This is a genomic window from Chelatococcus daeguensis (assembly GCF_001887265.1).
Lineage (GTDB): Bacteria > Pseudomonadota > Alphaproteobacteria > Rhizobiales > Beijerinckiaceae > Chelatococcus_A > Chelatococcus_A sambhunathii.
The window spans coordinates 339,173-452,708 of the sequence record NZ_CP018096.1 but is presented as its reverse complement, the minus strand read 5'-3'; the positions used below and the strand labels follow the sequence as shown (position 1 = coordinate 452,708).

The 113,536-nt window shown below is 67.2% G+C and carries 105 protein-coding genes (1 of these 105 only partly in view); 22 read left to right on the top strand and 83 right to left on the bottom strand.

The features are described 5' to 3' along the window. Positions 1-7 precede the first annotated feature (7 nt). Both BOQ54_RS19010 and BOQ54_RS19005 read right to left on the bottom strand, forming a co-directional pair. Positions 8-397, bottom strand: coding sequence for a hypothetical protein (locus BOQ54_RS19010; RefSeq protein WP_063188666.1), 390 nt, complete (start codon positions 395-397; stop codon positions 8-10). A gap of 47 nt (positions 398-444) precedes the next feature. Beyond that, positions 445-885 carry an EF-hand domain-containing protein gene (locus BOQ54_RS19005; RefSeq protein ID WP_245316385.1) on the bottom strand — a complete coding sequence of 147 codons (441 nt, stop codon included), beginning with the start codon at positions 883-885 and terminating at the stop codon, positions 445-447. A 179-nt stretch (positions 886-1,064) separates the two neighbouring features. Between BOQ54_RS19005 and BOQ54_RS19000 the strand changes: the two genes are divergently transcribed. Then, entirely contained in the window at positions 1,065-1,487 is a 423-nt protein-coding gene (locus BOQ54_RS19000) for an EF-hand domain-containing protein (RefSeq protein ID WP_063188668.1), read from the top strand. A 40-nt stretch (positions 1,488-1,527) separates the two neighbouring features. Next, positions 1,528-1,953: a BA14K family protein gene (locus BOQ54_RS18995; protein WP_063188670.1), complete on the top strand. Its 426-nt coding sequence runs from the start codon at positions 1,528-1,530 to the stop codon at positions 1,951-1,953. Between the two features lie 55 nt (positions 1,954-2,008). On the opposite strand, the gene cydX is transcribed toward BOQ54_RS18995, so the two are convergent. The 14 genes from cydX to BOQ54_RS18925 form a co-directional block, all read right to left on the bottom strand. Then, the gene (gene cydX, locus BOQ54_RS18990; RefSeq protein ID WP_055458525.1) at positions 2,009-2,155 is read right to left on the bottom strand and encodes a cytochrome bd-I oxidase subunit CydX; all 147 of its coding nucleotides are present in this window, start codon (positions 2,153-2,155) and stop codon (positions 2,009-2,011) included. 12 nt (positions 2,156-2,167) lie between these two features. Continuing rightward, a complete protein-coding gene (cydB, locus tag BOQ54_RS18985) occupies positions 2,168-3,325 on the bottom strand; it encodes a cytochrome d ubiquinol oxidase subunit II (protein ID WP_063188672.1) in 1,158 nt (385 codons plus the stop codon). A 5-nt stretch (positions 3,326-3,330) separates the two neighbouring features. Then, entirely contained in the window at positions 3,331-4,908 is a 1,578-nt protein-coding gene (locus tag BOQ54_RS18980) for a cytochrome ubiquinol oxidase subunit I (protein ID WP_055458526.1), read from the bottom strand. An 81-nt stretch (positions 4,909-4,989) separates the two neighbouring features. Continuing rightward, entirely contained in the window at positions 4,990-6,681 is a 1,692-nt protein-coding gene (cydC, locus tag BOQ54_RS18975) for a thiol reductant ABC exporter subunit CydC (RefSeq protein ID WP_071924737.1), read from the bottom strand. Further along, positions 6,678-8,459, bottom strand: a complete 1,782-nt coding sequence (cydD, locus tag BOQ54_RS18970) for a thiol reductant ABC exporter subunit CydD (RefSeq protein WP_071924736.1) — start codon at positions 8,457-8,459, stop codon at positions 6,678-6,680. The genes cydC and cydD overlap by 4 nt, the downstream gene beginning before the upstream one ends. A gap of 2 nt (positions 8,460-8,461) precedes the next feature. Continuing rightward, positions 8,462-9,040: a GbsR/MarR family transcriptional regulator gene (locus tag BOQ54_RS18965; RefSeq protein WP_055458529.1), complete on the bottom strand. Its 579-nt coding sequence runs from the start codon at positions 9,038-9,040 to the stop codon at positions 8,462-8,464. A gap of 240 nt (positions 9,041-9,280) precedes the next feature. Then, positions 9,281-11,029 carry a SulP family inorganic anion transporter gene (locus BOQ54_RS18960; RefSeq protein ID WP_071924735.1) on the bottom strand — a complete coding sequence of 583 codons (1,749 nt, stop codon included), beginning with the start codon at positions 11,027-11,029 and terminating at the stop codon, positions 9,281-9,283. A gap of 22 nt (positions 11,030-11,051) precedes the next feature. Beyond that, positions 11,052-11,495 carry a DUF6691 family protein gene (locus BOQ54_RS18955; RefSeq protein WP_055458531.1) on the bottom strand — a complete coding sequence of 148 codons (444 nt, stop codon included), beginning with the start codon at positions 11,493-11,495 and terminating at the stop codon, positions 11,052-11,054. Beyond that, entirely contained in the window at positions 11,495-11,926 is a 432-nt protein-coding gene (locus BOQ54_RS18950) for a YeeE/YedE family protein (protein ID WP_055458532.1), read from the bottom strand. Before BOQ54_RS18950 ends, BOQ54_RS18955 begins: the two co-directional genes overlap by 1 nt. Next, complete coding sequence (locus BOQ54_RS18945; protein WP_186438088.1) at positions 11,923-12,249, bottom strand: ArsR/SmtB family transcription factor; 327 nt, start codon at positions 12,247-12,249, stop codon at positions 11,923-11,925. The genes BOQ54_RS18950 and BOQ54_RS18945 overlap by 4 nt, the downstream gene beginning before the upstream one ends. A gap of 38 nt (positions 12,250-12,287) precedes the next feature. Next, a complete protein-coding gene (gene blh / locus BOQ54_RS18940; RefSeq protein ID WP_055458534.1) occupies positions 12,288-13,637 on the bottom strand; it encodes a bifunctional sulfur transferase/dioxygenase Blh in 1,350 nt (449 codons plus the stop codon). Then, positions 13,634-13,840 carry a YgaP family membrane protein gene (locus tag BOQ54_RS18935; protein WP_055458944.1) on the bottom strand — a complete coding sequence of 69 codons (207 nt, stop codon included), beginning with the start codon at positions 13,838-13,840 and terminating at the stop codon, positions 13,634-13,636. The genes blh and BOQ54_RS18935 overlap by 4 nt, the downstream gene beginning before the upstream one ends. Positions 13,841-14,019: 179 nt before the next feature. Continuing rightward, on the bottom strand, positions 14,020-14,352 hold the full coding sequence (locus tag BOQ54_RS18930) for an ArsR/SmtB family transcription factor (protein ID WP_055458535.1): 333 nt from the start codon (positions 14,350-14,352) through the stop codon (positions 14,020-14,022). Positions 14,353-14,831: 479 nt separating this feature from the next. Further along, complete coding sequence (locus BOQ54_RS18925) at positions 14,832-15,791, bottom strand: hypothetical protein (protein WP_245282629.1); 960 nt, start codon at positions 15,789-15,791, stop codon at positions 14,832-14,834. 269 nt (positions 15,792-16,060) lie between these two features. Between BOQ54_RS18925 and BOQ54_RS18920 the strand changes: the two genes are divergently transcribed. After that, positions 16,061-16,777 (top strand): carbonic anhydrase, encoded by a 717-nt coding sequence (locus BOQ54_RS18920; protein WP_055458536.1) that lies wholly within the window; start codon positions 16,061-16,063, stop codon positions 16,775-16,777. Positions 16,778-16,896: 119 nt separating this feature from the next. Here BOQ54_RS18920 and BOQ54_RS18915 read toward each other — a convergent pair whose 3' ends face one another. The 14 genes from BOQ54_RS18915 to BOQ54_RS18860 all read right to left on the bottom strand — a co-directional run bounded on the left by BOQ54_RS18915 (position 16,897) and on the right by BOQ54_RS18860 (position 30,468). Continuing rightward, positions 16,897-17,802 carry a glycosyltransferase family 2 protein gene (locus BOQ54_RS18915; protein ID WP_186438073.1) on the bottom strand — a complete coding sequence of 302 codons (906 nt, stop codon included), beginning with the start codon at positions 17,800-17,802 and terminating at the stop codon, positions 16,897-16,899. Between the two features lie 16 nt (positions 17,803-17,818). Next, positions 17,819-18,703, bottom strand: coding sequence for a glycosyltransferase (locus BOQ54_RS18910; protein WP_071924733.1), 885 nt, complete (start codon positions 18,701-18,703; stop codon positions 17,819-17,821). Positions 18,704-18,724: 21 nt separating this feature from the next. After that, positions 18,725-20,122, bottom strand: a complete 1,398-nt coding sequence (locus BOQ54_RS18905) for a glycosyltransferase (RefSeq protein ID WP_245316413.1) — start codon at positions 20,120-20,122, stop codon at positions 18,725-18,727. Between the two features lie 14 nt (positions 20,123-20,136). Further along, positions 20,137-21,156, bottom strand: coding sequence for a glycosyltransferase family A protein (locus BOQ54_RS19910; RefSeq protein WP_145979839.1), 1,020 nt, complete (start codon positions 21,154-21,156; stop codon positions 20,137-20,139). A 1-nt stretch (position 21,157) separates the two neighbouring features. Next, entirely contained in the window at positions 21,158-21,730 is a 573-nt protein-coding gene (locus BOQ54_RS18900) for an FkbM family methyltransferase (RefSeq protein WP_186438072.1), read from the bottom strand. 158 nt (positions 21,731-21,888) lie between these two features. Continuing rightward, positions 21,889-22,542: a glycosyltransferase family 2 protein gene (locus BOQ54_RS19905; RefSeq protein ID WP_145979838.1), complete on the bottom strand. Its 654-nt coding sequence runs from the start codon at positions 22,540-22,542 to the stop codon at positions 21,889-21,891. After that, entirely contained in the window at positions 22,476-22,772 is a 297-nt protein-coding gene (locus tag BOQ54_RS20475) for a glycosyltransferase family 2 protein (protein WP_432431533.1), read from the bottom strand. The genes BOQ54_RS19905 and BOQ54_RS20475 overlap by 67 nt, the downstream gene beginning before the upstream one ends. 3 nt (positions 22,773-22,775) lie before the next feature. Further along, positions 22,776-24,059 carry an ABC transporter ATP-binding protein gene (locus BOQ54_RS20125; RefSeq protein WP_071924729.1) on the bottom strand — a complete coding sequence of 428 codons (1,284 nt, stop codon included), beginning with the start codon at positions 24,057-24,059 and terminating at the stop codon, positions 22,776-22,778. Positions 24,060-24,062: 3 nt separating this feature from the next. Further along, a complete protein-coding gene (locus BOQ54_RS18885; protein ID WP_071924728.1) occupies positions 24,063-24,929 on the bottom strand; it encodes an ABC transporter permease in 867 nt (288 codons plus the stop codon). 46 nt (positions 24,930-24,975) lie between these two features. Next, positions 24,976-25,944 carry a GDP-L-fucose synthase gene (gene fcl / locus BOQ54_RS18880; protein WP_071924727.1) on the bottom strand — a complete coding sequence of 323 codons (969 nt, stop codon included), beginning with the start codon at positions 25,942-25,944 and terminating at the stop codon, positions 24,976-24,978. Continuing rightward, positions 25,919-26,995, bottom strand: a complete 1,077-nt coding sequence (gmd, locus tag BOQ54_RS18875) for a GDP-mannose 4,6-dehydratase (RefSeq protein ID WP_063188697.1) — start codon at positions 26,993-26,995, stop codon at positions 25,919-25,921. Before gmd ends, fcl begins: the two co-directional genes overlap by 26 nt. Beyond that, positions 26,992-27,699, bottom strand: a complete 708-nt coding sequence (locus BOQ54_RS18870; protein WP_063188699.1) for a winged helix-turn-helix transcriptional regulator — start codon at positions 27,697-27,699, stop codon at positions 26,992-26,994. The genes gmd and BOQ54_RS18870 overlap by 4 nt, the downstream gene beginning before the upstream one ends. A gap of 98 nt (positions 27,700-27,797) precedes the next feature. Further along, positions 27,798-29,228: a mannose-1-phosphate guanylyltransferase/mannose-6-phosphate isomerase gene (locus BOQ54_RS18865; RefSeq protein WP_055458546.1), complete on the bottom strand. Its 1,431-nt coding sequence runs from the start codon at positions 29,226-29,228 to the stop codon at positions 27,798-27,800. A gap of 349 nt (positions 29,229-29,577) precedes the next feature. Further along, on the bottom strand, positions 29,578-30,468 hold the full coding sequence (locus BOQ54_RS18860) for a glycosyltransferase (protein WP_186438070.1): 891 nt from the start codon (positions 30,466-30,468) through the stop codon (positions 29,578-29,580). Positions 30,469-31,058: 590 nt separating this feature from the next. Here BOQ54_RS18860 and BOQ54_RS18855 point away from each other — a divergent pair. The 3 genes from BOQ54_RS18855 to BOQ54_RS18845 all read left to right on the top strand — a co-directional run bounded on the left by BOQ54_RS18855 (position 31,059) and on the right by BOQ54_RS18845 (position 38,030). Further along, positions 31,059-33,719, top strand: coding sequence for a glycosyltransferase (locus BOQ54_RS18855; protein ID WP_145979837.1), 2,661 nt, complete (start codon positions 31,059-31,061; stop codon positions 33,717-33,719). A 5-nt stretch (positions 33,720-33,724) separates the two neighbouring features. Further along, positions 33,725-36,238 carry a glycosyltransferase gene (locus tag BOQ54_RS20120; protein WP_071924724.1) on the top strand — a complete coding sequence of 838 codons (2,514 nt, stop codon included), beginning with the start codon at positions 33,725-33,727 and terminating at the stop codon, positions 36,236-36,238. A gap of 82 nt (positions 36,239-36,320) precedes the next feature. Beyond that, positions 36,321-38,030 carry an FkbM family methyltransferase gene (locus BOQ54_RS18845; RefSeq protein WP_063188705.1) on the top strand — a complete coding sequence of 570 codons (1,710 nt, stop codon included), beginning with the start codon at positions 36,321-36,323 and terminating at the stop codon, positions 38,028-38,030. Positions 38,031-38,062: 32 nt separating this feature from the next. Here the strand turns inward: BOQ54_RS18845 and BOQ54_RS18840 are convergent, their stop codons facing one another. After that, positions 38,063-39,505: a DUF2793 domain-containing protein gene (locus BOQ54_RS18840; RefSeq protein ID WP_071924723.1), complete on the bottom strand. Its 1,443-nt coding sequence runs from the start codon at positions 39,503-39,505 to the stop codon at positions 38,063-38,065. A 193-nt stretch (positions 39,506-39,698) separates the two neighbouring features. On the opposite strand from BOQ54_RS18840, the gene cysD reads away from it, so the two are divergent. The 4 genes from cysD (at position 39,699) to BOQ54_RS18820 (ending at position 44,572) form a co-directional block, all read left to right on the top strand. Continuing rightward, positions 39,699-40,652 carry a sulfate adenylyltransferase subunit CysD gene (gene cysD, locus BOQ54_RS18835; RefSeq protein WP_082831691.1) on the top strand — a complete coding sequence of 318 codons (954 nt, stop codon included), beginning with the start codon at positions 39,699-39,701 and terminating at the stop codon, positions 40,650-40,652. Next, entirely contained in the window at positions 40,653-42,524 is a 1,872-nt protein-coding gene (gene cysC / locus BOQ54_RS18830) for an adenylyl-sulfate kinase (protein WP_063188709.1), read from the top strand. 127 nt (positions 42,525-42,651) lie between these two features. Further along, positions 42,652-42,972 carry a phasin family protein gene (locus BOQ54_RS18825; protein ID WP_063188711.1) on the top strand — a complete coding sequence of 107 codons (321 nt, stop codon included), beginning with the start codon at positions 42,652-42,654 and terminating at the stop codon, positions 42,970-42,972. Between the two features lie 34 nt (positions 42,973-43,006). Further along, complete coding sequence (locus tag BOQ54_RS18820; protein ID WP_063188713.1) at positions 43,007-44,572, top strand: AAA family ATPase; 1,566 nt, start codon at positions 43,007-43,009, stop codon at positions 44,570-44,572. Positions 44,573-44,577: 5 nt separating this feature from the next. Here BOQ54_RS18820 and BOQ54_RS18815 read toward each other — a convergent pair whose 3' ends face one another. From BOQ54_RS18815 to BOQ54_RS18785, 8 genes are all read right to left on the bottom strand, one after another. After that, on the bottom strand, positions 44,578-45,252 hold the full coding sequence (locus BOQ54_RS18815) for a phosphoribosyltransferase (RefSeq protein WP_063188715.1): 675 nt from the start codon (positions 45,250-45,252) through the stop codon (positions 44,578-44,580). Positions 45,253-45,330: 78 nt separating this feature from the next. Then, positions 45,331-45,504 (bottom strand): hypothetical protein, encoded by a 174-nt coding sequence (locus tag BOQ54_RS19900; protein ID WP_186438068.1) that lies wholly within the window; start codon positions 45,502-45,504, stop codon positions 45,331-45,333. 130 nt (positions 45,505-45,634) lie between these two features. Beyond that, complete coding sequence (locus BOQ54_RS18810; RefSeq protein WP_063188716.1) at positions 45,635-46,399, bottom strand: SDR family NAD(P)-dependent oxidoreductase; 765 nt, start codon at positions 46,397-46,399, stop codon at positions 45,635-45,637. A 3-nt stretch (positions 46,400-46,402) separates the two neighbouring features. Continuing rightward, positions 46,403-46,738, bottom strand: a complete 336-nt coding sequence (locus tag BOQ54_RS18805; protein WP_063188718.1) for a hypothetical protein — start codon at positions 46,736-46,738, stop codon at positions 46,403-46,405. After that, complete coding sequence (locus BOQ54_RS18800) at positions 46,738-47,625, bottom strand: DUF6772 family protein (RefSeq protein WP_063188720.1); 888 nt, start codon at positions 47,623-47,625, stop codon at positions 46,738-46,740. Before BOQ54_RS18800 ends, BOQ54_RS18805 begins: the two co-directional genes overlap by 1 nt. Before the next feature lie 14 nt (positions 47,626-47,639). Further along, a complete protein-coding gene (locus BOQ54_RS18795) occupies positions 47,640-48,485 on the bottom strand; it encodes a carbohydrate ABC transporter permease (RefSeq protein ID WP_245282630.1) in 846 nt (281 codons plus the stop codon). Next, positions 48,475-49,368, bottom strand: a complete 894-nt coding sequence (locus BOQ54_RS18790) for a carbohydrate ABC transporter permease (protein ID WP_063188723.1) — start codon at positions 49,366-49,368, stop codon at positions 48,475-48,477. The genes BOQ54_RS18795 and BOQ54_RS18790 overlap by 11 nt, the downstream gene beginning before the upstream one ends. Positions 49,369-49,372: 4 nt before the next feature. Next, entirely contained in the window at positions 49,373-50,518 is a 1,146-nt protein-coding gene (locus tag BOQ54_RS18785) for a mandelate racemase/muconate lactonizing enzyme family protein (protein WP_063188725.1), read from the bottom strand. A gap of 89 nt (positions 50,519-50,607) precedes the next feature. On the opposite strand from BOQ54_RS18785, the gene BOQ54_RS18780 reads away from it, so the two are divergent. From BOQ54_RS18780 to BOQ54_RS18770, 3 genes are read left to right on the top strand one after another with little or no spacing between them, the layout of a single operon-like run. Beyond that, positions 50,608-51,399, top strand: coding sequence for a FadR/GntR family transcriptional regulator (locus BOQ54_RS18780; RefSeq protein WP_063188727.1), 792 nt, complete (start codon positions 50,608-50,610; stop codon positions 51,397-51,399). Positions 51,400-51,454: 55 nt separating this feature from the next. Continuing rightward, positions 51,455-52,741 carry an ABC transporter substrate-binding protein gene (locus BOQ54_RS18775; RefSeq protein WP_055458561.1) on the top strand — a complete coding sequence of 429 codons (1,287 nt, stop codon included), beginning with the start codon at positions 51,455-51,457 and terminating at the stop codon, positions 52,739-52,741. A 50-nt stretch (positions 52,742-52,791) separates the two neighbouring features. Beyond that, positions 52,792-54,108, top strand: a complete 1,317-nt coding sequence (locus BOQ54_RS18770) for an ABC transporter substrate-binding protein (RefSeq protein ID WP_063188729.1) — start codon at positions 52,792-52,794, stop codon at positions 54,106-54,108. A 72-nt stretch (positions 54,109-54,180) separates the two neighbouring features. Here the strand turns inward: BOQ54_RS18770 and BOQ54_RS18765 are convergent, their stop codons facing one another. After that, positions 54,181-55,317, bottom strand: a complete 1,137-nt coding sequence (locus BOQ54_RS18765; RefSeq protein ID WP_082831693.1) for a citrate synthase — start codon at positions 55,315-55,317, stop codon at positions 54,181-54,183. 108 nt (positions 55,318-55,425) lie between these two features. Between BOQ54_RS18765 and BOQ54_RS18760 the strand changes: the two genes are divergently transcribed. After that, positions 55,426-56,604, top strand: coding sequence for a citrate synthase family protein (locus BOQ54_RS18760; RefSeq protein WP_063189042.1), 1,179 nt, complete (start codon positions 55,426-55,428; stop codon positions 56,602-56,604). A gap of 22 nt (positions 56,605-56,626) precedes the next feature. On the opposite strand, the gene BOQ54_RS20115 is transcribed toward BOQ54_RS18760, so the two are convergent. The 3 genes from BOQ54_RS20115 to BOQ54_RS18750 are packed head-to-tail and all read right to left on the bottom strand — an operon-like array spanning position 56,627 to position 58,151. Then, positions 56,627-56,785: a hypothetical protein gene (locus tag BOQ54_RS20115; protein WP_019401734.1), complete on the bottom strand. Its 159-nt coding sequence runs from the start codon at positions 56,783-56,785 to the stop codon at positions 56,627-56,629. A gap of 20 nt (positions 56,786-56,805) precedes the next feature. Then, positions 56,806-57,771, bottom strand: coding sequence for an SDR family oxidoreductase (locus BOQ54_RS18755; RefSeq protein ID WP_055458949.1), 966 nt, complete (start codon positions 57,769-57,771; stop codon positions 56,806-56,808). Between the two features lie 47 nt (positions 57,772-57,818). Further along, positions 57,819-58,151: a four-helix bundle copper-binding protein gene (locus BOQ54_RS18750; RefSeq protein ID WP_055458564.1), complete on the bottom strand. Its 333-nt coding sequence runs from the start codon at positions 58,149-58,151 to the stop codon at positions 57,819-57,821. 138 nt (positions 58,152-58,289) lie between these two features. Here BOQ54_RS18750 and BOQ54_RS18745 point away from each other — a divergent pair, with 138 nt between their 5' ends. After that, positions 58,290-59,057 (top strand): Crp/Fnr family transcriptional regulator, encoded by a 768-nt coding sequence (locus tag BOQ54_RS18745; protein ID WP_055458565.1) that lies wholly within the window; start codon positions 58,290-58,292, stop codon positions 59,055-59,057. Positions 59,058-59,231: 174 nt separating this feature from the next. Here the strand turns inward: BOQ54_RS18745 and BOQ54_RS18740 are convergent, their stop codons facing one another. The 7 genes from BOQ54_RS18740 to BOQ54_RS18710 all read right to left on the bottom strand — a co-directional run bounded on the left by BOQ54_RS18740 (position 59,232) and on the right by BOQ54_RS18710 (position 66,804). Beyond that, positions 59,232-60,359, bottom strand: a complete 1,128-nt coding sequence (locus BOQ54_RS18740) for a GGDEF domain-containing protein (protein ID WP_245316384.1) — start codon at positions 60,357-60,359, stop codon at positions 59,232-59,234. Positions 60,360-60,477: 118 nt separating this feature from the next. After that, positions 60,478-61,632, bottom strand: a complete 1,155-nt coding sequence (locus tag BOQ54_RS18735; RefSeq protein WP_071924721.1) for an MFS transporter — start codon at positions 61,630-61,632, stop codon at positions 60,478-60,480. A 9-nt stretch (positions 61,633-61,641) separates the two neighbouring features. Next, entirely contained in the window at positions 61,642-62,970 is a 1,329-nt protein-coding gene (locus tag BOQ54_RS18730; protein ID WP_071924720.1) for an HdeD family acid-resistance protein, read from the bottom strand. Positions 62,971-63,043: 73 nt separating this feature from the next. Then, a complete protein-coding gene (locus BOQ54_RS18725; RefSeq protein ID WP_083586072.1) occupies positions 63,044-64,291 on the bottom strand; it encodes an NnrS family protein in 1,248 nt (415 codons plus the stop codon). Continuing rightward, positions 64,288-65,028 (bottom strand): ABC transporter ATP-binding protein, encoded by a 741-nt coding sequence (locus BOQ54_RS18720; protein ID WP_071924719.1) that lies wholly within the window; start codon positions 65,026-65,028, stop codon positions 64,288-64,290. Before BOQ54_RS18720 ends, BOQ54_RS18725 begins: the two co-directional genes overlap by 4 nt. Then, positions 65,025-65,855 carry an ABC transporter permease gene (locus BOQ54_RS18715; protein WP_055458570.1) on the bottom strand — a complete coding sequence of 277 codons (831 nt, stop codon included), beginning with the start codon at positions 65,853-65,855 and terminating at the stop codon, positions 65,025-65,027. The genes BOQ54_RS18720 and BOQ54_RS18715 overlap by 4 nt, the downstream gene beginning before the upstream one ends. Continuing rightward, on the bottom strand, positions 65,845-66,804 hold the full coding sequence (locus tag BOQ54_RS18710) for an ABC transporter substrate-binding protein (protein WP_055458571.1): 960 nt from the start codon (positions 66,802-66,804) through the stop codon (positions 65,845-65,847). Before BOQ54_RS18710 ends, BOQ54_RS18715 begins: the two co-directional genes overlap by 11 nt. A 224-nt stretch (positions 66,805-67,028) precedes the next feature. Here BOQ54_RS18710 and BOQ54_RS18705 point away from each other — a divergent pair, with 224 nt between their 5' ends. The 3 genes from BOQ54_RS18705 (at position 67,029) to BOQ54_RS18695 (ending at position 68,128) form a co-directional block, all read left to right on the top strand. Next, the gene (locus BOQ54_RS18705) at positions 67,029-67,499 is read left to right on the top strand and encodes an RrF2 family transcriptional regulator (protein ID WP_071924718.1); all 471 of its coding nucleotides are present in this window, start codon (positions 67,029-67,031) and stop codon (positions 67,497-67,499) included. Continuing rightward, the gene (locus BOQ54_RS18700) at positions 67,496-67,801 is read left to right on the top strand and encodes a DUF6522 family protein (RefSeq protein ID WP_071924717.1); all 306 of its coding nucleotides are present in this window, start codon (positions 67,496-67,498) and stop codon (positions 67,799-67,801) included. The genes BOQ54_RS18705 and BOQ54_RS18700 overlap by 4 nt, the downstream gene beginning before the upstream one ends. 81 nt (positions 67,802-67,882) lie before the next feature. Continuing rightward, a complete protein-coding gene (locus BOQ54_RS18695; protein WP_083586071.1) occupies positions 67,883-68,128 on the top strand; it encodes an HPP family protein in 246 nt (81 codons plus the stop codon). 147 nt (positions 68,129-68,275) lie between these two features. Here the strand turns inward: BOQ54_RS18695 and BOQ54_RS18690 are convergent, their stop codons facing one another. From BOQ54_RS18690 to BOQ54_RS18670, 5 genes are all read right to left on the bottom strand, one after another. Next, positions 68,276-68,560 carry a putative quinol monooxygenase gene (locus BOQ54_RS18690; RefSeq protein ID WP_055458575.1) on the bottom strand — a complete coding sequence of 95 codons (285 nt, stop codon included), beginning with the start codon at positions 68,558-68,560 and terminating at the stop codon, positions 68,276-68,278. Positions 68,561-68,632: 72 nt separating this feature from the next. After that, complete coding sequence (locus BOQ54_RS18685) at positions 68,633-70,003, bottom strand: NAD(P)H-dependent oxidoreductase (protein WP_071924715.1); 1,371 nt, start codon at positions 70,001-70,003, stop codon at positions 68,633-68,635. Between the two features lie 20 nt (positions 70,004-70,023). Further along, positions 70,024-71,286, bottom strand: coding sequence for a TRAP transporter large permease (locus BOQ54_RS18680; RefSeq protein WP_071924714.1), 1,263 nt, complete (start codon positions 71,284-71,286; stop codon positions 70,024-70,026). Then, complete coding sequence (locus BOQ54_RS18675; protein WP_083586070.1) at positions 71,283-71,864, bottom strand: TRAP transporter small permease; 582 nt, start codon at positions 71,862-71,864, stop codon at positions 71,283-71,285. The genes BOQ54_RS18680 and BOQ54_RS18675 overlap by 4 nt, the downstream gene beginning before the upstream one ends. Beyond that, entirely contained in the window at positions 71,861-72,844 is a 984-nt protein-coding gene (locus tag BOQ54_RS18670) for a TRAP transporter substrate-binding protein (protein WP_063188743.1), read from the bottom strand. Before BOQ54_RS18670 ends, BOQ54_RS18675 begins: the two co-directional genes overlap by 4 nt. 229 nt (positions 72,845-73,073) lie before the next feature. On the opposite strand from BOQ54_RS18670, the gene BOQ54_RS18665 reads away from it, so the two are divergent. Next, positions 73,074-73,973 carry a LysR substrate-binding domain-containing protein gene (locus BOQ54_RS18665; protein WP_055458580.1) on the top strand — a complete coding sequence of 300 codons (900 nt, stop codon included), beginning with the start codon at positions 73,074-73,076 and terminating at the stop codon, positions 73,971-73,973. A gap of 3 nt (positions 73,974-73,976) precedes the next feature. On the opposite strand, the gene BOQ54_RS18660 is transcribed toward BOQ54_RS18665, so the two are convergent. From BOQ54_RS18660 to BOQ54_RS18630, 7 genes are all read right to left on the bottom strand, one after another. Further along, the gene (locus tag BOQ54_RS18660) at positions 73,977-74,675 is read right to left on the bottom strand and encodes a class II aldolase/adducin family protein (protein ID WP_071924713.1); all 699 of its coding nucleotides are present in this window, start codon (positions 74,673-74,675) and stop codon (positions 73,977-73,979) included. A 14-nt stretch (positions 74,676-74,689) separates the two neighbouring features. Next, entirely contained in the window at positions 74,690-76,123 is a 1,434-nt protein-coding gene (locus BOQ54_RS18655; protein ID WP_071924712.1) for an FGGY family carbohydrate kinase, read from the bottom strand. Between the two features lie 12 nt (positions 76,124-76,135). Then, positions 76,136-76,984: a sugar phosphate isomerase/epimerase family protein gene (locus BOQ54_RS18650; protein WP_071924711.1), complete on the bottom strand. Its 849-nt coding sequence runs from the start codon at positions 76,982-76,984 to the stop codon at positions 76,136-76,138. Between the two features lie 2 nt (positions 76,985-76,986). Continuing rightward, the gene (locus BOQ54_RS18645) at positions 76,987-78,003 is read right to left on the bottom strand and encodes an ABC transporter permease (RefSeq protein WP_071924710.1); all 1,017 of its coding nucleotides are present in this window, start codon (positions 78,001-78,003) and stop codon (positions 76,987-76,989) included. Then, positions 78,000-79,001 (bottom strand): ABC transporter permease, encoded by a 1,002-nt coding sequence (locus BOQ54_RS18640; protein ID WP_071924709.1) that lies wholly within the window; start codon positions 78,999-79,001, stop codon positions 78,000-78,002. Before BOQ54_RS18640 ends, BOQ54_RS18645 begins: the two co-directional genes overlap by 4 nt. Next, positions 78,994-80,511, bottom strand: a complete 1,518-nt coding sequence (locus BOQ54_RS18635) for a sugar ABC transporter ATP-binding protein (RefSeq protein ID WP_055458586.1) — start codon at positions 80,509-80,511, stop codon at positions 78,994-78,996. The genes BOQ54_RS18640 and BOQ54_RS18635 overlap by 8 nt, the downstream gene beginning before the upstream one ends. Positions 80,512-80,594: 83 nt before the next feature. Beyond that, positions 80,595-81,578, bottom strand: a complete 984-nt coding sequence (locus tag BOQ54_RS18630) for an autoinducer 2 ABC transporter substrate-binding protein (RefSeq protein ID WP_055458951.1) — start codon at positions 81,576-81,578, stop codon at positions 80,595-80,597. 193 nt (positions 81,579-81,771) lie between these two features. Between BOQ54_RS18630 and BOQ54_RS18625 the strand changes: the two genes are divergently transcribed. Then, positions 81,772-82,875, top strand: coding sequence for a substrate-binding domain-containing protein (locus BOQ54_RS18625; protein ID WP_071924708.1), 1,104 nt, complete (start codon positions 81,772-81,774; stop codon positions 82,873-82,875). Positions 82,876-82,893: 18 nt separating this feature from the next. On the opposite strand, the gene BOQ54_RS18620 is transcribed toward BOQ54_RS18625, so the two are convergent. The 20 genes from BOQ54_RS18620 to BOQ54_RS18525 all read right to left on the bottom strand — a co-directional run bounded on the left by BOQ54_RS18620 (position 82,894) and on the right by BOQ54_RS18525 (position 110,799). Beyond that, positions 82,894-83,733 (bottom strand): PCC domain-containing protein, encoded by an 840-nt coding sequence (locus tag BOQ54_RS18620; RefSeq protein ID WP_055458588.1) that lies wholly within the window; start codon positions 83,731-83,733, stop codon positions 82,894-82,896. Positions 83,734-83,743: 10 nt separating this feature from the next. Continuing rightward, the gene (locus tag BOQ54_RS18615) at positions 83,744-84,499 is read right to left on the bottom strand and encodes an SDR family NAD(P)-dependent oxidoreductase (RefSeq protein WP_071924706.1); all 756 of its coding nucleotides are present in this window, start codon (positions 84,497-84,499) and stop codon (positions 83,744-83,746) included. A 10-nt stretch (positions 84,500-84,509) separates the two neighbouring features. Then, positions 84,510-86,129: an acyl-CoA synthetase gene (locus tag BOQ54_RS18610; RefSeq protein WP_071924705.1), complete on the bottom strand. Its 1,620-nt coding sequence runs from the start codon at positions 86,127-86,129 to the stop codon at positions 84,510-84,512. Beyond that, positions 86,126-86,983, bottom strand: a complete 858-nt coding sequence (locus BOQ54_RS18605; protein ID WP_055458591.1) for an IclR family transcriptional regulator — start codon at positions 86,981-86,983, stop codon at positions 86,126-86,128. The genes BOQ54_RS18610 and BOQ54_RS18605 overlap by 4 nt, the downstream gene beginning before the upstream one ends. A gap of 3 nt (positions 86,984-86,986) precedes the next feature. After that, positions 86,987-87,790 carry an SDR family NAD(P)-dependent oxidoreductase gene (locus BOQ54_RS18600; RefSeq protein WP_055458592.1) on the bottom strand — a complete coding sequence of 268 codons (804 nt, stop codon included), beginning with the start codon at positions 87,788-87,790 and terminating at the stop codon, positions 86,987-86,989. 169 nt (positions 87,791-87,959) lie between these two features. Continuing rightward, positions 87,960-88,967 (bottom strand): TRAP transporter substrate-binding protein, encoded by a 1,008-nt coding sequence (locus BOQ54_RS18595; RefSeq protein ID WP_071924704.1) that lies wholly within the window; start codon positions 88,965-88,967, stop codon positions 87,960-87,962. Between the two features lie 38 nt (positions 88,968-89,005). Beyond that, positions 89,006-90,874, bottom strand: a complete 1,869-nt coding sequence (locus BOQ54_RS18590) for a TRAP transporter large permease subunit (protein ID WP_071924703.1) — start codon at positions 90,872-90,874, stop codon at positions 89,006-89,008. A 234-nt stretch (positions 90,875-91,108) separates the two neighbouring features. After that, complete coding sequence (locus BOQ54_RS18585) at positions 91,109-94,036, bottom strand: PAS domain-containing protein (protein WP_083586069.1); 2,928 nt, start codon at positions 94,034-94,036, stop codon at positions 91,109-91,111. A gap of 189 nt (positions 94,037-94,225) precedes the next feature. Beyond that, positions 94,226-95,221: a UDP-glucose 4-epimerase GalE gene (gene galE, locus BOQ54_RS18580; RefSeq protein ID WP_071924701.1), complete on the bottom strand. Its 996-nt coding sequence runs from the start codon at positions 95,219-95,221 to the stop codon at positions 94,226-94,228. A 50-nt stretch (positions 95,222-95,271) separates the two neighbouring features. Further along, on the bottom strand, positions 95,272-96,486 hold the full coding sequence (locus BOQ54_RS18575; protein WP_063188769.1) for a hypothetical protein: 1,215 nt from the start codon (positions 96,484-96,486) through the stop codon (positions 95,272-95,274). Then, a complete protein-coding gene (locus BOQ54_RS18570) occupies positions 96,486-97,673 on the bottom strand; it encodes a polysaccharide pyruvyl transferase family protein (protein WP_055458598.1) in 1,188 nt (395 codons plus the stop codon). The genes BOQ54_RS18575 and BOQ54_RS18570 overlap by 1 nt, the downstream gene beginning before the upstream one ends. Before the next feature lie 40 nt (positions 97,674-97,713). After that, a complete protein-coding gene (locus tag BOQ54_RS18565; RefSeq protein WP_055458599.1) occupies positions 97,714-99,075 on the bottom strand; it encodes a glycosyltransferase family 4 protein in 1,362 nt (453 codons plus the stop codon). A 2-nt stretch (positions 99,076-99,077) separates the two neighbouring features. Further along, the gene (locus BOQ54_RS18560; protein ID WP_055458600.1) at positions 99,078-101,255 is read right to left on the bottom strand and encodes a glycosyltransferase family 2 protein; all 2,178 of its coding nucleotides are present in this window, start codon (positions 101,253-101,255) and stop codon (positions 99,078-99,080) included. A 37-nt stretch (positions 101,256-101,292) separates the two neighbouring features. Then, positions 101,293-102,090: a hypothetical protein gene (locus BOQ54_RS18555; RefSeq protein ID WP_063188773.1), complete on the bottom strand. Its 798-nt coding sequence runs from the start codon at positions 102,088-102,090 to the stop codon at positions 101,293-101,295. A gap of 16 nt (positions 102,091-102,106) precedes the next feature. Further along, positions 102,107-103,357: a glycosyltransferase family 4 protein gene (locus BOQ54_RS18550; RefSeq protein WP_071924700.1), complete on the bottom strand. Its 1,251-nt coding sequence runs from the start codon at positions 103,355-103,357 to the stop codon at positions 102,107-102,109. Further along, positions 103,354-104,193 carry a class I SAM-dependent methyltransferase gene (locus BOQ54_RS18545; protein ID WP_055458603.1) on the bottom strand — a complete coding sequence of 280 codons (840 nt, stop codon included), beginning with the start codon at positions 104,191-104,193 and terminating at the stop codon, positions 103,354-103,356. The genes BOQ54_RS18550 and BOQ54_RS18545 overlap by 4 nt, the downstream gene beginning before the upstream one ends. Then, positions 104,190-106,436, bottom strand: coding sequence for a glycosyltransferase (locus BOQ54_RS18540; RefSeq protein WP_071924699.1), 2,247 nt, complete (start codon positions 106,434-106,436; stop codon positions 104,190-104,192). The genes BOQ54_RS18545 and BOQ54_RS18540 overlap by 4 nt, the downstream gene beginning before the upstream one ends. 60 nt (positions 106,437-106,496) lie before the next feature. Next, positions 106,497-107,237: a calcium-binding protein gene (locus tag BOQ54_RS18535; RefSeq protein ID WP_071924698.1), complete on the bottom strand. Its 741-nt coding sequence runs from the start codon at positions 107,235-107,237 to the stop codon at positions 106,497-106,499. Between the two features lie 392 nt (positions 107,238-107,629). Beyond that, positions 107,630-109,039 (bottom strand): HlyD family type I secretion periplasmic adaptor subunit, encoded by a 1,410-nt coding sequence (locus tag BOQ54_RS18530; protein ID WP_071924697.1) that lies wholly within the window; start codon positions 109,037-109,039, stop codon positions 107,630-107,632. Continuing rightward, a complete protein-coding gene (locus tag BOQ54_RS18525) occupies positions 109,036-110,799 on the bottom strand; it encodes a type I secretion system permease/ATPase (RefSeq protein ID WP_055458607.1) in 1,764 nt (587 codons plus the stop codon). Before BOQ54_RS18525 ends, BOQ54_RS18530 begins: the two co-directional genes overlap by 4 nt. Before the next feature lie 332 nt (positions 110,800-111,131). Between BOQ54_RS18525 and BOQ54_RS18520 the strand changes: the two genes are divergently transcribed. Both BOQ54_RS18520 and BOQ54_RS18515 read left to right on the top strand, forming a co-directional pair. Further along, entirely contained in the window at positions 111,132-111,623 is a 492-nt protein-coding gene (locus tag BOQ54_RS18520) for a MarR family transcriptional regulator (protein ID WP_055458952.1), read from the top strand. A gap of 7 nt (positions 111,624-111,630) precedes the next feature. Further along, on the top strand, positions 111,631-112,893 hold the full coding sequence (locus tag BOQ54_RS18515; RefSeq protein WP_071924696.1) for a glycosyltransferase family 4 protein: 1,263 nt from the start codon (positions 111,631-111,633) through the stop codon (positions 112,891-112,893). On the opposite strand, the gene BOQ54_RS18510 is transcribed toward BOQ54_RS18515, so the two are convergent. Continuing rightward, positions 112,878-113,536 carry the 3' portion of a LacI family DNA-binding transcriptional regulator gene (locus tag BOQ54_RS18510; RefSeq protein WP_245316383.1) on the bottom strand. Its footprint extends 589 nt past the window's final position, so 659 of the gene's 1,248 nt are visible here — the last part of the coding sequence; its start codon lies beyond the right edge, outside the window; it ends in the stop codon at positions 112,878-112,880. The genes BOQ54_RS18515 and BOQ54_RS18510 overlap by 16 nt on opposite strands.

Below are 113,536 nucleotides of genomic sequence, written 5' to 3'. Positions count from 1 at the left end.
CCCCACCTCACCTCCAACGGCGGTGGCCGCCGACGGCAACGCCGCCGTCGGGACCCGTGATGCGGCCGACCGAGCGCACCCGGAACGGCCCACGCGCGCTCGCCCGCTCGCCGGAATAGGTCCGGCCGGCCGGCCCGATCGCGGTGTAGCTCCGGCGGCAGCGGTCGACGACGCCGTTGAGGCACGTCGCGCTCGAGGTATAGGTACCGCCGTTCGGGCCGACGCGTGTCGTCTGGCCGCTGTAGACGAGGCCGTCGCCGGTGACATGGCGGCTAAGCTGACCCCCGTGGACGGTGCCGCGCGTCCATTCCGCTGCGGGCGCGACCCCGGCCGTCGCGACGAGGCCGAGAACGGCAAGACAGAGCCGGACCGGGACAGTCGTGGCTGAGAAACGCATGGAGGCTCTCCCTGAACGTGACAGTGGCCGTCGGAAAAGGTCCGTCGTCAACCGCGACGGCCGAGGATGAGGTCGCGCATGAAGGCGATTTCGGCGGACGACAGCCGGCCGTCGCCGTCGCGGTCGGCAACATCGAACAGGATCGTCCGGGCGCGGAATTCCTCTGCCGAGACCCGGCCGTCGCCGTTCGTATCCATCCGCCGCCACGCGCGGCCGAGACGCGCCTGCAGGGCGACCGCGCGATCCATGACGGCGTCGCGCAGGGCTTCGATCTCCCTGTCATCGATCGCACCGTCGCCGTCGCGGTCGAAGCGCGCGAAGAGACGCTGCCGCGCCGTGGCGACCTCGTTCCGCGACAGGACGCCATCGCCATCGGCGTCGAGACGTTCGATGAACCGCATATCCGCCGGGCGGGTCTGTGATACCGCGAGGGTTGTCGTGCCCAGGGTTGCGAGGGCCATAAGGACCATCTTCATCAGCGTGTTCATGGCGAGGTTCCTTCCGTTCCTGCCGCGCATCCGCAACTGCGCCAGCCTCGACCAATACGGCCCGCGACGTCTCGTCCTACGCGCCCAAGCGAAACCATGCGCGCCGCGTAGGAGCGCCCGCCAGCCTGCGTAGAACCGTCGTCGGAGCGCTGCAGCGCTCCTCACGAACGGAGATCGGCATGAAGTGGAAAGCTCTCGCAGCGGCGATGCTGGTGCTCTTTCCGGGCAGCGCCTGCGCCTTCGATAGCCCCGGACCCCGTCAGATGTTCAGGCAGATGGACCGCAACGGCGACAGGGCACTGCAATTCTCGGAGATCGCGGAAGCGCGCGCACGGTTCTTCGACAGCATGGACCGCAACGGCAACGGCTTCCTCGACCCAGAGGAAAAGAAGGCGGCAGCCGCGCGCCTGAAGGATGCCGGCAGGTTCCAGGCGGCATCGCTGGAAGGGCTCGAGGCAAGGGCAGAGCGCATGGACGCGAACGGCGACGGCCGCATCTCGCGGGAGGAGTTCGCCCGCTTCGTTCCCGATCGCCTGCGGGGTGCCGACGCGGATGGCGACCGCGCGCTGTCGCTTTCCGAACTGCGGGCGCTCAGGCGTTAGCCCAGTCCCTGCCTCACAAGCCACAGCACCGAGAGATCCAATGAGACACAGGCTGCTCACAGCCGTCCGCGCCGCCGCGCTCGCGCTCGTTTCGGCGGTGACGCCGGCCGCCGCCACGCCGTCCGCGTTCGCCGCCGGCGCATCCACGCTCGTTTCGGTCGCGGAGCCCGATCTCGTCGAGAGGATCGTGCATCGCCGCGGCTTCTACGCCGTCGGCGGCATCTATTACTATAACGGCTACCGCGGCTTCGTGGTGGCCCGCCCCGGCTACCGGTACCACAACGGCTACTGGTTCCCGTCGGCCGCCTTCGCCGCAGGGGTTGCGGCCGGCCGGGCGCTCACGCCGCCCCTGCCGGCGGCGCACATCCGCTGGTGCTACGCCCACTATCGGTCCTACCGCGCGTACGACAACAGCTACCAGCCACATGACGGCCCGCGCCAGCCGTGCTGGTCGCCCTATAGCTGAGCTTCGGCCGGCCACCAACGGCAAGACGCCGCCCGAGGGCGGCGTCTCCTCGCGTTCAGCGGGACGGTCGCTCGCCGTCCGTGGCGCGGATGGGCTCCATCCGCGCCTTCGCCGCATCGTCCATGAGCTCGTACCACATGGCATTGAGCACGGCGAAGGCAGCTGCGAGCGGCAGGCCAAGAAGCCAGGCGAAGTACCACATTGCACTCTCCATTCAATAGGCGTGGCCGCTGCCGTCGCTGATCGCCTTGGCGTCCACCTTGCCCCAGAGGATGCGGTAGACCCACGTCGTATAGGCGACGACGAGCGGCACGAAGATCGCGGTGACCACGAGCATAATGAAGAGCGTCAGATGGCTCGAGGAGGCATCCCACACCGTCAGGCTCGACCGCGGATCGATCGACGAGGGCAGGATGAACGGAAACATCGACAGCCCGACCGTCGAAATGATGCCGAGGATCGCCACCGACGAGGCCAGCAGCGCCGAAACCTCGCGCCGCGCCTTGAAGAAGGCGAGGCTGCCGAGCGCGCCGGCGAAGCCGAGGACCGGCGCGAGCATCATCCAGGAATGGCGGCCGTAGTTCTCGAACCAGACACCGGGAGCCTGCTCGACGGTCTTGGCGAGCGGGTTCGAGGCACCGGTCGTGGCGATCTCGCTGGTGATCCGGTAGCCGTCAACGCCGAGCCACAGCCACAGTCCGCCGAGCGCGAAGAGGACGATCGTGACGAAGGCAGCGATGCTGCCACAGATGCGCGAGCGTTCGGCGACCGGACCCTCGCTTTTCAGCACGAGCCAAGCGCCGCCGTGCATGACGAGCATGGCGACAGAGAGGAGCCCGCACAGGAGGCCGAAGGGGTTGAGCAACTCGAAGAGCGTCGTTCCTTCGTAGAAGATGCGCAGGTCCGGATCGAACCGGAAGGGCACGCCCAGAAGGACGTTGCCGACAGCGACCCCCATGACGAGCGCGGGCACGAAGCCGCCGACGAAGAGGGCCCAGTCCCATCCGGCCCGCCAGACCGCGCTGTCGCGCTTCGAGCGGTACTTGAAGCCCACCGGGCGCAGAATGAGCGCGAAGAGGATCGCAAACATCGCGAGGTAGAAGCCCGAGAAAGACACGGCATAGAGCGGCGGCCAGGCAGCGAAGATGGCGCCGCCGCCGAGGATCAGCCAGACCTGGTTGCCTTCCCAGACGGGACCGACGGCATTGATGACGACGCGCCGCTCCACGTCCGTCTTCGCGACGAAGGGCAGCAGCGTGGCCGTGCCGAGGTCGAAGCCGTCCATCACGGCAAAGCCGATCAGCAAAACGCCGAGCAGCAGCCACCAGACGACACGCAGGGTTTCGTAGTCGATGAGTTGATGCAGAATCATGGCGCTCACTCTGCAGCGACGAGAGACTGGGGAACGAGTTCGGCCTCCGGTTCGTCGTCTGCCTCCGGGCCCTTGCGGATCGCGCGGACCATCAGGGCCATCTCGATGACGATGAGGACCGTGTAGATCAGAGCGAAGCCGATGATCGTCATCAGCACCGTCGAGGCGCCGAGGCTCGAGACAGCAGCGGCTGTCGGCAGCACACCCTCGATGATCCACGGCTGCCGGCCGAACTCCGCCACGATCCAGCCGAGCTCGGCCGCGATCCACGGCAGCGGTATGGCGAAGACCGCAAGGCGCAGCAGCCCGGGATAGCGGTCCAGCCGGCGCCGCGCCGACAGGTAGAAGAAAAGCGCCGTCAGGCCGATGAAGAAGAAGCCGAGCCCGACCATGATGCGGAAGGACCAGAACAGCGTCGGCACGTGCGGAACCATGTCCCAGGCCGCCTGCCTGATGTCGGCCTCGCTCGCCTCGCGCGGATCGTCGACATGGCGCTTGAGGAGCAGCGCATAGCCCAGGTCATGGCCGTTGTTCTCGAAGGCCTGACGGACCTCCGACGTGACCTTGTCCGCCCCGCCGGCGGCGCGGATCTGCTGCAGGGCGTCGAAGGCCGCGATGCCTTGCCGGATACGCGCCTCGGCCCGCGTGACGAGTTCGTCGATGCCCGGGATCTCCTGCGTGAGCGAGCGGGTGCCGATGAGCCCCATCACCCACGGGATCTTGATCGCATAATGGGTCTCGCGCGCCTTCTGGTCGGGAAAGCCGACGAGGGTGAAGGCAGCGGGCGCCGGCTCCGTCTCCCACATGCCCTCGATGGCGGCGAGCTTCATCTTCTGGTGCTCGGTGGAGAGATAGCCGCTCTCGTCCCCCAGCACGACGACCGACAGCGAGGCGGCGAGGCCGAAGGACGCGGCCACGGTCATCGAACGCTTGGCGAGCTCCGCATGCCGGCCCTTGAGGAGATACCAGGCCGAAACGCCGAGCACGAAGATGGCGGCGGTGACGTAGCCGGCCGAAACCGTATGCACGAACTTGGCCTGCGCGACGGGGTTGAACAGCACCGCGAAGAAGTCGGTCACTTCCATGCGCATCGTCTCGGGATTGAAGGCCGACCCGACCGGGTTCTGCATCCAGCCGTTGGCGATCAGGATCCACAGCGCCGAGAAGTTGGAGCCGAGCGCCACGGCCCAGGTCGTCATCAGGTGCCCGACCTTCGACAGCTTGTCCCAGCCGAAGAAGAACAGCCCGACGAAGGTCGCCTCGAGGAAGAAGGCCATCAGGCCCTCGATGGCGAGCGGCGCGCCGAAGATGTCACCGACGTAGTGGCTGTAATAGCTCCAGTTCATGCCGAACTGGAATTCCATGACGATGCCGGTGGCGACGCCGAGCACGAAGTTGATGCCGAACAGCGTGCCCCAGAATTTCGTCATCTGGCGCCAGATCGGGCGGCCGGTCATGACATAGACCGTTTCCATGATGGCGAGCAGCACGGAAAGGCCGAGCGTCAAGGGCACGAAGAGGAAGTGGTAGAGCGCGGTCATCGCGAACTGCAGCCGCGATAGGGCGACGATGTCGAGTTCCATTTGACGTCAAGTCCGGCTTGCCCGGGCCCCCTGTGCTTGCGGCGTCACCGGCGGGCGGCGCCTTGCTGCGGTCGAATACCGTCAGTCGGGTCGCAGCGTGGCGAGCGCGGCCTGAAAGCCGGGCTCGCCACGGGCGATGATGGCGGCGATGGTCCCCCGATCCATGATGACGAGGCGCTCCGCAGCCTCCGCCTCGCGCCTGATATGCGTCGCGACGACGATCGTCCGGTCTCCGGCGCTTCCGCCAAGACGGGCGAGAACGTCGCGTGCCGTCATCCCGTCGAGCCCTTCGGTCGGCTCGTCGAGGAGCCAGAGCGGCGTCGGGCGCAACAGCAGCCGCGCGAAGGCGAGCCGCCGCGCCTGACCGCCCGACAGGCCGTGGCCGCCCTCGCCGAGACGGGTGTCAAGCCCGTTCGGCAGTGCCTCGGTGTCGTCCCGGAGGCCGGCGGCGTCGAGCGCCTCGATCAGGCGGGCATCGTCCGCCCGCGGGTCGGCGAGGCGCAAGTTGTCGCGCAATGTGTCCTGGAACAGCTCGGTGCGCTGGGTGAGCAGCGTCGCCGCGCGGCGCGCGACCTGGCCGGCCTGCGGAGCGACCTCGCCGGCCAGCAGGCCGAGCAAGGTCGACTTGCCGGCACCGCTCGCACCGATGAGCGCGATGCGCTCGCCCTCGCCGATGGTGAGCGTGATGGCGTCGAGAGCCGGCCTCGCGGCACCCGGATACCGCACCGTGACGTCCTCGAGGCGGGCGGCGACGCCGGCGGGCGGCGCGACGGGGCCTGCTGCTTCCAAGGGCGAAGCGAGCCGCGGCGCGATCCGTCCGGCCGCGATGAGCGTGCGGCCGAGTTCGACCGCGCCCCGCCGCAGCGCTGCGAAGGGCTCCATCGCCGCAAGAGTCACCAGGAGGCCGAGCGCCGCGACCGGCGCGCCGATGGTGCCGCTTTCGGCCAGCAGCGCGACCGCGACGAGGGTGCCGGCCAGAAGCAACGCCCCCGCGACGGCGAAACCGGCGCCGGTGCGCACCTCGATGCGGTTCAGCGCATCGTCGCTCTCGGACAGGTAGCGGTCGGCGGCGGCAAGGCCATCCTGCCGCGCGGCGAGCCGCCCGGCCATGATCCATTCGGTCTGACCGCTCACGAGGTCGATGGCGCGCGAGCGCAGCACCTCGAGCCCATGGGCGCGGCGCCGCGCGGGCCGCCGCGCCGCCACGGCCGCGGCGGCCGGCAGGCCGGCGCCGGCAAGGATGAGGAAGCCGGCGGCAGACAAGCCGGGGAGCGGCTGCATCAGCCCGAGCACGACGCCCGCCGCAAGGGCGACGGCACAAGCGCCGATGATGGGCACGATGACACGCAGATAGAGCGAATCGAGCGCGTCGATGTCGAGCGTCAGGCGGAACAGGAGGCGCGCCGGCCGCTTGACGAGGTCCCGCGCGGCACCGGGCTGCGCCCAGCCGCGGAACAGGCGCTCACGCAGCGCGGCGAGCACGGCGAGCGTAGCGTCATGTGTCGTCAGCCGCTCGCCGTAGCGGGACGCGGTCCGCGCGAGCGCAAGGAAGCGGATGCCGGCGGACGGTACGAAGACGTCGAAGGCGAGCGCCGTGGCGGCCGAGAGGCCCGCGATCCCGGTCGCGGTGATGAACCAGCCGGAGAGGCCGAGAAGCGCGATGCCGCAGAGGGCCGTGGCGACCGACAGCAAGACGCCTGCGATCAGCATGGCACGGCTGCCGGAGAGGAAGAGCCCGGCGACGGGACGGAGCTGGCGCACAAGCCCGGTCATGCGGCGTCCTCCAGGCGTGTCGCGGAGAGATGGACGACCCTATCCATGCGGGCGGCGAGCACCGGATCGTGCGTCGCCACGATCAGCGTCCGTCCCGCGGAGAGCCGGATCAGCGCCTCGGTGATGCTCGCGGCAGTCACGCTGTCGAGATGGGCGGTCGGCTCGTCGGCAAGGATGAGGCCGGCCTCCGGCGTCACCGCGACGCGCGCGAGGGCAAGGCGTGAAGCCTCCCCGCCCGACAGGCCGACGCCGTTCTCGCCGACCGGCGCCGCGCCCCGCCGCTTCGCCACCTCGGCGAGGCCGGCGAGAGCAAGCGCGTCCTCGACCGCATCCCGGCCGATCCCGTCCCGGCCGAGCGTGACATTGGCGGCGAGCGATCCCGCGAAGACATGCGGGCGCTGGCCGATCCAGGCCATGCGGCGGCGCAGGCGCCCGGCACTCCGGGCCGTGAGGGCCTCGCCGGCAATGAGGATGCGGCCGCTCTCGGGCGCCACGAGCCCGGCCAGAAGGGCGATGAGCGTCGACTTGCCGCCGCCGCTCGGCGCCAGCAGAGCAACGCGCTCGCCCGGCGCCACCACGAGGTTGAAATCGTCGAAGACCGGCTCGCCGCGCCCGGTATGGCCGAAGCGCAGCTTCTCGATGCGGACCGATGGCGCAGCGCCGGCCTCCGGCCGAGAGGACAGGTGCACATGTTCGGCGTCGGGCAGGTCGCAGCCCTTCTGCGACAGGCGCGCAAGCGCATCGAGCGCCGCCTCGCCCGCGGCCCGGTCGTGCCAGACGGCGGACAGGTCGCGCAGCGGCTCGAAGAAGGCGGGCGCGAGCAGGAGGATGAAGAGCCCCTCCCCGAGCGTGAGCCGATCGCCCCAGGTGCCGAACGGCAACTGGCCGAGGAGGTGGAAGCCGACATAGACGGCGACCATGGCGACGCCGAGGGCGGCGAAAAGCTCGAGCACCGCGGAGGACAGGAAGGCGATACGCAGCACGGCCATGGTCCTGATGCGCAGGCTCTCGGCATCCGCCCTGAGCCGCTGCGCCGTGGCATCCACGGCATCGAGCGAGCGTATGGTGGCAAGACCACGCAGCCGGTCGAGCAGGAAGGCGTTCATGCCGCCGAGCTCGACGAGCTGCGCCTCGCTCGCGGCTTTCGCACGCCAGCCGACGAGCGCCATGAAGACGGGGATCAGCGGCGCGGCGACGAGGAGCACGAGCGCCGCGGCCCAGGACCAGGCAAGCACGACGAGAAGGATGGCGACCGTCACGATGCTCGCCCGCAGCCGCGCCGGCTGGAAGCGCGAAAGATAGGGCACGATGGCCTCGGCCTGTTCGGCAAGCGTGCTCGCGGCGAGGCCAGCCGCCGGGCGGCCGATATCGACCGGGGAGCGTGCAGCGAGCGCGGCCACGGCCTCGCGGCGCCGCTCCGCGAGCACGGCCCGCGCCTGGCGAAAGGCCATGCGGCCGCCGAGCGCATCGAGGAGCGCACGCAGGATGCCGATGAGCAGCACGCCGGCCGCATTGACGAGAATGGCGTCGACACCGCTGCCGCCGGCGATGTCCGCGACCGACCAAGCGAGCAACCCGGCCTGCGGGATCCACAGGAGAGAGGCCGCCGCCTGGAACATCGCGCCCGTGCGCGTCGCAGCACGTCGCTGCGCGCGACTGGCGGCATGGCTTGCACCGGCACCCGCCCCCTGCACGACGGCACGGTCGTCGCCCACCGGAAGAATGGCGCTGCGCCGGGCGGTCGCCGGAGCGGTGCTGATCGTGCCGGCCCGTGTCATCTCTATTCCCTGCGTTCGCGGGCCGCCGGTTTCCGGCGGGCGATGGACACGATCCTGTCCTTGGCTTCGAGGAACTTGGTCACACGGGAGCCGAGGCCGAGCAGCATGGCGAGCCGGTCGGTGTCGAGCTGCTTGACGTCGTCGTACCAGGTCGTCAGGCGCTCGATCAGCCCGTGCATCTCGGCCATGCGTTCCTGGGCGAAGCGCTCGTCGTCATTGCCCGGCTTCTGCATCAGGATCTCGCGCAAGACCGACAGGGTGGGGTCGATCTCGCGCTTCTTGCGCTCCTCGGCGAGCGTCCGCAGGATCTGCCAGACATCGTCCGGCGTCGTGAAGAAGTCGCGCCTGTCGTCAGGCCGGTGCTTGAGCAGGACGAGATTCCACGCCTGCAATTCGCGCAGGCTCATGGAGACGTTGGAGCGAGAGATGCCGAGCGCCTCGACGATCTGGTCGGCGCAGAGCGGCTGAGGCGAAACATAGAGCAGCGCATAGATCTGCCCGACCGTGCGATTGATGCCCCAGCGGCTGCCCATCTCGCCGAAATGCAGCACGAAGGACTGGACGAGGGGAGGAAGGTTCATGACCGTGCATCCAAGCATCAATTTCAGAAATTTCTGAAAATTCTATACGCAACTCGTCGTATATGCGCAAGTGCGAATGCTCTTTGGAACCCGCCTGCGCGGCGGCAACGTCAGCCGGAGCATGCATGATCCCCACCCCGTCGCCCGTGAACAGGCTGATGCTGCGCCGGGGCACGCCCTGCGGCATTGACGGCGATCAAAGGCTCCCTGCCGTCAACGACGGGATCGGAAGCCGCCGACCTAGACCACCGCGAGCGGCCGGTGCTCCGCGCCGCGCAAAGACCTGACGGCTGCGAACTGGCTGAGGAACACCTCCCCGGTCAGTTGGTCGAGGAAATCGGAGCGCCGCAGGCGGTCCATGACCGGGCCTTTCACCTCGCTCAGATGAAAGGCGATGCCGGCATCGGCGAGGCGGCGGTTGATCGCCTCGAGACTGGCGAGCGCGCTGGCGTCGATCTCGTTGACCGCCGGGCACATGAGCACAACGTGCCGGACCTGCGGCCGTTCCGCCACCAGCTGCGCGATCCGGTCCTCCAGATAACGGCTGTTGGCGAAATAGAGGCTCTCGTCGACACGGATCGAGAGGATGTGCGGCTCCGTCAGCACCGCATGGCGCGCGACATTGCGGAAATGCTCCGTGCCCGGAACCTGGCCGACAATGGCCATGTGGGGCCTGCTCGAGCGGTAGAGAAACAGGAAGAGGGACAGACCGACACCCGCCACGATGCCGGGCTCCACGCCCAAGGACAATGTGACCACGATGGTTGCCGCCATGGCAGCAAAATCGGCTCGTGAATAGGCGAACACATGGCGAATGGCCCGCAGGTCCACAAGCGAAAGCACGGCGACGATGATGGTCGCGGCAAGCGTGGCCTGCGGAAGAGCCGCGAGGAAAGGCGTCAGAAAGAGGGTCGCAACGGCGATGCCAGCCGCCGTGAACACGCCCGCAGCCGGCGTCTCCGCCCCAGCGTCGAAACTGACGACCGAGCGGGCGAAGCCCCCCGTCACGGGATAGCCTGCCGACAGGCCGGCCGCGATATTGGCGGCTCCGAGCCCGATCAGTTCCTGGTCAGGCTCGATGCGCTGGCGCCGCTTGGCGGCGAGAGTCTGCGCGACGGAGACGGATTCGACGAAGCCGATGATGCCGATCAGGAAGGCCGGCCCGGCGAGTTGCCCCAGAAGATGGGGCGAGATGTCCGGGACGGCGAACGCCGGCAGCCCCGGCGGGATGGCGCCCACCAGCGCAACACCGTGCGCGGCAAGGTCGAAGCCCTTCGCCAGGAGAATCGTCACGGCGACAGCGAGGATCGGCGCGGCCTTGGTGAGAAGATCGGCTGCGCGCCGCCCGAGGCCGAGCCCTATGAGAAGCGGCTTCAACCGCGTGCGGGCGAACAGGAGGAAGGACAGGACGCCGAGCCCGATGGCGGCGGTGTGGGGATTGACGCCGGAGGCGGCGCCCGCGAGCGTCGCGACGATCGCCGGCAGCGTGTCGCCGCCGCCCGCGATGCCGAGGATGTGCTTGATCTGGCTCGCCGCGATCAGGATGCCGGATGCGGTGATGAAACCGGAGATCACAGGATGGCTCAGGAAATTGGCAAGGAAACCGAGCCGCAGGAGGCCCATCAGCATCAGCATCGCGCCGGAGAGCAGTGCCAGCGCGGCGGCGGCCGCCAGATAGCCGGCGGTCCCCTGCGCCACGATCTCCCCGACCACTGCGGCGGTCATGAGCGAGACGACAGCCACGGGCCCGACGGCAAGCGTGCGGCTGGTGCCGAACAGCGCATAGGCGACGAGTGGCAGGATCGACGCATAGAGGCCGACTTCCGGCGGCAGGCCGGCGAGCATCGCATAGGCCAGCGACTGCGGGATGAGCATGATCGTGACGATCAGCGCCGCCACGAGGTCGCTCACGAGGCTTGCGCGGTCATAGGCCCTGCCCCACGTCAAGATCGGCAGGTAGCGTTCAAGCCGAGCTACAGCGCTGCGCATGGTAGCCTCGCTCCACCAGTCGTCAGGCAGTGCGCGACCGGGCCCGCCCGGCCAGGCCACCGCGGAGGAAGCGCGCCAGCGCGATACCGGCCAGCATCGAAGTGACGAAGATGAGCGCGCGCGGCTGTCCGAGCCCGAGCGCCGGCACGGCACCGCCCGGACAGAAGCCGGTGATACCCCAACCTATGCCGAACACGGCCGCGCCCGAAACGAGCGGCAAGTCGATCCGCCGTGCCGTCGGCAGATGGAAGGTCTCGTCGAGGAGGGGTTTTGGGCGCTGCAGCACGACGCGATAGCCGATCGCGGTGACGATGAGGGCGCCGCCCATCACGAAGGCGAGCGACGGATCCCACGATCCGGCAAGATCGAAGAAATTGAGCACCTTGGCCGGGTTGATCATGCCGGACACGGCGATGCCGGCGCCGAAGACGAGACCGGCGAGAAGGGCAAGGGCGATACGCGCCATCACAGGCCTCCCAGAACGTGGCGGACGAAGAAGACCGTGGCGGCGGTCGCGGCCATGAAGGTCACCGTCGCCGCCATCGATCGCGGCGAAAGCCGGGCAAGCCCGCAGACGCCGTGGCCGGAGGTGCAGCCCGAGGCAAAATGGACCCCGAAGCCCACGAGGAGCCCACCCGCGACGAGCCAGAGAGCGGGCATGCTGCTCTCGAAAGCGATGGCGGACCGGCCTGCCAGAGCGACGATCAGAGCCGGGGCGCCGATCGCTCCGACGATGAAGGCCGCGCGCCAGGCCCAGTCGGCCGCGAGCGGCGGCAGGAGGCCGGTGAGGATGCCCGTCATGCCCGCAATGCGGCCATGGACGGCCATGAGGAGAACGGCCGCAAGGCCGATCATCGTGCCCCCGAGGAAGGAGGCGACGGGTGTGAACTCTGTCATGGGTCGATCTCGTATGAGGCCGGCAAACGCCGGTGGGGCGCACCGGTCTCGCAGAACAGCCGGTGCATGGTCTCGATGAAGGCCTGGATGCGTGGATCCGCGAGCCGGTAGAAGACGTGCTTGCCCTCCTTGCGGCCGGCGATGAGGCCGGCCTCGCGCAGTTCCGCGATCTGCTGCGACAGACCCGGCTGGCGGATGCCGAGCGTCTCTTCGAGCTCGCGCACGGAGCGCTCGCCCTCGACGAGCGCGCAGCAGACCAGCAGGCGGTCCGGGTTCGACATCTTCTTCAGGAAGGCGGACGCATCGCCCACCTTCTCCTTCATGCCGGACAACTCGCCGAAGGACCTTTCCGTCACGGATGTCACTCCCATGCCGCGCCCTCAAGGAGGTCGAGCGGGATCTTGAGATAGCGCCGCCCGTTGCCTTCCGGCTCCGGCAGGCGCCCGCCATTGGTGTTGATCTGCAGCGACTGCAGGATCAGCTTGGGCATGGGCAGGGTCCTGTCGCGCGCTTCACGGGCGGCGACGAAGGCCTCCTCGGTCCTGAACTCCGAGATATGGATGTTCTTCGCCTTCTGCTCGGCGACGGTCGATTCCCAGCGCGGCTCGCGGCCACCCGGCTGGTAGTCGTGGCCGGTAAAGATGCGGGTCTCGTCCGGCAGCGCCAGGATGTCCTGGATCGAGCGCCACAGCACCCTGGCGCTGCCGCCGGGAAAATCCGCGCGCGCGGTTCCGCTGTCCGGCATGAACAGCGTGTCGTGCACGAAGGCCGCATCGCCGATGACATAGGTGACCGAGGCGAGCGTATGGCCGGGCGAGAACATCACCCGCGCGTCGATGTTGCCCACCTTGAAGGTGTCGCCGTCGGCGAAGAGCCGGTCCCACTGCGAGCCGTCGGCCGGAAAATCCGGCCAGTTGTAGAAGCCCTTCCAGAGCTTCTGGACCTCCGTGACCTTCTCGCCAATGGCTGTCGGGGCGCCCGTCTTCTCCTTCAGATAGGCCGCCGCCGAGAAATGGTCGGCATGGGGGTGTGTATCGAGAATCCACTCGACCTCGTAGCCCTTCGCCCTGATGAAGGCGAGGATGCGATCGGCGTTCTTCGAGGCCGTCTGCCCCGACTTCTCGTCAAAATCGAAGACGGGATCGACGATCGCGCATTTCCTCGTCTGCGGGTCGGCAACGACATACTGGACCGACCAGGTGCGAGGGTCGAAGAAGCCGGTCACTTCGGGTTTCTGCACCATGGCTGTTCCTTTCCTGATAAGCGTCTGAGGGCCGGTGTCCGGTGCGCCCCTTGTCGTCAGCCAAGCGACTGCGGCTGAGAGATCGAACCCATGCTCGGCCCCGAACGAGACAAGATCGCCCTTCGCCATCCGGCCATCGAGTACTTCGCCGATGGCCCATAGCGTGAGGGAGCGCGTCCCCGACCGGCAGAAGGCGAGGACAGGGCCCGGGCTGGCGGCCAAGGCCCGCTGAAAGGCCCTCACCGTTTCCTCGCCGATATTCATGCCGGCAACCGGTAGGTGAATGCTGGCGAGCCCGGCCTGCCGCGCCGCCGTCGCGATCGCTTCGGCCTCCGGCTGGCCGGGAGTCTCGCCGTCCGGTCTGTTGTTGACAATGGCCGCGAAACCGGCCGCGGCGAGCGTTTCGACGTCTCCGGGCCGGAGTTGCTCGCCGACGGCAAGGGCATCGGTGATCCAGACGAGCTTCACCTGCGTTCTCCCCTGATGGGACACGTGTTGACGCCAAGGAGCGTGTAGAGCGGACAGAGCGAGAAGAGACCCGTCAGTAGCGGCACAAGGCCGAGAAGCCCCCACCAGCGCGCATCGCCGTCGACGAAGGCGACGAGCGACAGAAGTGCGAGGCCGACGATGATCCGGACCGCCCGGTCAATGCCTCCGATATTCCTCGTCATGGTCATGCCCTTTCCCGAGAAGGCCATCGCCTTCAGTTGATACTTACATGATAACGATTGCAAATTTTTGCAACTATTTGGTTACAAGAATCTGCAAACACGCGACGGGGTACGGGCTTGGGTTCCCTCGCGACGCTCTGGGCTGAACCCGCCGCGGTCCGTGTCACCCTCCCTTCCGGTCAGGCTTCGGCGCCTACGGCCTCCGGCAAGGCAGGCGTGCAGAAGGACTGGTAGAGAGCGACCAGGATCGCCCGTGCCGGTTCGCTCTCGATCCGATACCAGATCGTCTGCCCCTCCCGCCGGCCAGCGATCAGCCGATCACGGCGCAGGAGCGCCAGATGCTGCGACACGGTGGAGTCCCGGATGCCCAGGAACTCCGCGAGCTGCCCGACCGACTTCTCCCCGTCGACGAGCTGGCACAGGATCAACAGGCGATGACGGTTGGCCAGGGCCTTGAGAAGCTCGCTGGCCTCGTCCGCAGCCCGTTGCATGGTTTGGCTGTCGATATTCATTTGTGCGAACCTACGATAATTCGAAGATACATGTCAAGACGGCATTTGCATCCTTCCCGGCCATGCAGAGGGTAGCATCAGGCCGGATAGGCCGAACGTTGTCCGCCCTCAACGTTCAGCCGCTTTCCTCCCGATGGTTCCGCGAAGGCCGCGCGCGCCGTCGCTCGTCGCCCGGGCCGCCGATCGTCCGCACCAAGAAACGGCAATGGCCGCGTTTGGTGCGGACATTGAAGCGCCCGGCGGAAGGAGCGCTCAGCATGCACTGACTGATCGAACAGTTAAGATGCCGAATGAGCGAGACACTCCGCCTGCGGCTTCGCCGGGGTCTTGATCGGTGATGAAATTGAATATTCACCCGATGGGCAGAAGCGACCGGCCGCCAACCGCTGCCGGGGGTGCCACGGAGCCGGTTCGGATCAGCTTGAAGCCCGGTCGGGGAATCCGACCGAACCATCGAGAAGGGGCCCGGCGGCCTTCCGCTAGCCGGCGTCGGCAGGAACGCCCGGCCCTCCCGCCTCAACTAGCGCCGAACCGGTCGCGGCGAGCGCCGCCTCGATGAGACCGGTGCAATGGACCATTTGCCATGAGGCCCATTGCGCGAACTCCTCGACGAAATCGGGCGCGACACCGGCAAGCCGCCCGCGCCCGTCGGTGTGGAACCAGCCTTCGCGCTGGGCCTCGTTCATCAGGCTGCCGATGTGGGCGGCCGAGACCTGGAAGCGCCGCGCGAGTTGCCGGTAGCTCAGCGAGCCCGCCGCGGGGGACGAGGCAAGGCCATCGAAACGGGCCGCGAACACTGCCGTCAGCAACAGATAGCCGCTGTCGCGCTCTGCGAAATGCAGCACGCGCGGGAAGGGATGGATGAGGGTACCGTGCGCCAGCACATAGGCGGCCGACCGGCGGATCACATCCCCGAGAAGATCGTGATTGTCCGCAAGCAGCGCAGCGCGCGCCCCGCCCCGGCCCGCAAGGGCGTCCGACGCAGCGATGAACAGCCGCGCCGAGCGGCCGATTTCCGCGATCATCGGCGGTGCTGGCCGCAGGTGCTTCACGCGGCGATCGTTCGGCGATGGCTCGGTGAGGATGAGGCGGCCGGACTTGAGGGCGGCCACGAACCCGGCCGTCTGTCGCTCACTGACGCCCGAAACCTTTTGCAGGGCCGTGAGTGTCGGCGCGGGCCCCGTGCCCCGGACCCATGCGTAGTAGTTGTGGATCAGCATGTAGCAGACCAGATAGCGGCCGATCTGGTCGAAGAGCTTGTAGACCGGCCAGTCGATCCGCGCCGGACTGCTCATCCCCCGGCAGTAGGCGGCGAGCGCCGCGCGAAAGCCAGGATGCCGGCGCAGGTGCGCCGCAGCGTCCTCCAGCGCCGCAAGCTCTGCAGCATTGGCGAGCGCCTCCCCCGATCCCCGTTCGTCCTGCAATGCAGCACTCGCCACCAACACGCACCCCCGCCACCTACGGCAGCTATGCTTAAAGTTTCTTGAAATATTTCATAAATATATCAACGATGAACCTAATATTAGTTGCGATCCTGCCACTACATGCAAAGTTTGGGCATTTCAAGCCCGCGCTCAATGTATAACAATCCGGCCATTGCCGGGTGCGATGCAGCGTCGATGCGGAGCCATGCGTGAGCGGGCCCGCAGGGCGGCGTGTCATGGCGGTCGCCCGGTACAGGATCTCGGATGAGAAAGGGGGGCAGAACATGTGCAATGATCCACGATGCGGGCACCGCTCGCACCTGTCGCGGCGGGGGCTTTTGGCCGCCGGCACCGCGGCCTGGCTTGGCATGCAACTCGGCCCGGCCGTGGCCCAGACGGGCGCGCCGCCCAATGCCATCGGGCCGGACGAGGCGCTGAAGCGGCTCGTCGATGGCAATGCCCGCTATGCGGCGAACACCGCCGCGAACAAGGACTTCTCCGCCGGCCGGGCGGCGCGCGCCGAGAGCCAGCACCCCTTCGCCGCCGTCGTGAGCTGCGCCGATTCCCGTGTCGCGCCCGAGCTTGCCTTCGACCAGGGACCGGGCGAGCTCTTCGTCGTCCGCGTCGCCGGCAATTTCGTCAACACCGACGGGCTCGCCAGCCTGGAATACGGGGTCAAGTTCCTCGGCATTCCGCTCATCATGGTTCTCGGCCACACCAATTGCGGCGCCGTCGACGCCACCATCAAGGTACTGAAGGACAATGCCGAGCTACCCGGCCACCTGCCGGAGCTCGTCAACTCCATCAAGCCGGCGGTGGAGGCGGCCAAGAAGGCAGGCTCCGACGACCTGCTGGACCGCGCCATCATCGAGAACGTGCGCCACAACGTGGCCGAGTTGACGAAGGCCGGGCCGATCGTGTCGCGCTTCGTCAGCGAGGGCAAGGCCAAGGTCGTCGGTGGCGTCTACAATCTGGCGACCGGCAAAGTCACGCTCGTCTGAGCCGTCCGCCTGCGGAGCCCGCAGGAACAACCGTGGCGTTCGGCTCACCCGGGGTCGGCACCCGGCTGATCCATCCCCTCATGGTGGCGCCGGTATGCCGGCGCCGTCCGCACATCCCCTCAGCGCAGCATCGTGCCGAGGCATTTGCGCTTGAGGAACGGCCACAGGATGATGCGGAAAGCCTCGTTGCGCACGGGCGCAAGCGCGAAGCTCTCGACAAGATGCCAGACTGCCGGGAGGTAGCGGCCGCGCGAGGTCTCGTTCGACGAGCGCGCGAAGGCGATGGCTGCTCGAAACGACCGGCCGAGAGCACCCGGCCGCTGCGAAAGACGCTCGAGGTGGTCGTCCACCATCAGGTCGAGGCCCTTGTCGACGAGGGCGGCATTGGCCGCGGAGTCACGCCAGACATCGGCCAGATGGTCGTTGAGGAAGCCGAGCACGACGTCCGGATGATCGGCAAGGCGCAGGAACAGGTCCCAATCCTCGTAGCGCGGATAGCGCAGGTCATAGCCGCCGACGGCGCCGATGAGATCCCGCCGCGCGATCAGCGTCGAGCCCGGGCAGGTGAAGCATCCCCAGACGTAGTGGCCGATCTCCATGCGTGGCGGATAGGGCCGGTAGGCGGGCTCCACCTGCCCGTCGGGCCAGATGAGATCGCAGTTCGTGCAGCAGACGTTGACGCCGTGGGCGTCCATGAACGCGAGCTGGCGCGCGAGCTTGTCCGGCCGCCACGCGTCGTCGCTGTCGAGAAACGCCACCCACGTGCCTTGCGCCGCGGCGATCCCCGTGTTGCGCGCCGCGGAGGCCCCGGCGTTCGTCTCGTGCCGGATGACGCGGATCCGCCCGGCATAGGGCGCAAGCACCGCCGCCGTGTCGTCGCGCGAGGCATCGTCCACCACGATGATCTCCCCGGGCGCGAGCGACTGCGCAAAGACGCTCTCGAGCGCCCGCATGATGCAATGCGCCCGGTTGTAGGTGGGGATGACGACGCTGATCTCGGAGGGATGCACGATCAGTGGGACCAACAAAAGTTATATACGGTCAGTATGGGGCACCACGCCGCTCGCTACGCGAGCTTATGTGCAAAAATATCTGCTTCATCAAGGGGGCGAGCGTTTCTTTATTTTTCCTGACGAATGACCAGAAGTCCACAAAATATGCCCACCGCCTAAATCGCACCATTCGATAAAAACGCAGCCACCCTCCCCAGCGCCTGTAGAACGCTCTATTCTCTTTAACAATACCCCCGTCGTCCGCGATAGAGATCAACTCATTCAAATGATCTATACTGATAATACTCCCACCGAGAGTTAGCGAACCCTCGTGGCACTGATAACGATATATCGGATCCCCCCCAGAAGCCGATGAAACGCCCCCCACAAGACAGCGCGCAAGAAAATCTACGTCTGCAGCAACTTTATACTCATTATTAAATATCCCAATTTTATTGAATACGCCTCGTCTAAAGAAACGACCATTGATTCGAAAAATTCCAGAGAAAAATAACTCCGAGGTCAGCTCCTCAAATCGAGGGACCGGAAGCCGGACAATCGGCGTGGAACCATCCACGGAGCCCATCTCCACGGGCGCACAATAGCTGTCAACATGGGGCAAGCGCGACATCGCAACTGCCGCACACTCAAGCGCACCATCAAGCAAAAGATCATCACTATTTAATAATACGATCACATCGCCTACAGATCGACTAATTCCCTTATTAATCGCATCGTACAGACCATCGTCCTTCTCTCGAATCCAAACAATATCGCTCCTACTCCCCAGGATATCGGCAGTCTCATCGGTCGACATCGCGTCGATAATTATATGTTCATAATTCCGGTATCCCTGCCGCGAAACACTGTCCAATGCTCCGCGCAGGAATTCCCCTCGATTGTAAGTTGGGGTTATAATGGAGAATTTTAGCATCGAACCAATTCGCCGATCACTTCAAGAGTCTTGCAACTGGCTGAATCGCTCTCGTATTTCGCAGTACCAATCCACCGTCTCTGCGATCTGGCGCGTTAGCGAAAAGCGATGAATCGCGTCTCTTGCCGCATTTGCGGCGAGCCTTTCCCGCAACGTTTCATCACTCAAGATGGCGGCGGAAGCGACCGCCATCCCCTCGTCACTGGCCATCGGCACCAGGGCGCCGGTCGCTTCAGTTACGGCATATGTCGTGACACTCGGCAACCGGCCAGGCATGCTTTCAAGAGTCTTCACCTGCTCCGGTATGCCCCCGGTCGCAGTCGCGACGACCGGCAGGCCACACGCCAGAGCTTCCAGGATCGTAGTCGGAAAGGTATCTGCTTTCGCCGCGTGGAGATACAGATCAGCTGCTTGATAGTACGATGCAACAACAAGCGGATCACTTTGATAAGGAATAAACCGCATCTCGGCGGCACCAAATCGCTCTGGAGCCCCTCGATCGCCGATAGCCAAAAGCAGCAACGGCTTATTATAATATCTCTCCGCCAGAAGGCGAAATGCGGATGAAACGGTTTTGTAATCCTTAAATATGTTATTCCGGGCCCCATTCGCAGCGAATATTATAATACGACAATCGCCCGGCAATCCCAATCTGGAACGCGCCTCCGCTTGCGATATATTCGCATTGTATACACCTAGATCCACCCCATTATTAATGACCTGGCTAGTGATAATTCCATTGGAAAGAACAGAATTAATTGCCCTGTCCAATAGCCATCGAGAGGGAGCGCTTACGAATAGATGACTATTAGAATATATTTCCCGCTTCCTATTCAAATTAAAAGCCGTCGCGTCACGCATAATGCTCGGATATATTGATAAATCCGGGCAACTCCCGCAGCCGAAACGCCAGCGTTCGCAACCCAATGTATAAGCACAATGCCCTGTAAAACTCCATTCATCATGAAGCGTCATTGCAACCGGGATATGTCTGCTTATGATAGACAACTGCCCGATATCAAAATATCCGCCGTGAAAATTATGACAATGAAGAATATCCAATTTCTCGCCAGAGAAGGACAGGATGTCTCTCGTTCCAGGAAAATTAAAATATTCCCTGCCAGCATACCAATCTTCTAATTGCCCTGGGCGCTCAAGCAGGCGCAACAATTTCTCCAACCGCCACGCACCACGCAAACGTCCCACATACGGCGTGACAGACTGACGAAGGGCGCCGACCGTCCGCGATCGCCACGTATCTCCCACTGGATCCGGGATTTGATATACCCCGGGCTCATCCGTGCCCCCGCGCCCCACGAAAAGAAAGGACCGGTGCCCGGCCGCGGCCAGCCCCCGATAGAGCGTATACGCAATCCGCTCGGCACCGCCACCCTGGGGAGCCCCACTAACTTGCGCCACCGACAAAGGCGCTATCAATGCTTCAGCCAAGACCTAACCCTACGGACAACCCGACGCCCGAAAGCGTCAAAGGGATCAAGCGCGCGGATGATCCGCTTGCCAACGTTATACCACGCCCTGGACAACAGATGCTCCACATCGGTGCAATCTCGCAGCAGGCCCGGATTCGACACTCGAAGGTCATCCATCATCCGAAGGACAATCGGAGGATGCGGCCCCACATAGCGATCAAGCCAGCTTGGCAGATCATACACGTTATGCACCCGAAATGGCTCATTAAGAGCCAAATAGGCATTCTCGGCCCAATGCCGCGCCCGGGCACGCTTCGCCCAAGGAGCAGATTCATAATAATCGCATTTCTCCTTCACCTGTTTCGGGAATAGCAGAGAATAATGATATAGAAATATACCATCCCTCTCGAGCTCCTCCGACCGGAGCCATGCGATCTCTCGCAAATCTACCCCCCGCTCATCGTGAACGGTAGGCGGACGATGCGTCACATAGCTATACCCGGGGCCCCACTTGAATAAGCGGTGATATCTTGATGCCCCACGCCGAAGATACCAGCCATCGACAGCGTATCCAGTGCTCCCCCAAAAGGTGATTTGCTTAAATGTAACAGTAGAAATATTCTTATCTGATTTAAGCTTATGGCAGATATATTTCATATCATCCGGACGGTAAAATTCGTCTATATCGATCTGCCAGAGATATTCCCCAGTTGCCCGCTTTGCATATGCCCGGCTCTGCTCATCCTTCTCCCCGGGCCAAAAACCGTCGGGGTACCCCTCATCCTCCGCTGTAACGATCGTGATCTTATTGTCGGCATCGTGTCGCGCCTTGAACTCACGCAGCACCTCAAGAGTGCCGTCCCGCGAATGCCCATCAGACCGCGCGATCCCCCTTGCAGCATAGGCCGCCCCCTCAACGACAATGATTTCGTGCGCGAATGGATACAACGCCTCCAACGTATATCGCGTGAACGGCTCACCATTCAATACGATTATACCGAAGGTTATCCGCGGATCTGTCACTTTATCTCGCCCCTTCGGAAGGAAAGGCTGAACGTTTCACGAAAGAGAAATTCCACCCATCCACGAAAACAAGCCTATATCCAGACGCGATCATTCTATATAATGTATTTACCATCCTAATCACGGTTACCGGCCTATCAACTTCGAACAAAATAACCTTCGGGTGTATTCCTTTTGAAAAAAGATCTTTTAGCACCAAATGTTCCGCGCCCTCTATATCCAACTTCAGCAAATCGATATCTCTATGATCAAGCTCCCGCATTAATGAGTCGACACTGCGGCATTCAGCGTCAAAATAGTCACTTGAACCCTGCAGGTTTAAAGCTGAAAAAGATACATGCTCTGGATTCCGGGGAGCAAAGAATCGAACAACAGTATCATGAGACCACAACCCGAACGGCCTGAACCAAAACTGGGAAACCCCCGCCGCTGCTTCACGGACATGCGCAATCGCCCGCGGCGTCGGGTCAAACGCATACACAAGACAGCCCAACTGCCGAGCAAGAGCGACCTCAAAGGAAATATCCTCGCCCGCGCCGCCACAATAACAAGTCCAGCCCTTCTTGATTAACACGGTCGGAGTAACCCACCCCCCGTACTCAGTCCCAAATTTATCCAGGCCAAGGATATCTACGTATCCTGATCCCGGGTCAATAATATCCTTTAGCTTCCGGCATAGAATGGTATTTATCCGGGATCGAGAGAACCAACGCGATACGCCATGCAACATATCTACCCCCTGCGCATGTTTGCAAAGATAGTGTAAACACTACGAGCAAGCTGCAGCACAAGCAGCTTACACGCCGTCATTCGCGTAGGGGCATGTCGCCATATGAAGCGCGAGTGATCAAAAAAATTCTCTTGTGACTTTCGAGCCACGGCGAGAAACATGGCTTCTTTCCTCGTTAGACGCCGCCCCTTGGAACTGAAGCCGGTTTTCCCAAGGTCCGCCCCGATCCAGGTTTCCCCAGTGATCCCGATACGAAATCCAGCCTTGCGGGCCCGTAAGGAAAAATCATAATCGCACAGATAGTGTGGAAGTATATCTGAATCAAGATTCCCAATTGTTTCAAATACTTCTTTTGGAAAGAACGTTGCCCTGCCCGGTAATACGTCAACTTCGTCGCGGAAAGAACTGTCAGCAGGCCAGTCCTTGCGGCCATGGAAGCGATACCTCGACCAGTCGATTGTCACCCCCGCATCAACAACCCGGGTTATATCGCTTGAATCGACGACAACTGGCGCTACAATGCTTCTTTCCTGCGCACAGACGCTCCGCATTTTTTCAACAAAATCTGAAGGCATTATACAGTCGTCATTTATAAATAATGCAATATAATTCCCATTATTTCGCTCCCGACGCAAATAATCAATGGCAAACGCCATTGCCTCCCCCAGAATGCCACTGAGGGAGTCTCCAGCACGGTAACTGGCGCAGCAGCAAATCTGGCTCGAATTTCCGCTGGAGTACCGTCACTCGAGCCGCCATCACATACGATAATATGCGCCGGTGGCAGCGATTGAGCGAGCAGTTGCTCAATACAAGAGATTGTCGTCTCCCGCCTGTTGTAGACGGGAATGATTGCATACACGGGCGCGGTGGACAGCTTATCCATCATCTATACCGCCCATCGATTGTTCGTCCACTGCAGAACGGGAGCAACAACGCCGGGACGAGCGCTATACCAGAATGGAGAATCGCTTAGACCTCCAGATACACTAAATTGGACAACACATTTAGATTGTCCCGGGGGCCACAGCCACCGAACTCTCTGAAGCGACGCGAGAAGCTCCACAACATATTCTCCTTCATTGAGAAATCGCCGCGGAATATTACACCTTAGAACGTTAATCCCAGACGTAAGAACCGGCCACTGCTCCTGAGCGCTGTCATTCGTAAATGTCCAAAAACACACCTGACCATCAGCATTAGCAATGCTAACACCGAACGATAACGGATCGCTTGGCCGTTTTATATCGACCTTTATTTCAATCGTAATCGATTGGTCATTTTGTGTTGGGCCCTCAATCGTGCTCCCTTCCGGGTCGCATACTCTAAAAGATTGCAGGCTGAAATATTCATTCTCCAGCGCTCCATCCTCAGCCGCTATGTACGCCCCCTTCAAACCGCCGCTACCACCGAGCAGATAGCGCCCGCACACGTCATGCACCTCGCGGCTGTCTTCCCGCACCTGGCCGCGCTCCAGCCAGATGACGCGTGAGCACAACTGCATCACCGCATTGAGGTTGTGCGAGACGAACAGCACCGTGCGGCCAGAATTGGCCACGTCCTTCATCTTGCCGAGGCACTTCTTCTGGAACTCGGCGTCTCCGACCGCCAGCACCTCGTCGACGATCATGATCTCGGGCTCGAGATGCGCCGCCACCGAAAAGGCAAGGCGCATCTTCATGCCGCTCGAATAGCGCTTGATGGGGATGTCCAGAAATTCTGCGACGCCGGCGAATTCGACGATCTCGTCGAAGCGCGCCCGGATCTCGTGCTTGCGCAAGCCGAGAATGGCGCCATTGAAGAAGATGTTCTCGCGCCCCGACAGTTCCGGGTGGAACCCGGTGCCGACCTCGAGCAGCGAGCCCACGCGCCCGCGGATGCGTGCCAGGCCCTCGGTTGGAGCCGTGATACGCGACAGCACCTTGAGCAAGGTACTCTTGCCCGCGCCGTTGCGTCCGACGACGCCGACAACATCGCCCTCGTTGACGTCGAAGCTGACGTTTCGCAGCGCCCAAAAGGCTTCGGCTGCCTTTATCTGGTTCGTCTGGTCTCGGTCGACCAGACGCCGCGCCGCCTCCGCCATCGTGTCGCGCAGAGTGCGATAGGCCGGCGCCGCCGTGCCGCTCAGGAAATAGCGCTTGCCGAGATTCTCGACAGTGATGACACTCGACATTGCTCAGATCCTGTCGACGATGGCCGGCTCGAGCTTGCGGAAGACACGCAGGCCGAGCGCCATGAAGCCGACTGTCCATAAGACAAGGACGGCGTAGTTGAGGAGCCCAGGCCAGGCTGCCGAAACAACGATGGCACGCATCGTGTCGATCAGCGTCGCCGCCGGGTTCAGGGCGTAGAGCCATTGGTACTGGGCAGGCACAAAGGTAACAGGATAGATCACCGGCGTCAGATACATGGCGATCTGTATGAAAAATGGCAGGGCGATTCCGATGTCGCGATAGATTGCATTGAGCGGCGAAAGGACGAGGCCGATGCCGTAGCCGAGCAGGCCGGCCGCGACGACGACGAGCGGCACCAGCACGATCAGCGGCGAAGGCACCATGCCGTAGAACAGCATCACGGCGACGAGCACGACGAGCGCGATGAAGAACTCGACTGCAGCTGCGATCGTCGGCACCAGTGGCAGGATGAGACGCGGGAAGAAGACCTTGGTGATGATGGCTTCGTTCTTCACCAGCGAGCCTGCCGCATCTGCGACCACACGGCTGAAGTACTGCCACATCAGCAGGCCGGAAAAGACGAAAACGGGATAGGGGATGCTATCCGTCGGGATGCGGGCCAGATAGCTGAAGACGAAGGTGAAGATCGCCGTCGTCAGGACGGGCTGCAGCAGGGCCCAGGCGATGCCGATGAAGGACTGCTTGTAGCGGACCTGGATCTCGCGCAGCGCGAGCGTCCAAGCGATGTCGCGATTAGCCCAGAGGTCCGCGATGTCATGCAGGAAAGTATGATCGGCGCGGGCGCGGATCACCACTTCGGCGGGCTCGTGGACAGGCGGGCGAGGTGGATTCACGGCTGCTATGGACATGTGTGGCACGTACGGTTGCGTTGTGGAGGACGGCCTGGGTTCGGCTTCACCCCAGGCTTTCTCTGAATGCCTGATAGGTCTTCTCGACACCTGCCGGCAGGCTCGTCTGCGCACGCCACCCCATCGCAGTGAGCTTTCCGATATCCATGAGCTTGCGGGGCGTCCCGTCGGGCTTGGAGCTGTCGAACACGAGCTCGCCTTCAAATCCGACGCTACGGCAGATCAGTTCGGCGAGCTCGCGAATGGTCACGTCTTCGCCCGTGCCCACATTGATGTGACCCGGCTGGGAATAATGCTTGAGCAGGAAGACGAGGGCGTCCGCGAGATCGTCCACATAGAGGAACTCGCGGCGCGGCGTGCCGGTGCCCCACACTTCGAGTGCCCGCGATCCGGCCAGTTTCGCCTCATGCGCCTTTCGCATCAGCGCCGGAAGCACATGGCTGGTGCGCAGGTCGAAGTTGTCACCGGGGCCGTAGAGGTTGGACGGCATGGCTGAAATGAAGTCGGCTCCATGCTGCTTGCGATAGGCATCGCAGAGCTTGATGCCGGCGATCTTCGCCAGTGCATACCATTCGTTCGTTGGCTCGAGCGCACCGGTCAGGAGGGCTTCTTCCGCGATCGGTTGCGGTGCGAATTTCGGATAGATGCAGGACGAGCCCAGGAACAGCAGCTTTCGGACACCCGCCCGGAACGCAGCACCGATGACATTCGTCTCGATGACCAGATTGTCGAAGAGGAAATCCGCCGGGAAGGTGTCATTGGCCAGGATGCCGCCGACCTTGGCCGCCGCGAGAACCACGACGTCAGGCCGCTGCCTGTCGAAGAAGGCGTTCGTCGCCGCCTGATCGCGCAGGTCGAGCACATCGCGACCTGCGGTCAGAACCTCGCAGTCCTCCACCTGCAGCCGCCTGACGACGGCAGAGCCGACCATGCCGCGATGACCGGCCACGAAAATGCGCTGGCCGGTGAGATCGAAGGGCGTGTTACGCTCAGTCATGGCGGTTCCGCCGCTCATCTTCGTTCCGCACCGACTTCAGATCGCTCTCCACCATCTCCTTCACGAGCTCCCGGAAGCTGATGCGGTGCTGCCAGCCGAGCTTTTCGCGGGCCTTGGAGGGGTCACCGAGGAGGAGGTCGACTTCGGTGGGGCGGAAATAGCGCGGGTCGATGCGCACGAGGGTCTTGCCGCTCGCCTCGTCGATGCCGACCTCGTCGACGCCCTCGCCGCGCCAGGCGATGGTGCGGCCCACCTCGGCGAAGGCAAGTTCCACGAATTCACGCACCGAGTGGGTCTCGCCGGTGGCAAGCACATAATCGTCGGGCGTGTCCTGCTGCACGATGCGCCACATCCCCTCCACATAGTCGCGGGCATGGCCCCAATCGCGCTTGGCGTCGAGATTGCCGAGGTAGAGCGCTTCCTGCAGGCCGCATTCGATGGCCGCGACGGCGCGGGTGATCTTGCGGGTGACGAAGGTCTCGCCGCGGATCGGGCTCTCGTGGTTGAAGAGAATGCCGTTCGAGGCGTGCATGCCGTAGGCCTCGCGGTAGTTCACCGTGATCCAGTAGGCATAGAGCTTGGCCGCGGCATAGGGGCTGCGCGGGTAGAAGGGCGTCGTCTCGCGCTGCGGCGTCTCCTGCACCTTGCCGTAGAGCTCGGAGGTGGAGGCCTGATAGAAGCGCGTCTTGCCCTCGAGCTTCAGCAGGCGGATCGCCTCGAGCAGGCGCAAGGTGCCGATGGCGTCGGCATTGGCCGTGTATTCCGGCGTCTCGAAGCTCACCTGGACGTGGCTCTGGGCGGCGAGGTTGTAGATCTCGTCCGGCTGGATCTCCTGCACGATGCGAATGAGATTGGTCGCATCCGTCATGTCACCGTAGATCATGCGGAAGCGGGGGTCACCCTCGTGCACGTCCTGATAGAGATGGTCGACGCGCGCCGTGTTGAAGGACGAGGAACGGCGCTTCACGCCCCAGACGCGGTAGCCCTTGGCGAGGAGCAGCTCCGCCAGATAGGCGCCGTCCTGGCCGGTCACGCCGGTGATGAGTGCACGTTTAGACAAGTTGCTCATCCTTCCATTGCTGGCGCGCGCTGCGCGCCGGTATCCGGTCGATCCTCGCCGCGGGCAAAGGTCTCGTCAGCCGGCGCCTCAGTGCCGGCTCCGGCGGAGGCGGCGGTCACGGAGACATGCAGCAGCGGCGGGGTCACGATGCGGTTGCTGTCGACCTGCCCGCCGAGACGATCATAGGTCGCCTGCGGCGTGCGCGCGTCCGTCACCACCACGGTGTCGAAGGCGGGCGCCTCTTTCAGCGCGCGCACCACCGGCACGCCCGCGACGCGGCTGCGGTTGGTCTCGGCATCGAGCACTGCGACGACCTCGATCGCGTTGTCGCGGGCGGCGAGAATGGCGATCTCGGCAAGCTCGCCGGCCCCCGCAAGAACGACGCGGCGCAGGCCGACGACATCGAGGCGGCGGAAGCCATCCGCATATTGCTCGCGCGCATCGCGGAAAAAGCGCAGGGAAATGTCGAGATAATCCGCTACGAGCCGGCTCTTCTCGGAAAAGCCGCTCGGGGTCAGGTAATATGCATAGCGCTTGTAGGGAGCGGCCCTCGCCTTCACATAGCCCTTGCGGATGGCGCGCTTGAGGAGTGCATTGACGAGGCCGATGGAGACGCCGATGCGCTGCGACAGCGACATCTGCGTCACCACTTCCCCGCTTTCCAGCGAGGCGAGCAACTCGAGGTCGACCTCGGTCGGGAGCTTCTCTGCCATCGGCCCTGCGTCTCGCGCGTTCCGGCGGCACGAATAGTCATTCACGGCGTGAACGTCAAGGCGTGACGTTCACGCCGTGAACGAAGCGCGCACCCCTGTCAGACCCGCTTGTAGATGTCCTCGATGCGGACGATGTCGTCCTCGCCGAGATAGGGGCCGGATTGCACCTCGATGAGGTTGAGCGGCAGCTTGCCGGGGTTCTCGAGCCGATGCACGCAGCCGAGCGGCAGGAAGATCGATTCGTTCTCGCGCAGGAGGATCTGCTCCTCATCGCGGGTGACAAGGGCCGTGCCGTTGACGACGACCCAGTGCTCGGCGCGGTGGAAATGTTTCTGCAGCGACAGCTTGGCGCCGGGATTGACGGTGATGCGCTTGACCTGAAAGCGCTCGCCGTCGTGCACGGACTGGTAGAAACCCCATGGACGATAGACGCGCTGCGTCTGCGTGGCTGCGGCGTGGCCGTCCTTCTTCAGCGCCGCGACGAGTTGCGAAACCTTCTGGTCGCTGTCGCGCCGCGTCACGAGCACGACGTCGGGGGTCGCCACGACGACGAGATCCTCGATCCCGAGAGCCGCGACGAGTCGACCTTCGCCGCGCAGGTAGGAGCCGCGCGTCTCGAGCGCCACCACCTCGCCGACGCAGAGATTGTCGTCCGCATCCCGCGCGCCGATCTCCCACAGGGCCGACCAGCTACCAATATCGCTCCAGCCGAATTCGGACGGCACCACGGCGGCTTTGTCGGTCTTCTCCATCACGGCATAGTCGATGGAGATCGACGGTCCGGCGGCGAAGGGAGCTTCGGCGAGGCGCAGGAAGTCGAGGTCGCGCACGGCGCCCTTCAGTGCCTCCCGCGCCGCGGCGAGCACGGCGGGCGAATGGCGCTCGAGCTCGGCGACGAAGATGGCGGCGGGCAGGAGGAAGATGCCGCTGTTCCAGAAATAGTCGCCCGCGGCGACATAGCCCTCGGCCGTCGGCCGGTCGGGCTTCTCGACGAAGGTGGCGACGGCGTTGATGCCAGGGGTCCCCGGCAGCGGATCGCCGCGGCGGATGTAACCGTAGCCGGTGGCGGGCTTGTCCGGGCGCATGCCGAAGAGAACAAGGCGACCGGCCACGGCTGCACCCGCACCCGTGGCCACCGCGGCGCGGAAGGCGGCCGCGTTCTGCACGACATGGTCGGCCGGCATGATGAGGATCAGCGCATCGGGATCGCTCTCGGCCGCCATCAGCGCTGCGACCGCCGCCGCCGGCGCCGTGTTGCGGCCGACCGGCTCGAGCACGATGGTAACGCCCCCGATGCCCGCCTGTCGCGCCTGTTCGGCGATGACAAAGCGATGCTCCGCATTGGCGATGACGACGGGTGGGGCAAAGCCCGGCTCGCCGGCAACGCGCGCCAGCGTCTGCTGCAGCAGGCTCTCCTCGCCGGCGAGCGCCAGCAGCTGCTTGGGAAAGGACTCGCGAGACAGCGGCCACAGGCGGGTGCCGGTGCCTCCGGACAGAACGACCGGGACAATCCGCGGATGCTTCGCCATGTGGGCCCTCCCGTCAGCCGACGAGAGGCGCCGGCGCCACGCGCCCTTCCCCGTCGAGTGTCGTCGTGCGAGTCGCGCTCAATGCCGCTTCCTACCGCAAAGCGACTATCATGGAAATGCCGGTCTGACCGCTCGGGACCGAGCTCGGGCGGCCTGCGCGTCGCAGTCTGTGCGCGGGGACAAAAGGATCTCTGCTGGCTCCTCACCGTTGGCGTGGCACCGCATCAGCAAGATCGCCGCCCATTCCACACGGGATCGTGGCCCGCCCTCATCGGCTCAGGCGCTCGCGCCTTGCCCCTGTGCGCAGCACCGCCGAGCCGAATGAGCGCCGCATCCATCGAAAGCGGCATCAAGGCTCGGCCGTGTTGCCGGGCGGCTCCGGCGCCGCTTGGTCACCGAACTGTGGCAATCCCGGCGGCTGCGCACTGGCCGACATCGTCCGCAACCCGTCCCACGCGCCGCGACCGATCGCCGTGAGCGCATAGCAGCGGCGCCGCCCCGTGAGGGCGTAGACGATGGCCTGGAAGCCGATGTACGGAACCATCTTGGCCTTCCAGCGCAACGGGACGTGGCGCATGGCGAGCATGCGAAACTGGTTGCGGACATAGGTGTAGAGCCGGTTGGGCGGCTGCACGGACAGCTTGAGCCCCAGCAACGGCAGCGATATGGAGCCCCGCCCCAGCCGATGCTCCATCCGCGCATCGCGCGCGACCCAGCACGAGAAACCGCGATGCCACGCGCGGAAGCACCATTCGATATCGGCCGCATCAATGAAGAAATCGTCGCGGAATGGCCCGACCACGTGATACGCGGCGATCGAGACGAGCGAGCCCGACGAGATCACAAAATCCGCCGCCCTGAAGCGGGTGGTGCCCTCACGGCCCGGCCGGGGAAAGATGCGCACGTCCTTGAAGGCCGGCTTCGTGTGCCGCGCGCCGATGGGCTGAACGCCCACCGCAGCCACCCGCTGCCCGGCCGCGGCAAGCTCCACCATCAGATCGGCAAGAAGCCGGACAACCTGCGGGCGCAACGTCGAATCCTGGTCGACGAGCAGCACCGCATCGCCGCCATACCGGCCTGCGCGCCGCAGGATCTCGTTGTAGGCACTGCCGAGCCCGACATTGTCTCGCGACTGGATGATCTCGATGCGGGCGCCGCCGATGGCCAGCAATTCATCCCGTTGAACCGTCGACAACGGGGAGTTCGCGAAGATGAATACGCATTCGGTCGTCTCGGCCAATGCCGACACAAGATCCCGGAGCGATGCCCACTCCGGCCGAAACGTGACGACCCCCGCATAGATGCGCAATGATAAGGTTAACACAATACCCGTGCCAATAAGACAGGTAGAAAATATACGCGAAGTCTGGCATTCGGATTTCTAAAATTCAACTCTATTTTTATGCATTTTGCATCTTCAATCAGCCCCGAGCCCCTGTCAAGATACGTCCGCGCCTGGCCTAGACCGGGCCAACACACGCATGTGGCATGTCTGCCGCGGCCTGTTGCCATCGCGGCAGTCCGTTGGTGCGCCTGCCAATGGCGAACCGGCCGATGTGCCGCACGCCCACCCGCGGGCCCGCATCATCCGCCGCCGGGGCATCTGGTGGAGCAGCAGCACCCTCGTGCCTACGGCGGCCACGGCATGCCAGGATCCACCGGCCGCGGCCACTTGACGGCAAGCAACCGCGAAAATAAGCTTCATTATATAGTGCCGGTTTAGTTTGATTGCCGCCCCTGATTCCCCTTTATTGGACGATTGGCCATGACCTATTCTTCTCAGAACACCCTCCTCTCAACCACGCCCCAGTAATCACCTGACACCCAGCCTTGGCCGCCGGCGGAATTTCCGGGCCGGTCCCGCCGAAGGCTGCGATCCCGTCGCGGTGGCAGCTTCACCCTGAACCGGGGCATTCACGCCATACCGGACACGGCGCTTCGATCGGCGTTGCTGCGCCGGCGCGTTCAGGCAGCCAACATGCGGCGGCGGAGAGGAGGGCAGCATTGCGGGCTGCGGCAGCGGGGCAACCCTCCGTCGCGATATCGACCGGGTGGCACGGAGCAGCTCCTCCGCTCCCCGTGGCGGCGGCTGTGGGGCGTGAACGGGGAACAGGGCGAGGCAAGGACGAAGACCGAACCGACAGGCGACCGTTTCATATGGACATTGCAACCCCATCTCATCCTGCCGGCGATACCACGCCGGCGATGTGTACGCCGCAGCCTGCCGCCTGGCGCAGGGTTGCGGTCGTGACGCGCACGCGGAACCGGCCGCTGCTGCTGCGGCGCGCCGCCCGGAGCGTCAGCCGCCAGACCTTCAAGGATTTCGTCTGGGTTGTCGTCAATGACGGCGGCGACGAAGAGACGGCGCGGTCCATCGTCGAGGGAAGCCAGCTTGACCGGAACAGTGTCCTCTTTCTCTCCCTGGCGCAGAGCCGCGGCATGGAGGCCGCATCCAACGCCGGCGTGGCGGCGTGCCGATCGGACTTCGTGGTCATCCATGACGATGACGACAGCTGGGCGCCCAATTTCCTGGAAAAGACCGTCACCTTCCTCTCAAGCCAGCAGGGACGGCGCTACGGCGGCGTCATCACCCATTCGATCCACGTGTTGGAGGACATTCGCGACGACGAGGTAATCGAACGTCGGCGCCGCCCTTTCCAGACCGCGGTGCGCGATGTACAGCTGGCGCAGATGATCCGCGGCAATTTCTTTCCGCCGATCTCCTTCCTGTTTCGGCGAACGCTCTGGGATGAGATCGGCGGCTTCAACGAGACGCTGCCGGTCCTCGGCGACTGGTTCTTCAATCTGGAATTCCTGCTGAAGGCGGACATCGGCGTCCTGCCGGAGCCGCTGGCCTTCTACCACCACAGGGACCAGGTCCCCGTCACGAACGTCTATGCCAATTCGGTCAGCGCGGCAGGGCACCAGCACGACGAACTTGCGGCGGTCGTGCGCAACGCGTTCCTGCGCCGCCACATGGACAAGGCCGCGGTGGCGCTCAGTCTCATCCTCAGCCATATCGACGACATGCGGCCCGGCGAGGTCACGGCGGCCGCGTCAGACCCGGTGCGGCGGCCGGCGAGCACCCCCAACGCGGCCGGCGACGACGACCGGGCGGATCTCGACTGGATCATCGGCAGCATCAACCGGAGCCTGGCCAGAAGGTCCCTGAAGTCCTTCGTGCGATCGCTGCGCGTCCGGCCTCTCGAACCCGACGCCGGCTGGAACGAGGCGCTGTCCGCCCTCCAGAAGCTGAAAGCCCCCATTCCCGTTCCGGACCATTTCGACGAGCCAGCCTATCTCGCCGGGAACCCGGATGTCGCAGCCGCCGTGCAGAAGGGACAGCTCCATTCGGGCTATGTGCATTTCCTACTGTTCGGCCGTTTCGAGGGTCGGCGCCGGCCCGGCCGCCATGTCAGTCCCTTCGCCGCGGCGCAAGACAACGCCTGCCCGGCGCCGGACACGGCAAACGTTCTGAAGCCGGTCTTCGACACGCCCGCCATGCTGCGCGCGGCCCATCGCGTTGCCGGCTTCGAGCGGGTCCTGCACATTGCGCATCACGAATGGCACGGCATCCGCCAGGCCACAGCCTATTGCCCCGGGCATAAGCTGCTCATCCCGGCCGAAGGTACACTGGAGGAAGCCGACAAGGCCGGAATCGCCGAGGAGATCCAGGCTCTCGGCATCACGCATGTCGTTTTCCAGGGCTATTCGGAAAATGCCGACCAGTTGCTCCTGGCCCTGAAGTCCCGCTTCGGATCGGATCTGCGCTGCCATGCGGTCACGCACGTCACCACGGCGCAGTTCGAGCACTACTTCGAAATGGTGATGCAGGCACGCCTGCTGATACGGCTCCGGATGGGTTCCCTTCAGGGCCTCGCCTCGGTCAAGCCGGATTTCGGCGCCGTGTTCGAGAACTACTGGCCCAGCCTCATCGTCAACTTCGCGCCGGATCTGCCGTCGCAGCGCCGCGCGCAGCCGCCCGAACTGCGCTCGGTCTATGCGCCGCTCGACCCGGGCTGGCGCAAGAACATGTATACCAATGTGCTCGGCGCTCTCGCCGCCGGCAATGTCGAGCAGGTCAAGACCGCCAATTTCCCCAATGGCCTTGAAAGCCTCGTCAATCTCGACCGGCTACGGCTCGTCGGCTATCTGCGCGGGCGCGACCTCTTCGAGGAGATGGCGCGCAGCTCGCTCGTGCTGCTGGCCACCCTCGCCGAATGCCAGCCCATGACCCAGCTGGAGAGCCTGGCCGTCGGCACGCCCGCCATGACGGGACCGCTGTCGATCCGCGAGTTCGACGACGATCCGCTCATCCGACTCTGCACCACACCGCATCTCGACAATCCGGCCCTGCTGGCGCGCGACGTCGAGCGGCTGGTAGCGGCCCGGCACGCCGACCCGGGGGCGATGGCGGAGATGATCAGTTGCCACCTCGCCCGCCGCCATGCCCTGGCAGCGCAGCGCTATGGCGATTTCCTGGCCCTGTGACAGCCATGACGAAACCCGCGATCTGCTTCGTGACCAATGAGCTCTATCCGCTCGGCCCCGGCGGCATCGGGCGCATGCTCCACAATTTCGCCCGGCACAACGAGACGCTGGGCTCTCCCGCGGAGATCCACTTCCTCGTGCCGCCCGAACTCCTAGCAAGCAGGCCCGATGCACCGATGCTGCTCGCCGGGACGTTCGACGGGCTCGCGCAGGTGCACATCTGCCCGGACCTCGCGAACCGGCCGGACCTGATGGCCCAGCTGCTTGCGCGGGCCGGCGCCCATCCCTGGACATTGGAATGGCACCTGGCCGAATCCTATCGGTACTACCAGGGCCTCCTCGCTGCAGAGCGCCGGCGCGGCGCACCGTTCGACATCGTCGAGTTCCCGGATTTCGGAGGCTGGGCCGTGGCGAGTATCGAGGCAAAGCGCGCCGGCCTTGCCTTCACGCAGACACTCATCGCCGCCCGCATCCACTCGACACAAGGAGTGATCTACCGGGCGGAGCGTTTCACCCACCACCCCGGCCATTCCCTCGGCATTGTCTTCGATGCCGAGCGCCATCTGCTCGCCCATGCCGACCTGATCGTGGGGCACGAACGCACCGTCCTGGCCTTCAACGAGGACCATTACGGCCTTGCCGGACGCTGGCGAGGACGCTGCCTGCTGGAATTTCCGCCCATCCTTCCCGACGATGGCGACGCGCCGGTACAGGCGGAGCGCGAGCCTTTAGACTTCATCTTTTCCTCGCGCTTGCAACCCTTCAAGCGGCCGGACCTCTTCATTCGTGCCGCAATCCTCTTCCTGGAGAGACATCCGGACCACGCCGGCTGTTTCAGGCTCGTGTCCTATGGCTGGGACGAGGCCTATATCGCCGGCCTGCGGGCGCTCGTGCCGGAGACGCTGAAGGAGAAGATCCTGTTCGTCTTCGGCGCCAGCGCCGCCGAACGCGCGAGCCATCTCGCCCGCTCGGTGGTGGTCGTGCCGTCCGACTACGAGAGTCTGTGCCTGTTCGCCTTCGAGGCGAGCCGGATGGGTTGCAAGATCATCCTCAATGGACGCTGCCCCGCCTTCGGCAAGACCTCGCGCTGGCAGGACGAAAACAATTGCCTGCTGTTCGATGGTTCCGTCGCGGGTCTTGCTGCCGCAATGGAGAAGGCACTGCGCTGGACTCCCTCTGCCACAGCCAGCATAGCCCCCGACACGCCCTACTGGCTGCGGCCAGCGGCGTGGCCCGTTTCGCGCGCTCCCGCCGTCGCGCAGGTGAAGCGTCCTGGTGTCACGGTCGTCTGCCACGGGATTCGCTCACCCGCCGAGTTCGAACGGCTTTTCGATACCGTGCTGCCTCTCGATGCCGAGCTCGACCTGGCGGGCGGCACAGATGCGGTGCAGGTCCTGCTGCCGCGTGGGCATTTCGCCCCGGACGGGCCCGAGGCGCGCCGCGTCGAGGCCCAGGGCTGGCAGGCCGTCTTCCCCTCCGGCAAGAACGAATGTCCCGAGACGCTGGGGCGCCGGCTTGCCGCGCTGGAGCGGGAGGCGGTGCTGCTCCATCCCTTCGGCTTCGAGGCAGCGCCGGGTTTTCTCGCCCTCGCGCTCGACGCGATGGCCCGGAATGCGGAACTCGCCCTCGTCTGCGGCCATGTGGAACTCGTCGACCCGCATACGGCGAGAAGCGACTATCTGCGCGCCTATGCCGGGGAGGCGCCGTCAACGGCCCTCCTCTCGAGCCGTATCGCGCCGCCGTTCTGCCTGCTGCGACGCGACCTGCCGGCCCGGGTGCCATTCGATCCGCGCGCCGGCGATCTTTGGTTCGAGGTCTTTGCTCGGGAATGCGCGCTGACGGGCGAAAGCATGCTCGTCATGCCTGTGGTCGCGGCCACCATGGATGCCTTTCTGGCCGGGCGACGGGAGACAACCAAGAAGATCTCCGGCGGGCTCACCGATGCGGCAGGGATCGCGGTCGGGCTGCCTGCCCGCCTCCTGAGCCTCGACCCCGTCCAGCCGCCCGGAGATGGGCCCGATCGACCGCTGACGCTGCATGGCGAGCAATTACGCCCGGTCTCGCGCATCCATCCCCAGGGGCGCGTGCGGGAATGGGAGCCGGTGCAATGGCATGGCGGCAGCCGAGGCATCATCGTCCACCCGCTCGCGGGGGAGGTGACGATCGGCGAGTTGCGCGGCCCGCACCGGCGGGTGGGCCGCATCGTCGCCCATGTGCGCAACCTCAGCGAGCACAACGGCGGGGTCGAGGCAGCCGTCGCCCTGGCGCGCGGCAACGCGGCGACGCAGCGCATCCTCGCCCGTCTCGACGGGGGAGAGATGGCGGACGACGTCGCCCTGAGCGCCTGGCAGACTGTGGGGCCCGGCCGGCAGGCGCTGATCGAACTCTCCGCCTATGGCACGAGCCGGGGCAACGATCGCCTGCTCCTCATCACGCGGCTGCCGCCCCGCGGCGAGGAGAGCGACTGCCATCTCGCCTTCGAGCGCGTGGAGCTCTGGTTCAACGAGAACATCCTCTGACGGTGCGAATGCCGCGCATGCGGGCGACATCGGCGCTCCCGCCTTCAGCCACGCGCCCCGCCGCCTCACGCAAGGAACAGCCATGATCCCACCCTTCGGCCTTCTCGTTGCCCGCCAGCGATCCGGCACCGGCGCGCTGGGCAGCCTCCTCGACTGGCGCAACCATCCGCAATTCTATTATCTCGGCGAGATCTTCCACCCTGATGGCCTCGGCGATCGCCACAATTATTTCACCCACCTCCGCGACTACGTTCGGGAGGATCCGCTGAATGCGTTGGCGCAGAACGCACCGCAGAATTTCCGGAGATTTCTCGCGACCTTCGCCGGAGAAGGCCGCACGCTCCTGCCCGACGTCAAATACGACAGCCTGCATAGCCTCAACGGGCCCTGGCATGCGCCGCTTGCCCGGCCGTGGCTCCTGGAATTCGCGCGGGCCGAAGGCGCGCCGATCATCCACCTCACGCGGCGCAATCTCCTGGAGGTCTTCGTCTCCGGCCTGCTCGCGGCCGCCAACCAGGTCTGGCACACGGTCGATGCGGCGGAGGTGACGATCCGTTCCGCGGTCGTCGATATCCCGAAGCTGCTGCGCTTCATCGACGGCATGCAACGCGAACGACAGGTGATCGAGCAATGGCTCGACGGGCACCAGCCGCTCGTCGCGCTCGATTATCAGGAGATGTTCGACGCCCAGGGGCTGCTGGCGAGCGAGCGGGCCGATGAGATCGCCCGCGCCTTCGGCGTGGACCCGCTGGCGCAGCGCAGGCCGTCCCTCGTCAAGCAGGCGCCGTGGAGTCTCACGGAATCGATCCGGAACTACGACGAGGTGGCAAAGGCGCTCGCCGGCACCCCTCATGCCTGGATGCTCGCCGGGGACGGCCCCCCGACAACCCGGCCCACGCCTGCCACCAAGGGATTGCCCGTGCAGAAATTCGTCTTCCAGAACTCCACCATCACCATCAACGGGCACAGTGTGACGATGCACAGCATCACGGCACCCTGGGGGGAGGACGACAACCTCCTCGGCGCAATACGGCAGGGTGCCTTCGACGAGCCGAAGTCCCTCGCCTACTGGCTCTTCCTGATGGAAGGCGCGCCGCAGAACGGGATGGTGATCGACGTTGGAGCCTATACGGGCCTCTATGCGCTGCTGACGGCGCGGGCCCGCCCGGACCTGCTCTCCATCGCCTTCGAGCCGTCGGCGGTGACCTTCGGCCGTCTCATCTACAACATTCAGCTCAACGGCTTTAATCCGCGCATCGTGCCCTGTCATCTGGCGGCATGGAACCGCGAGGAGATCCTGACCCTGCCGCACAGGTATGGCTTCTTCAGCCTGTGCTCGGGCGAGAAGATCAGTCAGACACAGGCGGTCGACCACACTGAGACGGTCAAGGCCGTACCGCTGGACGCCATCCTGCAACCGGCGCGGCTCGACTACCTCAATGCGCCACAGCTCGCGGCGATCGCCAAGCGCCCTGTCGTCGCCGTCAAGATCGACGTGGAAGGCGTCGAGCCCGAGGTGCTGGAAGGCGCGCGGCACGTCATCGCTGCCCACCGGCCCGCCTTCATCTGCGAGGCGCTTGACGCTGAGGCTCAGAACAGGCTCCAGACCTTCTTCACCTCCGTCGGCTATGCGGTCGAGCCGATCGCGGACGAGCGCAACGTGCTCGCCATGCCGGAAGACCGCTATGGCGGCTTCGCGCGGGCATTCGCCGCCTGGGCGGCACGCAACGGCACGGCGGCGACCATCGGGGGGCATGTCATCGAGGATTCGCGCTTCGAGACGGAGCTGTGAAGCCGACGGGCCCCCTGCGAGTCACGCAGTTGTCAGAGCTCGGCCTCGGCCACCCAGTGCCAGTACACGGCCTGGGTCGTGGCGGTCGTGACGAAGTCGATCATGCAGCCGGCGCCGCCGGGCACGTAGACGCCGCCGATGGTGATGTCCGCGTCCGGCTGGGCGCGCACCTGCCCCGCGGCGCCGGTGGTCGGGTTGTAGATCGTCACCGTGGGCGCCGCGCGCTTGATGACGCGGAAGGGAATATCGGCCCGGTGATTGGTCGCGATCTGGAAGGTGTTCTGGTTGCGCCGGCCCATCTGGCTCGCCGTGCCCGGTGCCACCTCGAGGTTGTATGACTTCTCGAAGTAGCGCTGGCACATGGCGAGTTCCTGGCTGAACGGCCGCACCTCGAAGGCCGACGGCACCGTGCCGTGCTCCAGCTGCGGCAAGGCGAAGGTGCCGCCCGAAAAGCGCACGGTGACATTCGCACCGCCGGCAAGCGACACGGTGCCGCCCTTCGCCACGGCCGCGCCGTTGACGCTGGCGCTTGCCGTGCCGTTCCATGAGAGCACGTAGGTGCCGGCCACGACGTCGAGGCCCTCGATCACCTGCTCGACGCCGCCGGCCGGTGCGGTGAAGGTGCGATAGCCGTTGGCCTCGGTCCAGGCGAGCGCCTGCCCCGCAGCCACCACCCGCCAGCGGTCGAGCGTATAGCGGCCGGCGGCCGCCGTCGCCGTGCCCGAGACATAGCCGCGCTGGTTCACGAGGCCGCGGGCGTTGATGAGGAGATTGCGCAGGCCGCACTCCTGCCGCGTCTGCGGAAGTGTTACCGCGCCGCTCGCGGGATCAATCCGCAGCGCCGGCGTCCAGAGCGAGCCGTCCTCCGAGACCTTGATCTCGAAATGGTCGCTGCCGGCGAGGCCGATCTCGGCGCGTCCCGACCAGTCGCTGTTGAAGATGAGCGAGACCGTGTCGGCGGAGCCTTCCTTGTTGAGCGCCATGCGCAGCGTGCCGCTACCCCCCTCGCCTGTGTATTTCGCCGACCAAAGGGCATTCTCGAGCTTGGCAGCAAAGCCATTGACCTCGTCCGCCCGAGTGCCGACGCCAAGAGCGGCGAGATTGTGCAGCTCGGTCGGCGTATCGTCCTGCATGGTAGCCCATTCCGTCCCGGTCCAGACACGAAGACGCCCTTCGCCCGTCACATAGGCCATCCAGCCGGGCGCAGGGGCGAAGGTCAACCAGCCGCCGTCGACGAAGATGGCGACGTGGTGGTCCCTGCCTGTCCAGGCATCCGTCGCGCCCTCACCGACAATATGGCGCGCGCCTTCGGCCGGGTCGGCCGGTGGCACCGTCCGGTCCGTGTCCGCGACGGCAAGTTGCACCAGCACATCCAGCATGTGCAGCGCCTCGTTATGGGTCACGTGTTTCTGCGCCTGGCCGGCGGCGATATAGGGCAGCTTCAGATTGGCGGTGGTTTCGGAAGCGATGGCCACGGCAGTCCCCATGAATGATCTGATGCAATGAATGATCCTATATAGGAAATTAAACCTATAGTAGGGATAATGTCAACAGCCGTCGCTCGGACGTCGCCGTCGCGAGGCTTGCAAGTCGTTTCACCCATGGCTACATTCTGCCCGTTTTCCTGCGTTGTTTGCCATTTTTCATGTTTGATCCGATTGCCGAGCCATGCTGGACGCGACCGGCGCCGCCCCGCCTGCAAGCCAATCGACCGACCGCTTTGCGCTGAGCGCCCATCAGCGCATGCTGGAGGCGGAGGCCGTCCACGTCCTGCGCGAGACCGCAGCCGTGTTCCGCCGGCCGGCCCTCCTCTATTCGATCGGGAAAGATTCCTCGGTCCTGCTGCATCTGGCGCGCAAGGCTTTTTACCCGGAGGCCATTCCCTTCAAGGTCGTTCACGTCGATACGACCTGGAAGTTTCGGGAGATGATCGCCTTCCGCGATTTGCAGGCATGCGCGCTCGGCCTCGACCTCGTCGTCCATACCAATCACGAGGGGCTCGCGGCCGGCATATCGCCCTTCAGCCACGGCGCGGGCCTTTACACACACGCGATGAAGACGGTGGCACTGCGGCAGATCCTCGACCGTCTCGGCGCCGATGCGGCCATCGGCGGGGCGCGACGCGACGAGGAGAAGAGCCGCGCCAAGGAGCGCATATTCTCGGTGCGAGCGCCCGGCCACCGCTGGGACCCGAAGATGCAGCGCCCCGAGCCCTGGGGGCTCGCCAATACGCGGCTCCTCGAGGGCGAAACCATGCGCGTCTTCCCCCTCTCGAACTGGACGGAGCACGATGTATGGGCCTATGTCCGCGCTGAAGCGATCCCCGTGGTGCCGCTCTATTTCGCGCGCGAGCGGCCCGTCGTGCGCCGCGGCGACAGTCTGATCATGGTGGACGACGCCCGCCTGCCACTCGCGCCGGGCGAGACACCGCAGCCGATGCGGGTGCGCTTTCGCACGCTCGGCTGCTACCCGCTGACGGCGGCGGTCGTATCCGAAGCCGCCACCCTCGATGCCGTCATCGACGAATTGCGCAGTTCGCGCCGGTCGGAGCGTGCCGGCCGCCTCATCGATGGCGAGCGGGCGGATTCCATCGAGGCCAAGAAGGCGGAAGGATATTTCTGAGTGCGCATCATCGATGCCTGCGCGACGAGCGCCGCGCCGATCAAGGAACACGGCCTGCTGAGAGTCCTTGCCTGCGGCGCGGTCGACGACGGCAAGTCGACCCTGCTCGGGCGGCTGATGGCCGACGCCGGCCTCGTGCCGGAGGACCAGATGGCGGCCGTTGCCGGCGCCGGCGGCGAGGATGGCTTCGACTACGCCCTGCTGCTCGACGGCCTCGCCGCCGAGCGCGAGCAGGGCATCACCATCGACGTCGCCTACCGTTATTTTGCAACGGCGCGGCGCAGCTTCATCGTGGTCGACGCTCCCGGGCACGAGCAGTTCACCCGCAATATGGCGACCGGCGCCTCAATCTGCGACGCCGCGGTGCTGCTGGTCGATGCGCGCAAGGGGCTGCTCCCGCAAACGCGGCGGCATGCGGTCATCGCCGGTCTCATGGGCATCCGCGATGTCATTCTCGCCGTCAACAAGATGGACCTTGTCGGCCATGACGAAAACGTGTTCAGGGCCATCGTGGCGTCGTTCCGCCCCCATGCCGACAGTCTCGGCCTCGATGTGCGCTCCGTGCCGCTCTCGGCGGCCCTCGGCGAGAACATCGTCCATCCCGCCGCCGCGATGCCGTGGCACGCAGGCCCCACCCTCCTCGACCTCCTTGAGACCCTCGCGCTCGCGCCGCGGCGTACCGGCAGCCTGCGCTTTCCCGTCCAGCGCGTCAGCCGGCCGGATCCGGACTTTCGGGGATATCAGGGCACGGTCGCCGGCGGCCGCGTCCGGCGCGGCGATCCCGTGGTCGCTTTGCCTGGCGGGCAGCCGAGCCGCATCAGACAGATCGTCACCTTCGACGGCGAGTTGGAGGAAGCAGGGCCCGGCGAAGCCGTGACGCTGGTGCTCGACCGCGAGATCGAAGCCGGCCGCGGCACGGTTTTCGCCTGCCCGGACAACCCGCCGGCCTGCGTGAACCATGTGGTCGTTCGCCTCGTCTGGCTGTCCGAGATGCCGCTCGGCACGGGCCGGGAGTTGCTCATGCGGCAGGGCACGGACCTCGTGCCCTGCCGCATCACCGCCCTGCGCAGTCGGCTCGACGTCGTGCGCATAGCGGAGAACCCGGCAACAACGCTCGGCGCGAACGATATCGGCACGGCCGTTCTCGAGACAGGCCGTCCGGTCGTCGTGGAGCGCTATGGCGACAACCGAACGCTCGGCTCCTTGCTGCTCATCGACCGGCTGAACAACGAGACTCTCGCAGCGGGCATGGTGGTCGAAGCCGTGAACGCCGCCGCCAACGTCTACTGGCAGCGCTTCGATACGACGACGGCAGACCGGCCGAGCGCCGGGCGGCAGACCCCCGCCATCCTCTGGCTCACGGGTCCCTCCGGCGCCGGCAAGTCGACGGTGGCGAATGCGCTGGAGCGCCGGCTGACCGCGGCGGGATGCCACGCCTATGTGCTCGATGGCGACAACATGCGCCACGGCCTCAACCGCGATCTCGGCTTCTCGCCGCCCGAGCGCGCCGAGAACGTGCGGCGCCTCGCCGAGGTGGCGCATATCCTCGCCGATGCCGGCCTCATCGCCATCGTGGCGGCCATCGCCCCCTATGCCCAGGACCGGGCCAACGCCCGCGCCATTGCCAAGGACGTGCCGTTCTACGAGGTCTTCGTCGACACGCCGCTCGATGTCTGCGCCTCGCGCGACCCCAAGGGGCTCTACAGGCGGGCCCGGCAGGGCCTCGTCAGCGACTTCACCGGCGTCGGCGCCCCCTACGAGCGGCCGCAGGCGCCCGACCTTCGCCTCGACGGCACGGCCGAGACGCCGCAGCAGGAAGCCGGACGCATCGTCGATCTCCTCGCCGCGCGCGGCCATGTGCCTGCTGCCTGATAAAAGAGGCTCCGCCGCAGCCCCCGGCCGGAAAGTGGCCGTCTTTTCCGGGCAGGATTGCGTTTCATCAAGGACGCGGGTCCACCGCGCGCCCAAGCTTGGGTTCTCCAAGAGGGAGGGAGAGACGATGACCCCGGACAAGCAAGCCACACGTCCGCGCCGCCCGAACGCCGGCGACATGCAACTGCCGCTCGAGGCATTCCCGCTCTGGATCAAGACTTCCACCTTCGACCTGCCGGTCGCCATCGGCACGGAGATGCTGCACTTCATGGCCCGCCGCCTGGAGGCCCAGGCCTCATTCTGGCAGGATCTCGGCCGCTGCCGCGGCCTGCCGGAGGCCATGGAGCGGCAGACGGCCTTTGCGCAGCAGGCGGTCACGGACTATACGCAGGAATTCGCGACGCTCGTGCGCAAGGCCGAGGACAAGGTCATCCATACGGAGCACTGAGTGCGCGGGCTCCACGCCGGTCCGTCGAGGCAGGATGACGCCGACACACCACGTCACCGAAGATCAGGACGAGATCCTGCGCTTCCTTGCCTCGCCGGACAGCCATGGCGGGGGTGGCCCCGTCAAGCGCATCGACACGCACGGCGCGATCGTCTTCCTCACCGGCTCGGACGCCTACAAGGTGAAGCGCGCCGTGCGCTTTCCCTACATGGATTTCTCCAGCCTGGAGAAGCGGCGGCTCGCCTGCGAGTGCGAGATCGCGATCAACCGGCCCGGTGCGCCGGATATCTATCTCGGCCTCGTCCCGATCGTGCGCCGGGACGGCACGCTCAACCTCGGCGGCCCAGGCACGATCGTGGAGTGGGCGGTGCACATGCGCCGCTTCGACGAGACCCGTACGCTCGACCGCCTGGCGGCCGAGGGGGCCCTGACGCCTGCCATCGTCGCGGCCGTGGCGCGGGCCGTCGCGGAGGCTCATGCGCGGGCGCCCGTCCATCACGGCGCCGATTTCGCCGGCGCGCTCGCGGCCATCATCGCCGAGAACGGCACGAGCCTCGCCGAGCAGCCCGTTCTCTTTCCCGCGCAACGGACGGAGCGTTTGACCCGCCAGTCGCTCGCCGCGCGCGAGCGCGTGGCCGCGCTGCTGGCACAGCGCGCCCGGGATGGCCATGTCCGCCGCTGCCACGGCGATCTTCATCTCGGCAACCTCGTGCTCCTCGACGGGGCACCCCGCCTGTTCGACGCCCTCGAATTCGACGAGGCGCTGGCGACGACGGACGTGCTCTACGACCTCGCCTTCCTGCTGATGGACCTGATCGAGCGGAACCTGAAGGGCGAGGCCAACCTCCTTCTCAACCGCTACCTCGTCGAGAGCCGCGAGCCGGGCCACCTCGCCGGGCTCGCCGCGCTGCCGCTCTTCATCAGCGTCCGCGCCGCGATCCGGGCGAAGGTCACCGCGGCAGGGCTCGCCCATCTCGACGAGGAGGCGCGCGAGCGGGCGAGCGCCGAGTGCCGGCGCTATTTTAGCCTCGCCGAAGCTGTCCTCGACCCCGGACCGCCGCGGCTCGTCGCCGTCGGCGGCCTCTCGGGTACTGGCAAGAGCACTCTTGCCGCGGCCCTCGCCCCGCTGATCGGCCGCCCGCCCGGCGCCATTCACCTGCGCAGCGACGTCATCCGCAAGCAGCTCTTTGGCGCGGTTGAAACGGAGCGCCTGCCGGACAGCGCCTATGATGCAACGGCGACTGCCGCGGTCTACGACCGGCTGTGCCGCGATGCCCGGGCGGCGCTGGAAGCCGGCCGGCCGGTCATCGTCGATGCCGTACACCAGCGCCCAGGCGAGCGCGCGGCCATCGCGGCGCTCGCCGCCGAGCTCGGCGTCCGCTTCTCCGGGTTGTGGCTCTCGGCACCGCTCGAGCGACTCGTCGCGCGCGTCGAGGCTCGCCGCGGCGATGCGTCGGATGCGGATGCCGCGGTCGTCACCATGCAGGCCGCGCGCGAAACGGGCGACGTCACCGCCGAGCCAGGCTGGAGGGCCGTCGACACGGACGGCACACCGGATGACGTGCTCGCGCGGGCCCGATTGGCCCTGGCGCAGGGCTGACGCGCCTACGGCTGCAAGGACGGTCGGGCGCTGCCCTCGTCCGGCGGGAAACGTGCCAGCGTCGCGATCACAGCCTCGTCCTCCACCTGGTCGAAATCGAGATAGGCGGCTCCGACGGCCCAGAACGGCTCCGGTGTCTCGAGGCAGACGACGGCATCGGCCTCGTCGCAGAGATCGGCGACGACGTCACGCGGCGCGACCGGCGTCGCGAGGACAAGCCGCGCCGGTGCGCGGCGGCGGATGGCCCGCAGGGCCGCCCTGACGGTCGCGCCCGTCGCGATGCCATCGTCGACCACGATGGCGCAGCGGCCTTCCACCCGCACGGGCGGGCGCGATCCGAGATAGAAGCGACGCCGGCGCTCGATCTCGGCGAGTTCGCGTGCCCGCACGGCTTCGAAGTCGGCAGGCGCAATCTGCGCCCCCGCGATGATCTCCTCATTGCACACGGTGATGGGCTCGGCCCCGTCAACGACCGCACCCATCGCAAGCTCCGGCTGCCGCGGCACCCCAAGCTTGCGCACGAGGACGAGATCGAGCGGCGCATGGAAAGCGGCGGCAATTTCTGCCGCGACCGGCACGCCGCCGCGCGGCAAGGCGAAGACCACGGGGTCCTCGTCCCGCCATCCCGCCAGGGCCTTGGCGAGCCGTCGTCCCGCCTCCACACGGTTGAGAAAAGGCATGGCCCACTCCTGTCCCGCCCCCTGGCGCTGTCGCGCAGGGCAGCGCCATGGCCATCCTACCGCCAGAGCCCCGGCGCGTCATGGGCAGGCGACCACTGTCGCCCATGGACGGATCGCGGCGCGCACGGCGGGGACGTCGAGGGCGTTCGGCGTGTCCTGCAAAGCTTCCAGGTCCGGCTTGAAAACCTTGTCGATGACAGCCGCGACCGTACAGGTCTCCGCGAGGTCCTCGGCCACCTCCGTCACCGGCATGTGGCCTATCCGTTGCGCTCGAAGGACCCGCCGAGCGATCGCCACCAAGCCGTCGCGGACGCCATCGCCCGCGCCGCAGGGCGCCTGCGGGCAAGAATCAGTGGACGCGGGGCGGTCGCGCTCAACCCGCTCAGCCAACATGCCAGCCGCCGTCGACGAAGAGCCGGGCGCCGTTGATATAGGCCCCCGCATCGGAGGCGAGCAGCAGGCAGGCGCCGACGCAGTCCTGTGGCAGGCCAATGCGTCCTGCCGGGATCTCGCTCTCCACACGCGCCCGATAGGCCGGATCGACGAGGACGGCGGCGTTGCGCTCGGTCGCGATGGCGCCGGGCGAGACCGTATTGAAAGTGACGTTCTGCGCCGCATATTGGCGCGCCAGGTTGACCATCACGTTGGTCTGGGCGCTCTTCAGCGCCGCATAGACCACCAGGCGCGGATTGGGCCGCACCTCCTGGATGCTGCCCATGGCGATGACGCGGCCGAAGCCGCGCGCCGCCATGCCTGGCACCACGGCCTGCAGGAGGAGGAGGCTCGCGGTGAGATTGACCGCGACCTGTTGCGCAATCTCCTCCTCCGTCACGTCGCGCCAGTCGCGGCGCAGCTCGAGGGACGCATTGAGCACGAGAATGTCGATCGGCCCCAGCGCCTCGGCCACGGCCTCCGGCAGGCGCCGGCAGGCGTCCGCCTGGGCGAGATCGGCGGCGAACGCCTCGGCGCGGACACCGGCGGTGCGCATCTCCTCCACCGCTTCGTCCAGCGCCGCGCTTCCCTCCGCGCCGTGCACCGCGACGGCGCCGCCGCTCTGCGCGAGGCCGAGCGCGACCGCCCGCCCGATACCGCGGCTCGACCCGGTGACGAGGGCGACGCGCCCGTCGTTGCGGAATGGGCTCCCCATGGCTCAGCCCTTCAGATGCCAGGTGACGAGGACGGTGAGCGCGGCCCCCTCCGGCAGGTCCGCGGCGATCCTGAGCCACGTCCCGAAATGCGCGACGCGCGCGAAGGTGACTTCGCCGGCCCGGACCGGCAGGTCGAACGCGCTGCCCTCCGCCACCCAGTGCATGCCGTCGGGCGACAGCTCGACGCGGGCACGGCCCGGCGCGCCGACCGCGTCCTTCAGGGCGCGCACGAAGACAACGGCCTCGCTCGCCCAGCCGGCCTCGTAGGGCTCGGTGGCGGATGCGCCCCGCCACTCCTCATTGCGGGCGACGACGGCGGCCTGGCTTTCGCGCAGCATCAGAAATCTCCCGACAGGCAGACGGAATCGATGAAGAGGCTGGCGCGCTTGTCCGTGTCCGTCTCGACGAAGAAGGCGAGGTTCAGCATGCACCAGAGGTTGCGCATGGCCGGGATGCGCATGCTGTCGAAGCCCGACAGGTCGAATTCCCGGTCGTTGCAGGCAAGGCCGGTCGCCTGCATGGTCGCAAGGTCGAAGTCGAAGCGGCAGTAGTGCCAGTTCACCTTGGTCGGAATCTCGTTGTAGCAGAGCCTCTGCCCGCCGCCGGCGATGTCCTCCCATCCTTCCGGCGCCAGGTGATAGTGCGTCACCGTCTTGTTTCCGGCTCCGACCGCGGCGAAGGGCTCGTTCCGGCGCTTGAACTGCCACTTCTGCACATGCGCGCCGTCGAGCGCGTTGAGGAAGCGCAGATGCGGCATGATGCGCCAGGCGTCGCCGTCCTGGTCCCCCGTCTGCAGGTCGTAGAGGAAGCCGATGGAGCGCACGTCGGTTTCCGACAGGCGCAGCTCGTTCGCCTCGGGCTTGAAGGTGAAGTAGAACTCGAGCCGGATGGGGCCGCGCCGACGGAAGGTGAGCCGCTTGATCGAGACGTTGCGCGCGCCCGCCCGCGGCCGGGTCGCGATCTTCAGCGCATAGCTGCCGTCGAAGCCGCCGTGGCTGCCGAAGTCCCATGTCGGCAAGGTCGACAGCATGGCCTGTGAATGCTGGGCATAGCCCGGATGCATGGCATCGAGCGTGTCCTCGTAATTGCCGACGAGCTGCGTCCAGCCGCAGAAGCCGCGGTCGAAATCGTCGAAGGCGATGATGCGCGGCAGCGGGTCGAAGCGCGACAGGGCGGGATCGGCGAGACGCAGGGCCGAAGCGATCTCATGGCGGTCGAGTGTCATCGGGATGGTCCTTCTCAGCCCTTGGTGGCGCCCGCCGTCAGGCCTTCGATGAGATGGCGCTGGCACAGGACGACGAAGGCGAGGATGGGCAGGAGCTGCACGGTGGTGGCGGCGAAGAGGACGCCCCATTCGACGCCCTCGAGCGAACCGATCATCTCGGACAGCACGAGGGGCGCGGTCTTGGCGTTCTTCGTCGTGAAGATGAAGGCGAAGAGGAACTCGTTCCACGCATAGACGATGACGAAGATGGCGACCGCCACCATGCCCTGCGCCGACAGGGGCAGGATGACGCGGCGGAAGATCTGCGCCTGGCTCGCCCCGTCCATCATCGCCGCCTCGTCGAGCTCGCGCGGGATCTGGTCGATGAAGGTGCGCATCACCATGGTGCCGAGCGACACGAAGAAGGCCGCGTAGAGGATGATGAGCACCGCATAGGTGTCGTTGAGCCCAAGCGCGTTGACGATCGGGAACAGCGGCAGCGTCGTCACGATGGGCGGCAGGAGACGCAGCGCGATCATAGCGAAGACGGAGCCGGAGAGGAAACGGCTGCGCCAGCGCGAATAGCCGAAGCCCGCGAGCGTCGAGGTGAGCACCGCGAGCAGCGTCGCGCCCACGGTGACGATGAAGCTGTTGGCGAGCCCGGTGAAGAAGTCGCCCCAGCGCTGCCACAGGGCGACGAAATTCTCGAAGGTCGGCCGCCAGCCGACGCCGGTCGCGAAGATGTCGCGCTCGGGCGTGAAGGCGGCGCTCACGATGAGGGCGATCGGCCCGAGCGACCAGGCGAGCACCAGGGCAACGGCAACGGCCTTGCCGAGGAGGCGCAGGAGCCCGGAGGGCGTGAAGGCAGGATCAGTCGGCACGGGCGAACATCTCCCGGTAGAGCCGGCGCAGGTAGAAGGCGGCGAGCAGCAGCGAGGTCACCACCATCAGCCATCCGGTCGCGCTCGCCGCGCCGAAGTCGTTGTAGCGGAAGGCCTCGAGATAGAGGTAGACGGCGACGACCTCGGTCGAGCGCGCCGGCCCGCCCTGCGTCAGCAGCCACACTTCCGAGAACAGGCGGTAGGCGAAGATGTAGCGAAACAGCATGGCGACGAGGATGGCCGGCATGAGCAGCGGCAGCGTAACGCGGCGAAAGCTCTGCCACGCGCTCGCCCCGTCGATCTCGGCCGCCTCGTAGAGGTCCTTCGGGATGGCGAGCCGCGCCGCATAGAGGATGATGAAGGTGAAGGGCAGGTGCAGCCAGATGCTGAGCAGAGCGACGAGCGCCAGCCCGTGGCTCGGCACCACGGACCATTCGAGCGGCGGCAGGCCGATCCCGGTGAGCACCCGCGTCATGAAGCCGGTATCGGGATCGAACAACGTGCGCCACATGACGACGGCGCCGACCTCGCTCACCGCGTAAGGCGCGAGGACGGCGGCGATGAGCAGCTTCCGAAAGGGCAGACCGGCTGCGAACAGCACCGCCATGACAAGGCCGAGCACGACTTCGACATGCACGACGACGAGCACGACGATGACCGTGTTGCCCAGCGCCCGCCAGAAATAGGGATCGGCGAGGATCTTGGCGTAGTTTGCGAAGCCGACGAAGGTCGCCGCCCGGCCGAAGGTCGACTGCTGGAAGGAGAGCCACAGCACATAGACCGCCGGGATGAGGATGACGAAGGCGAGCAGCGCGAGCGCGGGGGCGACATAGGGCAGCGCCCGGCGCGGCTCCTGCATGGCGGAGATCGAGAAGGCCGCCATGCGCTCACTCCGTGATGCGGTGGGCGGCGAGCGCCGCCCGGTCGAGCGTGATGCCGAGTCCCGGTCCGGCTGGCACCGGCAGCGCGCCGTTGACCATCGTCGCCGGATCGCCGACCGGCTCCATGAGCAGCGCCTCGCGCAGCGGATTGCGATAGACCATGCACTCGAAGGCGAGGCAGTTCTCGGCGGCGGCGGCAAGCTGCAGGCTGGCAGCGACGCAGACAGCACCCGACCAGCCGACGTGCGGGGCATAGGCGACGTTGAAGCTCTGTGCGAGCTCGGCGATGCGCCAAGTCTCGGTGATGCCGCCGGCCCGCGCCACATCCGGCTGGATGAGGCCGATGGAGCGGTCCTGCAGCATTGGCAGGGCGTCGAGCGCCGTGAAGTCGCTCTCGCCCGCGGCGAGCCGCACGTCGAGCTTGTCGCGCAACAGGCGATAGCCCCCGCGATCCTCGGGCCGCAATGGCTCCTCGAACCAGTCGTAGCCGCACTCCTCGAGCGCGCGTCCGACGCGCACGGCATCGTCCAGGTCATAGGCCCAGTTGGCGTCGACGCTGAGGCCGACGGCGTCGCCGGCGAGACGACGCACGAGGCGGATGCGGTCGATCGAGGCGGGCACGGAACGGCCCGTCTTCACCTTGATCTGGCGGAAGCCGGCAGCGAGCGCAGCCGCGACCTCCGCCTCGACGGCCGCGTCGTCGAACCAGTTGATCGAGGAAGCATAGGCCGGGACCGTGCCGCGCCCGACGCCGCCGAGGAGCTTCGCCACCGCCATGCCGGCGGCCTTGCCGGCAATATCCCACAGGGCGATGTCGACACCGGCGACAGCCTCGACCAGCATGCCGCCGACACGGCCGGTGAGCACCCCGCGCATGGCGTTCCACAACCGGCGCCGGTCGAGCGCATCCTCGCCGACGATCCTCGGCGTGAGCACGCCCTCGATGAAGCGCGCGTAGGCGGCCGCGCCGCGCCGGCCGAGGCATTCCCCGAAGCCGACGAGACCCTGGTCCGTCTCCACCTCGACGACGACGATCTCGACCGTTGTCCAGTCGCCTTGCGAAGTCCGCTGCGCTGTCGGCAGCGTGGCGCGCAGCGGATGCACCTCAACCCGCGCGATACGGCCGGCTGCAAGCCTTGGAGTGTCAGGCATGATCCCGCCTCTGGTTTCCTCTCTTGTATCTCACCTATCTGATAAGTTTCTAGGTTGCAACCCTGCTGGGTTTATGCGATGAAGGCACCATGCAGGATCAACTCGACATCGCGGCCGATGCCCGCGCCGACGACTGGGCGACGCTCCTCGGCGCAGCCGATATCGCGCCGAGCCGTCTCGGCGACGCGGTCATCGAGCGGTTGACGGAAGCGATCATCGACGGCCGCCTCAAGCCCGGCGACCCCCTGCCCTCTGAGGGGCAGATCGCCGCCACCTTCGGCATCTCCAAGCCGATCGCGCGCGAGGCGCTGCGCGAGCTCGCGGCGATGGGCGTCATCCAAGTGCAACAGGGCAAGGTCAGCCGCGTGCGGGCCATCGACAGCGGGCCGCTGGCGCGCTTCTACCGCTTCGCCGTCGGCAGCACGAAGCACGGCCTGCGCGAGGCGGTGGAGCTGCGCCGCATGCTGGAGCCGCATATCGCTGCGCTCGCCGCCGAGCGGCGCACCGAGGCCGACATCGCCGTGATGCACGACATCCTGAAGCGGATGGAGGCGACGCTCGGCGACGTGCCGGCGTGGATCGAGGCGGACCTCGCCTTCCACAACCAGGTGGCGGCGATGGCGCACAACCGGCTCGTCGTGCTGCAGCTCAAGGGGCTCGAGCCGGTCGTGCGCATCATGATGGTGCGCTTCAACGCGCGCGAGGCGCGCACCATGGACGACTGGCGCGTGACGCTGGCGCGCCACGCCCTCATCGCCGAGGCGATCGAGGAGGGCAATCCCGCCGCGGCGGAGGCGGCCATGCGCAGCCACTTCGCCGCCGCCGATGCCGCCATCCGCGAGATCTTCGGGCCGGACCCGACGCCGGGCCGGCCAGGCTAGGCCCATATCACCAGCGAGGCCCGCAGCAGAACGGGCCCGAAGGGAGGGAACGAGAATGGCACCGATCGACAGAAGGACGCTGCTGGCAACGGCAGGGGCGGCGCTGGCTGCCCCGAACATCGCCTTCGGCCAGGCGGCCAAGGGCCCGCCGCTGCAGGTCTTTTCCCACCGCGTCCACAAGACCGTGGCGACCGGCCAGAGCGGCGACGTCACCGCCCCCTGGACGGCCGATACGGGCATCGCCGTCGAATGGACGACGTTCGACACGGGACCGTTGCAGGAACGCCTGTTCCGCGAAGCCTCCCTGTCGCAGACGAGCGTCGACGTCGGCTTCATCCTCAACACCCAGGCGGTGCCGCGCACGGCCGAGCTCTTCGAGCCGCTCGACGACTACATGCGCAGCGACCCGCCGGAGGATGTCGCCGACATCTTCCCCGGCCTCATCGAGGGCATGACCGTCGGCGGCAGGCTCGTCGCCGTGCCCGTGCGGCATGCCTCGTCCGGCCTGCACTGGAATGCCGACATCCTCGCCGAGCGCGGCTTCGAGAAACCGCCGGCGACGATGGAAGAGCTCGTCGAGGTGGCGAAGGCCGCGACCTACAAGCGCGCCGACGGCACCAATTGCGTCGGCCTGTGCATGCCGGGCGTCACCTATCCCAATGTCATCGACATCGCCCGCGCCTGGGACGGCGATTTCATCACGAAGGACTTCAAGGTGGTGGCGGATCAGGAGGGCATGCTCAATGCCATCCGCCTGCTGCGCGGCCTGTTCGAGGCCGGCGCCTTCCCGCGCAACTTCACCGCCCTGACGACCGAGGAGGTCGCGACCTGGATGCAGCAGGGTCGCGCTGCCATGGCCCTGCAGAGCATGGGCCGCAACCGCATCTTCAACGACCCGCAGAAGAGCAAGTTCGCCGGCAAGATCATGACGGGGGCCGTGCCGATCTCGGAAACGCTGAAGGACCGCTATGCGGTTGCGCCTGCGAAGGTCGAGTTCTGGGGCCTCGCCATCCCCAAGAACAGCACGCGCAAGGACCTCGCCTGGAGTTTCATCAAGGCGATGTTGACGAAGGACGCGACGCTCAAGATGGCGCTGAGCGGCAACGGTCCCGTCCGCGCCTCGACCTATGACGATGCCGGCTTCCGGGCGTCGGTCCCCTATGCGGATGCCGAGCGCGACGTCCTGAAGGTGGCGCGCGTGCCGGTGCCCGCCTTCGACGAGGCGGCGCGCGCCGGCGACATCTTCAAGGAAGAGGCCGAGGCGGCGGTCCTCGGCATGAAGAGCCCCGAGGCGGCCATGACGTCGGTCGTCGAACGGGTCAGGCCGTTGCTGCCGTCCTGACGACGCAGCGCGGCGGGCGATTAAAACAACGAAACCGGAGGAGATCCGCGATGGCGGAGGATATCGCTTGGGCAAGGAATGACGGCTGGCGTCTGTCACGCCGCCGGATGCTGCAGCTCTCGGCCGGGGCCGCGCTCGCCGGCCTCCTGCCGCGCACGGCCATGGCCGCGGGGCTCGAACTCAACGTCTTCGGCCATCGCGTCCACCAGGCTGCCGCGACGACCGGTCCGGGCGGCGACGCGACGGAGGCCTGGCGCCGGAAGAGCGGCAACACCGCCTCTTGGGTGACGCTCGGCGACGTCAACGCCATCCACGAACGCCTCCTGCGCGAGGCGACGCTCGGCACGACGACGATCGACGTTGCCTATCTGCTCAACGGCCGGGCCGTGCCGCGCAACCTCAAGCTCTTCACGCCGCTCGACAGCTTCCAGAAGGAGGCGCCGATCGCCGAGTTCGACGACATCGCGCCGGGGCTCGTGAAGCCCCTGCAGCTCGACGGCGCGCTCTACGGCGTGCCCGTGCGCCACGCCACCAATGTCATCATCTACAATGCGGCGCTGTTCGAGGAGCGCGGCGTCGCCCTGCCGAAGACCTTCGAGGAACTCGTCGAGGCGGCGCGCAAGCTCACCTTCAAACGCGACGACGGAACCCAGGTCTACGGCCTCGCCTTCACGCCGGTCTTCGCCTCGAACTTCCTGACCATCGCCCGCTGCCTCGATGGCGACTACATGACGGAGGACCGGAAGATCGTGGCGGCCGAGGCTCCGATGGTCGAGGCGCTGAAGGTGCTCGCCTCGCTCTACAAGGACGGCGTCCTGCCGCGTAACACGGCGACGCTCAACAACGAGGAACTGACGACCTGGATGCAGCAGGGCCGGGCCGCCATGAGCATCCAGCCCTTCGCCCGCCTCGCCTCCTACAACGACCCGCAGAAGTCGCGCTATCCGGGCAAGCTCAAGCCACTCGTGCCGCCGATGGCCGAGGCGCTCGTCGGCAAGGCGAGCTATGCGCCGACGGTCGAGTTCTGGTCGCTCGTCATTCCGGCCAATTCCAAGAACCAGCGCACCGCCTGGGATTTCATCCGGCACCTGTCCTCGCCCGCCGCGACGACGCAGATGGCGCTCAATGGCAACGGGCCGGTGCGGATCAAGACCTATGCCGACCCGGCCTTCGGCAAGAGCTACCCTTACGCCAGCGTGGAGGCCGAGGCGGTGGCCGCCTCACGCATCCACCTGCCCGCCTTCGACGAGCAGGCCCGCGCCCACGATATCTTCATCGAGGAGACGCAGGCCGCCGTCTTCGGCATGAAGACGCCGCAGGATGCCATGGCGGAGGCGGTGAAGCGCGTCGCGCCCCTGCTCGGCTGACGTTGCCCTTCAAGCACCGGGCGCACTCCCCGGGTCCGATCCGATCAGGTTTCAATCTGACGGGATCCGGCTCTACGCGCCTGGCCGCGATGCCGGCATGGGCCCGACATAGCGCGACTGCGGCCGGATAAGCCGGCCGGCCTTTTCCTGCTCCAGCACATGGGCCGTCCAGCCCGCCATGCGGCCCGCCGCGAAGACATTGGTGAAGCTCTCGCGTGCAAAGCCCACGGCCTCGAGGACGAGCGCCGTATAGAACTCGACATTGGTCTCGAGCGGCCGCAGCGGCTTGCGCTCGGCGAGCAGGGCAAGGGCCGCCGCCTCCACCGCCTCGGCGAAGCGGATGCGGCCGCCGGCATCGCGCAGGCCGGCCACGGCGCCCTTCAGCACGTCGGCCCGCGGGTCGCGCACGCGATAGATGCGGTGGCCGAAGCCCATCAGCCGTTCGCCGCGCGCCAGCGCCTCTGTCAGCCACGGACGGATCCGGCCTTCCTCGCCGATGGCGTCCAGCATGTCGAGCACCGGCCCCGGCGCCCCGCCGTGGAGCGGCCCCTTGAGGGCGCAGAGCGCGCCGATGACCGATGAGAACAGCCCCGCCTTGGTCGAGGCGATGACGCGCGCCGTGAAGGTCGATGCGTTGAGGCCGTGGTCGGCGACGGTGACGAGATAGGTGTCGAGCGCGCGCACATGGCTCTCTGCAGCCGGGCTGCCGTGCAGCATCCTGAGGAAATCCGCTGCCTGCCCCAGATCCATATCCGGCGCGACCGGGTCCTCCCCGGCGCGGCGGCGGTGGATCGCCGCGGCGAAGACCGGCACCGCCGCGACCGCGAGCACGTGATGCGGCCCCTCCTCCGCGTCCGCCAGCGCCGACAGCAGCAGGCGCAGCGCCTCGACCGGCGCGAGGCCGTCCGTCGCCGGCAGCAGCGGCGGCAGGAGCGCGAAGGCGTGGGTGCGCGCACGGCCGAGCGCGCTGCGGATCTCGGCCTCCTCCATCGGCTCGGGCGCGAGGTCCCGCCACAGCAGGCCGAGCACGCTCTCGAAGCTTCTGCTCGCAAGGGCCTCCAGATCGTGCCCGCGCACGATCAGGCGCCCGGCCGCGCCATCGACATGGCTCAGCACGGTTTCGGCGGCGATGACATCGTCGAGCCCCGGCGCGGCATGAGCGGCAAGCGGGGCAAGGGCGGGCGGTAATGGGTTTGAACGGCTCGTCATGGTCATCCTCGCGAAAAGCTTGCCACGAGGATGGCGCTGGAATACATATAGTCAATATTGATTCATGTAATCAATCTAGGAGCGACGGTGGCGCAGCACGACCGGTTCATGGACGCGGCGGCGGCTGCGCAGAGCCTCGGCGTCAGCCGGGCGACGCTCTATGCCTATGTAAGCCGCGGCCTCATCCGCGCGGGCGAGGCCGCGGGCGATCCGCGCCGGCGCCTCTACAGCGCGCACGACATCGAGGCGCTCAAGCGACGCAAGGAAACCGGCCGCCGACCCGCTCGGGTCGCGGAGACGACGCTCGACTGGGGCCTGCCGGTCCTCGCATCCGCCATCACGCTCATCGAGGACGGCCGCCTCTACTATCGCGGCCACGAGGCGACCCGCTGGGCCGAGACGGCGACGCTGGAGGACACGGCGCGGCTCCTCTGGAACTGCGAGGGGCGGAATCCCTTTGCGGAGGCGCCCTCAGGAGTACCATCCCCCTGGGATGCCGCGCTCCTCGCCCGCCTTGCCCACCTGCCGCTGTCGGAACGATGCCAGGCGCTGCTGCCGCTCGTTCCCACCGGCCGCGCCATCGCCTGGCAGCGCGACGTGCGCAGCCTCTGGCCCGGCGCCGTGGCCTTGCTGCGTGCGACCGCCGCCGCGGCCAGCGGGACGGAGCCGGACGGCGACGACGTCCACCGGCATCTCGCCCGGGCCTGGCATCTCGACGAGAGGGGCGCCGACATCCTGCGACGGGCGCTGGTGCTCGCCGCTGATCATGAGCTCAATGCCTCAGCCTTCGCCGTGCGCGTCGTTGCCTCGACGGGGGCCTCGCTCGGCGCCTGCCTGAACGCCGGCCTCGCGGCCCTGAGCGGTCCCCTGCACGGCGGCACGACGAGCCTGGTCGAGATCCTGTTCGATGAGGTGGAGCGGGCCGGCGATGCGGCCGCGGTCGTGGAGGCGCGGCTCAGGCGGGGCGAAGGCGTGCCGGGCTTCGTCCACCCGCTCTATCCGGAGGGTGACCCGCGCGCCGCCGCCCTCCTGCCGCTGCTGCCGGCGGATGCTGCCCGCGATGCCCTGGCGGAGGTCATGCAGACAAGCGCCGGGCGGCTGCCCAACATCGATTTCGCGCTGGTGGCCCTGCGCCGGGCGTTCAACCTGCCGGCGGGCGCGGCGCTCGCGATCTTCGCCGTCGGCCGCACCGTCGGCTGGATCGCCCACGCGCTGGAGCAGCGGCTGGAGGACAGGCTCATCAGGCCCCGCGCACGCTACACCGGACCTTCCGCCGAGGGTGTCTGAGAAGGGCGAAACCGCCCCGCGCTCACTCGCGGCGGTCTCCGTAGAGCTCCTTGATCTTGCGGTGCTGCTTCTCCCGCTCGCCGGGGCTCAGCCGCCGGCGCCGCATCAGGACATAGATGACGGCGGCCGCGAACAGCACCGGGCCGATGGCGACGAGGAAGAACCAGAAATACTCACCCATGGGTGCCTCCGTCCTCCGCCTCAGTAGCCGCCGATGATGGGCAGGATCTCGCCCGTGATGTAGCTGGAACAGTGCGGCGAGGCGAAGAAGACATAGGCGGGCGCGATCTCCTCCGGCTGGGCCGGGCGCTTCATCGGCACCTTGGCGCCGAACTGCGCGACCTGCTCCGGCGGCCGCTCGGACGGGTTGAGCGGTGTCCACACGGGCCCGGGCGCGACAGCGTTGACGCGGATGCCGCGCGACACCAGGTTGGCCGCCAGCGCCCGCGTGAAGGCGTGTATGCCCCCCTTGGTCATCGAATAGTCGATGAGTTCCTTGCTGCCGTCGATGCCGGTAATCGAGCCGGTGTTGATGATGGCCGAGCCCGGCTTCATGTGCGGGATCGCCGCCTTGGCCATGAAGAAGTAGCCGTAGAGATTCGTCTTCAGCGTCGTGTCGAAATGCTCCGGCGTGAGATCCTCGATGTCGGAGGCGTGGTACTGGAAGGCGGCGTTGTTGACGAGCACGTCGAGCTTGCCGAATTCGTCGAGCACGCGCTTCACCGTCTCCTCGCAGGTCTCCTGCCTGCCGACGTCGCCGGGCAGCAGGATGCAGCGGCGGCCCTCCTTCTCCACCGCACGCCGCGTCTCCTCGGCGTCCTCGTGCTCCGAAAGATAGGCGATGGCGACATCGGCCCCCTCGCGCGCGAAGAGCACCGCCACGGCCCGGCCGATGCCGGAATCGCCGCCGGTGATAAGCGCCGTCTTGCCTTCGAGCTTTTTCGAGCCGAGGTAGTAGGGCGCATCGTACATCGGTGCCGGCGAGAGCTTGGCCTCGACGCCGGGCTTGCGGTGATGCTGCTCCGGGAAGGGCGGCTCGGGATAGCGGCGCGCGCCGGCCTGCATGGCGCCATCACCGCCGCCGCCGTCCTTGCGACTGTCAGCGGCATCGACCTTCTTCTGCACCTCACGCTGGCGCGCCGCTGCGGCGCGGGCGTTGTGCGACATGCCTGGGCGAGTGTCGGACACGAAAACCTCCGGGCTGCGGAACAGGGTCACGCCGCCATCTTGCGGCAATGCTCGGCACAGGTACGGCAGGCCTCGACACAGGCCTGCATGTCCCCGAGCCGCTGGCAATCATCGGCGCATTGGCTGCAAATCTCGGCACATTCGGCACATACGTGCCGGTGATGCTCGGAGCCGATGAGCATGAAATGCGCGGCCGTGCGGCAAATCTCGGCACAGGCCATCATCAGCGTGAAATGCCGCTTTTCGGTATGGGCGCCGCCGAGCGCCAGACAGTGTCCCATCGCGGTCGACTGGCACGTTCCATAGCAGTGAAGGCAGGCATCGATGCAGGCTCGCATGTTCCGGTCGGTGTGATGCATGGCAGCTCTCCCTGTCCTGGCCCCCCAATCGCGTCCGGTCCCGATTGTTCCCCGCCGGGCGGAACCGCACCGCTCCTATGCGCATTGAGCGATGGCCGTTGCCGGGGAGCGGTCCCGGCCACTGGATGGAGTCCGCCCATGAGCCTATTGTCGGGGAAGAGGAGCCCCCTGCTGCGGAAGCTGAGCAACTTCAGTACCTTTGATGCCGATGAGACGGCCGCGATCGAGGCGCTCGCATCCGAGCCCGTGCCCTACCGGCCGCGCGAGATCATCATCGAGGAAGGCGAGCGGCCGCAGGGCGTGAACCTTGTCCTGTCTGGCTTCGCCTGCCGCTACAAGGCGCTGCCGGACGGCCGGCGCCAGATCCTCGGCTATTTCGTGCCGGGCGACATCTGCGACTTGCGCGTGTTCGTCCTCGAGGAAATGGATCATTCCATCGCGGCCGTGACGGCGGCGGAGGTGGCCGTCCTGCCGGCGGAGGAGATCCGGCAGGTCACTGCCCGGTTCCCGCGCATCACCACCGCCCTGTGGTGGGCGACGCTCGTCGAGGAGGCGATCTCGCGCGAGTGGATCCTCAACATGGGCCGGCGCTCGGCCGGCGAGCGCACGGCCCATCTCTTCTGCGAAATCTATCACCGCCTCAAGGCGGTGGAACTCGCCGACGGGGGGCGCTTCACGTTTCCGGTCACGCAGCAGGAGCTGGCCGATGCCCTCGGCCTTTCCGTCGTCCACGTCAACCGGACGCTGCAACTGCTGCGCCGACGCGGACTCGTCGACATGGAGAACGGTACGGTCATTCTGCCCAACCTCGAGGCGCTGGAAGACTACGCCATGTTCAATCCCCGCCACCTCCATCTGCGCGAGCGGGCGCGGCCCGATGCCTCGGCGCCGCTCGAGACGACCTGAGATGCACCATCCTCAGGGCGCGGTTGCGGCCGCGTTTCTGGCTGCCCGAGCAGCCTGAAACCGAGAGGATATCCGGCATGCCCGTCCCGGTTCGGCGAGGAGGACGGCGCAGGCCGAGTCGAATCGCAGAGCAGCGAGCGACACGCCGCCCAGACAACCGGCCGTACGGGCGGCTCAGGCGGGGATGGCGCCGTGCCGCCGCACGCGGTTGCGCCCGGCCCGCTTGGCCGCATAGAGCGCCGCATCCGCGCGCGCCACCAGCTGCCCCAGGCTTTCGCCGGCGCGGGCTTCTGCGAGGCCGAAGCTCGCCGTGACCTGCCAGCCGTCGGGCAGGGAGCCGAACCGCGCCTCGCTGACCGACGCCCTCAGCCGCTCGGCGAAGGCCGCGGCGCCCTCCGCGTCGCACCCGGACAGCAGCAGTACGAATTCCTCGCCACCGAAACGGCCCCCAAGATCGCCTCGCCGCATCGCCCGCCGCACCAGGGCCGCGAAGGTGCGCAGCACCTCGTCGCCGGCCGGATGGCCAAGGGTGTCGTTGATGTTCTTGAAGCGGTCGATGTCGGCGATGACGAGGCATAGCGGATGGCTGTGACGGTCGGCGAGCCGCTGCGCGGCACCCTCCTCGAAGCCGCGCCGATTGAGAATGCCGGTCAGCGGGTCGAGGTTGCCCGTGCGGCGCAGGTCGTCGATGACATCACCGACCGTCACGGCAAGGAGCGCAAGCGCCAGGGCGACACCGAGCACGGCGAGCGAGAACTGCAGCGCGAGCCAGAACGGCGACAGGCCGAACTGGGCCGGATCCGGCGCCGCGACGCCAACGGTCAGGATCGTCCGCGGGAAGAAATGCAGGGCAAAAGCCAGGAGCGTCCAGAACAGCACGCGCTCCGTCAGGCGCCCCTTGCGCATGTCACGCAGTCGCCAGGCCGTTGCGAGGCATATCAGCCCATAGCCGAAATTGAGGATGTAGATGCGGACCAGCAGGTCGCGGTCGACATAATAGAAATACGCGATGCCCCCGACGATGAGGAGTGTGATGGCGGCCTTCTCGGCCAAGGAGGTGCGCTTGCCGGTCCGGGCGAGCAGCCCTTCGGTGAAGGCGAGCACGCTCGCAGTGTAGATGAAGGCCGAAACGACGGCATTCGGCCCGGCGCCGGGCGGGATCTGCAGGATCTGCGACAGCGTGCCGAGACAGAACAGCAAGCAGGAGGCGCCGAAGACCAGAAGGTGCCTCCGGCGGCGGTCGAAGGTCCACGCCAGCACGAAGCTCGCCGCAAAGACGAGCAATATGGTCGGACCTACCAACAGAACCAGCCGCATGGCGCTGCGCGATGCCCCATTTTCCGCAAGGTCTGTCCGGCGCTGCATATCGCCCGCATGCAACCTCTGCAAGTTGCGTCGGTTGCGGCCGGGCGCTGCCCTGCTAGCGCATCGCGCGCCGTCCGACGGCGAGCGCCGCCATCGCGAACAACCCACAGGCCAGCGCGACGAAGATCGGCAGGCCATGGCCGGCTGCCTGCATGGCGAAGCCGGCAAGCGCCGGGCCGACGAGCGCGCCGACGCCCCAGAACAGGCCCATGCCCGCATAGATGCCGATGATGTCGCTGCCGGAGAATCGGCTGCCCACGATCGCCAGCATCAGCGTGTAGATGCCGACGAAGACGCCACCCCAGACGAAGAGGAGGGCGTAGGTCATCGCGGGACTGGCGAGCGCAAAGGGCCAGACGGCGGCACCGAGGGCCGACACCGCAGCGAGGGCGACGATCAGGCGCTCCCGGTCCATCCGATCGCCTAGCCAGCCGATGGGCACCTGCAGGACGATGGCACCGAACATCATGTAGGCCATGAGCTGCGTGGCATCGCCCTCGCCCCAGCCGAGCGACATGGCGTAGAGCGTGAGGAAGGTCAGTCCGGCCGTCTCGATCGCCGCATTGAGGGCCGTGGCGCCCATGGCGACCGGCGCAAGACGCATGTAGCGCAGGGGATCGCCGTGGGCGGGCTTCTCGAAGGCCGGCGCCGCGATCCGAGCAAAGGCGATGAAGAGAGCAGCAGAGGCCGCAAGGGTGGCGCCGATGCCATAGGCAGTGAAGCCCTCCGACCCCACGAGCGACAGGATCAGCGGTCCGAGCGCGAAGCCGACGGACAGGGCGGCGGTGTAGGCGCCCATCGTCCGTGCCCGCGAGCGCTCGGTGCTCAACGCGTTCAACCATGTCTCGGACAGGACGAACAGCACCTCAGAGGCCGCGCCGAGCAATATGCGCAGCGGAAACCAGAGCCACACCAGGGGTATCAGCGGAAAAAGGCACAGGAGCAGCGCTGCGCAGCCGAGCGCGCCGACGATCGCCCGCCGCAGTCCTAACCGGGCCCCGATCCGTGGAAGGAGGAAGGCCATGGCGAGGACGCCGACGGCATGCATCGCCGCATTGGCACCGATGAGGCCCTCGCTCAAGCCGCGTTCCGCCAGATCGAGCGCGATCAGCGCCGCGCTCAGGCTGTAGGTCAGCCCGAAAACCGCCGCCGTGGCGATGATGCCCGCACGGGCCAGGACGGCGCTGCCCCCGACGATGCTGGTGTACACGCGAACCTCTCAGTCGCCGGACGGCACGGCGGCGGCAGCCGAATGGTCGGACGGAGCCGGATGGATGCGGCCGCCGTCCGGCCGCGGCTCGAACTGGGCGATCAGGGCGCCGACGGCCCGGGCGTAGTCGAGGACGATGCCGGGCGTCCAGGCCATCCACGCCGCCCGGCGGCGCAGCAACCCTGCGATCCACAGCTCGGGTGCGCAGAGGAGGCGCAGCAGCAAGGCGGGTGATCGCGCCGCCTCGGCAAAACGGCCCTCAATGGCGACGTCGAGCGCACTCGCAACCGCGCTGGAGCAGTTGCGATCCGTGAGATTGTAGGTCGCATCCGCTCGGTAGACCTGCCAGAACGCGCGCAGCGCCCGCCGATTGAGGCCGGCGAGCCGCACCTGCACGGTCGAGGGGCACCATTCCGCACTCTCCTCGGCATAACTCGGCTTGAACAGACCGGGCACGTCGTTGTCCGGGGTTGCCCTGAGGGCGCGGGCGAACTGGGAGGGCGCCCGGTCGATCTCAACCGCGGGATAGTGGCTGATGTAGATGTCCGGCGGCGCCTCGAGCGCGGCATGACCGGTCGAGACGATGCCCTTCTCGTCCCGGGCCGCGACATAGCGCTCGACGCCCCTGTGCAGGGGCACGATGCCGCCGGTCGGCGTCCACACGTGCACGATGACGTCGCCCTCGTCCGGCCCCTCACCCCGAACGGGAAGGATCCGCCGCGGAGAGCCGGGCCTCAGATCCCGTGCGCGCCCCCTTGCTAGAATCATCGCGACGGACGTGTCGAGCGGCAGCCGTCGGATGCGCAGCGCCAACCCGCACAATCCCATGGCCGATACGATCATCAGGGTGCCGACGTCGGCACCGACTTCCCCCTGCCAATGGCTCGGCCAGGGCACGAAGGACCAGAGGCCGATCAGGAACTCGACGGCCGCCTTCACGATGGAGAGCCGCCAGCGGTGAAAGCGCACGACATAGGCGCTGCTCGCCCGCCAGACGGCGTCACCGACGAGGAGCGCGCCGACCAGGATGCCAACGAGGATGCCGCTGTGCCATGGCGCCTCGATGATCAGGAGAACGATGATGAGGAGAACGGCCGCCTTGCCGAGACGCAGCAGCCGACGCCCGTCCGGTGCCGAAAGGCCGCTGACCGCGGAGAAGGCGGCATCGACGAGCAGCGGAATGGCGAAATAGGTGGACGAGAAACGCAGGCTGTCGTCGAGCGCGGTCACGACGAAGAAGAGGCCGATCGCCATCCACAGAAGCCCGAGGACCCCCACGAGCCACCACTTGCGACGCACCATGCCGCCGCCGATAAGCAGGAGAAGAAGCTCCAGCATGCTTGGCCACGCCCCCGGACACCGGCATGTCGCTCGCTCCGCAGCCGGCATCGTATCCCGCGACGTCGCCATGCTAGTTCGCCCCCTTGTCCAAAGTGTTAACGGTGGCGGCCGGCTCCGGACAATCGGGCAGCGCAGGGGCGAGCATGAACGGCAGGAAACCCTGCAGCCACAGCCCGAAGGCACTCGCCCACAGGAGGGCGGCGAGGCCGTAGTCCAGCCCGTGAAGCGCCGCAACAAGCCCTGTCTCGGGGGCGGTGCGCACCAGCGCGGCCATCGCGACGAGCAGGAACGCGGCCCTCGCCTGCCACGGTATCGCCAGTGGCCGGCCGGTGTGCCTGAGGCCTGCGATGGTGAAGACGGCGAGCAGCGCGAGGCCAAGGCAGCCCATGGCAAGCATGTGCAGCCCGGCCGCGGGCGAGACGGGTGCCCCGAGCTGCCCCGCGCCGATGAGCAGAAGGCCGGTCCCCGCTGCGGCATTCGCGCCGGCCAGAGCCAGCACGTGACTTGCCAGCACGCTGCGCCCCACGAACCATTCCGCCAGCCGGTCCATGAAGGCCGCGCCGGCGGCGAGCGCGAGGAAGGCCGGCGCCGCGGACTGCGGAAAGGCAAGCTGTGCCGCCGCGTAGAGGGCCGTGAGCCCGGCGGCGAGATTCTGGCGTCCGGGATGGGGCTTGTAGGGCGTCGTCTCACCAGAAGGATCGAGCGCCAAGTTAAGCACGACCACGTTGATCCGCGACAGAGACAGCGCGAACAGGATCACGAGGACAAGGAGGCTCGCGACGAGCAGGCGCTGCGCGAGCGCGAATTCGCCCGCCATCCAGGCAAGGCGGATGGCCATTTCAGCCGCAACGAGCACCACGAGCCAAGCCGCGAAGGACCAATGACGCCACAGGCGCCGCCGCGCCATCGGGACGGCGACATGGGCAAGGAGCAGTGACAGGAAGGCGGCATCGCCTGCGAGCGCCAGCGGCACGAGCGCATCGGCGGCGAGAAGCCCGACGATACGCCCTGGCAACCAGACCCCCACGAGGAGGAGCAGCGCCGGGCCGCGGGGCCGGTCCGTATCGGTCCATTCCGGCACGGCCGAGGTCAGGAAGCCGGCGAGCGCGGCGGCACAGGTGCCGAAGACCATCTCATGCGCGTGCCATTGGCCCTGCGGCACCGCACCCGAGAAAGGCAGGTCGAACGAGAAGGCCAGCGTCCACAGGAGTGGCCAGAAGGCGCCGTGTAAGGCGGCGACAGGAAAGAAGAGGCGCAGGCCCTCGTCGAGGAGAAGCAGCGGCTGCAACCTGACCGAACGGTCGACGGAGACGCTCATTGCAGCCGTCCGGCCCCGTCGAGGATTTCGGCGAAGGCCTCTTCGCATGACCAGGCCGCTACGAGGTCGAAAACGAAGCGCTCGTCCCGCGCGCCCGGCCGGTCGGGTATGGCCCGCAGGTCGATGATGCCGCGCCGGCGGGCCGAGAGCACGACCAGCCGGTCGGCGATGCGCGCGGCTTCACCGAGATCGTGCGTCACGAAGAGGGCGCAGAAGCCCTCGCGCGCCGCCGCCTGCGCGAGGTGATCCTGCATCATGCGGCGCAGCCCGGCATCGACGGCCGAGAACGGCTCGTCGAGAAAGACCACGTCCGGCGCGACGGCGAGCGCACGGGCCACTGCTGCACGCTGGCGCATGCCGCCAGACAGTTCCGGCGGGAACTTGTCTAGGTCATCAGCCTCGAGGCCGACCTCCCTTGCTCGCACGGCAGCGATCTCCCGCCTGTGCCGGCGGGGCGTCCCCGCGCAGGCGAGGCCATAGGCGATGTTGTCGCGCGCCGTCAGCCATGGCAGCAGCCGCGGCTCCTGGAAGACCATGGCGTGGCGCCTATACGCGCGATGCACGCGGCCACGCAGCGGCACGACGAGCCCGGCGGCGATGTGCATTAGCGTCGTCTTACCGCAACCCGACGGGCCGACGAGAGCGACGATCTCGCCGGCGGCTAGGGCGAGGTCGATGCCTTCGATGACAGTGCGGCCGAGGAAGGCATGGCCGACATTTTCCAGCCGCAGCTTCATGGCCTGACGCTCCAAGGCTGTTTGACACTCCCCGACTGCCCGGCCGTGCGCCAGCGCTCGGCCGCCTCGCGCAGCGGCTGCAGAACGAGGTGATCACTGCCGAGCGCGCAGAGGACAACGAGGACCGTCAGGGCCATGACCTGCGGGATGTCGAACAGGGCGCGCGCTCTGGCGAGTGCACCGCCGACACCGCCGGCATTGCCGAGGAGTTCTGCCATCACCGCGACCTTCCAGGCGGTGCCGATGGCCGTTGTCCAGGCCGCGAAGAGATAGGAGAGAAGATGCGGCAGCGTCACATCCCGGAAGCGGCGGAGCGGCCCGGCGCCGAAGGCGCGCGCCATGGCGTCGAGGCCGCGGTCCCGCGTCGCCACCCCTTCCAGCGCTCCCGCGAAGGAGATGGGCAACGCCGCGACGACGACGGTGGCGACCGCCGAGCCGCCCGAGGCGCCGAACCAGATGAGGGCGAGGACGATCCACGAGATCGGCGGCACGCCGAGGATGAAGGTGACGACCGGCTTCATCAGCCTCAGGGCGGCAAAGGAATAGCCGGCGACGGTTCCCGCGGCCGCGCCGATGCCGGCCGCAAGCATAAAGCCGTTGAGCGCGCGCAGCCCCGTCTCCTTCACGGCCGCGCCGAACCCCGGCTCAGTCGCGAGATCGGCGAGTGTCGCGAGTGTCGTCAGCGGATCCGGCAGGATGAAGGCCCCATAGAGCTCGTGCGCCATCTGCCAAGCGGCGGCGAGGCACAGGAGCCCCGTCGCCCCGGCCCAGGCCGACCAGAGATAGCGCCCGAACCAGGCGGCCACCCCCTTCGCGTCAGAGCGCATAGAAGCCGGCATCGGGCTGGCCGCCGCCGATAATGCGCGGGTCGTCTTCGGCCAAGGCGGCAAAGAAGCCTGTCAGCGCCTCGCGGGCGGCGGAGGCACGCAGGGCGACGAGATTGCTGGAGGCGATCGCACGCCCAACGACCGGTGCCGGCAGTTCGAGAGCCGTTGCGGCGGCTCCGCCCGCAGCAGCCGGATCGGCCTTCACGCGGGCAAGGGCGGCTTCGAGCGCCCCCTGCAGGGCTTCGAGCCCCTCCCCGCCTAACCTGTCGGCTAGCGCTGGCATCACAGCGAGGCCGGCCTGCGGCATGGAGGCCGCACCCGTGGCCACCTGCCAGGCCCGCCGGCAATCGACGGCGCGCACCAGTTCCTTGCCCGCCATGCCGCCGCGCAGGATGGCGGCCGAGGCCGCCGGCTCCGACAGGAGCGCGGCATCAACCCGTCCTGCGAGGAGAAGCTGCACGGCCTCCGGCGGCGAGCCGACGTAGTCGAGATGGATATCCCTGCCCGGCGTCAGCGCGGCCTTGGCCAGAAGCCGCCGCAGCACGAGGTCAGGCATGTCGTTGGCGAACGGAACGGCGACACGCCGGCCGGCAAGTCCGACGACCCCCTCCGCGTCAGGCGTGCCGACCACATAGAGCAGACCCTCCGTCAGGACGTTGAGAAGCCGCAGGCCGGCACCCCTGTTGTAGAAATTGGCCGCGACATAGGTCGGCACCACGACCGCCTGCATCGTGCCGCCCGCGATCCCGGCGCGCATCTCGTCAGGCGAGCGCCAGACGCGAAAGTCGAGGGACTGGCCCTGGATACTTCCTGCGGCCACCGCCTGCGCCAGGAGGACGGAGGGTGCCGCGGGCGGGCCCCAGAGCGTCATGGCTGGCGAGGCGGCGAGGGCGTGGCGCACGGCGAGAGCGGCGATGCCGGACAGCATGAGATGACGGCGATCGATCATGACCAATCCTCAGTTTCGTCGGGCTTCCGGCCCGATCACAGGCAGGCGGAAGCCCGGGTGACGCCGGCCCTCCGTCTTGGAATACTTAAAAAGACATATTTTGTATGTCTCTTTTATCGCGCAGGCTTGCCGGCTCCTGTCAAGGGTGGGGACTCGCCCATGTTGAAAAATCGCATCGACGATGCATCTTTTCCGAACACCTTCGCGCATGGGACCCTGCGGGCATGAGGCTCACGAACTTTTCCGACTATGCCCTGCGCATGCTGATGCTGGCGGCATCGGCCGGTGCGCGGCTTATCACCATCGAGGAGACGGCGCGCACCTTCGGCATCTCCCGCGCCCATCTGATGAAGGTAGCGACAGCGCTGACCCGCGCGGGCTTCCTGAAGGCGGTGCGTGGCCGATCCGGCGGCCTTGCCCTGGCGTATGACCCGAAGGACATCAGACTCGGCGACGTCGTGCGGGCGACCGAGCCCGATTTCCATCTCGTCGAATGCTTCGCCACGGGCGATACCTGCCTCATCACACAGCCCTGCCGGCTGCCGCGCATCCTGCGCGAGGCGCTCGATGCCTTCACCGCGACGCTCGACCGCTACACACTCGCCGACATCCTGCTGAAGCCGGAGGACTTTCTGCAGTCGGCCGCCCGAGATGGGCGGGTCGCATCTCGCTATCGTGACCGGAGCAACCGATGAGACATGCCAGACGCCTGAACCGTAGCAGTGACGGTGGCTTCCTCGTCGACGCGACCCTGCTCGGTGACCTCCTCGGCATCACGCCCTCCGCGCTGCCCGAGCTGATGCGCGCCGGCGAGGTCACCAGTCTGTGCGAGCGCGGCGAGGAGGAGCACCAGGGGCAGTACCGGTTGACCTTCTTCCACAAGGGGCGCCGGGTGCGCCTCACCGTCGACGAGGCGGGTGAGGTGCTCCGGCAGTCGGTCGTCGATTTCGGCGAACGCACCTTGCCCGAGGCCATGCATCGCCCGGGCGGGCCCTGACCACCGTCAGTTGATGGAGGGATCGGCGCGCAGGCGCTCGGCGGCGGACATCTGATCGCCGCAACCATCGGTCTCGGCGTGATGAACTTCTTCGGCACGAGTGCGGCCATCATGGCGCTCGCCGTTGGTCTCGCCATAGCCGCGATGCTCGTAACGCGCAGGACCCACGCACCGGCCGGCGCCAACCCGCTCCTTGTCATGCTCGCCGGGGCCGACTGGTCCTTCCTCGTGACGCCGGTGCTCACCGGCGCGATGACGCTCGTCGCCGCCGCCCTCCTCTATCACCGCTGCACCGGGCGGAGGGACTATCCGCGCTACTGGTCGTGAAATACCGGCACCTTCTGCAAGATCGAGGTGAGGATCAAGAACCGGCCGCTGGCCGGCAATCCGAGATCCTTGCAGATGACGGTGTTTGGCCTGATGCGGCTCGTGGAAAACCGCGTGCGCACCCACGCGCTAGGGTGCGCGTGAGCCTCAGCCGATGCGCGTCATGCGCCGCACCTCGGCGGATTTGATGATGCCGCGGCTGCGCTCGCCATGGGCCACGAGGTGCGGAGCCGCGAGGTGCCGGTCGAGCGCCGCCTCGTCGCGCCAGTTCTCGTAGAAGATGAAGAGGCCGGGATCGGCGTTGTCCCGGTGCAGGTCGTACTGGATGCAGCCGTCTTCCGCCCGCGTCGGGGCGATGAGTGCTTCGAGCGCGGCACGGGCGGCTTCTTCCTGTCCCTCCTCGGCGCGGATGATGGCGACGACGGTCAGCATGGGTGAACGAACCTCCGGCAAGTGTCCCAACGTGAAGGGGCCGGCGGCGAGCCGGCCCCGTCGCCACCGATCCTACTCGGCCGCGATGCGCCGCGCAGCCGCCTCATGCTCCATGGCGCGGCGCACGCGCACGGCCTCGCTGTCGGCGATCTCGACATCTTCCCAGCGCACGACGCCGCCGGGCGCGACTGGCCGCTTCAGCGCCACCTTGTGCGCAAGGCCGATGGGCAGCGCGCCGATGGCGAGCGAGTCCTCCGCCCGCATCACCCGCCCCCAGACGGTGTAGCCGCCTTCGCCGTCGAGCATCTCGCCCGGCACCAGTGCCTTCTTGGCGACGGCCACGACGTCCGAGCGGAAGGCGCTCGGCGCGCCCGTCGCCTCGCCGCGCAGCGCGGCATTGGCGACGCTGACGCCGAGCTCGAGGCCGATGAGATGCACGGTACGGTAGAGCGCGGCATAGCGGCCGGACGGGTCCACGGTGATGTTGTATTCGCGGAAGCAGCGGCGGGCATAGTCGCCGCGCGCATCACCGTCCGCCGCCTCGAAGACGACGTAGACGCCCCAGCGCAGGTCGTTGACCACCTGGCGCCCGTCGCGCTCGACGCTGGTGACGACCTCGACCATGCCCTTGCGCTCGAGCACGCCGCCGTCGGCGACGGGCCTGAGAACCTGGGGCAGGTCGTGCACGCCGGCGGGCGGAAAGAGGAGGCCGTCCTTCGGCGCGAGCAGACCCGTCGCGTTCGAGATCGCGGCCATCTCGATGGACGATTTGGTGCCGTCGATGAAGGAGTTGAACATCTGCGGGTTCATGCCGCCGAGGGCCGCCTGTTCCGGCGTGATGCCGAAATGCGTCCACACCGTCTCCGGCGTCGACTGGTGGTAGCTCGGCATGTACTTGGTGCCCTTGCCGGCGGCGACGACGCGGAAGCCGCAGGTCTCGGCCCAGTCCACCATCTCGCAGACGAGCGCCGGCTGGTCGCCGTAGGCGAGCGTGTAGACGAGGCCGGCCTTGCGGAATTCCTCCGCAAGATAGGCGCCGGCGAGCACGTCCGCCTCGACATTGACCATGACCATGTGCCGGCCGTTTCTCGCGGCCAGAAGGGCGTGGCGAATGCCGGCGCCCGGATTGCCTGTGGCATCGATGACGACGTCGAGGCCATCAGCCTTGATAAGCGCCTCCGAATCCTCGCCGACGTGCGTGCCGCCCTTCGCCAGGGCATCGGCGAAGGAGGCGGCGGCGACGGCCTCGACGTCCCAGCCGGTGTTGGTCATGGCCTTGCGGGCGCGCTCGGCCGAGAGGTCGGCCACCGCCATGAGGTGCAGCCCGACTGTGGTGCGCACCTGCGAGAGGAACATCGAGCCGAACTTGCCGGCCCCGATGAGGCCGACCCGCACGGGCCGGCCCTCGGCTGCGCGACGCTTGAGCATGGAAGCGAGATTCACGGGGATTGCTCCTGTTCAGATCAGAAGTGGATGGTGAAGGCCGGCACGAAGGCGACGAGCCCGAGCAGCGTGATGGCGACGAGGTAGAACGGCCACATCTCGCGGGTGACGGCGCCCACGCTCTCGCGCGAGATGGCGGAGGCGATGAAGAGCGTCGTCCCCACGGGCGGCGTGAACAGGCCGATGGCGAGGTTGATCGTCATCATCACGCCGAGCTGGATCAGGTCGAGCCCGATGGCCCCGGCAAGCGCCACGAACAGCGGCCCGAGCAAGAGGATCGCCGCCGGCAGGTCGAGGAACATGCCGACGAAGAGCATGACGAGGTTCATCATCAGGATGACGAGCCAGGGCTCCTTGAGCGTGTTCAGCGCCCAGTCCGCCAGCATGGCCGGGATGTTCTCGACGGTCAGGATGAAGCCGATGAGGTTCGAGGCGGCGATCACCAGCATCACGACGCCCGTCGTCGCGAGCGTCGCGATGATATTGGCGAGAAGCCCCGTGCCGTTGAGGTCGCGGTAGAAGGCAAAGCGGATGATGAGCGCGTAGGCGACGGCGATGACGCTCACCTCCGTCGGCGTCGCGATGCCGAAGCGCAGAAGCACGACGATCATGAGCGGCAGGGAGATGGCTGGCGCCGCGACGAGCGCCGTCTTCGCCACCGCCTTCGCGCCGCCCTCGATGCGCACCACCGGTAGGTCGCGCGCGCGGCCGATGAGCCAGCACGAGACCATGAGCCCGATCGTCAGCATCGCGCCGGGCAGGAGACCGGCGAGGAAGAGCTGCGCGATGGAGGCGTTCGAGACCGCCGCATAGAGGATGAGCGGGATCGACGGCGGGATGAGCACGGCGATGATGGAGGAGGAGGCGGTGATGGCCGCCGCCAGCGCCGGCGGATAGCCCTCGCGCTGCATCCACGGGATGAGCATGGCCCCGAGCGCGGAGGCGTCCGCCACCGCCGAGCCCGACACGCCGCCGAACAGCGCCGAGCCGAACACGTTGACCTGGCCGAGGCCGCCGCGGAAACGCCCGACAAGCGCGGCGGCGAAGGCGATGAGCTGCTGTCCCAGCCGCCCCGACATCAGGAGCGCACCCGACAGGATGAAGAAGGGAATGGCAAGCAGCGGGAAGCTCTGCATCGGCTGGAAGATCTTGAGCAGCACCACCGTGCTCGGGATGTCGCCGAGGAGGAGGATCGCCGCCGTGCCGCTAAGGACGAGCGCATAGCCGATGGGCATGCCGACGAGCATGAACGCGGCAAAGAGAATAATGAGCAGGACCGTCATGACACGGCCTCACCATGGTGGCCGCCCGGCTCCATGCCTTCGCGCGCCTTGAGCGGGTCGCCCGCGTCGCCGGCGATCCGGAGGGCCGTGGTCAGCGCCGTGATGGCGATGAGCACGCAGCCGGTGACGAGCGCGAGATAGGCGAAGGACATCGGCAGGCCGAGGACCGGGAACCGCTCGGCGGACGTGACCTCGATCACCATGCGTCCTTCGAGCGCGAGGAAGACGAAGATCGCCGCGACGAGGAGCTGGACGATGACGAGCACGACGCGGCCCATGGCCCGCGGCATCAGCAGGATGCCGAACTCGACCACGATGTGCCGGCCGAACTGCGCCGCGACGACGATACCGGACATGGCGAGCCACGGGAACAGCAGGTCCGGCAGTTCGTTGACCCAACCGATGCTGGCGTTGGTAGCGTAGCGCACGATGACCGAGGTCATCACCGCCACGAAGAGCGCGACTGTGACGAGCGCACCGATCGCCTGGGCGAGGAGAAGCACGGTCCCGTCGATGATGCGCACGAGCGCGGCAAGGCCGCTGCCCGTGCGCTCGGCGGGACGGCTCAGGGCCGTCACGAGCCTGCCCGCGCGGCGTCGACGAGCTTCGGCACGAAGTCGCCGAACTGGGCTTGCCACTTGTCGTAGACCGACTTCGTCGCCGCGCGGAACGGACCGGGGTCGACCTCGTTCACAGCAACGCCGGCGTCCTTGATCTTCTGCAGCAATTCGCCGTCGGCCTTCAGAGACAGCTGGCGCTGGAAGTCGCGCGCCTCGCGCGCCGCCTCGAGGATGATGTCCTTCTCCTCCTGCGACAGGCCGGACCAGGCCATCTTGTTGATGAGGAAGGGCGTCACCTCGTACTTGTGTCCCGACAGGGACATGAACTTCTGCACTTCCTGGAATTTGGAATAGTAGATGTTCATGATCGGGTTCTCCTGCCCGTCCACGACGCCCTGCTGCAGGGCAAGGTAGAGCTCGGAGAACTTCATCGGCGTCGGATTGGCTCCGAGCGCGGCGAAGATATCGGTGCCCATCGGGTCTGGCGGCACGCGCAGCTTGAGCCCCTTGAGATCGTCCGGTTTCGTGATGGGGCGCACATTGTTGGTGATCTGGCGGATGCCGTTGTCCCACCAGGCGAGCACGATGAGGTTCTTCTCCTCGGCCTTCTTGGCAAGCTCGTCGCCGATCGGCCCGTCGATCACCTTCCAGGCGCTTTCGAGATTGTCGAAGAGGAACGGCAGGCCGAGCGTCGTCACTTCCGGCACCACGCCCGACAGCGAGCCCTGGCTGTTGAGCGACATGTCGAGCGTGCCAAGGCGCAGCGCGGAGATCATCTCCACGTCGTCGCCGAACTGGGCATTGCCGGCGACGGCCACGGTCAACTTGCCGCCACTCGCCTCCTTCACCTTCTCGGCGAAGGCAAGGGCGGCCGTATGCCGTGGATTGGTGTCCGACGTGGCATGCCCGAGGCGAAGGGTCTTGGCTTCGACGGCGATGCTCGACAGACCGAGCACGACCGCAAGGGTCGTCGTGGCCGCAACATTGATCCAGCGCATGGAACACCCTCCCGTTCGCGCCGCGCCCGCGCAAGGCACGGCGACGTTGTAAAAATGAGATTTGCGTTTCCCGGCCATCGCCGCGCCGCGGCGATTACTTCCCTGTGCGATGGCTGCTTGGCTTTTTGCAGTGCAGCACTTGTTGTCACGGTTAAAAGGCTAGGACAGCTTGGTCTTTAGGACAAACCAGTTTTATGATCCGATTGTTTAGCTGGTCTGAAAGGTCGCCATGCATCTTCCCTACCGGGCCATCAGCGCCTTTCACGCTACCGCGCGCTGGCGCAGCCTGACCAAGGCGGCGGAAGAGCTCGGCGTCACGCCCTCGGCGATCAGCCAGCAGGTGCAGTTTCTCGAGACGCATCTCGGCACGTCGCTCCTGACGCGCCGGGGCCGCGGCATCGCCCTGACCGAGGCCGGCGAGCGCTATTTCGAGATGATCGACCCGGGGATCGAGCGCATCGCGACGGCGACGCGCAACATGCGCGGCTACAATGCGGTCACGGTGCTCACCGTCCGCGCTGCCCCCACGCTGGCGACCAAATGCCTGCTGCCGGCCCTCGCCGGCTTCCTCGACGACAACCCCGACCTCGAGGTGCGCATCGACGCGACGAACGAGCCGACGGACTTTGCCCGCGAGGGCGTCGATGTCGAGCTTCGTCACGGCGAGGGGCGCTGGCCGGGCCTGTTCGTCGATCCGGTCTACGAGGAGACGGTCATGCCGCTGTGTGCGCCGCAGCTCGCGCCGCCCGGCTCGCTCGGCGCCGCGGATCTGTTCGGCTTCCGCCTCATCCAGTCCGTCAAGACGCTGGTGCAGTGGCCGGACTGGTTCCGCCACGCGGGCATCGACATGCCCTCGCGCGTCAGGCGCGTGCTCTTCGACCGTTCGTACATGACGATCGAGGCGGCTGCCGACGGCATGGGCATCGCCCTCGAGAGCGACCTCACCACCTGGCGCGAGCGCCGCGACGGGCGCCTCGTCTGCCCCATGCGCGATCCGTTGCCCCTGCGCATGGTCTCGCAATGGTTCGTCTGCCCGCACCAGAACCTGCGCCACCGCAAGGTGCAGGTCTTCATCGCCTGGGCGCGGGAGGTCCTGTCCCGTCAGCCCGGCGGCGGCCGGCGTCCCTGAGCGCTATCCGGCGCCCCCGCGTGGCCGAGCGATGTCGTTGACGCCCTCCGCGTCTGGCGCAAGGCCGTAGCTCATGCGACGCATCTGGCCGATCACGCGCTCCATTTCGTCGTCGGGCAGGACCGGCGGGTCGCCGAGCGTCAACGCCTGGACATAGAGGCGCGACAGGGTCTCGACCTCGATGGCGAGCCACAGTGCCGCCTCCAGCGTCTTGCCGAGCGCGATCTGGCCGTGCTGGCCGAGGAGGCAGGCCAAGCGCCCCTCGAGCGCGATAAGCGCGTTGTCGGACAGCGCCTGCGTGCCGAAAGTGGCATAGCCGGCGCAGCGGATGTCGTTGCCGCCCGCAACACCGACCATGTAGTGGAAGGCGGGGATGCGCTTGTGGTGGCAGGCGAGCGTCGTCGCATAGACCGAATGACAGTGCAGCACCACGTCGATGTCGTCCCGCCTGCGCAGGATGTCGCGGTGGAAGCGCCATTCGGATGACGGGCGGCGGCCGACATAGGTGCCGTCGAAGTCCATCTCGACAATGTCCTCCGGCGTCATCGTCTCATAGGGCATCGACGAGGGCGTGATGAGAAAACCATCGCCGGTGCGGACGGACAGGTTGCCCGCCGTGCCCTGGTTGATGCCGCTCGCATTCATGCGCCGACAGATGTCCACCATCTCGCGGCGCAGGGCCTGCGTGTCGCTTGCTGCCATGGAAGGCTCCTTTCTCATGATGTCGGGGCAGCCGGCCCGTCGCGATGCACCGCTTCGCGCCACCGCTCCGCATAGGCGGCAAAGACCGGCGGAAGCGGGCCGGCCTCGCTCAGATCGACGGGGGCCGGCTGCGATCGCTCACCATGGCCGGCGAGGAGTGCCGCTCCGGCCGCGACGCCATAGGCATCGAGGCTGAAGCGCACGCGCCGGCCGGGCGCGAAGGCGGCGGCAAGCGCCGGATAAAGCGGCTCGCGCACGAAGCTGCCATCGAGGACGACATCCCTCCCCGGCCCCAGCGCATCGAGGCACTCGGCCGTCAGCAGGGCGCAGTAAAGGACGGCGAGCGCCTTGCGCTCCGCTGGCGTCGCCGGCGGCTCGCCGCGGATATGGCCGCGCCCGGCGCTTCCGGGAAAGAGGCTGTCGCTGTCGCCGAAGGAGGGCATCGCCATGGTGCCGCGCGCGGCAAGCCGGGCGGCGGTCTCGATGGCGACAGGCTCCGCCGGGGCATCCGGACCCGCGATCGCCGCGAATTCCCGCCCGCCCATGCTGAGAACGCCGCCGAGCGGCGCACCGAAAACATCGCTGTTGCAGGTCATGCCGCGCTGCTCGTCGAGCCGCGCGAGCGGCGTTCCGCCCGACAGCCCGACGATCCAGGTGCCGGTGGAGACGACGCTTGCCGCGCGTAGCCCCGCCGCCTGGTAGCGATAGTAATTCACGCTGCTGTCGTGGCCGCCGGCGAAGATGGCAAGGTCCTGCGGCAGCCCGTGACGGTCCGCGAGCACCGGCCGGATCCGGCCCACCGCCTGCCAGGCCCTGGCGAAGAGCGGCATCAGCCGTTCCCAGCCGCGCGCGCGCACGATCGCTGCCCAGCGCCGCTCGGGAACGTTCCACAGATGCGACTGGGCGCCGAGCACGCTCGCCTCCGAGACGGCGACGCCGGACATGACCCAGGCCCAGTACTGCGGGATGCCGAGATACCAGCGGGCCGCGGCGACCGCCGCCGGCGCCTCCCGTTCCATCCAGAACAGCTGGCGTGCCTGGTGCGTCGCCCCGTGCATCAGCGCGCTGCCGCGGTCGAGAAACGGGCCGGCGAGCGGCGCATAGGCCTCGCGGATGTCCTCCGGCAGCGGCTGCTCGTAATCGATCATCGGCAGCGCCGCGCCGTCGCCCGCGTCGGGATCGGCAAGGGCGAGGACGCCGCCGGAGCCGTGCCCGACGGGCACGAAGCCCTGCAGCGCATGGCGCTTCCCCAGCGTGCCGAGCCCGTCGAGCAGCCAGCCACGGATCGCCGCAAGGTCGTGGTGCCGCCAGGGCGGCCCCTCGCGCACCGGATTGGCCACGCTCAGTGTCTCGAGCACGTGCCCGTCGGCGTCGGCGGCGCTCAGCTTGATGTTCGTCTTGCCGACGTCGAACACCGCGACGACGCCGCCGGCCCGCATCCCGGCCATCGCGTCCTCCGCTCAGATGAGGCCGTATTGCCGGGCCTTGTTGCGCAGGAAGGGCAGGCCGTTGCCCATGACCTCCGCCTCGTCCTTCGCCACCGGTCGCCAGACGGCGAGGCCATAGGCCACCTCCGGTGGCATGTTGATGAAGCTCTCCATGGCGAGGCCGCCGCGGAAGCCGATGGCGGCGAGCGCCGCGCAGATCTCGTCCCACGGCACGTTGCCGCAGCCGGGCGTGCCGCGGTCGCTCTCCGACATGTGGATGTACTTGAGGTGCTCGCGCGCATCGAGGATGCCCATGGCGGCGCCCTTCTCCTCGATGTTCATGTGATAGGTGTCGAGGTGGACGAAGACATTGTCGGCGCCCACCCGCTCCACCATCTCCACGGCCTGCCGCGCGGTGTTGATGAGGTGGTTCTCGTAGCGGTTGACCGCCTCGATGCCGAGCTCGATGCCGCGCGCCTTGGCGTGCCGGGCCGCCGCCGTCAGCGCGCGGGCAATGTTGTCGTATTCCTGCTCGGTCGGCGGCACGCCGGTGCGCTCGCCGATGCCTCCGAAAATAACGCCGGACAGCGCCTCGGCGCCGATCTCCGCCGTCTTGTCGATGGCGACCTTGAGATAGTCGATCGCCGCCTCGGGCCGCTGCGAGGCCCAGGCCTGTTCGGGCAGGCCGAGCGAGCACACGGCCCTCAGGCCCGCCTTCTCGAGCAGCGCACGCGAATGGGCGGCATCGACCGCCGGCGCATTGAGCAGCGCGATCTCGATGAAATCCATGCCGTAGGATTGCGCGGCGGCGACCGCCCGCTCCGCCCCGGCCCGGTCCCACGTCATGGTCCACATGCTCGTGTGGACGCCGAATCCCTGCATCGCTACCTCCTTCGTCTTCGTTCGAGTGCCGCCGCGACCTGCCCCGCCAGCCAGCGCAGAACCATGACCGCCACCAGCAGCATGCCCCACACGGCCGTCGCCAGATGCTGGCTGGCGCCGAGGAGGTTGAGCCCGGAGGACAGGAGCTGCAGCACGGCGAGCGCCACGACGACGGGGACCGCCCGGCCGAAGCCGCCGAAGGGGTCGACACCGCCGAGAAAGCAGGCGAGCACGGTGATCAGCAGATAGGCCTCGCCATGGCCCACGCGCACGGAATTGAAGCGCGCCATCATGATGATGCCGGCGATCGCGCACATGAGGCCGGAGAGCGTGTAGACGAGGACGATGACCTTGCGCGTATCGACGCCGGAATAGCGCGCCGCGGCGCTGTTCGAGCCGATCATGTAGATGTTGAAGCCGAGCCGCGTGCGCGACAGCATCAGATGCCACAGCCCGGCGCAGGCGAGGAAGACGATGAGCGGCACCGGTACGCCGAGGACCATGCCGTGGCCGAGCGGGCGGATGAAGGCCGGAAAGCCCGAAATGTCGCCACCGCGCGTCAGGAACTCGCCGAGCCCGCGCAGAAAGATCATCATCGCCAGCGACACGAGGATGGGGTGGGCGCGCGAGAAGGCGATGACGAGCCCCATGACGAGGCCACTCGCCGCCCCTGCCGCGAGCGCCAGCACGACGCCGAGGGCAAAGGCGTCCGGACCGGCGTTGACGCCACCGTTCTGGTGCAGCACCCAGGCGACCGTCAGCCCAGCGATATTGGCGGTGAAGGTGATGGCGAGGTTGAGCCCGCCCGTGAGAATCGGCAGCAGCATGGCGAGCGTGAGCAGGCCGAGCTCGGGCAACTGGAAGGCGACCGAGCCGAAGGTCGCCGACGACAGGAAGCGCGGCGTCGCCAGGCTGAAGATCAGCATCACCATGACGAAGGCGGCGAGCGGTCCCGCCAGGTCCGCGCTCAACCCCTGCGGCGGGCGCTTCAGGGGCAGGACCACGAAGGGGGACGTCATGGCGCCGCCCTCCCCTCGCTGCGCGTCGCGAACAGCTTTCCGATCTGCGCGTTCGACAAGGTGATGGCGACGAGGATGATGACGCCGATGATCATGCGGAAGGCGTAAGGCGACGCCCCGAGCAGGTTGAGCCCGTTCTGCACGATGGCGACGAGCAGCACGCCGAGCACGCAGCCGAGCACCGATCCCCGCCCGCCGCCGAGCCGCGCCCCGCCGAGGACGACGGCTGCCAGCACGTCGAGCTCGCGCCCGTAGAGCGCATTGGGCACCACCTCCTGCGCATAATGGGCCTGCACGAGGCCGCCGATGCCGGCCATGAGGCCGAGCCAGCCGAAGGCGATGAACTGCATGGCTGCGACGCTGATGCCGAAGCGGCGTGCCCCTTCGGGATTATCGCCGAAGGCATAGAGCTGACGCCCGGTCGTCGTGTGGCGGATGAGCGCCCAGGTGGCGAAGACGCAGAGTGCCATGACCAGCACCGGCAGCCGCAGCTCCGCCCAGTTGCCGTCCGCCATCTGCCGCTCGAACAGGATGACCTTGCCCGTCCACCAGTCCGGCAGGTCGTAGATCGACACGCCGCGCGTGAAGAACATCAGGAGGCCGAAGTAGATGTTGAAGGTCGCGATGGTGACGACGATGGAGATGATGCGGAAGCGGTGGATGAGGAAGGCGTTGAACGCCCCGAGCAGGATGCCGATGCTGCCGGCGATGAGAAGGCCGCTCACCCAGCCGCCGCCCCCGATCTGAGCGAGCGCCAGCGCGGTCAGATATTGCACGACGGAGGCCGCCACGGCGAAGGAGATGTCGATGCCGCCGGCGATCAGCACGACGAGCAGGCCGACCGCGAAGATGATGTTGACGGCGCTGGCGTTGGCGAGGTCGAAGAGATTGACGAGCGTGAAGAAGCGGTCGCTCGCCAGCGACAAGACGAGGCAGATCGCCACGATCACCGCGAGCAGCACCATCTCGGTGGTCTGGGTCTGAAGCCTTCTAAGCATAGACCGCCGCCTCCAGCTCCGGCAGCGCGATGCTGCGCGGGTCGTATTCGCCGACGATGCGGCCGCGCGCCATGTGCAGCACCCGGTCGGCGTTGTAGTAGACCTCCGGCAATTCGTCGGAGATGAGGATGATGGCGAGCCCCTCGGCCGCCAGCCGCGCCACGATGTCGAAGATACCGGCCCGGGCTCCGACGTCGACGCCCACGGTCGGCGCGTCGAGGATGAGGAGGCGCGGGTCCGTCGCGAGCCACTTGGCGATGGCGACGCGCTGCTGGTTGCCGCCCGAGAGCGTCGAGACGGCATCCTCCTGCCGGCCGATCTTGATGCCGAGTTCGCCGACCCAGCGGGCGACGAGCCCCTGCTTCCGGCGTTGCGAGATGAGCCCGCCCGTCATCACCTTGCCGAGCGAGGCGATGACGAGGTTGTCGGCGATCGACTGCGGCTGGATGAGGCCGAGCGAGAGCCTGTCCTCCGACAGATAAGCGATGCCGGCGCGGATCGCGTCCCGGTTGGAGCGGAAGCGCACCGGCTTGCCGTCGAGGCGGATGGTGCCCGCATGCGGCCGGCGCATGCCGAAGAGGGTCAGGGCGAGCTCCGTGCGCCCGGCCCCGAGCAAGCCCGTGATGCCGAGCGTCTCCCCGCGCCGCACCACGAACGAGACGTCTTCGAACTCGCCAGGGCGCGTCAGGCCTTCAACCGCGAGGACGGCGGGTGCCGTGCCATGCGAGCGGGCGCGGACATTGGCGTCGAAGGTACGCCCCGTCATCAGCTCCGTGATACGCGAGGGGGTCATCTCCCTCGCCGGATAGACGCCGACGAGCCGCCCATCGCGCAGCACCGTCATCCGGTCCGCGATCTCGATCACCTCCGCGAGGCGATGGCTGACAAAGACGACCGCGATCCCCTCGCGTGACAGGGTGCGCACGATGGCGAGGAGATGGCTGGTCTCGGCCTGCGTCAGCGAGGCCGTCGGCTCGTCCATGAAGATGATCTTCGCCTCGCCGACGAGCGCGCGGGCGATGGCGACGATCTGCCGGCGGGCGATGGAATAGTCGCGCAGCGGCAGGTCGAGGTCGAGGCTGGTGCCGAGGCGCGCCAGCACCTTCCGCGCGGTCTCGCGCATGGCCCCGTGGTCGACGCGGCGCGGGCGGCCGCCAACCACCTCCTGGAAGGCGATGTTCTCCGCCACCGACATCTCGGGGAAGAGGGCAAGGTCCTGCCAGATGACGCGGATGCCCGCCGCTTGGGCCGCGACCGGCGTCATTTGGTCGTAAACCTCGCCGTCGAAGCTGATACGCGCCTCGCCGTCCGGCCGGTAGACGCCGGTGATGACCTTGATGAGCGTGCTCTTGCCGGAACCGTTCTCGCCCGCAAGACAATGCACCTCGCCGGGCATCACTTCGAAGGAGACGCCCTTGAGGGCCGTCACGCCGCCGAAGGTGACGCTGACGTCGCTCAGCGATAGGAGGGGCCGGGGCGCCGGCGCGGCGCCCGGTTGAGCCGTAGCCATGTCTCGTCCGCTCTCGCTTGCCGGCCCGTTGCCGGGCGGACGGGCCACCCGGCCGAGGTGGTTCAACGCTGCCGATCCGGCTCTCAGAGGCCCATGTCGGCGAGCCGGTCCACCGTGTCCTTGTTGATGGCGACGAGCTGGTCGACGATGAGGTTGTTGCCGTCGGGCGTGACCTTGCCGAGGCCCTCGATCTCGTCGCCGGCCTCGATCTTGCCCCCCTTCATCAGCCGGTCGGCCAAAGTGACGAAGACCTCGCCGGCCTGTTTGGGGTTCCACATGAAGCCGCCCGAGATGGCATCGGATTTAATGAGCCGGCGCCCCTGTCCGGGCGAGAACGGCCCGAGCACGAAGATCTCGCCGACCTTGCGCCGCTCCTCGACGGCGCGGCCGGCGCCGATCGGCCCCTGGCTGCCGAAGGCGAGGAACCCCTTGAGGTCCGGATGGGCCGAGATGAGGTCGAGCGCCGTCTTGCGGCTGGCGTCGACATCCTCGGCAACACCGTAGCGCTCGCCGACGAGCTGCATCTCGGGGTACTTCTCCTTGAGGTGCGCGATAGCGGCATCGGCCCAGGCATTGTGCAGTGGCACCGTCAGCGAACCGACGAAGACGGCATACTTGCCCTTGCCGCCCATCTTCTCGGCGAGGAGTTCGGCATGAGCCTCGCCGAAGCCGGTGGCGGAGGCGAGCTCGAAATTCCAGTCGGCGCCCTTCTGGCCGGGCGATTCATGCGTGATGACGATGATCCCGTTGCTCTGCGCCTTGCTCAGCACCGGCTCGAGCACGGTGGCGTCATTCGGCACGACGCCGATGACCTTGACGCCCTGGGCGATGAGATCCTCGATGGCGCGCACCTGCAGCGCCGGATCGGCGCTCGTCGGGCCGACCATGAAGGCGTCGACGCCGAGCTTGGCGCCCCGCTCCTTGATGCCGGCCTCCATGGCGTTGAACCAGGGAATGCCGCCGATCTTGACGACGACGCCGACCTTGCCGGTCTCCTGCGCCGCTGCCGAAAAAGCCGATGCGATGGACAAGGACGCTGCAACCGCAGCGACAAGCAGTTTCCTCATGCTTTCCTCCCAGGCAGCCGTGTCCGCGCCCTTCGCGGACAATCCTGCTCGCAGCCCTGTCGTTGACCGATCTTTGCGGGGCTTGCACAATCGATGGTGCAACTATTCCGCAGTTGCTATCCTGTCGTCAAGCCGCGATTAAGCCCGTCGGGTATTTCCATGCAGGACGGGCACGACGGCAGTCGGATCGGCCATGACGAGAAGCGGCAAGAGAAAGACGATCTACGACCTGTCGGCCCTGTCGGGCTGCTCGCCGTCGACGGTGAGCGCGGTGCTCAACGGCTCGTGGCGCAAGCGCCGGATCAGCGAGAAGACCGCCACGCTCGTCCTCAAGCTCGCCGATAGCCAGCAATACACCGCCAACCGTCAGGCCCGCGGCCTGCGACGCTCCCGCTCCGGCCTCGTCGGCCTCCTGCTGCCGCTCTACGACAACCGGTATTTCTCGTCGCTCGCCCAGACCTTCGAGGCGATGGTGCGGGCGCGCGGCGAATGTCCGATCGTGGCGAGCGCCAGCCGCGACCCGCGGGCCGAGCGCGAGACGGCGGAAAGCCTCATCGCCTATTCGGTGGACGAACTCTTCATCTGCGGCGCGACCGACCCCGATGGCGTACACGAGATCTGCGAGAAGGCCGGGCTCAGGCACGTCAACATTGACCTGCCAGGCACTCGGGCCCCCTCGATCATCAGCGACAATTATGACGGCGCGTGCCGGCTTACCGAGGCCGTCATCCGCCACTGCGCCGCGACAGAGCCGCTGCGCCCGGAGGAGCTCTACATCTTCGGCGGGCGCGACGACCATGCGAGCCGCGAGCGCATCCGCGGCTTCCGCGCCGTCAAGCGCACGCTGCTGGACGCCGACCCCGACGTCTGCATCCAGCCCACGGGCTATTCGGCCAACAACACGCGGCTCGCCTTCGAGGCGTTCTTCGCGCGCGAGGGACGGCTGCCGAGGGCCATCATCATCAATTCAACCATCAATCTCGAAGGTTTCCTGCGCTTCATGGCGGGCTTCCCGGACGCCGCATTCAAGGATCTCGTGGTGGGCTGCTACGATTACGACCCGTTCGCGTCCTTCCTGCCCTTCCCGGTCATCATGATCCGGCAGGATGTCGAAGCCATGCTGGCCCGGGCCTTCGAGATCATCGCGGATCCCGCGGCCGCGGCGCAGATCCATCTGGTGGCGCCTGAGCTCGTGCCGCCGCGCACGGCCCTCGCCGGCCCGCTCGACGCGCTGAAGGACATACCGTCGCGGCCGGCGGGTCGCCCCACCGGCGCCGGCGTCGCTCATCCCGCATGACGCGGCGCGGCCTGCCTCTCAGGCGTCCGCCACGATGAGTAGCTCGAAGGTTACGCAGGTCGCGTTGCCATCGTGCCGCAGGCGTCCACCGCCGATGGAGCCGTCCATGCCGACGAGCGCGATGTCGAGATCGCAGCGGCCGGCGCGCACGCAGCCCGCGGTGACGAGCACCTCGGTCGCGTAGGAGGCCATCTCCGGTGCTTCGGTGAAGGTCGCGCCGACGAGGCTGCCGATGCCGTGGACCGAGGCATCGGCGATACCGCTTTCGCGGCAGATGCGCTCAATGGTCGGCACGATATCCTCGTTCGGCTTGATCGTGCAGGCCATCGCGCGGGCGCCGTCGTGCTGCGCCATCTCGGTGGGCACGGCGCGGAACAGCCGGAAGTTCGTCTCTTCATCCTCCCGCACATCGAAGAGCGCACCCGCAAGGCCCCAGGCGGCGACCTCGACGGGCTCGCACAGGCACGAATCGAGCGGCAGGAGATGGCCCATGCGGCGCTCGCCGCCCGCCGGCGTCCAGAGACCGTGGCAGTGCAGGAACGGCTCGCCATCGCGGCGCCCGACGACGAGCCCGGCATCCTCGATCACCGTCACGCCCGCGGGCGCGAAGGTTTCGCTGTACCAGGCGGCGTGCGTATCGTCCGGCGCGGCGGCGGGAATAACGTAGCGTATCGGATCGACGCGGGCGCCGGCGAGGCGGATGTAGCCGCCGGCAAGGCCGGCCTCCGCGAAGGCGCGGCCGACCGCCTCGTTGATGCTGGTGCCGGCGGCAAGCGTCAGCCGCAGCGGCACCGCCGCGCACGGTACGGCGAAGAAGCGTTCGCGGGAGACGGGCCCCGGGTGGCGGATGCTGCGCATCGGAACCTCCTCAGGGCACAAGGCCCGCATGGATGAAGCCGCCGTCGACGGCGAGAATCTGGCCGTTGACATAGGCCGCATCCTCCGAGAGCAGGAAGGCGACCGCCCCGGCGATCTCGCGCGGCGTGCCGTAGCGCCGCTGGGGCACGCGCTCGATCCATTGCCGGCGCACATCCTCGGTGTGGACCGCCTTCGTCAGCGGCGTGTCGACGGGCCCCGGCGCGACCGCATTGACGCGGATACCGGCTGCGCCGAGCTCGGTCGCCATGACGAGCGTCAGCAGGTTCTGCCCGCCCTTCGATGCGCCATAGGCGCTGCGGCCTTTGTTTCCGGTGAGGCCCGACACGGAGGTGATGTTGACGATAGCGCCCGGCTCCTTCGCTGCCAGCCAGTGGCGCGCCGCGGCTCGCGAGACGATGAAGGATCCTGTCAGATTGACGTCGACGATGCGGCGGAAGTCGGCGACACTCGTCTCCACCGCCGGGCGGTCGAGGGCGATGCCAGCGCAGTTGACGACGCCTGCCAGGCGATGCTGTGCCGTGATCGTCCGGATGGCTGTCTCGATCCCGACTTCGTCGGTGACGTCGCAGGCGATGCCGTGCACCATGGGCAGACCGAGGTCGCGGCAGGCCGAATCGAGCGCCTCGCGCTTCATGTCGATGAGGAAGACGGCGTGTCCGCGCTCGCCGAGAAATCGCGCCGTCTCGAGACCGATGCCGGAGGCGCCGCCGGTGACGGCGACGGCGCCCTTCTCGCTATTGCTCATCGCGCCCTCCTCACGCTGGGGCCTTGCTGGCGATCTCGCCGCGCCGCTCCAGCTCCTCCCGGATCATCTTCTTCGTGATCTTGCCGTAGGCCGACTTGGGCAGGGCCTCCCAGAAGATGAAGCGCTTGGGCATCTTGTAGCGGGCGATCTTGCCGTCCAGCCACCGGTCGAGCCCGAGGCTCTCGGGCGCGACGCCCGGCCGGGCGACGCAGACGGCATAGCCCACCTCCCCCCACAGCGGGTCTGGCACGCCGACCACCGCGACTTCGCCGATGTCGGGATGCTGCAGGATCTTCTCCTCGATCTCGCGCGGGTAGATGTTCGACCCGCCGGAGATGTACATGTCCGACGCGCGGCCGGTGATGTAGACGAAGCCGTCCTCGGCCATATGGCCGAGATCGCCGGTGCGGAACCAGCCGTTGCGGAAGGCCTTGGCGTTGGCTTCGGGGTTGTCGTAGTAGCCGGCGAAGACGGCCGGGCCGATGACGCAGATCTCACCCGTCTCGCCCGGCGCGACGGGATTGCCATTATCGTCCTGGATCTCGACCTGCATGCCCGTGCGCTCGAATCCGCAGGTGCCGATGCGCGCCTGCGGTCCGTCCTCCAGACTGTGGTAGACCGGCGGGAGCACGGTGATGTTGCCCGTCACCTCGCCGAGGCCGAAATATTGCACGAGCACCACCCCGAGCGTTGCGAGCGCCTTCTTCTGGTCCTCGCGGTACATGGGAGCGCCGGCATAGATGACGTAGCGCAGCGAGGAGTGGTCGAATCGGCCGACGCTCTCGTCCTCCACCAGCATCTTGAGGATGGTGGGCACCGTGAAGAGATTCGTCACCCGCCATTCCTCGACGAGCCGCCAGACGGTCGGCACGTCGAGCTTGTCCGTGGGTAGCAGGATGGTCTTCGCCCCGTGCGCCACCTGCACGAGCTGGTGCACACCCGCCCCGTGCGACAAGGGCGCGACCACGACGGACGCATCCTCGCGCGTCGTGCCCGGCATCAGGTCGCACAGATGGTTGGTGATGACGAAGGCCATCTGACCGTGTGTGAGCACGGCCGCCTTCGGGCGCCCGGTGGTGCCAGAGGTGTAGAAGAACCAGCACGGATCGTCTCGCTCCACCGCAACGCTCGGCACCGTCCGGCCGAGGTGCTGCGCAACGAGGGCGTCGTAATCCTCGCCAAAGTCCGCCGGGCCGATGGCGATGGTGAACGCAAGATCCGGCGCCGCCTCGCGACAGGCGTGCGCATGGTCGGGGAAGCCTGCGCCGCAGATGAGGCCGCGCGCGCCGCTTGCTTTGGCGAGATAGGCGACATCCTCCGGCGACTGGCGGTAGTTCGCCGGCACCCATACCGCACCGAGGCGGAAGCAGGCAAACATCGATTCGAACATCTGGTTGCAGTTGGCGGACTGGATGAGGACCCGGTCGCCCTTGCGAAGGCCGAAGCGGTCGCGCAGGGCCGCCGCCATGGCGTCAACCCGCGCCTCCATCTCCCGCCAGGTCCATTGCTGCTCGCGCCAGACGAAACCGATGTCGTCCGGATTGCGCCGCGCCGTCTGGGTAAGGAAATGGGAGAGGTTCATCACCCGCGTGGAACAGGGCACAACCCCTCCGGGTGGCGTCATCGTCATCGTGGCGATCTCCTGACCTGATTCCTCATGGCGGCCTGTCCGCGCGGCGAACCGCGGGTCGCGAACATCTGGGCGAGGCGCTCCTCGACCACCCGCACCTCGAGCGCGAGATAGCCGGCAAGTTCGCTCTGGCGCTCGGGCTGCATGCGGCTGTCGATAGCTGCGATCGACAGCGCTCCGGCGAGCCGGCCGTCGGGACCCCGCACCACCATGCCGATGCCCCAGGAATTGGCGAAGATGAGCCCGGGGTTGAGCGCGAACCCCCGGGCGCGGGTCGCCGCCACGCCCTCGCGTATGCGCGATGCCGGCAGCATGGGATATTTCGCCTTGAGCACGGACTCGTTCGCCGCCAGCACCGCCTCCACCTCCTCGTCAGGCAAGGCCGCGAGCATGGCGAGCGAGCCGGCACCGACACCGAGCGGATGCTCGAACCCAGCCTGCAGCGCATGGGTGCGCACCGGATAGGTGCCCTCCTCGCGGTAGAGGCACACGGAGAAGGTATCGCGCCGGACCGACAGGAAGCTCGAATCCTCCGTGCGCTTCGACAGCCGCGTCAGGCTTTCCATGGCAACCTGCAGCAGGCCGAAGCGCCGCGAGGCCAGCGAGCCGAGCACATAGGCCTCCTCGCCAAGGTAGTAGCGGCGGCTCGTCTCGTCCTGCTCGACGAGGCCGGCACGCATCAGCGCGAGCAGCAGGCGGCGCGCGGTCGGCTTGTTGAGGCCGCTCTCCTCGACAATGTCGGTGAGCGAGGCACCCCGGTCGGCGTGGCGCCCGACCATCGAAAGCAGGCCAAGCGCCCTGTCGACGCTCTGCGCCCCGGTCTGGTCGCGATCACGGGACAGCGCGAGGGCCATGGCTCAGGACATCGGTCCGACGGCGCAGCTCTGGCCGCCGTCGACCGGCAGACACACGCCGGTGATGAAGCGCGCCTCGTCGGAGACGAGGAAGACGGCCGCGGCGGCGATGTCCCAGGCCGTCCCCATGCGGCCGGTCGGCACGAGCGCGTTGCGGGCGGCCACCATCTCCTCGACCGAGCCGTACTGGCCGGAGATCTGCTTGTAGATCATCGGCGTGTCGATGAGGCCGGGCATGATGCAATTGGCGCGGATGCCCTGCCGGGCATATTGCATGGCGAGGGCCACCGTCGCCTGGTTCACCGCCGCCTTGGTGGCATAGTAGGAGAAATACGGATAGCCGACGTAGCGGATGGCCGCGAGCGAGGAAATGTTGACGATGGCGCCGCCGCCACCCGTCAACATGTGCGGCAGCACGGCCTTGGCGGTGCGATAGACGGAGCCGATGTTGAGGTCGAGCGCGGCCTGGAACCGCTCCTCGTCAAGCTCGACCGGGCCGCCCATGTGGGTGACGCCAACATTGTTGTGCAGGATGTCGATGGCGCCGAACGCCTCCATCGCGGCGGCAGCCGCCGTCTCGACCGACGCGAGGCTCGTCACGTCCGCTGCAAGCGCGATGGCTTCGTTGCCCTCCGCGCGAATGATCGCCGCCGTCTCGGCCGCGGCCGCCTCGGCAAGATCGACGCAGGCAACCCTCGCCCCTTCGCGGGCGAAGGCGACGGCGGTGGCCTTGCCGTTGCCCCAGCCGGGGCCGGACGAGCCGGCGCCGAAGACGATCGCGCATCTTCCCTTCAGTCGATCGGCCACGGTCGATGTCTTCCCTTGTGATGAACTTCGCCTTTGCCGGCCCGCCGCGACGAGCACGACACGGACCGACGCAGGTCTTCACCTCCCCTCGCCTGCGAGGGGAGGAAGAAGCCTACCCTCATGGTGCGACTAGCGCCCGTCGCTCCTTGAGAGACCTGCTCCAGACCGGTTACGCTGGCGAGATCGCCTTCTCGAAGATCGCCCACGCCTCGTCGCCGTACTTGCTCTTCCATTCCGCATAGAAGCCGGCGTCGCGCAGCTTCTTGCGGAAGGAGTCGGGCTCGGGCTTGTTGAACTTCATGCCCTTGCCGGTCAGTTCCTCCTGCAGCGAGGCGTTCAGGGCGGCGACATCCGCGCGCTCCTTCACCGCCGCATCGTTGAGGTTCTTCGCCACGATGGTGCGCAGGTCCTCCGGCAGGCGCTGCCAGGCGCGCCTGTTGGCGAGGAACCAGAAGCCGTCCCACATATGGTTGGTGAGCGAGCAGTACTGCTGCACCTCGTAGAGCTTGGCGGTGGCGATGATGGCGAGCGGGTTCTCCTGCCCGTCGACGATCTTGGTCTGCAGGGCGGAATAGACCTCGGCGAAATTGATGCTCGCCGGTGCCGACTCGAAGGCCTTGAACATCGAGGTCCACAGCGGGCTCACCGGCACGCGGATCTTGAAGCCCTTGAGATCGTCGGCCGTGTTGATGGGCCCGGTCGAACTCGTGATCTGGCGAAAGCCGTTGTCCCAGATCTTGTCCATGACGACGAGATTGGCCTTCTCGATCTCGCCGCGCACATATTTGCCGAGGTCGCCATCCATGGCATGCCAGACAGCGTCGTAGTTGGGGAATGCGAAGCCCATGCCGCTGATTGAGGCGTTGGGCACCAGCGTCGACAGGATGAGCGGCGACAGCGTGAAGAACTCGACGCCGCCCGAGCGCACCTGGCTCAGCATGTCCGTGTCGGCGCCGAGCTGGTTGCTGGGGAAGATCTGGATCGAGACGCGCCCGCCCGTCTCCTCGCGGATCTTCGCGACAGCCTCCTGCGCGCGCACGTTCATCGGGTGCGAGACGGGCAGGTTGTTGGCGTATTTGTAGTTGAACTCGGCGGTCTGGGCGCCGGCATATTTCAAGGAGCCGGCAAAGGCCACCGAAGCGGTGCCCGCAAGCATTGCGCGACGAGAGATCTTCATGGGTCGTTTCCTCCTGATTGGACGTCTTCTTAATGTTTTCAAAGATAAGCCGTCGACAGCGCCGGAATGGCCGCGATCAGCAAGAGCCCGACGACGAGCGCACCGAGATAGGGCCAGATCGCCGACATGGCCTCGTCCGGCGACACGTCGCCGATCTTGCAGGCGATGTAGAAGCCGATGCCGATGGGCGGCGCCATGAGGCCGATGTTCATCGCCGTCACGACGACCATGGAATAGTGGATGTCGTTGATGCCGAGCCTTGCGGCGATGGGGAACATGATCGGCGCCATCAGCACGATCGCCGGCAGCCCCTCGAGCACGCAGCCGAGCACGAGGAAGACCACGATGCTGACGAGCATGAAGGAGAACCAGCCGCCCGGCAGGTTGGTCATGTAGCCGGCGAGCTGGTTGGCGAAGCCGGTCTGGGTCAACGCCCAGGCCATGGCCGAGGCCGTGCCGAGGATGAGCAGGATGGCGCCCGAGAGCGCCGCCGTCTCCACCAGCATGCTGTAGAACTTGCGCAGGCTGATGCCGCCATAGAGCACGATGCCGATGACGATGGCATAGAGCACCGCGATCGTGGAAACTTCGGTGGCCGTCGCGACACCGCCTCCGACCGCGCCGCGGATGAGGAAGGGCAGGACGAGCGCCGGCGCCGCGACGACGAGCGCCTTGCCGACGACGGCCAGTGGCGCGCGCCTGACCCCCTCCATGTTCTCGCGCGCCGCCTTGATGCGCGCCAGCACGGCGAGCACGACGAGCAGCACCATGGCAATGACAAATCCGCTCGTGAACAGCCCCGCGATCGAGACGCCCGCCACCGAGCCGAGCACGATGAGCACGATCGAGGGCGGCACCGTGTCCGCCATCGCCGCACCCGTGGCGAGCAGCGCGATCATCTCGCGCGGCTTGTGACCGCGACGCTTCATCTCCGGGAACAGCGCCGGCGCCACCGTCGCCATGTCGGACACCTTGGAGCCGGAGATGCCGGAGACGAGGAAGAGCGAGCCGAGCAGGACATAGGACATGCCCGCCTTCACGTGCCCGAGCAGCGAGGCCATGAACTCGACGATGGCCTTGCCCATGCCGGTCGCGTCGAGCACGCAGCCGAGCAGCACGAAAACCGGCACCGAGAGCAGGATGAGGCTCGACATGCCCTCGTCAATGCGGCCGATGAGCACGATCACCGGCACATGCGTGCTGAAGAGGATGAAGGCGATCGTCCCCATGCCGAAGCAGAAGGCAATCGGCACGCCGGCAAGAAGACACAAGGCGACCACGCAGACGAGGAAGATGAGGATGTTCAGATAGCCGAGCGACAGGAAAAAAGGCGAGAAATGCCAGCCGAGCAGCCCGAAGGCAGCGACGAGCGCCACCGCGCCGGCAAGGTTCGGCAGCGTCGATTCCCGCACCGCATGGCCAACCGCGAGCGCGAACATGAGCACGAGCCCGACGACGAGCGCCGAAGCGCGGAAACTCATCGGGATGTTGAGCGCCGCCGAAGTGACGTACCATTCTTCTTCGACATATTCGACCGCCGGCATGATGAGTGCCATGAGGACGGCGGCGACGATGACGAGCGCGAGCGTGCTGACAAAGGCCCTGGCCCTCTCCGGCATGAGGCCGAGGAAGAGCGTCAGGCGCAGGTGCTCGTTGCGGTCGATGGCGATCGCCGCGCCGAGCATGGCAAGCCAGAGGAACGAGATCGACGCCGCTTCATCGATCCACACGATCGGCAGCGACAGCACATAGCGCGACACGACCCCTATAAGGAGCAGGCCGACGACGGCAACGAGCAGAACCGACGCCACGAACTCGACCGGCCACATCAGGCGCGAGCCCGGCCGCGCATCGACAACCTCCGACGGCGTCTCGAGCACCAAAGAGTCGTTGTTCGCGGCAGCCATCCTGCGCGCCTCCTCCCGTTTTCCTCTCCGGCCCACCCGCCCTGATGACGGCGAGGCGGCACGTGGTTCCACATTATGATTTTTGATGGCGTAGGAGAGCAGTCATCGCACGGAATGGCGAGGCAGGCAATACTGATCCTGCAGCGCGGAAGGTCCGTATCGTGGACTTACAACATCCGTCCGGTGGGCTTGAGCCCATCCGGACGCCCTCGCCAGACTTGGCCCGCCTCGGGATCAGCCGCCACCGGCCCGCGCCGCCGGCCCGCGGCGTCCCGGAGCAGCACGGCTTTCGTCGCCCGGCAGGCGCGTCAGAAAGGCCGTGACGTCACAGGCGCTCATCGCCCCGGCGTAGAGATGGCCCTGCGCATTGTCGCAGCCGAGCTCATGCAGCCGGCTGGCCTGGCTGAGCGTTTCGACGCCCTCGGCCGTGATCTGCATTTTCATGCGATGACCGAGGTGGATCACCGCCGAAACGATCGCCTCGTCGTCCTCGTTGCGCTCGATCTCGTGGATGAAACTCTTGTCGATCTTGATGTGGTCGATCGGGAAACGCTTGAGATGGCTCAGCGATGCGTAGCCAGTGCCGAAATCGTCGAGGGCGATGGAGAAGCCTGCGGCGTGGAGCTCTTGCAGCGTCGCCGCCGCGTCGGCCAGCATCTGGTCGAGGAAGACGGCCTCCGTGATCTCCACCTCGATCCACCGGGCGGGTATTCCTCGCCTGTCGAGCATCTCCATGATGGAGGAGGCGAGGCGGCGATCGCTGAACTCGGCCGGTGAAACGTTGACCGCAACCTGCACCGGGGCGAGGCCATGATCGAGCCAATGGCGCATGTCCGCGGTGACGCAGGCGAGGACCTGCTCGCCGAGCGCGCGCGACAGCTCCGGATCCTCGAATGCGACGCTGAACGATGCCGGGGTGAGCAGGCCGCGATCCGGGTGATTCCAGCGCGCCAGCGCCTCGAAGCCGACGATCCGCCCGGAGGCGAGGCAGACCTTGGGCTGGTAGTAGGGCACGATCTCGCGGGCCCTGAGGCCGCGCCGCACGTCCTCGACGAGCGCGATGCGTTCCTCCACGGCCGCACGCAGGGCGGGCGTATAGGTGACGAAGCGATTGCGGCCCTCGGCCTTCGCGCGATAGAGCGCGATGTCGGCGCTCTTCAGCAGATCCTTGGCATTCGCCCCGTCGTCGGGAAAGGTCGCGATGCCGATGCTCGCCCGCGTCGCGAACGTCCGCCCACGGGTTGCAAAGGGCGCGAGGAGCGTCGTGCGGATGCGCTCGGCGAGCTTCTCCGCCCAGCCGGCGGCAGGCGGCTCACGCACCAGAACGGCGAATTCGTCGCCGCCGAACCGCGCCACCACGTCGCCGGCGCGCACCGCCCGGCGCAGGCGGGCACCGACCTCCATCAGCAACTGGTCGCCCGCATCGTGGCCGAGCGTATCGTTGACGTCCTTAAAATGATCGAGATCGACGAGGAGCAGGCTGAAGGCCGAGGCCGCACCGGACATACCGCTGCAGATATGCTCCAGCGTCTCCTGGAACGAGGCGCGGTTGCTGAGACCCGTCAGGCCATCGAGGCTCGCCATGCGCCAGGCCTCCTCCTCCGCCTGCTTCTGCGCCGTAATGTCGAAGGTGACGCCGACGAGGCGGTCGTTCCCCACCCGCTCGCCGCGGATGGCGAGCCACAGGCGTTGCCCGTCGGGCCGCAGGTAGCGGATTTCGATGGTGTCGCCGCAATCGGGCGAGCGCAGGAAATCGCGCCTGAGCTGCCGATCCTGGGGGTGAATGCAGGCGAGGATCTCCTCGACCGGTCCAGAGCCGATCCCCAATATGCCGACCGCATTTTCACTGCGGGTGACGAAACCCGTCGTCAGATCCTGTTCCCAGGCGATCATCCGCGCCGCCTGCAGCGCCAGCCTCAGGCGGCGCTCGCTGCTACTGAGCGCCTGCAGCGACCTCTTCCGCTCCGTGATGTCGCGAACGGTACCGATCTTGCGGACAGGCCGCCCGCGACCGTCAACAACGGTGCGTCCCGTCGCCGCCACCCATCGTTCCTCACCCGTGTCCGCCCGCAGAATCCGGTATTCGCCGCGATAGACGGAGCCGTCGGCCGGGCTGTCGACAAAGAAGCGCCGCTCGACCTCCTCGCGGTCGTCCGGGTGAACACGCGCGCGGAAGGAATCGCGATCAACCGGCATCTCGTCGGGCAGACCGAGGATGGCGCGCGCCTGCGTGTTCCATTCACGCCTGCCGGTGACGAAATCGGCATCCCAGATGCCGAGCGCGGTACTCTCGACGGCGAGGCGCAGCCGCTCCTCGCTGGCCCGCAGGGATTCCTCTGCCTCCATACGCTCGTGGATGTCGGACAGCTTGCCCACCCACTCGCGGATTGCCCCGTCAGCATCCCGCACGGGCACGGCCCGTGCCTCGACCCAGCGGAAGTCGCCGCTGCGCGTCAGCACCCGGAAACTGGCATCATAGACAGACCCGCCGGCCAGCGCCGTCTGCCAGCGCGCCATGACCCGCTGACGATCCTCGGGGTGGACCGCCGCGAGCCAGCCCCAATCACGGAAGTCGTCGCCCTCCTGCGCCGATACCGACGCCCAGCCCCATTGCTCGGTCACGCGCCCGTCCGGTAAGGCGATCCACAGGACCATGGCGCTCGTCTCATGCAGCGCGCGGTAGCGCTGGGCGTTCAGCGCGAGCAGCAGCTCGGCCTTCTTGCGGTCGTCTATGTCGATCGTCGTCCCAAGCCACCCCTCCATCCGGCCATCGGCGTCGTAGGTAGGAGCGCCGCGGGACGTCACCCATCGATAGGCGCCGGAGTGATGCCGGAGGCGATAGTCGATCTCGTATCCGTCCTGTGCGCTCAAGGCCCGCCGCCACGCACGTCGGACCCTGGCGCGGTCGTCCGGATGGATCCATTGCGCCAGGTTGTCCGACGTGATCGTGCCGGGCGGGACGCCTACAAAATCGTGCCAGGCCTTGTTGAAGGCATCTCCCTTGCCGTCGGCGCGGCTCGTCCAGAGCATCTGCGGCGTGCCGTTGATGATCCTGTCGAACCGCCGCGAGAGGTCGTTGACCTGCCGCCTGAGACGGGGAGCCGACCAGGCATTGCTCGCGGATGGCACCCGCCGCGCCAGGCGGCGTTTCCTTCTCGGCATCTCGACGTCTCACCGCCCCGGCCGAGCCGGGGCCGTTACCGCACCCGCACGGCCACCCGCCCGTGCCGACGGCGGACTGCCGTCGACCGTCGCCGGGCCCGCTGCCCTCGATTTAGGCATTAGGTCAGCAGGAAAAACGTGAAGCAACACTTAAGTCTGTTGCGCACGGCGCAAGATGGGATCCGTCGCCTATTCCGCGGCCTGCCGCCGGGCCGCGAGACTGCGCTCCCAAGCGAGCGCATGTGCCACGATCGTGTCGAGGTGGTCGAACTCCGGCTTCCAACCGAGCGTCTCGCGGATCCGCCCGGCACCGGCCACGAGCGCGGCGGGATCACCGGCCCGGCGCGGCACATGGTTGACCGGAAAATCGACGCCGGAGACGCGCTTGACCGCCTCGATGACCTCGAGCACCGAATAGCCGCGCCCGTAGCCGCAGTTGAACACCGTGCTCTCGCCCCCGGCAGCGAGGTAGTCGAGGGCGAGGACATGGGCCCGCGCCAGGTCGCTCACATGGATGTAGTCGCGCAGGCAGGTGCCGTCCGGCGTCGGATAGTCCGTGCCGAAGACATCGAGATGCGTGCGCTCGCCGAGCGCCGCCTGCGTCGCGACCTTGATGAGATGCGTGGCGCGCGGGCTCGACTGGCCGGAGCGACCGGCCGGGTCGGCGCCCGCCACGTTGAAATAGCGCAGCGCGACATATTTCAGCGGATGCGCCCGCGCCGTGTCGCGCAGCATCATCTCGGTCATCAGCTTCGACGTGCCGTAAGGCGAGACGGGATCGAGCGGCGCCGCTTCGATGATCGGGCTCTCCTTCGCATCGCCGTAGACGGCGGCGGTCGAGGAGAAGAGGAAGCGCGGCACGCCGTTCGCCACCGCTGCGGCGATGAGCGCGCGCGACCTGACCGTATTGTTGAGATAGTAGCCGAGCGGGTCGGCGACCGAATCCGGCACCACGATGGAGCCCGCGAAATGCACGATGGCATCGACGCCGTGCTCGCGGATCACCTTGCCGAGCAGCGCCTCGTCGCCGCAGTCGCCCTCGACGAAGGCGGCCTCGGGGTGCACCGCCCAGCGGAAGCCGGTGCTCAGGTTGTCGAGGACCACGACCTCGCGCCCTGCATCGCGCAGGGCGAGTACCATGTGGCTGCCGATATAGCCCGCACCGCCTGTCACCAGAACCGTCATCGCCACCCTCTTGAGATCATCCGTCGTTGCATGTGTCCTGCCCGGCCTTATCAGCCACCGCGCTTCAGTTCCACCGGCACGCGGACGAGATCCCGATCCCACGTGACCTTGCAGTTTCTCAGTTGATAACGCGTGAGATAGAGATAGCCGCGCTCGCCGAAATCCTCATAGGAAAAGGTCTTCGCATCGGGGTCGATGAGCGAGGGGTAGAAATAGGCGTGCCGTTCGTCGCACGACTTGTCCCACAGGAGCTCGGCCGCCATGACGAGCCGCGGCTCGCTCCATTCGATGAGATCGCGCGAGGTGGAGGTGAAGAAGCCCTCGACCACGCGGCCGTCCGGCATCTTGCGCTTGTCGCCGAACACCGCCATCACCTCGCCGCTATCGCGCAGCGTGACGAGCCCGCCGATCATACGGCCGATGATGCGCGTCGCCACTGGCGTGCAGGTGTGCGCGTCGGCATCGGTCACCTCGTCGCGGAAAGGATCGACGAAGCGGGCGGAGAAATCGCGCCCGTTCCACGCCCGCCAAGACGCCGGATCGCCAAGGTTCTTCGTACGGATGAGACAGGCGCCGCGCTTCTGCGCCCGGTAGCCGTCGGCGAAGATGAAGGCGTAGTACCAGCCGTCGCGCTTGATGATGTTGGTCGGATTGGCGTAGCCGACGCGCGCCTTGCGATCGGTCGGGAAGTCGTAGGGCAAGGTCGCCACGACGGGCGGGCCGCCCTCCCCCTCCGGCCGGAAGCTGCGGCCGCCGTCACGCGAGACGAGCCCGGTGACGGTGTTGAGCAGGCAGGCGCTGTACTTGCCGGCCGGACACTGGCCCGGGGTGCGCTCGCCGCGCAGTTCCGTGTGGGCCAGCGCATAGACCGTGCGCCCGTCGCCCGTATAAACGCTGCTGATCCAGCTGAGGTCGTCGAAGGCGGCGAGCTTCGGCGAGCGGTTGGCTTCGTAGATCACCGCGCAGCTCGGCACCACCGCATCGAGGCTGGGGCCGAGCAGCGCGCGGTTGTCGTTGTGGCTGATGATCAGCCGCACCTCACCGTCCGCATTGCGGAAGGCCCGTGCCGGAGCGTCCGGCACGTGGCTCTTGACGCAGGCGTCGCGGGACCAGTCGAACACGGTCTCGACCGGCCCCGTCGGCGCGAGGGAATAGCCGCCGGAGGTCTGTGCGCGGGCCGCGCCGGGCATGAGCCCGGTCGCGATCGCACCCGCGAGCGCTCCTGCAATGACAGCGGTGGCTACCCCCCTCGCGCTGGCCGCCATCACGCCACCTTGCGCGCCGGCTCCGGCGTCTTCTGCATGACGTCGACCATCTTGGTGTCGGCGCCGTTCTCGACGAGGAACTGGCGCATCTCGCGATAGGTGTGATGATAGGCCCGGTTGAACTTGTCGAACAGCGACTGGTCCCAGTATTCCTCGAGCACGAAGTCCTTGCCCGAGAAGACGTCGAAGCTGGGGATCTGATACGTCTCGGCGAATTCCACCGTGCGGCTGTCGTAGGTGAAGTAGATGGATGGAGTGCCGTTCGACAGGGCCATCAGGTTGCCGTGCAGCCGGTAGCCGAGGACGATATCCTTCTGCTGCACCAGCGCCTCGTAGTCGGCAACGACGTCGGAATAGAACAGCCGCTCGCGGTGCAGCTTCTCCATCACCTCGTCGAGATACCACTCGGAGACCCACTTGTTGGCCCGCAGCGCCTCGAAGGCTTCCTCCTTCTGCTCGGGCGTGCCGAAGACGATCTTCTTCTCTTCGACCTCGCCCTGGGCCATCAGGACCACGTCGAAGCGCTGGGCCAGCGACTTCACAAGGTCGCGGTGGAAGGTGAGATAGCGCTTGATGTCCTGTGCATAGGCCGGCGAGACCTCACGGCGCATGGTGATGCCGGCGTATTTCACCTTCTCCAGCGGCGGCAGGGTGATCGCCAGGTTCGGGTCGTTGCGGCGGAAGGCCGTGGGGCAGCCGACGATGCGCACGTTGCGGATGCCTATGTCCCACAGGACCTGCGCCGAATAGGCGCCGCGCACGCCGATGGAGGTGGTGGAATCCGCCATCATGCGCAGCACGGTCTTCGTCTCGTCGGACAGTTCGATCTTGCCCTTGACCGGTGCCTGGGCGCCGATGCCGAAGGCGATGACCGGGATCTTCAGCCGCTGCAGGACCTCGAGCGTGCGGCTCCACTTCATGTCCTTGTGCACGTAGTTGGAACCGCGCAGGAAGACGTAGTCGTATTCCCGGTTGATGCGGTCGATGTCGTCGAGGTTCGGGTTGGCGATCTGCAGCACGTCGAGCTTCTCGTAGTTGAGAAGCTTCAGCGAGGAATCGAAGACGAAGGCGTCGCCGATGTTATGATAATGGTTGATGTGCGCCTGAACATCCTTGTAGCGGTACCAGCGGACGCAGTCGTGATCGTAGACCTCTCCCGAGGGGATCATCACGAGAATTCTTGCCATAGGACCTCTCCCTTTCACCTGTGGCGTTACGATGGACAATTCAGGCGCTGCGCGCCGCCGCCGAGGGCACCGCGGCGGTGGCCCGGGTCGCGGCGCGCTCCGCGGCGACGGCGTTGTAGAGATCGAGGTGGCGCCGCGCGCATTCCTCGTAGTCGATGGGGCGGGTGATGCGCGCGCGCAGCCGCTCCCACAGGGTCTCGTCCGTCAGCGCCTCGACCATGCGGTCGACGAGGTCCTCCGACGAGCCGACGCGGAAGTGCAGGCCGTCGACGCCGTCGGTGATCTTCTCGGCCATGCCGCCGATGTTGCTCGAGATGAGCGGGCGGCCGTGGAAGAAGGATTCCTGGATGACGATGGGCGAGTTCTCCCACCAGATGGAGGGGATGATCGTCCAGTCTATGGAACGCATAAGGCGCGGCATCTCGCTGTTCTGGTAGGCGCCGTAGAAGCGCACGCGCGGGCCGGCCCGCTCGATCAGCGCCTCGATCTTCTCCTGGAAGGGTTTGGGCTGGCGCTCGAGGTTGCCGCCGAAGATCATCAGCTGGGCATCCTCGCCCCACACCGCTTCAGGAATCCGCCCGACCGCATCGAGCAAGACGTCGACGCCCTTGAAGGACGTGATCTGGCCGAAATAGGCGAAGCGGCAGCGCCGCCCGCCCGCCGGCAGCGGCCGCGGCGGCGCAGGCTCGGCGATGTCGAGCCCATTCTCGATGACAGTGAAGCGCGAGGCGTCAAGCCCCCAGTCGACATAGCGCTCGACGAGGAAGCGGCTCGGCGAGACGAAATGGTCCGCAACGTCGAGGAGGCCCCGCACGAAATGCTCCCGCCGCAGGAAACGGGCCGGTGAGATGTCAGGGAAGCAGGCGTTGCAATCCGCCGGCGAAGCGCGGTTGCAGAGCTTGGCGCCACCGGTCTTCACCATCTGCCCGTGGTGGTGACAGATGGAGAGGAACTCGTGGAAGGTGACGATGATCAAGGTCTCGGGCAGTGCCTGCCGGACGGCATAGAGGCATTCGAGGCCGAGGCCGATGAAGTGGTGGAAATGCACCACGTCCGGCCTGAGATCGCGTACCACGCGCAGAAAATCGCGCTCGATCTCCTCCGTATTGCGGTTCGACAGCAGAAAATGGTCGTATTCGTCGGCGTGGTAGAGGATCTCGCCCTGTTTCTGGCGCAGGCTCAGAAGTGCCGTCGCGCCGTGGCGCGCGACCGGATGGCCGACGCGGGCGAGGTAGCGCGAGCCGACGCCATCGATGCGGTTGAGCCCCTTATGCAGGTTGTAGGATGCAATCTCGGCGCCGCCGAGCGAAAAGCTCGGGTGGCCATGCGAGACGACGAGCACGCGCAGCGGATGGTTCGCGGCACGCGGCGTCTGACGGTCGGCTCTCGAACGATCGGTCATCTTCACCCCCGCATGTTGGCGACAAGGAGCGACCAGCGGCGGTTGAAGCTCCAGCTATCGGCACGCTGGGCGAGCTTCTGCCACGGTGTCGCGATGGCGCCGGCGTTCTCTTCCGCAGCGATCATCTCGACCTCCGGCAGCCACATGGACGGCGTGCCGGCGAGCTTGAGCTGCAGGCACAGGTCACGTCCCTTTTCCGTGGCGCCGAGATAGGACCGGTTGAAGCCCCCGACGGCCTCCATGGCGGCGCGCGGCAGCATGCAGCAGGCCACCGTACCGGCGACGACGTCACTCGGTTCGGCGTTGCGCACCACGTCGCGCGGATAGCCGATGTAGCGGTCGCTCAGCCGCCGCTCGCCATCCTCGGTCTCGAGCCACGTTCCCGCGAAGCGGATGGAATCATCCTCGAAGACGATGGTGGGGCTGACGAGCACCTTGCCGCCGCGGGCCCGGTAGGCGCGCTCCATGCGCGACAGCCAGCCGGCCTCGCGCGGCAGCACCGAGGCGGAAAGGAAGGCGAGCGTCTCGGCGCTCGTGGCGCCCACGGCCGCCTCGAAGGCGTCGCACATGTCCTCGATGCCCTCCGCAACGACGAGCCTGAGGCGCAGCCCGTAGAAGCCGGCGAGACGCTGCGCGTCGGCGCCGATGCGGTCGGCATGGCCGATGGGCACGGACAGGATGATCGGGACGTTGCGCGTCTCCGGATCGAGCGCCAGCAGGCAGAGGGCGACCGCCGCCTCCTCCGGCTCGCCGGCGGCGCCGACGACGAGCGCCAGCGGCGCCGCCTCGTCGAAGCCGAAGTCGCGCGTCTCGACGACCCGCGGCGCGGGCCGCTCCATGGCCTGCAGCATCGGCCCGATGTGGCGCTCGATGGCGACCGACGCGGTCGCGGTGTGCGGATCGAGTGCCGACATCAGGCGCTCGAGCGCCCGGCGCGACAGGCCGCGCGTGACCGTCAGCGGGTAGAAGGCGATCGTGTCCTCGCCGATCGCCAGCTCGAAATAGGCTGGGGCGCCGTCGCTCGCCGAGACGCCGGGCACGAAGGCGAGGAAGCCGTGATCGTGACGTGCGGGATCGACACGCCCGGCAAAGAGCGGATCGTTCTGGAAGGCATGAGTCACGTCCGGTCGCGGCAGGCGCGTCCAAGTGCCATTGATGCCCTCGGCCATGGTGCCGCAGCGCAATGCGATCGTGTCGACGAGCCCGTCTGGATCGAGCATCCAGCCCGACACGAGCATGCCACCGCCCGGGACCTCCGCCACCATGTCCATGCCGAGGCGGATCGGCTTCTGCAGTGCCGAAACGGTGTCGCGGCCATCGAAACGCTGCGCCGCGCGGCGCAGCTGTCGCAGCGTCTCGGGGCTCGCCTCGGCGCGCGGCAACACGTCACGGATGTGCGCGGGTACGTCGGTCGAAGCGAGCAGCACGCGCCGCTCGTAGATGTCGAGCGCGCGCCAGCCCTCAGCACCCCGGAAGAACAGGCGCTCGAAGGCATCCGCCTCGACGGGCACCTTGCCTGGATCGAGCAGCCCGACGAAGCCGCGGCCGTTCCCACCGAGGTCCTCGCGCGGCACCGTCGCGGCGACGAAATCGCCGACGAGGAAGCCCTCGTGCGAGACGAGCAGGCGCGTCGCATCCGCCGGCAGTTCGGTGGACCATCCCTGCAGGTAGATCTCGCCCGTATCGAGAGCACCCATCACCTCGACGAAACCGTCGTTGCGCGCCGCGACCTGCAGCATGGTGAGCGCCGCGGCGAGCCGCCGCTGACTGCCCTTGCCCGCCATCAGCGCCTGGATGAGCCCGTCGACAGCCTCGGCGAAGGCGTCGCCCGCATCGCCAGCCATGAGGTGGAGCAGCCGCGGCAGCGGCAGCGCGCGGCGCATCAGCGTGAAGCGCGCCGGCCGCCCCGCCCGCCGCATGACGACGGAGCCGAGACGCAGGCGCCCGTTGATCTGCAGCGGTATGGCGGCCACGAATCCGACCGCGGCGTCGGACGGCGCGCCCGGCCGGCGCCAGGAGACGACCGTCGCCTCCATGCACATCGCCGGGTCGCCGTTGAGCAGCACTTGGAGCGTCTGAGGCATGGCATCGGCCACGCCGAGGACAAGCACGAATTCCTCGCCGATGGGCGCGGCGAGCGCCGTCTCGCCGTCGATGGGCAGGTCCGCCTGGTCGGTCATTGATCCTCTCCCCCTGATCGAACGTGCCAGACCCGCCTCACGCGCCCATCCTCCCGACGAGGACCAGCAGCACCGCGATCGACGACGCAGCGGCCACGAGGCTGAGCGCGCCGAGCAGCGCCACTGCGCGGCGCATCGGTCGGTCGGCCGTGTGCGTCAGGTCGCGGATGCGCTCGTCGAAATCGGCAAGCGTACGGTCGAAGCGCATGAGGAACACCTCGATGTCCGATACGCGGCGCGTCAGCTCGGCCTGGCTCGCACGTACGAGCTCGACGGCGGCGCCTATGCCCTCCTCATTGGAGGACATCTTCTCCACCTGCTCGGCCGTCATGCGCAGCGCCTCGGCCGCCTCGCGCTGGATGATCTGCGAACGGCGCTGGGCCGCGATCAGAACGTCGAGCTGATCCAGCACCCGGCCGAGTGGCGTGTTCATCGCCGCCTCCGCCGCTCGCTCGTCCTGCGAGGGCATGCGCAGCGCCGTCTCCTGGCCCGTCGACGGCGAAGTGGCGATGATGGACAGCTGGTCGATATGGTGCAGCACGAATTCCGGCAGATCGACCTCGAAGGCATGGGCGCCGTCGCCGACACCGTTGCGGCGCAGGTCCACCCGCGGCTTGTCGGCCACCGTCGACAACACCTGGCGCCCGGCGATGAGCACCTTGACCTGCAGTCGCTCCAGCGGGCGATTGCGGTCCCATACCCAGCCGAACAGACGCGATCCCTCGATGGCATCCATGCGACCGTTGATGTCGGCGGCGAGATTGGCGGCCGCTTCGGGCGCGGGCGTCGCCGACTGGGGCGCTGGTCGTTCTGTCGTTGCTTGCGCAGCAGTCATGAGGCTTTCTCCTCGTTCAGGCGGCGTCGGCCATACGGCCGGCGCGGCTGTAGAGGGCGATGTGCCGGTCCGCGACCTCGCCGATATCCGGCGGCGCAGCGATGCCTCCGACGAGCCGATCCCAGAGGCCCTGGGTCTCCGCCGCCTCGCGCATCGCCGAGGCGAGCGCGGACGGATCGTCCGGCCGCACGAGCAGGCCGTCGAAACCGTCGCGCACCATTTCGGCCATGCCGCCGATGCCGCTCGCGATGACCGGGCGGCGGTGGCGGAAGGCCTCCTGGATGACGAGCGGGGCGTTTTCCCACCAGATCGAGGGCATCACCACCCAGTCGACGGCCGCCATCAGGGCCGGCAGTTCGTCGCGGCGGTAGGGGCCGAGCCGCACCACATGCGGCTCCACGGCGGCGGCGAGTTCGTCGACTTCCGCCACGAAGTGCTCGGCCTGGAACGGCGCCCCGCCATGCAGGCGCAGCGCGAAGCCATCGAGGTCCGCGAGCCGCGCCGCCGCCTTCAGCAGCACGGTCACACCCTTCCACGGATTGAAGTTGCCGAAATAGCCAAAAACCGGCCGCCGCCCGTCGGGGGAGGAGCGATGGGCGGCAGCCGGCACCGCCGGCCGGCCGTTCGCGACCACCTCGATCGCGCCGGACGGCAGCCCCCACGCGACGTAGCGCTCCTTGAGGAAGCGGCTCGGCGCAATGAACAGGTCGACCTGCGAGAAGTGCGTCTTCAGGTGGCGCTCGCGCAGCAGGAAGCGGTCCGCACCGATCTCGGGGAAGCAGCCATGGCAACGGTGCGGCGAGGCCGCGTCGCAGCGCTCGCGCTCCTTCGTGCGCATCATCAGCCCGTCATGCGCGCAGATCGGATAATAGTCGTGCAGCGTCACAACGATGCGCGTTTCGGGCAGAAGGCGTCGCACGAGGGCGATGAACTCCACGCCGACGAGCAGGAGGTGGTGGATATGCACCACGTCCGGCCGGAAGCTCTCGATGAGGCCCTTGAGGTCCGGCACGACACCATAGGTATCGGTCTGGCTCATGTAGAAGCGGTCGAAATGGCCGCTCCACAGCACCACCTCGTCGCTCGCCCCCGGCAGGCCCTGAAAGGCCGTGCCCGGCCGCGGATCGCGGTGGATGCGGTTGGTGGCGGCCAGGAACAGGGCCTCGAGCCCCCGCTCCTTCAGGCTCAGGAACAGGTCGTGCGCGAAGATCTCCGTGCCGCCGGGATGGAAGTCGGGATGGTTGTGCGCGACGACGAGCACCTTCATGCGGGTGCCCCCGGGCTCTTCGCCACGATGACGTCCTGATAATGCGGCGCGTCGGTGCCGCCGCGCCAGTGGCCGAGGCTCACGCGCTCGATGCGCAGGCCCATGGTCTCGACCGCATTCTCGACGAGGCCGGAATCGAAGCCGATGGCCCCGAGCGGCGCCTCCGGATCGGCCACCCAAGTGCCGGCCTCTTCGCCGCGCTGGAAGCGCGGGCGGGCGCCGTCCCGCGCATGGTCACCCGGCGTGACGATGAAGGCGGTGAGGAACAAGCGCCCGCCCGGCGCGAGCAGGCGCGCGACCTCGCGCATGTAGGCCGTGATCTCGGCGAGCGGCAGGTGGGTGGCCACCGACACCATGGCGGCGAAGTCGAAGCTGCCGTCAGAGAAGGGCAGCACCACGTCCTCGCCGGCAAGCGGCCCCTCCGGGTTGTAGAGGGGATGCGCCACGTCGAGGCGGCAGAAGCGGAAATTGGGATAGACGGGCGTGATCGTCTGCGTGCACCAGGCGATGCCCTCGCCCACCGGGTCAATGCCCTCGTAGACGGCGTCGCTGTCGAGATATTGCGTCAGCGGCACGGCCATGCGGCCAATGCCGCAGCCGATGTCGAGCACCCTGTCGCAGGGCTTGAGACCGCCGAGGCGGACGAAATGGCCGAGGAACTCGGCGCCGATGGCGCGGTAGTCGCCGTCGCCGACGAAGACGTTCTCGGGCGGCGGCGCGGGCAGGAAACGGTTGTTGAGCACCGACCCGGTCAGCCAGGTCAGGCGCGCCTCCTCCGCCGCCGTGAGCGGTGAGGCATCGCGCGAGGAAATGCGGTGGGCAATCTGGGCTGTCATGCACAAAGGCTCCTCTCCCGCCGGCGCCGACGGCTGCCGCGGGATTCCATGATGTCGGTGATGAGATCGCCCCAGCGCGCCGTATGGAGGGCGCAGTTGTATTGCCAGGCGATGCCGCGCATGTAGTCGGCGCTCTCCTTCATCGACTTGCGCTCGAGGTGGTAGAGCTCCACCGAAGGCGCATAGAGGATGCGCCGCCCGCGCGCCGTGATCTTCAGGCACAGGTCGCTGTCCTCGTAATCGCCGATGACGTAGTCTTCGGTGAAGCCGCCAACGTCGTCGAAAAGCGGGCGCGGCAGGACGAGGCAGGCGCCGGTCACGGCAGGCACGATACGCTCCTTACAGGCCGGCGCATAATCGCGCGGCAAGCCCTTGTGGAAATGCTGGTTGAGCCAGCGGCCGCGATGGTCCTGCGAGAAGAACATGCCCGCATGCTGAAGCGAGTCGTCCTCGAAGAGCAGCTTCGGGCCGACAGCCCCGATGCCGCGGCGCCCGTTGAGGCGTTTCGCCAACGCCGGTAGCCAGCCGGGCGCTGTCGGCACCACGTCCGAATTGACCATGGCGAGGACCGGGCCTCGCGCCTCGGCGGCGCCCGTGTTGCAGGCCCGCGCGAAGCCGGCGTTGCGCGCCATGACGACAAGCCTCATCGGCAGCGCATAGACGAGGTGCAGCCCGGTGAGGAGATGCTCCACGTCCCGCGCCTGATCGGGCGAATCGAGCACATAGATCAGCTCCGCATGGTCGCGGAACCACGCATCGGCCGCGAAGGCGGCGATCTGGAAGCGCAGGAAATCGAGCACGCGATAGAGCGGCACGACAACAGATACCCGGGGCCGTGCCAGAGGGCGCCCGATCATCACCACGGATGGTTCGCCGATACGACCGCGTGCCTCGGCGTGGAGCCGCTCGATCACCGGCGCGATGGTGCCGGCCAGAACCGCTTCGTTCACATGCTGCGGTGGCACGGCCCGCAGGGCGGCCGCGCGGCGCTCGGCCGGATCGACCGGCTGCGGGCCGGGCACGAGATCGTGGAAGGCGCCCGACTTGAGGCGCAGCCGGAAGCGCGGCTGCAGCAGCGGCACGGCGCCCTGAAAGGCCGGCGCCCGCACCGCGAAGCCGGTGGCGCGCAGGCGGATATCCTCGCTAGGCCCCTCGATGTCGACGGGAAAGCGGTGAAGGCCCGGTGTCAGATCCTGGGGCCCGTTGCCCGTCACGGCCTCGATGCCGGCAACGAGGTCGCTCGGATCGCGATACCAACCGGTGACGAGCGTGCCGGAGGCCGTCGCCAGCGCGGTGGCAATCTCGGCCGACGGTGTGGCGCCCCCGCCCGTGACGCGACGCGGTTGCAGAGGGGCGCGCAGTTGCGCTTCGAGCGCCATGGCCTGTCCCGCCTCGGACCGCTCCGAGAGCTCGCGTAGGAGATGCTCGCGCAGGCCGGGCGCGCCCTGCGCCTTCTCGCGCAGCCAGCGCACCATCGTCGGCGGCTGCGTACCTGCCTGCGTCAGCGCGCGCACGCTCATGCCGTCGGGCCCTGTCAGCACGATGAGGGCTCCCGGCCCGGAGAGCGCGGCATCGCCGGCCAGCCAGTGCACGCTCTGGCGGCCGTCCCGCCGCAAGGGCGCGCAATGCGGCACGCCTTCGAGCTTGCAGAGACCTCGGTCGCTGACGGCATAGGCGGCATCGATCCGGCCGAAGCCGGCGGCCAGCATCGTTTCGACGAGAACGAAATCATCGGCGGCGCGGGCCAGGATGACGGCAGCCGGCGGATTGGGCGCCATCGCCTGCAGCAGCGAGCGCAGCAGCCGCAGATAGGCGCGGCTGCGCCGCAGGCGGAACAACGACGGCCAGAGACTGAGGAGCGCGGACAGTAGAGCAAGGCGGCCCGCGGCGTCGAGGCCACCCAGCAGACTTGCCGCATCGGCCGGGGCAACCGCCTCCTGCGCGCCGATCGCGATGTCCACACGCTCGCCGGGAGCGCTCGCGGACAGGCAAATGTTCAGCGGCATGCCGGCCGGCCGGCGCAGGGCCCACAGAAGGCGTGTGCCGCCCTCGGCCAGCGTCAGGCGCAGCGAAGCCGTCGGTGCGATCGACAGGCCACCTGCGACGGACAGCGGCACCACGGCATCAACCGCCTTCGCCACGTCCCATGCGAGCAGAAGCACCTCGCGATCAAGGAGAAAAACTCTCGGATGCCCGGCCTCGGCAGGCTCGGCAGCCCTTTCGTCGACATCAAGCAACGCCATCCGTTCACCCCGCATCGGCGGGGGCGTCGCAGCCGGGCCCGGCCGCGACGCCCCTCATTGTCAGTGGACGGTGAAGTAGTCGCCCGGATTCTGCTGGACGCTCTCGGCGTCCGTATTGACGAGGGTGATCGTGTCGCCGTTGCCGAGGTCGATCACGGTATTGGCGCCCGCCTGGTGGATACGGTCGACGAGATCGTCGGCCGATGCGATGCCCGTGCCGTTGATGTCCTTCGCGATCTGCAGAACATCTTCGCCGACCTTGAAGTCGAGCACGACATCGTTTCCGCCGCCGCCGGTGAAGACAAAGACGTCGTTGCCGGCGCCACCCTGGAGAATGTCGTCACCGGCACCGCCCTGCAGGATGTCGTTACCCTGGCCGCCGATGAGGACGTCGTTGCCTTCTCCGCCCTGCAGGATGTCGTCGCCCTGGCCACCGCGCAGAATGTCGTCGCCAGCGCCGCCCTGCAGGATGTCGTCACCCCTGCCACCGTCGAGAATATCGTCGCCGGCGCCGCCCTGGAGGATATCGGCCCCCTGGCCGCCAAACAGGATGTCACTGCCTGCCCCGCCCTGCAGGATGTCATCGCCCTGACCGCCAAACAGGAGGTCGTCTCCTTCGCCGCCGAACAGGGCGTCATCGCCCTGGCCGCCGAAGAGCCGGTCGTCACCCTCGCCGCCGAACAGAACGTCATCGCCCCGACCGCCGAAGATCAGGTCATGGCCGCCGTGGCCCCAGATCACATCTGCGCCTCGTGTGCCAAAGAGGGTGTCGTCGAAGGCGCCACCTTCGAGAGTCGCCATAGCTGTCTCCTTCGTTGGTTCGCCGGGGAGCGGACATCCAGCCCGGCCTTGCCGGCTCGTCTTCATGTGCAGTGTGCAGCGCACAACAGCATTTGACGGCGGGACTATAGGGGCGCTTTCTGCGAGTGTGAAGTCATAAAATAATAGTTCATGGAATGACTTTTGTATTGCCATAATATCGTCATCAAATCAGCAAGTCATTTTCATATATTAATGCTTCAATTTGCTGCGAAAAAAGTTCGAAACTCGAATTAAATGCCGCGGCGCAACACCGGGAGACGTCGCCACGATGCGATAGACGACAGGTATCGTTGGGCGGTTTGGCGGTGCAGCAAGGCAGCCCCTCCGGAGTTACCGGGCTCCGGGGGGGGCGTAGCGAGACCCGACGCCGGCTATTCTTCGCGGAAAGCCCGGTTGAAGCTCTCTGTGATTGGTGCCAGCAGGTAGTCGACGGCAAGCCGCGGCTTGTTGATGATCAGGATCTCCGCCGGCATGCCGGGATAGAGCCGTACCGACGGATTGGCCGCAAGGCTCTCCGGCAGGATTTCCGCCCGCACGACATAAAACGCGGCCTGGTTGCGCTCGTCGATCTGCTGATCGGCCGACAGATAGATGAGACGGCCGTCGAGCGGCGCCTGGCTGCGATTGTTGTAGGCGAGGAGGCGCACCCGCACCGGCGCCCCGACGTGTACGGAATCGATGTCGCGCAGACTGACCTTCGCCTCGACGATGAGCCGCTCCTGATCCGGCACCAGATCCAGGATCGCCTGGCCGGCAGCGATGACGCCGCCGGGTGTGCGCATGCGGATATCGGTGACGATGCCGTCCTCCGGCGCCAGCACCGCGACGCGCTCCAGCACGTCCTTGGCGGAATGCATGCGCTCGGTCGTGTCCGCGAGCTCGAGCTGAGCCTGTTGCAAATCGGCCGCCACCTGCTGCTGGAAGTCCGTCTGAAGTGACAGGATCTCCAGTTCGGCCGCAGCCTTGGCCTGCTCAGCCTTGGCCTTGCGGGCCACGAGCTCGCCGGCGCGCCCGGCAAGCTCGCTCTCGCGTGTCTGCAGCTCGGTCAGGCGCGGACGGGGCGCATAGCCCTTCTCGACGAGAGTGGAGATGGCCTGCAATTCGCGGTCGAGCAGTTCCCGCTGGCGGGTGTTGGCCTCGGTCTGGGCACGGATGGCGGCAAGCTCCGCCTCCTGCTGTTCGATGGTTTTCCTCTGAATGTCCACCTTCCGGTCGAACATCTCCCGGCGTGCTCTGAAGAGGTTGCGCTCGGCGCGCGTGACCTCGCGGGCGATGGGACTCGGCGACGTCTCGAACGCCTCCGGAAAGACGAGTTCCCCGGCCCCCGCCTGCTCCGCCCTGAGACGCACCAGGCGCGCCTCGAGACCGATGCGCTTGGCATCGAGGGCGGCATAGTCGGCGCGGGCACGCGTGTCGTCGAGGCGCACCAGCGGCTGGCCGGCCTTGACGGTCTCGCCCTCGTGCACCAGCAACTGCTTGAGGATGCCGCCCTCGAGGTGGCTCACCGTCTTGCGCTTCGTATCGACGATGACCGTCGCCGTCGCGACGGCAGCACTGTCGAGCTGCGCGGAGAAAGCCCATCCCACGAAGCCCCCGAGGCCCAGGACGACGGCCACCAGCCCCGCGATGACAGGACCGCGCAGCGTCGGCACGGGCGGCCCATCTGCCTCGTAGCGCTCGGCCCAGTTCTGCGCGGGCACCGCCTCGAGGCGGCGTTCGTTGGCGCGCTGGCGTGCGGCCTCGCGCGTCTCCGGCGCGACGATCTCAATGTCCTTCTTCATGCCGGCCTCCCGGAACCCGCGAGCGCAGCGACGCGGCCCCCGCCGTCCGCCACTGCAGCGGCCGGCTTGTCGGCCGGGTGAATGCTGGCCACGATCGAGGTGCGGGGCCCGAACTGGCTGACGCGGCCGTCCTGCAGGACGAGCAGCTTGTCGACGACCTGCATGATCGACGGCCGGTGCGCGATGAGCACGACGATGGCACCGCGCTGCTTGGCCGCCACAATGGCTCGCATCAGAGCCTGCTCGCCCTCGGCGTCGAGATTGGCGTTGGGCTCGTCGAGCACGATGAGCCGCGGCTCTCCGTAGAGCGCGCGGGCGAGGCCGATGCGCTGGCGCTGACCGCCCGAGAGCGTGTAGCCGCCGTCGCCGAGTGGTGTGTCGTAGCCGAGCGGCAGCCGGCCGATCATGTCATGGACATCCGCAAGGCGCGCGGCCGCGAGCACTTGGCGTGGATCCGCCTCACCCATGCGGGCGATATTCTCGCGAATGGTGCCATCGAGCAGCGACACGTTCTGCGGCAGGTAGCCGACCATCTCGCCGAACGAGCCACGCTCCCACAGGAACACGTTGTGCCCATCGAGATAGACGCCACCGGCCGTCGGCTTGAAGACCCCCACGAGGAGCCGCGCGAGCGTCGACTTGCCGGCTGCGGACGGCCCGACGACGCCGAGAATCTCGCCGGGCGACAGGGCGAAGGACACGCCCTTGAGCACCGGCACATCCGATCCGGGCGGCGCAAAGACGAGACGGTCGACAAGCAGGTCGCCCTCGGTGCGCGGGGTCGGGGTCGTATCGCGCACGGGTGTCTGCTTCTCCAGCAGCTCCCGCACGCGCTTCCAGGCCGCGATGGCGAAGACCCAACTGCGCCAGCCGTCGACCATCGTGTCGAGCGGCAGCAGGAGGCGGCCGGTGATGATGCTCGCCGCGATCATGGAGCCGGGGCTGACCTCCTGCTCGATGACGAGCGTCGCGCCGACGGACAGGACGGCGATCTGCATCATGTAGCGACACGTGCGGGTGACGGAATGGATGGCCCGCCCGCGGCGCGCGGCCGTGTCGAGGAGGTCGAGCGTCCGCATTTGTGCGCTGCGCCAGCGCCGCGCGAGCGCCGGCAGCATGCCCATGGCCTCGATGGCCTCGGCATGACGGAGGCTGGCGCTGATCTCGCTGATGTTCTCGACCGACGATTCGCTGGCGCGCTTCAGGGCGCGTCGGGTGAGAAAGTCCGATACGAGGCTGAGCACGACGAGAATCGTCGCCGAGATGAGCGCGAGGATGCCGTAGAGCGGATGCAGGGCGAACAGCACGGCGAGGAAGATGGGGCACCAGATCACCTCGAGCGGCACGCCGATCGCGCTGCCGGTGAGGAAGGAGCGAATGTCGTTGAGATCGCGAATCGCCTGGCTGGCGCGCACGCCGCCCCGGCCTACCGAGGCGGCGATGGCCGCCTGCAGCACCGGCAGGTTGAGCCGGCGCACCAGCGCCCCGCCCATCACCTGGAAGGTGAGTGAGCGAATATAGTCGAGGACGCCGAAGAGGACGAGCCCGATGCCGGCGATGATCATGAGCATCACCAGCGTATCGAGGCTCTGGCTGTTGATCACCCTGTCATGCACCTGAAGCATGAACAGTGGCACGATCAGCTGCAGCATGTTGATGATGCCGCTGAGGATGCCGGCATAGACGAGGCCCACGAAGAAGGTCTTCTGGCCCTGGTGAATGAGGTCCGCGGCGCTGGCCGGCCTCTTGGTGTTCTTCATGCGTATACCGCTCCGGACGGATGGGCTTCGGCCGTCCCTCACTTTTGCCCGAAAATTCGTGCAAGAATGTGTCGATGCGTGCCTCTTCGCAACGAAGACTTTGCCATCGCGGAAGAATCGCATGCATTGTAACGTTATAATGATATAAAGGCCGCCGGCGACTCGATCGGACAGGCCTAATGAACTGGGAAAACGCTGCAAGGATAGTTCGAAAATCGATCTAAAACTGCAGCGATACGACGGGAACCAGCATGGAACACAAATCTGCCAATGAGATGACCGCTTTGACAGCCATGCCGACCAACGGGCACAGGGCCTATTTTCCCGGCTCAATGCCTCGCGAGGAGGCGGGCGATGCCGGCTCGGTGGCGCACCTTGAGCTGGTTCGCTGCATCGAGCGGCTGCACCGCCGCTATCTCGACCTGTTCCGCGTCGACCTCATGCGGATCGGCGCCGACGATCTCAGCCCTGCGCAGGTGATGATGCTGTTCACCATCGGGCCCGACGACCTGTCGGTGCGCGACCTCATCGACCGCGGCTACTATCTGGGCTCGAACGCCTCCTACAATCTGAAGCGGCTGGTCGAAGCCGGCTATGTCGAGCGCAGTGCCTCCGTGCGTGATCGCCGCTCCGCCCGCATCCGCCTGTCGGACAAGGGGCGCCAGCTCTGCGAGCTGGTGCGCGGCGTGGACGAGGGCTACCATCGGCTGGTGGTGCGGGATGATGGGGAACTGCGCGACCTCGAGATCACATTCCGCACGCTGCGCCGGATCGAGCACACCTGGACGGACGCCCTGAGGTCGGGCGAAGCGCGCATCGCCTGACGGCGCGATGCGGGCGATCTTCGTCCACCGGCACTTCCCGGGGCAGTTCGGCCGCCTCGTCGACCGCATGGCGGCCGAGGGGTGGGACATCACATTCGTCTGCGAGCGGGCGGAGCAACGCCCCTCGCACATCGCCATCGTGCGCTACATGACGGAGGGCCGGCGGGCTGCGACGCCGCATCCCCATCTGCTGGCGACAGAGCTGCACGTGCGCACCGGCGCGCAGGTGGCCGCGGTGCTCGACAATCTCAAGCAGCGCAGCGGCCCGCCGGCGGTCGTCATCGGCCACATAGGCTGGGGCGGCCTCCTCTTCGCCAAGGACGTGCTGCCGTACACGCCGATGCTCGGCTATTGTGAGTTCTTCTACCGCGGCGAGGGCAGCGACGTGGGTTTTGCGCCGGGTGAAGAGCCCGCGCTCGACGACCGTATGCGCCTGCGCATGCGCAATTCGGCGCAGCTCCTCACCATGGAGGCGATCGAGGCCGGCCTCAGCCCCACCCGCTGGCAGCGCCACCAGTATCCCGCCGAATTGCGCCGGCGCATCGTCGTGTGCCACGACGGCATCGACATGGCTCTCTGCCGGCCGCAGGCCGGCGTCCGGATGAAGCTGCCCGACGGCCGCGTGATCGCCGAGGGCGATCCCGTCGTGACCTTCGTCGCACGGGACCTCGAGCCCTATCGCGGTTTTCCCCAGTTCATGCGTGCCGCCGCGCGCGTCGCCGCGCGCCATCCCACGGCCCTCTTCGTCGTCGTAGGGGGCGACGGCATCAGCTATGGCCGTGCGCGAGACGACGGCCGCTCCTGGCGGGAAGCGATGATGGAGGAAACGGGCCTCCCGCCCGAGCGCATCGTCTTCCTGGGGCGCATCCCCCACGCGGCGCTCGTGCGCCTGTTCCAGATATCGGCGGCGCACGTCTATCTGACCTACCCCTTCGTCCTGTCGTGGTCGTTCCTTGAGGCGATGGCTTGCGGCTGCCTCGTCATCGGGTCCGCCACCGCACCGGTGCGGGAGGTGCTCGCGCATGGACGCAACGGGCTCCTGGTCGATTTCTTCGACGAGGAGGCACTGGCCGAGACCATCGTCGCAGCACTCGCTCGCGGGCGGACCCTCGCACCGCTCAGGACAGCGGCCCGGGCGACGGTGGCGATGCGCTTCGCCCTCGAGCGGTGCCTGCCCCGCCAGATAGGTCTCGTCGAGACACTTGTGGAGCGGATGACCCTGCGTCGCGTTGCCCACCGGCCGCAGGGGCGGGGCTATCCGAAGGCATAGGGCAGCAGCCGCTCGCCGGGATCCTCGCCGGCCCAGATCCGCTCCAGGCTGTCGACGATCACCGGCCCGTAATCCTCATAGGGAATCACGACGGAGGACAGCCACGGCGCAAGCCACGGATTGATGGGATTGCCGTCGATGCCGACCAAGACCACGTCGTCCGGCACGGCAAGCCCCGCCTCCGTCAATAGGCGATGAGCGCCATAGGCAATGAGGTCGCTTGTGCAGAGCACGGCCCGCGGCCGCTGCGGCGCCGCGACGATCGCAGCGGCCGCCTGATAGCCGATATCGAGATGGTCGTCGCCCGGCGCGCTCAGGCGCATAAGCATCTCGGGCGCGATCCCGGCTTTCGTAAGGACATCGATGAAGCCGTATGTCCGGTCCCGTACCGCCGAGGAGGAATGATCGGAATGGATGACGGCGAGTGGTGCATGGCCGTTCGCCAGAAAATGCGCCGCGACGGCGGCCCCCGCGCCGCGGTTGTCGATGCCGACGAACGGGGCTCGCTCGTCGTGCGGATTGCGCCGGTTGACGAAGAGAAAAACCTCGCCTGCCTCGCTCGCCGCCCGCAGGGCCGGGCTCGCCACGGCGCCGAGGAAAATCACGGAGCGCACCAGTTGCGCAGCCATCGCGGCGAGATATT

Bases quoted from the DNA above. Each gene is read 5' to 3' on its own strand.
- BOQ54_RS18965 (WP_055458529.1), bottom strand. From the start codon at position 9,040: ATGAACCTTCCTCCCCTCGTCCAGTCCTTCGTGCTGCATTTCGGCGAG.
- BOQ54_RS18670 (WP_063188743.1), bottom strand. From the start codon at position 72,844: ATGCGCTGGATCAATGTTGCGGCCACGACGACCCTTGCGGTCGTGCTC.
- BOQ54_RS18660 (WP_071924713.1), bottom strand. From the start codon at position 74,675: ATGGCAGCAAGCGACACGCAGGCCCTGCGCCGCGAGATGGTGGACATC.
- BOQ54_RS20115 (WP_019401734.1), bottom strand. From the start codon at position 56,785: ATGGGTGAGTATTTCTGGTTCTTCCTCGTCGCCATCGGCCCGGTGCTG.
- BOQ54_RS18910 (WP_071924733.1), bottom strand. From the start codon at position 18,703: ATGCTAAAATTCTCCATTATAACCCCAACTTACAATCGAGGGGAATTC.
- BOQ54_RS18655 (WP_071924712.1), bottom strand. From the start codon at position 76,123: ATGGCCGGGATGCGGGCCGGCGGCGTCGTCGCGGTGTTCGACGTCGGC.
- BOQ54_RS18515 (WP_071924696.1), top strand. From the start codon at position 111,631: ATGCGGGCGATCTTCGTCCACCGGCACTTCCCGGGGCAGTTCGGCCGC.
- BOQ54_RS20125 (WP_071924729.1), bottom strand. From the start codon at position 24,059: ATGTCGAGTGTCATCACTGTCGAGAATCTCGGCAAGCGCTATTTCCTG.
- BOQ54_RS18555 (WP_063188773.1), bottom strand. From the start codon at position 102,090: ATGACTGCTGCGCAAGCAACGACAGAACGACCAGCGCCCCAGTCGGCG.
- BOQ54_RS18700 (WP_071924717.1), top strand. From the start codon at position 67,496: ATGAGACATGCCAGACGCCTGAACCGTAGCAGTGACGGTGGCTTCCTC.
- BOQ54_RS18585 (WP_083586069.1), bottom strand. From the start codon at position 94,036: ATGCCGAGAAGGAAACGCCGCCTGGCGCGGCGGGTGCCATCCGCGAGC.
- BOQ54_RS18640 (WP_071924709.1), bottom strand. From the start codon at position 79,001: ATGCTTAGAAGGCTTCAGACCCAGACCACCGAGATGGTGCTGCTCGCG.
- BOQ54_RS18815 (WP_063188715.1), bottom strand. From the start codon at position 45,252: ATGCCTTTTCTCAACCGTGTGGAGGCGGGACGACGGCTCGCCAAGGCC.
- BOQ54_RS18745 (WP_055458565.1), top strand. From the start codon at position 58,290: ATGAGCCTATTGTCGGGGAAGAGGAGCCCCCTGCTGCGGAAGCTGAGC.
- cydC (WP_071924737.1), bottom strand. From the start codon at position 6,681: ATGACCGGGCTTGTGCGCCAGCTCCGTCCCGTCGCCGGGCTCTTCCTC.
- BOQ54_RS19005 (WP_245316385.1), bottom strand. From the start codon at position 885: ATGAACACGCTGATGAAGATGGTCCTTATGGCCCTCGCAACCCTGGGC.
- BOQ54_RS18810 (WP_063188716.1), bottom strand. From the start codon at position 46,399: ATGGGGAGCCCATTCCGCAACGACGGGCGCGTCGCCCTCGTCACCGGG.
- BOQ54_RS18825 (WP_063188711.1), top strand. From the start codon at position 42,652: ATGACCCCGGACAAGCAAGCCACACGTCCGCGCCGCCCGAACGCCGGC.
- BOQ54_RS18845 (WP_063188705.1), top strand. From the start codon at position 36,321: ATGATCCCACCCTTCGGCCTTCTCGTTGCCCGCCAGCGATCCGGCACC.
- BOQ54_RS18885 (WP_071924728.1), bottom strand. From the start codon at position 24,929: ATGTCCATAGCAGCCGTGAATCCACCTCGCCCGCCTGTCCACGAGCCC.
- BOQ54_RS18540 (WP_071924699.1), bottom strand. From the start codon at position 106,436: ATGGCGTTGCTTGATGTCGACGAAAGGGCTGCCGAGCCTGCCGAGGCC.
- BOQ54_RS18960 (WP_071924735.1), bottom strand. From the start codon at position 11,029: ATGCGCAGCGCTGTAGCTCGGCTTGAACGCTACCTGCCGATCTTGACG.
- BOQ54_RS18525 (WP_055458607.1), bottom strand. From the start codon at position 110,799: ATGAAGAACACCAAGAGGCCGGCCAGCGCCGCGGACCTCATTCACCAG.
- cysD (WP_082831691.1), top strand. From the start codon at position 39,699: ATGCTGGACGCGACCGGCGCCGCCCCGCCTGCAAGCCAATCGACCGAC.
- BOQ54_RS20120 (WP_071924724.1), top strand. From the start codon at position 33,725: ATGACGAAACCCGCGATCTGCTTCGTGACCAATGAGCTCTATCCGCTC.
- BOQ54_RS19010 (WP_063188666.1), bottom strand. From the start codon at position 397: ATGCGTTTCTCAGCCACGACTGTCCCGGTCCGGCTCTGTCTTGCCGTT.
- BOQ54_RS18595 (WP_071924704.1), bottom strand. From the start codon at position 88,967: ATGAAGATCTCTCGTCGCGCAATGCTTGCGGGCACCGCTTCGGTGGCC.
- BOQ54_RS18820 (WP_063188713.1), top strand. From the start codon at position 43,007: ATGACGCCGACACACCACGTCACCGAAGATCAGGACGAGATCCTGCGC.
- BOQ54_RS18560 (WP_055458600.1), bottom strand. From the start codon at position 101,255: ATGACCGACCAGGCGGACCTGCCCATCGACGGCGAGACGGCGCTCGCC.
- BOQ54_RS18780 (WP_063188727.1), top strand. From the start codon at position 50,608: ATGCAGGATCAACTCGACATCGCGGCCGATGCCCGCGCCGACGACTGG.
- BOQ54_RS19000 (WP_063188668.1), top strand. From the start codon at position 1,065: ATGAAGTGGAAAGCTCTCGCAGCGGCGATGCTGGTGCTCTTTCCGGGC.
- BOQ54_RS18760 (WP_063189042.1), top strand. From the start codon at position 55,426: ATGGACGCGGCGGCGGCTGCGCAGAGCCTCGGCGTCAGCCGGGCGACG.
- BOQ54_RS18775 (WP_055458561.1), top strand. From the start codon at position 51,455: ATGGCACCGATCGACAGAAGGACGCTGCTGGCAACGGCAGGGGCGGCG.
- BOQ54_RS18945 (WP_186438088.1), bottom strand. From the start codon at position 12,249: ATGAAGGAGAAGGTGGGCGATGCGTCCGCCTTCCTGAAGAAGATGTCG.
- BOQ54_RS18765 (WP_082831693.1), bottom strand. From the start codon at position 55,317: ATGACGAGCCGTTCAAACCCATTACCGCCCGCCCTTGCCCCGCTTGCC.
- BOQ54_RS18690 (WP_055458575.1), bottom strand. From the start codon at position 68,560: ATGCTGACCGTCGTCGCCATCATCCGCGCCGAGGAGGGACAGGAAGAA.
- BOQ54_RS18950 (WP_055458532.1), bottom strand. From the start codon at position 11,926: ATGACAGAGTTCACACCCGTCGCCTCCTTCCTCGGGGGCACGATGATC.
- BOQ54_RS18805 (WP_063188718.1), bottom strand. From the start codon at position 46,738: ATGCTGCGCGAAAGCCAGGCCGCCGTCGTCGCCCGCAATGAGGAGTGG.
- BOQ54_RS18645 (WP_071924710.1), bottom strand. From the start codon at position 78,003: ATGACGTCCCCCTTCGTGGTCCTGCCCCTGAAGCGCCCGCCGCAGGGG.
- BOQ54_RS19905 (WP_145979838.1), bottom strand. From the start codon at position 22,542: ATGGCGTTTGCCATTGATTATTTGCGTCGGGAGCGAAATAATGGGAAT.
- BOQ54_RS18930 (WP_055458535.1), bottom strand. From the start codon at position 14,352: ATGAATATCGACAGCCAAACCATGCAACGGGCTGCGGACGAGGCCAGC.
- BOQ54_RS18695 (WP_083586071.1), top strand. From the start codon at position 67,883: ATGAACTTCTTCGGCACGAGTGCGGCCATCATGGCGCTCGCCGTTGGT.
- BOQ54_RS18725 (WP_083586072.1), bottom strand. From the start codon at position 64,291: ATGAGCGTCTCCGTCGACCGTTCGGTCAGGTTGCAGCCGCTGCTTCTC.
- BOQ54_RS18705 (WP_071924718.1), top strand. From the start codon at position 67,029: ATGAGGCTCACGAACTTTTCCGACTATGCCCTGCGCATGCTGATGCTG.
- BOQ54_RS18520 (WP_055458952.1), top strand. From the start codon at position 111,132: ATGCCTCGCGAGGAGGCGGGCGATGCCGGCTCGGTGGCGCACCTTGAG.
- BOQ54_RS18650 (WP_071924711.1), bottom strand. From the start codon at position 76,984: ATGCAGGGATTCGGCGTCCACACGAGCATGTGGACCATGACGTGGGAC.
- BOQ54_RS18720 (WP_071924719.1), bottom strand. From the start codon at position 65,028: ATGAAGCTGCGGCTGGAAAATGTCGGCCATGCCTTCCTCGGCCGCACT.
- fcl (WP_071924727.1), bottom strand. From the start codon at position 25,944: ATGAGCGGCGGAACCGCCATGACTGAGCGTAACACGCCCTTCGATCTC.
- BOQ54_RS18995 (WP_063188670.1), top strand. From the start codon at position 1,528: ATGAGACACAGGCTGCTCACAGCCGTCCGCGCCGCCGCGCTCGCGCTC.
- BOQ54_RS18570 (WP_055458598.1), bottom strand. From the start codon at position 97,673: ATGGCAAGAATTCTCGTGATGATCCCCTCGGGAGAGGTCTACGATCAC.
- BOQ54_RS18635 (WP_055458586.1), bottom strand. From the start codon at position 80,511: ATGGCTACGGCTCAACCGGGCGCCGCGCCGGCGCCCCGGCCCCTCCTA.
- BOQ54_RS18785 (WP_063188725.1), bottom strand. From the start codon at position 50,518: ATGCCTGACACTCCAAGGCTTGCAGCCGGCCGTATCGCGCGGGTTGAG.
- cydD (WP_071924736.1), bottom strand. From the start codon at position 8,459: ATGACACGGGCCGGCACGATCAGCACCGCTCCGGCGACCGCCCGGCGC.
- BOQ54_RS18770 (WP_063188729.1), top strand. From the start codon at position 52,792: ATGGCGGAGGATATCGCTTGGGCAAGGAATGACGGCTGGCGTCTGTCA.
- BOQ54_RS18865 (WP_055458546.1), bottom strand. From the start codon at position 29,228: ATGGCGAAGCATCCGCGGATTGTCCCGGTCGTTCTGTCCGGAGGCACC.
- BOQ54_RS18575 (WP_063188769.1), bottom strand. From the start codon at position 96,486: ATGGCGGCCAGCGCGAGGGGGGTAGCCACCGCTGTCATTGCAGGAGCG.
- BOQ54_RS18790 (WP_063188723.1), bottom strand. From the start codon at position 49,368: ATGGCGGCCTTCTCGATCTCCGCCATGCAGGAGCCGCGCCGGGCGCTG.
- BOQ54_RS18755 (WP_055458949.1), bottom strand. From the start codon at position 57,771: ATGTCGCACAACGCCCGCGCCGCAGCGGCGCGCCAGCGTGAGGTGCAG.
- BOQ54_RS18980 (WP_055458526.1), bottom strand. From the start codon at position 4,908: ATGGAACTCGACATCGTCGCCCTATCGCGGCTGCAGTTCGCGATGACC.
- BOQ54_RS18590 (WP_071924703.1), bottom strand. From the start codon at position 90,874: ATGGCTGCCGCGAACAACGACTCTTTGGTGCTCGAGACGCCGTCGGAG.
- BOQ54_RS18615 (WP_071924706.1), bottom strand. From the start codon at position 84,499: ATGAGCAATAGCGAGAAGGGCGCCGTCGCCGTCACCGGCGGCGCCTCC.
- BOQ54_RS18680 (WP_071924714.1), bottom strand. From the start codon at position 71,286: ATGACGGTCCTGCTCATTATTCTCTTTGCCGCGTTCATGCTCGTCGGC.
- gmd (WP_063188697.1), bottom strand. From the start codon at position 26,995: ATGAGCAACTTGTCTAAACGTGCACTCATCACCGGCGTGACCGGCCAG.
- BOQ54_RS18955 (WP_055458531.1), bottom strand. From the start codon at position 11,495: ATGGCGCGTATCGCCCTTGCCCTTCTCGCCGGTCTCGTCTTCGGCGCC.
- BOQ54_RS18665 (WP_055458580.1), top strand. From the start codon at position 73,074: ATGCATCTTCCCTACCGGGCCATCAGCGCCTTTCACGCTACCGCGCGC.
- BOQ54_RS18920 (WP_055458536.1), top strand. From the start codon at position 16,061: ATGTGCAATGATCCACGATGCGGGCACCGCTCGCACCTGTCGCGGCGG.
- BOQ54_RS18565 (WP_055458599.1), bottom strand. From the start codon at position 99,075: ATGACCGATCGTTCGAGAGCCGACCGTCAGACGCCGCGTGCCGCGAAC.
- BOQ54_RS18535 (WP_071924698.1), bottom strand. From the start codon at position 107,237: ATGGCGACTCTCGAAGGTGGCGCCTTCGACGACACCCTCTTTGGCACA.
- BOQ54_RS18610 (WP_071924705.1), bottom strand. From the start codon at position 86,129: ATGACGATGACGCCACCCGGAGGGGTTGTGCCCTGTTCCACGCGGGTG.
- cydB (WP_063188672.1), bottom strand. From the start codon at position 3,325: ATGATTCTGCATCAACTCATCGACTACGAAACCCTGCGTGTCGTCTGG.
- BOQ54_RS18870 (WP_063188699.1), bottom strand. From the start codon at position 27,699: ATGGCAGAGAAGCTCCCGACCGAGGTCGACCTCGAGTTGCTCGCCTCG.
- BOQ54_RS19900 (WP_186438068.1), bottom strand. From the start codon at position 45,504: ATGCCGGTGACGGAGGTGGCCGAGGACCTCGCGGAGACCTGTACGGTC.
- BOQ54_RS18550 (WP_071924700.1), bottom strand. From the start codon at position 103,357: ATGAAGGTGCTCGTCGTCGCGCACAACCATCCCGACTTCCATCCCGGC.
- BOQ54_RS18710 (WP_055458571.1), bottom strand. From the start codon at position 66,804: ATGATCGATCGCCGTCATCTCATGCTGTCCGGCATCGCCGCTCTCGCC.
- BOQ54_RS18605 (WP_055458591.1), bottom strand. From the start codon at position 86,983: ATGGCCCTCGCGCTGTCCCGTGATCGCGACCAGACCGGGGCGCAGAGC.
- BOQ54_RS18530 (WP_071924697.1), bottom strand. From the start codon at position 109,039: ATGAAGAAGGACATTGAGATCGTCGCGCCGGAGACGCGCGAGGCCGCA.
- BOQ54_RS20475 (WP_432431533.1), bottom strand. From the start codon at position 22,772: ATGGATAAGCTGTCCACCGCGCCCGTGTATGCAATCATTCCCGTCTAC.
- BOQ54_RS18800 (WP_063188720.1), bottom strand. From the start codon at position 47,625: ATGACACTCGACCGCCATGAGATCGCTTCGGCCCTGCGTCTCGCCGAT.
- BOQ54_RS18630 (WP_055458951.1), bottom strand. From the start codon at position 81,578: ATGAGGAAACTGCTTGTCGCTGCGGTTGCAGCGTCCTTGTCCATCGCA.
- cydX (WP_055458525.1), bottom strand. From the start codon at position 2,155: ATGTGGTACTTCGCCTGGCTTCTTGGCCTGCCGCTCGCAGCTGCCTTC.
- galE (WP_071924701.1), bottom strand. From the start codon at position 95,221: ATGACGGTTCTGGTGACAGGCGGTGCGGGCTATATCGGCAGCCACATG.
- BOQ54_RS18750 (WP_055458564.1), bottom strand. From the start codon at position 58,151: ATGCATCACACCGACCGGAACATGCGAGCCTGCATCGATGCCTGCCTT.
- BOQ54_RS18935 (WP_055458944.1), bottom strand. From the start codon at position 13,840: ATGACGAGGAATATCGGAGGCATTGACCGGGCGGTCCGGATCATCGTC.
- BOQ54_RS18620 (WP_055458588.1), bottom strand. From the start codon at position 83,733: ATGCGCAGCATCCGCCACCCGGGGCCCGTCTCCCGCGAACGCTTCTTC.
- BOQ54_RS18730 (WP_071924720.1), bottom strand. From the start codon at position 62,970: ATGCTGGAGCTTCTTCTCCTGCTTATCGGCGGCGGCATGGTGCGTCGC.
- BOQ54_RS18545 (WP_055458603.1), bottom strand. From the start codon at position 104,193: ATGACAGCCCAGATTGCCCACCGCATTTCCTCGCGCGATGCCTCACCG.
- BOQ54_RS18625 (WP_071924708.1), top strand. From the start codon at position 81,772: ATGACGAGAAGCGGCAAGAGAAAGACGATCTACGACCTGTCGGCCCTG.
- BOQ54_RS18715 (WP_055458570.1), bottom strand. From the start codon at position 65,855: ATGCGCTCTGACGCGAAGGGGGTGGCCGCCTGGTTCGGGCGCTATCTC.